This is a genomic window from Helicobacter pylori (genome assembly GCA_008032935.1).
Taxonomy (GTDB): Bacteria; Campylobacterota; Campylobacteria; order Campylobacterales; family Helicobacteraceae; genus Helicobacter; species Helicobacter pylori_CX.
The window spans coordinates 288358-403700 of sequence record CP032039.1 but is presented as its reverse complement, the minus strand read 5'-3'; the positions used below and the strand labels follow the sequence as shown (position 1 = coordinate 403700).

The 115343-nt window shown below is 39.1% G+C and carries 79 protein-coding genes, 1 tRNA gene and 23 pseudogenes (2 of these 103 only partly in view); 39 read left to right on the top strand and 64 right to left on the bottom strand.

The genetic code is table 11. From position 1 onward, the window contains the following. Positions 1-922, top strand: the final stretch of a protein-coding gene (locus D2C78_02020; protein ID QEF34842.1) for an outer membrane beta-barrel protein. The gene continues 1325 nt to the left of window position 1, outside the view; the window shows 922 of its 2247 coding nt (coding positions 1326-2247); the start codon falls outside the window, past its left edge; the stop codon is at positions 920-922. A gap of 16 nt (positions 923-938) precedes the next feature. Here the strand turns inward: D2C78_02020 and D2C78_02015 are convergent, their stop codons facing one another. The 8 genes and pseudogenes from D2C78_02015 to D2C78_01980 form a co-directional block, all read right to left on the bottom strand. Next, the gene (locus D2C78_02015) at positions 939-1133 is read right to left on the bottom strand and encodes a hypothetical protein (GenBank protein QEF34841.1); all 195 of its coding nucleotides are present in this window, start codon (positions 1131-1133) and stop codon (positions 939-941) included. Positions 1134-1743: 610 nt separating this feature from the next. Further along, entirely contained in the window at positions 1744-2655 is a 912-nt protein-coding gene (locus tag D2C78_02010; GenBank protein ID QEF34840.1) for a hypothetical protein, read from the bottom strand. A gap of 9 nt (positions 2656-2664) precedes the next feature. Next, positions 2665-3006, bottom strand: a complete 342-nt coding sequence (locus D2C78_02005; protein QEF34839.1) for a hypothetical protein — start codon at positions 3004-3006, stop codon at positions 2665-2667. Positions 3007-3013: 7 nt separating this feature from the next. Beyond that, entirely contained in the window at positions 3014-3541 is a 528-nt protein-coding gene (locus D2C78_02000; protein QEF34838.1) for a hypothetical protein, read from the bottom strand. 23 nt (positions 3542-3564) lie between these two features. Next, entirely contained in the window at positions 3565-4197 is a 633-nt protein-coding gene (gene lpoB / locus D2C78_01995) for a penicillin-binding protein activator LpoB (GenBank protein ID QEF34837.1), read from the bottom strand. A 357-nt stretch (positions 4198-4554) separates the two neighbouring features. After that, a complete protein-coding gene (locus D2C78_01990; GenBank protein QEF34836.1) occupies positions 4555-4869 on the bottom strand; it encodes a thioredoxin in 315 nt (104 codons plus the stop codon). 54 nt (positions 4870-4923) lie between these two features. Then, on the bottom strand, positions 4924-5712 hold the full coding sequence (locus D2C78_01985) for an rRNA pseudouridine synthase (protein QEF34835.1): 789 nt from the start codon (positions 5710-5712) through the stop codon (positions 4924-4926). Further along, positions 5694-9328, bottom strand: a pseudogene (locus D2C78_01980) (DNA polymerase III subunit alpha). The gene D2C78_01985 and the pseudogene D2C78_01980 overlap by 19 nt, the downstream one beginning before the upstream one ends. A 148-nt stretch (positions 9329-9476) precedes the next feature. Here D2C78_01980 and D2C78_01975 point away from each other — a divergent pair. After that, complete coding sequence (locus D2C78_01975; protein QEF34834.1) at positions 9477-10529, top strand: cytochrome-c peroxidase; 1053 nt, start codon at positions 9477-9479, stop codon at positions 10527-10529. Between the two features lie 300 nt (positions 10530-10829). Here the strand turns inward: D2C78_01975 and D2C78_01970 are convergent, their stop codons facing one another. The 5 genes from D2C78_01970 to D2C78_01950 form a co-directional block, all read right to left on the bottom strand. Then, the gene (locus D2C78_01970) at positions 10830-11348 is read right to left on the bottom strand and encodes an META domain-containing protein (GenBank protein QEF35798.1); all 519 of its coding nucleotides are present in this window, start codon (positions 11346-11348) and stop codon (positions 10830-10832) included. Positions 11349-11428: 80 nt separating this feature from the next. After that, a complete protein-coding gene (locus tag D2C78_01965) occupies positions 11429-12106 on the bottom strand; it encodes a hypothetical protein (GenBank protein QEF34833.1) in 678 nt (225 codons plus the stop codon). A gap of 2 nt (positions 12107-12108) precedes the next feature. Continuing rightward, on the bottom strand, positions 12109-12924 hold the full coding sequence (locus D2C78_01960) for an MCE family protein (protein ID QEF34832.1): 816 nt from the start codon (positions 12922-12924) through the stop codon (positions 12109-12111). Next, a complete protein-coding gene (locus tag D2C78_01955; GenBank protein QEF34831.1) occupies positions 12909-13694 on the bottom strand; it encodes an ABC transporter ATP-binding protein in 786 nt (261 codons plus the stop codon). Before D2C78_01955 ends, D2C78_01960 begins: the two co-directional genes overlap by 16 nt. Next, a complete protein-coding gene (locus D2C78_01950; GenBank protein ID QEF34830.1) occupies positions 13694-14827 on the bottom strand; it encodes an ABC transporter permease in 1134 nt (377 codons plus the stop codon). The genes D2C78_01955 and D2C78_01950 overlap by 1 nt, the downstream gene beginning before the upstream one ends. A 133-nt stretch (positions 14828-14960) precedes the next feature. On the opposite strand from D2C78_01950, the pseudogene D2C78_01945 reads away from it, so the two are divergent. After that, a pseudogene (locus D2C78_01945) lies at positions 14961-15655 on the top strand (outer membrane protein). Positions 15656-15659: 4 nt separating this feature from the next. Here the strand turns inward: D2C78_01945 and ilvE are convergent. From ilvE to D2C78_01820, 25 genes and pseudogenes are all read right to left on the bottom strand, one after another. Continuing rightward, a pseudogene (ilvE, locus tag D2C78_01940) lies at positions 15660-16681 on the bottom strand (branched-chain-amino-acid transaminase). Positions 16682-16732: 51 nt separating this feature from the next. Further along, positions 16733-17479 carry an outer membrane protein gene (locus D2C78_01935; protein ID QEF34829.1) on the bottom strand — a complete coding sequence of 249 codons (747 nt, stop codon included), beginning with the start codon at positions 17477-17479 and terminating at the stop codon, positions 16733-16735. A gap of 114 nt (positions 17480-17593) precedes the next feature. Continuing rightward, positions 17594-20325, bottom strand: a pseudogene (gene polA, locus D2C78_01930) (DNA polymerase I). Positions 20326-20393: 68 nt separating this feature from the next. Then, positions 20394-20972, bottom strand: a complete 579-nt coding sequence (locus D2C78_01925; protein QEF34828.1) for a restriction endonuclease — start codon at positions 20970-20972, stop codon at positions 20394-20396. Between the two features lie 43 nt (positions 20973-21015). After that, complete coding sequence (locus D2C78_01920) at positions 21016-21636, bottom strand: restriction endonuclease subunit S (GenBank protein QEF34827.1); 621 nt, start codon at positions 21634-21636, stop codon at positions 21016-21018. Further along, on the bottom strand, positions 21633-23672 hold the full coding sequence (locus D2C78_01915; protein QEF34826.1) for an SAM-dependent DNA methyltransferase: 2040 nt from the start codon (positions 23670-23672) through the stop codon (positions 21633-21635). Before D2C78_01915 ends, D2C78_01920 begins: the two co-directional genes overlap by 4 nt. Before the next feature lie 31 nt (positions 23673-23703). Then, on the bottom strand, positions 23704-24279 hold the full coding sequence (locus D2C78_01910; protein QEF34825.1) for a ComF family protein: 576 nt from the start codon (positions 24277-24279) through the stop codon (positions 23704-23706). Then, complete coding sequence (locus D2C78_01905; GenBank protein QEF34824.1) at positions 24267-24842, bottom strand: dTMP kinase; 576 nt, start codon at positions 24840-24842, stop codon at positions 24267-24269. The genes D2C78_01910 and D2C78_01905 overlap by 13 nt, the downstream gene beginning before the upstream one ends. A gap of 1 nt (position 24843) precedes the next feature. After that, positions 24844-25317: a phosphopantetheine adenylyltransferase gene (locus tag D2C78_01900; GenBank protein ID QEF34823.1), complete on the bottom strand. Its 474-nt coding sequence runs from the start codon at positions 25315-25317 to the stop codon at positions 24844-24846. Beyond that, on the bottom strand, positions 25317-25880 hold the full coding sequence (locus tag D2C78_01895; GenBank protein ID QEF34822.1) for a UbiX family flavin prenyltransferase: 564 nt from the start codon (positions 25878-25880) through the stop codon (positions 25317-25319). The genes D2C78_01900 and D2C78_01895 overlap by 1 nt, the downstream gene beginning before the upstream one ends. 9 nt (positions 25881-25889) lie before the next feature. After that, positions 25890-26546 (bottom strand): flagella basal body P-ring formation protein FlgA, encoded by a 657-nt coding sequence (gene flgA, locus D2C78_01890; GenBank protein ID QEF34821.1) that lies wholly within the window; start codon positions 26544-26546, stop codon positions 25890-25892. Then, a complete protein-coding gene (locus D2C78_01885) occupies positions 26543-28591 on the bottom strand; it encodes an ATP-dependent helicase (GenBank protein ID QEF34820.1) in 2049 nt (682 codons plus the stop codon). Before D2C78_01885 ends, flgA begins: the two co-directional genes overlap by 4 nt. Further along, positions 28588-31122, bottom strand: a complete 2535-nt coding sequence (locus D2C78_01880) for an anaphase-promoting protein (GenBank protein ID QEF34819.1) — start codon at positions 31120-31122, stop codon at positions 28588-28590. Before D2C78_01880 ends, D2C78_01885 begins: the two co-directional genes overlap by 4 nt. A 9-nt stretch (positions 31123-31131) precedes the next feature. Then, positions 31132-32379 (bottom strand): serine--tRNA ligase, encoded by a 1248-nt coding sequence (gene serS / locus D2C78_01875; protein ID QEF34818.1) that lies wholly within the window; start codon positions 32377-32379, stop codon positions 31132-31134. Then, positions 32380-33177, bottom strand: coding sequence for a carbon-nitrogen hydrolase family protein (locus D2C78_01870; GenBank protein ID QEF34817.1), 798 nt, complete (start codon positions 33175-33177; stop codon positions 32380-32382). It abuts the gene before it with no gap. A 3-nt stretch (positions 33178-33180) separates the two neighbouring features. Next, complete coding sequence (locus D2C78_01865) at positions 33181-33450, bottom strand: exodeoxyribonuclease VII small subunit (protein ID QEF34816.1); 270 nt, start codon at positions 33448-33450, stop codon at positions 33181-33183. A 9-nt stretch (positions 33451-33459) separates the two neighbouring features. After that, positions 33460-34200: a bifunctional demethylmenaquinone methyltransferase/2-methoxy-6-polyprenyl-1,4-benzoquinol methylase UbiE gene (gene ubiE, locus D2C78_01860; protein ID QEF34815.1), complete on the bottom strand. Its 741-nt coding sequence runs from the start codon at positions 34198-34200 to the stop codon at positions 33460-33462. Between the two features lie 26 nt (positions 34201-34226). Next, positions 34227-34673, bottom strand: a complete 447-nt coding sequence (gene hemJ, locus D2C78_01855) for a protoporphyrinogen oxidase HemJ (protein ID QEF34814.1) — start codon at positions 34671-34673, stop codon at positions 34227-34229. 10 nt (positions 34674-34683) lie between these two features. Then, positions 34684-35256: a YigZ family protein gene (locus D2C78_01850; GenBank protein QEF34813.1), complete on the bottom strand. Its 573-nt coding sequence runs from the start codon at positions 35254-35256 to the stop codon at positions 34684-34686. Then, positions 35243-36373: an ABC transporter permease gene (locus D2C78_01845; GenBank protein QEF34812.1), complete on the bottom strand. Its 1131-nt coding sequence runs from the start codon at positions 36371-36373 to the stop codon at positions 35243-35245. The genes D2C78_01850 and D2C78_01845 overlap by 14 nt, the downstream gene beginning before the upstream one ends. Further along, a complete protein-coding gene (locus tag D2C78_01840) occupies positions 36370-37467 on the bottom strand; it encodes an ABC transporter permease (protein QEF34811.1) in 1098 nt (365 codons plus the stop codon). The genes D2C78_01845 and D2C78_01840 overlap by 4 nt, the downstream gene beginning before the upstream one ends. An 11-nt stretch (positions 37468-37478) precedes the next feature. Then, a complete protein-coding gene (locus D2C78_01835) occupies positions 37479-38468 on the bottom strand; it encodes a biotin/lipoyl-binding protein (GenBank protein QEF34810.1) in 990 nt (329 codons plus the stop codon). Between the two features lie 11 nt (positions 38469-38479). After that, positions 38480-40012: a TolC family protein gene (locus D2C78_01830; GenBank protein QEF34809.1), complete on the bottom strand. Its 1533-nt coding sequence runs from the start codon at positions 40010-40012 to the stop codon at positions 38480-38482. Then, complete coding sequence (locus tag D2C78_01825) at positions 40009-41358, bottom strand: HlyC/CorC family transporter (protein ID QEF34808.1); 1350 nt, start codon at positions 41356-41358, stop codon at positions 40009-40011. The genes D2C78_01830 and D2C78_01825 overlap by 4 nt, the downstream gene beginning before the upstream one ends. Before the next feature lie 103 nt (positions 41359-41461). Continuing rightward, positions 41462-43061, bottom strand: a pseudogene (locus D2C78_01820) (anion permease). A gap of 140 nt (positions 43062-43201) precedes the next feature. Here D2C78_01820 and D2C78_01815 point away from each other — a divergent pair. The 8 genes and pseudogenes from D2C78_01815 to D2C78_01780 all read left to right on the top strand — a co-directional run bounded on the left by D2C78_01815 (position 43202) and on the right by D2C78_01780 (position 49641). Beyond that, positions 43202-43471 (top strand): NifU family protein, encoded by a 270-nt coding sequence (locus D2C78_01815; protein QEF34807.1) that lies wholly within the window; start codon positions 43202-43204, stop codon positions 43469-43471. A gap of 12 nt (positions 43472-43483) precedes the next feature. Further along, on the top strand, positions 43484-44095 hold the full coding sequence (locus tag D2C78_01810; GenBank protein ID QEF34806.1) for a histidine kinase: 612 nt from the start codon (positions 43484-43486) through the stop codon (positions 44093-44095). 3 nt (positions 44096-44098) lie between these two features. Then, positions 44099-45442: a UDP-N-acetylmuramoyl-L-alanyl-D-glutamate--2,6-diaminopimelate ligase gene (locus tag D2C78_01805; GenBank protein ID QEF34805.1), complete on the top strand. Its 1344-nt coding sequence runs from the start codon at positions 44099-44101 to the stop codon at positions 45440-45442. Between the two features lie 3 nt (positions 45443-45445). After that, a complete protein-coding gene (gene tal, locus D2C78_01800) occupies positions 45446-46396 on the top strand; it encodes a transaldolase (GenBank protein ID QEF34804.1) in 951 nt (316 codons plus the stop codon). 54 nt (positions 46397-46450) lie between these two features. Continuing rightward, the gene (locus D2C78_01795; protein ID QEF34803.1) at positions 46451-46987 is read left to right on the top strand and encodes a 50S ribosomal protein L25; all 537 of its coding nucleotides are present in this window, start codon (positions 46451-46453) and stop codon (positions 46985-46987) included. Between the two features lie 9 nt (positions 46988-46996). After that, positions 46997-47556, top strand: a pseudogene (locus D2C78_01790) (aminoacyl-tRNA hydrolase). Between the two features lie 54 nt (positions 47557-47610). Next, a complete protein-coding gene (locus D2C78_01785) occupies positions 47611-48678 on the top strand; it encodes a YjgP/YjgQ family permease (GenBank protein ID QEF34802.1) in 1068 nt (355 codons plus the stop codon). 120 nt (positions 48679-48798) lie between these two features. Then, entirely contained in the window at positions 48799-49641 is an 843-nt protein-coding gene (locus tag D2C78_01780; GenBank protein ID QEF34801.1) for a restriction endonuclease, read from the top strand. A 377-nt stretch (positions 49642-50018) separates the two neighbouring features. On the opposite strand, the gene D2C78_01775 is transcribed toward D2C78_01780, so the two are convergent. Beyond that, complete coding sequence (locus tag D2C78_01775) at positions 50019-51185, bottom strand: outer membrane protein (protein QEF34800.1); 1167 nt, start codon at positions 51183-51185, stop codon at positions 50019-50021. 178 nt (positions 51186-51363) lie between these two features. On the opposite strand from D2C78_01775, the pseudogene D2C78_01770 reads away from it, so the two are divergent. Next, a pseudogene (locus D2C78_01770) lies at positions 51364-51800 on the top strand (copper resistance protein CopD). On the opposite strand, the gene D2C78_01765 reads toward D2C78_01770, so the two are convergent. From D2C78_01765 to gltS, 4 genes and pseudogenes are all read right to left on the bottom strand, one after another. Next, positions 51797-54148, bottom strand: a complete 2352-nt coding sequence (locus D2C78_01765; protein QEF34799.1) for a heavy metal translocating P-type ATPase — start codon at positions 54146-54148, stop codon at positions 51797-51799. The pseudogene D2C78_01770 and the gene D2C78_01765 overlap by 4 nt on opposite strands. A gap of 25 nt (positions 54149-54173) precedes the next feature. Then, positions 54174-54890, bottom strand: coding sequence for a tRNA1(Val) (adenine(37)-N6)-methyltransferase (locus D2C78_01760; GenBank protein ID QEF34798.1), 717 nt, complete (start codon positions 54888-54890; stop codon positions 54174-54176). Further along, on the bottom strand, positions 54872-55906 hold the full coding sequence (locus tag D2C78_01755) for a bifunctional diaminohydroxyphosphoribosylaminopyrimidine deaminase/5-amino-6-(5-phosphoribosylamino)uracil reductase (protein QEF34797.1): 1035 nt from the start codon (positions 55904-55906) through the stop codon (positions 54872-54874). The genes D2C78_01760 and D2C78_01755 overlap by 19 nt, the downstream gene beginning before the upstream one ends. A gap of 3 nt (positions 55907-55909) precedes the next feature. Further along, positions 55910-57134, bottom strand: a pseudogene (gltS, locus tag D2C78_01750) (sodium/glutamate symporter). Positions 57135-57218: 84 nt separating this feature from the next. Here gltS and D2C78_01745 point away from each other — a divergent pair. Continuing rightward, positions 57219-58418, top strand: coding sequence for a saccharopine dehydrogenase family protein (locus D2C78_01745; protein QEF34796.1), 1200 nt, complete (start codon positions 57219-57221; stop codon positions 58416-58418). Positions 58419-58427: 9 nt separating this feature from the next. Here D2C78_01745 and ccoG read toward each other — a convergent pair whose 3' ends face one another. After that, the gene (gene ccoG, locus D2C78_01740; GenBank protein QEF34795.1) at positions 58428-59804 is read right to left on the bottom strand and encodes a cytochrome c oxidase accessory protein CcoG; all 1377 of its coding nucleotides are present in this window, start codon (positions 59802-59804) and stop codon (positions 58428-58430) included. On the opposite strand from ccoG, the gene plsY reads away from it, so the two are divergent. From plsY to nusA, 6 genes are all read left to right on the top strand, one after another. Further along, positions 59784-60572: a glycerol-3-phosphate 1-O-acyltransferase PlsY gene (gene plsY, locus D2C78_01735; protein QEF34794.1), complete on the top strand. Its 789-nt coding sequence runs from the start codon at positions 59784-59786 to the stop codon at positions 60570-60572. The genes ccoG and plsY overlap by 21 nt on opposite strands. Beyond that, a complete protein-coding gene (locus D2C78_01730) occupies positions 60569-60922 on the top strand; it encodes a dihydroneopterin aldolase (protein QEF34793.1) in 354 nt (117 codons plus the stop codon). The genes plsY and D2C78_01730 overlap by 4 nt, the downstream gene beginning before the upstream one ends. After that, positions 60906-61232, top strand: a complete 327-nt coding sequence (locus D2C78_01725) for a Plug domain-containing protein (GenBank protein ID QEF34792.1) — start codon at positions 60906-60908, stop codon at positions 61230-61232. Before D2C78_01730 ends, D2C78_01725 begins: the two co-directional genes overlap by 17 nt. Positions 61233-61385: 153 nt before the next feature. Continuing rightward, positions 61386-64025 (top strand): TonB-dependent receptor, encoded by a 2640-nt coding sequence (locus tag D2C78_01720; protein ID QEF34791.1) that lies wholly within the window; start codon positions 61386-61388, stop codon positions 64023-64025. A gap of 228 nt (positions 64026-64253) precedes the next feature. Further along, on the top strand, positions 64254-65414 hold the full coding sequence (locus D2C78_01715; protein QEF34790.1) for an L-seryl-tRNA(Sec) selenium transferase: 1161 nt from the start codon (positions 64254-64256) through the stop codon (positions 65412-65414). 95 nt (positions 65415-65509) lie between these two features. Further along, on the top strand, positions 65510-66697 hold the full coding sequence (gene nusA / locus D2C78_01710) for a transcription termination/antitermination protein NusA (GenBank protein QEF34789.1): 1188 nt from the start codon (positions 65510-65512) through the stop codon (positions 66695-66697). Positions 66698-66889: 192 nt separating this feature from the next. Here nusA and D2C78_01705 read toward each other — a convergent pair whose 3' ends face one another. The 6 genes and pseudogenes from D2C78_01705 to recG form a co-directional block, all read right to left on the bottom strand. Next, positions 66890-67582 (bottom strand): hypothetical protein, encoded by a 693-nt coding sequence (locus D2C78_01705; GenBank protein QEF34788.1) that lies wholly within the window; start codon positions 67580-67582, stop codon positions 66890-66892. Positions 67583-67644: 62 nt separating this feature from the next. Continuing rightward, the gene (locus tag D2C78_01700) at positions 67645-68082 is read right to left on the bottom strand and encodes a DUF4065 domain-containing protein (GenBank protein QEF34787.1); all 438 of its coding nucleotides are present in this window, start codon (positions 68080-68082) and stop codon (positions 67645-67647) included. An 801-nt stretch (positions 68083-68883) separates the two neighbouring features. After that, positions 68884-72692, bottom strand: a pseudogene (locus D2C78_01695) (class I SAM-dependent DNA methyltransferase). A gap of 105 nt (positions 72693-72797) precedes the next feature. Then, positions 72798-75709: pseudogene (locus D2C78_01690) on the bottom strand (DEAD/DEAH box helicase). A gap of 2 nt (positions 75710-75711) precedes the next feature. Then, positions 75712-77619, bottom strand: a complete 1908-nt coding sequence (locus tag D2C78_01685; protein QEF34786.1) for a site-specific DNA-methyltransferase — start codon at positions 77617-77619, stop codon at positions 75712-75714. A gap of 42 nt (positions 77620-77661) precedes the next feature. Further along, a pseudogene (recG, locus tag D2C78_01680) lies at positions 77662-79532 on the bottom strand (ATP-dependent DNA helicase RecG). Between the two features lie 81 nt (positions 79533-79613). On the opposite strand from recG, the gene D2C78_01675 reads away from it, so the two are divergent. Together D2C78_01675 and D2C78_01670 are read left to right on the top strand one after the other, a co-directional pair. After that, the gene (locus D2C78_01675) at positions 79614-79961 is read left to right on the top strand and encodes a hypothetical protein (GenBank protein QEF34785.1); all 348 of its coding nucleotides are present in this window, start codon (positions 79614-79616) and stop codon (positions 79959-79961) included. 3 nt (positions 79962-79964) lie between these two features. Beyond that, positions 79965-80599: pseudogene (locus D2C78_01670) on the top strand (outer membrane protein). Here D2C78_01670 and D2C78_01665 read toward each other — a convergent pair. Next, entirely contained in the window at positions 80596-81348 is a 753-nt protein-coding gene (locus tag D2C78_01665) for an exodeoxyribonuclease III (GenBank protein ID QEF34784.1), read from the bottom strand. The pseudogene D2C78_01670 and the gene D2C78_01665 sit on opposite strands and share 4 nt — an antisense overlap. Before the next feature lie 102 nt (positions 81349-81450). Here D2C78_01665 and D2C78_01660 point away from each other — a divergent pair. Next, positions 81451-81526, top strand: a tRNA-Phe gene (locus D2C78_01660). Position 81527: 1 nt separating this feature from the next. Here D2C78_01660 and D2C78_01655 read toward each other — a convergent pair. Further along, a complete protein-coding gene (locus D2C78_01655) occupies positions 81528-82967 on the bottom strand; it encodes a competence protein (GenBank protein QEF34783.1) in 1440 nt (479 codons plus the stop codon). A gap of 221 nt (positions 82968-83188) precedes the next feature. Continuing rightward, positions 83189-84560 (bottom strand): annotated as a pseudogene (gene dnaA / locus D2C78_01650) (chromosomal replication initiator protein DnaA). Positions 84561-84712: 152 nt separating this feature from the next. Here dnaA and D2C78_01645 point away from each other — a divergent pair. The 4 genes and pseudogenes from D2C78_01645 (at position 84713) to D2C78_01630 (ending at position 87981) form a co-directional block, all read left to right on the top strand. Continuing rightward, positions 84713-85255, top strand: coding sequence for a purine-nucleoside phosphorylase (locus D2C78_01645; GenBank protein ID QEF34782.1), 543 nt, complete (start codon positions 84713-84715; stop codon positions 85253-85255). Between the two features lie 44 nt (positions 85256-85299). Further along, entirely contained in the window at positions 85300-85539 is a 240-nt protein-coding gene (locus tag D2C78_01640; GenBank protein ID QEF34781.1) for a DUF2443 domain-containing protein, read from the top strand. Then, positions 85540-87332, top strand: a pseudogene (gene glmS, locus D2C78_01635) (glutamine--fructose-6-phosphate transaminase (isomerizing)). A 23-nt stretch (positions 87333-87355) separates the two neighbouring features. Next, positions 87356-87981 (top strand): annotated as a pseudogene (locus D2C78_01630) (FAD-dependent thymidylate synthase). A 334-nt stretch (positions 87982-88315) separates the two neighbouring features. Here the strand turns inward: D2C78_01630 and D2C78_01625 are convergent. The 3 pseudogenes from D2C78_01625 to D2C78_01615 form a co-directional block, all read right to left on the bottom strand. After that, positions 88316-89076 (bottom strand): annotated as a pseudogene (locus D2C78_01625) (restriction endonuclease subunit S). 296 nt (positions 89077-89372) lie between these two features. Further along, positions 89373-89435 (bottom strand): annotated as a pseudogene (locus D2C78_01620) (restriction endonuclease subunit S). An 8-nt stretch (positions 89436-89443) separates the two neighbouring features. Then, positions 89444-91898: pseudogene (locus D2C78_01615) on the bottom strand (type I restriction-modification system subunit M). Between the two features lie 66 nt (positions 91899-91964). Between D2C78_01615 and D2C78_01610 the strand changes: the two are divergent. Both D2C78_01610 and D2C78_01605 read left to right on the top strand, forming a co-directional pair. Next, positions 91965-94943: a type I restriction endonuclease subunit R gene (locus D2C78_01610; protein ID QEF34780.1), complete on the top strand. Its 2979-nt coding sequence runs from the start codon at positions 91965-91967 to the stop codon at positions 94941-94943. Beyond that, the gene (locus D2C78_01605) at positions 94943-95650 is read left to right on the top strand and encodes a M48 family peptidase (GenBank protein QEF34779.1); all 708 of its coding nucleotides are present in this window, start codon (positions 94943-94945) and stop codon (positions 95648-95650) included. Before D2C78_01610 ends, D2C78_01605 begins: the two co-directional genes overlap by 1 nt. 87 nt (positions 95651-95737) lie before the next feature. On the opposite strand, the gene D2C78_01600 is transcribed toward D2C78_01605, so the two are convergent. The 3 genes from D2C78_01600 to D2C78_01590 form a co-directional block, all read right to left on the bottom strand. After that, the gene (locus tag D2C78_01600) at positions 95738-98266 is read right to left on the bottom strand and encodes a ligand-gated channel (protein QEF34778.1); all 2529 of its coding nucleotides are present in this window, start codon (positions 98264-98266) and stop codon (positions 95738-95740) included. A 541-nt stretch (positions 98267-98807) separates the two neighbouring features. Next, positions 98808-99776, bottom strand: coding sequence for an arginase (gene rocF, locus D2C78_01595; GenBank protein QEF34777.1), 969 nt, complete (start codon positions 99774-99776; stop codon positions 98808-98810). 12 nt (positions 99777-99788) lie between these two features. After that, the gene (locus D2C78_01590; protein ID QEF34776.1) at positions 99789-101216 is read right to left on the bottom strand and encodes an amino acid permease; all 1428 of its coding nucleotides are present in this window, start codon (positions 101214-101216) and stop codon (positions 99789-99791) included. A 199-nt stretch (positions 101217-101415) separates the two neighbouring features. On the opposite strand from D2C78_01590, the pseudogene D2C78_01585 reads away from it, so the two are divergent. Together D2C78_01585 and D2C78_01580 are read left to right on the top strand one after the other, a co-directional pair. Then, positions 101416-102557, top strand: a pseudogene (locus D2C78_01585) (alanine dehydrogenase). A gap of 120 nt (positions 102558-102677) precedes the next feature. Beyond that, positions 102678-104464, top strand: a pseudogene (locus tag D2C78_01580) (DUF262 domain-containing protein). A 10-nt stretch (positions 104465-104474) separates the two neighbouring features. On the opposite strand, the pseudogene D2C78_01575 reads toward D2C78_01580, so the two are convergent. After that, a pseudogene (locus D2C78_01575) lies at positions 104475-105202 on the bottom strand (outer membrane protein). A 184-nt stretch (positions 105203-105386) separates the two neighbouring features. Between D2C78_01575 and D2C78_01570 the strand changes: the two are divergent. The 5 genes from D2C78_01570 (at position 105387) to D2C78_01550 (ending at position 110563) form a co-directional block, all read left to right on the top strand. Continuing rightward, complete coding sequence (locus tag D2C78_01570; protein QEF35797.1) at positions 105387-106241, top strand: NAD(+)/NADH kinase; 855 nt, start codon at positions 105387-105389, stop codon at positions 106239-106241. A gap of 13 nt (positions 106242-106254) precedes the next feature. Continuing rightward, entirely contained in the window at positions 106255-107823 is a 1569-nt protein-coding gene (locus tag D2C78_01565; protein QEF34775.1) for a DNA repair protein RecN, read from the top strand. Between the two features lie 2 nt (positions 107824-107825). Next, positions 107826-109133, top strand: a complete 1308-nt coding sequence (locus D2C78_01560; protein QEF34774.1) for a fibronectin-binding domain-containing protein — start codon at positions 107826-107828, stop codon at positions 109131-109133. Between the two features lie 18 nt (positions 109134-109151). Then, positions 109152-109448, top strand: coding sequence for a hypothetical protein (locus D2C78_01555; GenBank protein QEF34773.1), 297 nt, complete (start codon positions 109152-109154; stop codon positions 109446-109448). 137 nt (positions 109449-109585) lie between these two features. Next, positions 109586-110563, top strand: a complete 978-nt coding sequence (locus D2C78_01550) for a sel1 repeat family protein (protein ID QEF34772.1) — start codon at positions 109586-109588, stop codon at positions 110561-110563. Positions 110564-110603: 40 nt separating this feature from the next. Here D2C78_01550 and D2C78_01545 read toward each other — a convergent pair. Together D2C78_01545 and rpe are read right to left on the bottom strand one after the other, a co-directional pair. Further along, positions 110604-111466 (bottom strand): annotated as a pseudogene (locus tag D2C78_01545) (3'-5' exonuclease). Next, complete coding sequence (gene rpe, locus D2C78_01540; GenBank protein QEF34771.1) at positions 111444-112097, bottom strand: ribulose-phosphate 3-epimerase; 654 nt, start codon at positions 112095-112097, stop codon at positions 111444-111446. The pseudogene D2C78_01545 and the gene rpe overlap by 23 nt, the downstream one beginning before the upstream one ends. Positions 112098-112167: 70 nt before the next feature. Here rpe and D2C78_01535 point away from each other — a divergent pair, with 70 nt between their 5' ends. Both D2C78_01535 and D2C78_01530 read left to right on the top strand, forming a co-directional pair. After that, a complete protein-coding gene (locus D2C78_01535) occupies positions 112168-113040 on the top strand; it encodes a class 1 fructose-bisphosphatase (protein ID QEF34770.1) in 873 nt (290 codons plus the stop codon). After that, positions 113037-113243 carry a hypothetical protein gene (locus D2C78_01530; GenBank protein ID QEF34769.1) on the top strand — a complete coding sequence of 69 codons (207 nt, stop codon included), beginning with the start codon at positions 113037-113039 and terminating at the stop codon, positions 113241-113243. Before D2C78_01535 ends, D2C78_01530 begins: the two co-directional genes overlap by 4 nt. A gap of 25 nt (positions 113244-113268) precedes the next feature. Here D2C78_01530 and D2C78_01525 read toward each other — a convergent pair. Further along, positions 113269-113346: pseudogene (locus D2C78_01525) on the bottom strand (restriction endonuclease subunit S). 163 nt (positions 113347-113509) lie between these two features. On the opposite strand from D2C78_01525, the gene D2C78_01520 reads away from it, so the two are divergent. Beyond that, entirely contained in the window at positions 113510-114151 is a 642-nt protein-coding gene (locus D2C78_01520) for a DNA methyltransferase (GenBank protein ID QEF34768.1), read from the top strand. Further along, positions 114144-114875, top strand: coding sequence for a type II restriction endonuclease (locus D2C78_01515; protein QEF34767.1), 732 nt, complete (start codon positions 114144-114146; stop codon positions 114873-114875). Before D2C78_01520 ends, D2C78_01515 begins: the two co-directional genes overlap by 8 nt. Before the next feature lie 118 nt (positions 114876-114993). On the opposite strand, the gene D2C78_01510 is transcribed toward D2C78_01515, so the two are convergent. Beyond that, on the bottom strand, positions 114994-115343 hold the 3' end of the coding sequence (locus D2C78_01510; protein QEF34766.1) for a cytochrome c1. The gene runs 508 nt beyond the window's last position; the window shows 350 of its 858 coding nt (coding positions 509-858); its start codon lies off the right edge, out of view — the gene reads right to left on this strand; its stop codon occupies positions 114994-114996.

Sequence of the window (115343 nt, the reverse complement as noted above, 5' to 3'; positions counted from 1 at the left end):
AAACAATGGGCCAGAAGAGCGCTGTAAGGGCGGGAAGATAGAGCAAGTGAATGGACAAGAAGTGCAAGTGTTTGACAACGGGAAAGAAGTGCGAGATACCGATGGCTCTACCTATGATGTGTGTTCTCGTTTTGGCGGCCAAAATCAGTCCGCTTTCCCTAGCAGTTACCCCAATTCCATTTATACTGATTGCTCTCAAGTCCCCGCCGGGCTTATAGGCGTTACTAGCACTGTTTGGCAACAACTCATTGATCAAAACGCCCTACCGGTGGATTACACTAACTTGAGCAGCCAAACCAACTATTTAAACGCTAGTTTGAACACGCAAGATTTTGCGACCACTATGCTTAGCGCGATCAGTCAAAGCCTTTCATCTTCTAAATCTAGCGCCACCACCTATCGCACTTCAAAAACCTCACGACCCTTTGGAGCCCCCCTATTAGGCGTTAATCTTAAAATGGGCTATCAAAAATACTTTAATGATTACTTAGGGTTGTCTTCTTATGGCATTATCAAATACAACTACGCTCAAGCCAATAACGAAAAAATCCAACAATTAAGCTATGGCGTGGGAATGGATGTGTTGTTTGATTTTATCACCAATTACACCAACGAAAAGAACCCTAAAAACAATCTAACTAAGAGGGTTTTCACTTCCTCTCTTGGGGTGTTTGGGGGGTTAAGGGGCTTATACAACAGCTATTATTTGTTGAATCAATACAAAGGGAGCGGTAATTTAAATGTGACCGGTGGGTTGAATTACCGCTACAAGCATTCTAAATATTCTATAGGCATTAGCGTTCCTTTGGTTCAGTTGAAATCTAGAGTCGTTTCTAGCGATGGCACAACTACCAATTCTATCACCTTGAATGAAGGGGGCAGCCATTTTAAAGTGTTTTTCAACTATGGGTGGATTTTCTAGGGGTTAAAAATATTCTTTAACCCTCTATTGACTCTAAAACGCTCTTTTTAGGCTCTCTTGTAGGCGTTTTTAGTTCTGTTTTGCGCGTGAGCGTTAGCGTTATAGATCGCTCTTTTTGCTCTCGCATCGCTTGCGTGATTTCTTTAAGCTTACTGAAGCTTTTTTCTGTCTCATTGTTTATCTCATGTTTTTGTTCTCCTTTCGCATTCAAACGCCCCTTTTTAGGCGTTTGTTTGGTTTAAAATTGTGTTAGCTTTTAAAAAAGTTTGTTAGTTTGTGGGGCAAAAAGACAGACCCTAGCTTGGGGGTTTGAAAGCCCAAAGTCATTGGGTTTTTTCAAACAATCTCGCTTGTATAGGCTCGTGAAGCACCCAAACGCTAAAGCGATTGGGCTTCCTAGGCTGATGTTGGGGGAAAGTTTGGTTCTCACTCTGTGCCCCTAATCATAGGGATTTTACAGAGTTTGATCTCCAACGCATTCCCTACAGGTCTCACACATCATATCTATAAAGGCGTAACTTTGTGCACTTCCTACGCTAGATACAAATGTATGGGGGTATTATACTACAAAGATGTTTGGGATTTCTGCTTGGGTGGTTTTAAAAAGATTTTAGTTTTTGTTAATTTTAGTTTTTAGCGGGTGTGGTTTTAGAGGAGTTTGTGGGATAAAGAGTATTGAATGATGTTTTAGTTTATTTGGCGAGAACAAAAGCCACAAACCTTTAGAGGGTTTATTTTATGGGTGCGAAAACGCCACGCTAAACAAAATAATGACGCTATAAAACTGAATGAATAAGCATAAAGCAAGATTAATACCTTGCTTATAACCCCGTATTGCCCTGCCCTTCTTTATTGGCATAATCTTTTAATTCTTTATAAAGCAAAGATTGCAAGCGCGTGATAGCAAAATTCTTATTCTTTTCATCCACTTCAAGGCTTCTATTCAATACGGGCGTGCCTTGACAATCGCTCGCGCTAACAACCACTCTAATGCGTGTGGTGCCATTAGCGCTGTCTGTGAAAACTTCATTTTTGATTTGATAGAGTTTTTCTTCATCGCTAGGGGTTAGCACTCTAGCATAAGCGCTTATGAGAGCGTTTTTAATCTCTGTATCGCTGTTGTTATCAAAAGTGATTTGCACTTTAGGTTTGAAAGCGTTTTGATAATAGATTTTTTCATAATTTTCTAACGAACCCACCGGGACAGAATACGCTTTTAAAATCCTTTCTATAGGCATCGCTTTAGCCAATAAATCCCCCATGCTTTTAGATTGCTGTAAAAAAACCCCTTTACAAACCTTAGGCATTAAGGTGGAAAACCGCCCATAAAGAGCGTTATACTTATCCCTTAAACCCTGCAAAAACAAGTTTTGATTAATCCTTACTCTGGTGTAGTAGATCCCTTTTTGTGCTTCTTGATTGACAATTTCTACATTATTCAATTCCAAGTCATCGGTTTTTAAGTTAATCGTTTGCGAATCACTGGATTTTAACTTATTGTCCACACGACTTTTTTGGATATGGATTTGTGAATTAACCACCACGCTAATAGACGCCACTAAATCCGCTAACGCTTTTTGTTTAGAAGCCTCTTTAGAAGTGGCTGAACCACTCCCATAAAGATAGCCTTTTTGGGTGTTTGTTTTGTTATAGGCCTTGCTATACCACTTAGGCTCCGCGCTTAAATTGGCACCCACAAAAGCCATAAGGCATGCAAGAATAATCTTTTTCATTATTAATCCTTACTCGTTCATTAAAGCGACATGCTTCTTAGTGATTCTTAGAAGCACATAAACTTTATCCGTATCAATAAAAGTGGCCTTTAGCTCACTAGCCTTAATCTCTATTTTATCCCCCTTGAAAACTTCCATCACTTTCTCTAAGGCGTTTTGTCTGGCTGAGGACAAGCTATAGTCCATATCTGAAAGCAATATATCGCTCATCCCGCACACTAAAATTTTTTCGTCTTTGGTTTGGGTCTTTTCAATCTGCACTTCTTTTGAGCAATCTTTTGCCCACTTAGGCAAGGACTTCCCCCACACAAACCCCAACACCAAAACAAGTGCAATAGCAAGGCGTTTCATTAAAACCCTACTTTTTAACCATGCCTAACTCTTCGCGCACTTTATCCACAATTTGCTTATCCAAGCCCACTAAAACAAAAACCCTATCTTTACCGACATAGCGGGCAAGCATTTTAGAAGCGATCAATTCCTTATCCACCAATTGAGAAATTTTTTCAGTATCAGTGCCGCTTATGGACCTTTTACCAGAAGCGTCTACCGTTCTGGTTTTTTCATTTTCCAAATCTTTTTGTAAAGTGGATTTTAGATTCGCCGCTAAATTAGCCCTAGCTTTCGCTGTAGCCTGATTCGTAGAATAATCCACATCATTATTAGTGATCAAATCCTCAGCCCTTCCTAAAAAGACCCCTGAATATTTTTCATACTTCGCCACTTTTTCTAAATCCCCTACTACCCAATCAGGAGCGCCTTTAGTCGCTTCTTTGTATGCCTTATTGCTTTTACTGATACCTGATTTTGGGGCATGGCTACAACCCACGATCACCATCGTTGCTATCACGCTCATTCCTAAAATTTTTTTAACTTGATTTTTCATCGTTCATCCTTTCAAATATAAATTTAAAACATACGCTTATTGCTAGCATTTTTCACAATAGGCTTGACATCGCTCCATACCTCTTCACCCGTTTTCCTATTGGTAAGGCTTAGGGTGAAGTCATAGTCTAAGCGCTGCCTAGAACTACTAATAGAGGCTGCGATACTGGATACTTTACCACTTAAAGATAAATCGGCGGCTTTTAAAGTGCCTTTTTCTACAGTGGTGTCTTGATTATACTCTTCGCTCTCTCGTTCTTTTTCGCGCTGTTTCACCATTCTGTTATCTGCTGCAATACCACTCCCTCCACTCGCCCTTGTGATATTGAACCTCCCATTAGATCGCAACCGCAACTGCCGCGCGATTTCGGTCGTCAAAAGATTCATGTCCAAATTGGGTTGCGTGGTGTCGTTAATCACATCTGAAACTTCAATCAAATGCTTGCCCTTGAGTTGCTCAAAATTAGGGTCGCTAAACATGGAATCTAACATCGCGTTAGCGGTTAGCAATAAATCCGTGCTGTTAATACTTGCAGTCGTATTTTTAGTGGCATCATTCACATTTTGATAAGTTGCCATTTCGCTTGAGCAACCCACCCACAATAAAGTACTCAAAATCACCGAGCTTATAATTTTTAATTTTGTTTTCAATACCATAGTGATAGAAACTCCCTATTCAAAATTTAAAACAGATACTTCCGTTCCTAATTTTAAACTTCTAATCTAAACACACAGTGTTTTTGCGGATTTTAGCATTTTATGCGTCTTTTTTTTCACATTTTACAAGTTCTAGCCCTACAAATTTCACACTGCAAGCATTAGTACCACAAATTCGCTCATTTTTAGCTTAATTAAAGAAACTTTTTTAACAAACATGCTGATTTAAAAACGATAAAAACGATTTTTTGAGATAAAGAAAGATAAAAACTATTTGAAGTTAGCCCCTTTATCAAAAAAAGGAGCTAAAAAAGATTCCTATGGGTTCTTTTTAACAACAAGGCTCTTTAACGCCCTTTATAAGAGCGTTTTAATCGCATCTTCAATCGGCTTTGAAGATCCGGGCTCTACAAGCCTTTCACCCACTTCTTTCCCGTTTTTGTAAAAAATCAAAGTGGGGATCTTGCGAATGCCTAAGCTCTCTTTTAAATCCTGGCTCTCATCAAAAGAAACCTTAAAAAATTCCACCTTGCCTTTGTAAGTTTTGGCTAAATTTTCCATAATCGGCTCAATCTTCCTACAATCTGGACACCAACTCGCCCCAACATTGACCACTACCGCTTGATGAGCGGTTTTTTCTGCGTAATTCTTCCCATTAATCACTTCTAACATGATAATCCTTATTTTTTATTTCCCCCAACTTTGAAGTATAGCATAACTCAAGCGCTAATCCCCTTTAACATTAGCCGCATTAGCCATAAACGCATGCAACTCATTGTATTCTTGGCGGTTCAGAAAACGCACTTTCCCTACCGGCAAGGCATTCAAATTCACAAAACCATAACGAACGCGCCTTAAATCCAACACTCCAGCGTTAAAAAACGCAAAAAAACGCCTCAATTCTCTGTTTTTCCCCTCATTGATAATGACTCTAAGTTTGGAGTATTTGGCATGGTTTTTGATGATTTCATAACCAATAAAGGGGGCAAATTCCATGCTTTTAATGGGGGTTTTTTGGTGCGCTCCCTTAGTGGCGTTTTCTAATTTCAAGCCCTCTTGCATGGCGTTTTCCATCTCTCTTGTAATAAAGCCTTGAATTTTAATGAGATACTCTTTTTCTAAATTCGCATGCATTAAAGCGCTCACCACTGCTTTACTATCGCTTAAGAGTAGCACCCCCTCGCTCGCAAAATCCAAACGCCCCACCGGCGCGAAATGGGCGTATTTTTTCTCCAAGCTTTCATAAATCACGCGCCGTTTTAAGGGATCGGCCTTACTCACTAGTTCGCCCTTTGGCTTGTGATAGACTAACACGCTGAATTTTTTGTTTTTTAAGGGCTTAATGAGTCGTTTGTCTAAAAACACCTTGTCGTTTTCTTTAACCACGCTAGCGAGTTTGGCATGCTCATGGTTGATTTTCACCCGCCCTTCTAAAACCAATTTTTCAGCTTCTCTTCTGGAGTGCTTGGTGTAATGGGCTAAAAACTGGTTGATCCTCAAGCTAAATCCCTCCACTCTAATTCTTTAAAATCGTCCTTAATCTTTTCATTTACCATTAGATCGCTTTGAATTTTGAATTGCTTATCCTTATCCTTGATGATCAAATACAAGGGGCGTTTGCCCTGGTGTTTTAGAGCGCTCTCTTTGATTTGTCTTAAAAACTCTTTTTTCACATCGTTTTCTAACACGATCGCTAAAGAGCAAGAACTAGAAGCGAGTATTTCCATGGGGGGGATTTCGCGCACCTCTTCTTTTTGCTTGTCAGGGTCTTTATAGTGGGCTTTAGGGATTTTAACCTCTCTAGCGCTCTCTAGATCCAAGATTTCAAAAAGCCTCAATCGCGCCACTTCTTCTTGCTCTTCAATCTTGCATTTAAACACTAAAGGCTTATTAATATCCAACTCTTCTAAGGCGTTTAATTGCTTTTCAAACAGCATGAGTTCAAACTTGCCGTATCGATCCAAAATGTCCGCTGTGCCATAAGGCTTACCGCTTCGTTTGCCAATTTTCTTTTTAACTTCCATGATTTTACCCAGCAAATAAGCCTGCGATCCGATTTCTAATTCTTCAATATCAATGCTTTTGACTAAATTTTTAAAGCCCTTAATTTCTTCTTTAAACTCGTCTAAAGGGTTGCCTGAAACATGGATTCCTAAAGTTTCATACTCGCATTCTAAAAGCGTTTTAGCGTCATGCTCGCCCAAATCAATCATGTCCAAAATAACCTGCTCTTTAATTCTGCCTTCCATGGCTCCAAAAAGGGAGTTGCCCCCTTGCATCATTTCATTAGCCTTGTCTTTAGCGCGCCCGGCATCGCAGATCAAATCCAAGTTAGCGAGCATGGTTTTTCTAGTGTAGCCTAAATTGTCCAAGCTCCCTGATTTCACCAATGGCTCTAAAGATTTTTTAGTGAGTTTAGAAAAATCCACCCGTGAAATAAAATCTTCCAAACTCTTATAATCCCCTTTAGCCCTTTCTTCAATGATGTTTTTAATCGGCTCACCCCCAACCCCTTTGATCGCTCCCAAACCAAACACGATTTTCTTTTCTAACTCGCCTTTTTGATTTTTAAACTCCGCCACGCTGAAATCTTGCATAGAAGAATTGATGTGCGGAGGCATCACTTCAATTTCTAAAGCCCTAACCTCATCAATATAGCGTGCTACGGATTCGATCTTATTGGATTCGCTAGTGAGCATCGCTGCCATGAACTCATGCTTGTAATAAGTCTTTAAATACGCCGTTTGGAAAGTGATCATCGCATAAGCGGCTGAATGCGATTTGTTGAAACCATAGCCGGCAAATTTAACGATCAAATCCCATAAATTAGCCGCCTTTTGGCCATCATGCCCTAAATTTTTAGCGCCTTCAACAAACTTAGCCTTATTATCTGCCATGATCTGAGCGTCTTTTTTCCCCATAGCGCGGCGGATGAGATCCGCTTCACCCAAACTAAAACCACCGATAGTTTGCACGATTTGCATCACCTGCTCTTGATAGACGATCGTGCCGTAAGTGGGCTTTAAGATCGGCTCTAATTCTTTAAACGCATAAGCGATAGGCTCAACGCCATGCTTTCTGTTCACAAAATCATCTACCATGCCTGATTCCATGGGTCCTGGTCTCCCTAGCGCGATAATGGCGATAATGTCTTCAAAGCTTGAAGGCCTTAAGCGCTTGTTAAGCCCTTGAAACATTCCGGATTCAATTTGGAAGATCCCCACCGTATCCCCGCTTTGGATCGTTTTATACACTTTCGGATCGTCCATATCCAACGATAAAAAATCCACATCAATGTTATGCTGCGTTTTAATGATTTTAAGCGCATCATCAATCACGGTCAAGGTTTTAAGCCCCAAGAAGTCAAACTTGATCAAATCCACCGGCTCTAAATACTTCATGGAATATTGCGTAACGATACCGCCGGTTTTTTCAGAAGCAAACAAAGGGGTTTTGTGCCACAACTCTTTTTGGCTATCCACCACTAAAGCTGCGGCATGCACGCCTGCGTTGCGGTTTAAATTCTCTAAATTGAGCGAATATTCCCACACTTGTTTGGCTAATTCATTACTCTCTACTAATTCCTTGATTTTAGGCTCTAATTCCCACGCCCCCTCTATGAACTCGCCATTTTTTTCATAGCCCTTAAGCGTGATGCCTAAGCGGTTAGGAATGAGCTTGGCAAAATCATCGGCTTCTTTATAGGGCATGTCCAAAACCCTTGCAACATCTCTGATCACGCCTTTAGCCAACATCTTATTAAAAGTGATGACCTGAGCCACATTGTATTTGCCGTATTTTTCAATCATGTATTCTATGATTTCCTTACGCCGGCGCTGGCAAAAATCCGTATCAATATCAGGCATGCTGATTCTTTCAGGGTTCAAAAACCTTTCAAAGAGCAAATCGTATTTCAAAGGGTCAATATCGGTGATTTTTAAGGCAAAAGCCACCAAACTCCCGGCCGCACTCCCCCTACCAGGCCCTACAGGAATACCCATTTCTTTAGCGTAACGGATAAAATCCCACACAATCAGCATATACCCTGGGAATTTCATGTTCGTAATGACTTCAATTTCTTTTTCTAAGCGTTCTTGGTATTGATCATGCTTTTCTTTTGGCACTAAGATTAAGCGCTCTTTCAAGCCCTCTCTAGCCTTATAGGCGAAATAAGAAGCGTCATCTTCAAAATCCAGCCCCTCATTTTGAGCGTAAGCTTTAGTGAATTTGAAACTTGGGGGGTTGGGGGGTTCTTCTTATCGTCTTTTAAATCAATCTCTAAAACGCATTTATCCGCAATTTCTTGGGTGTTTTCTAAGGCTTCTGGAATATCTGCAAAGAGCTTTGCCATTTCTTCGGGGGACTTGATGTAAAACTCATGCACGGAGTGTTTCAAGCGCCCCTTATCGTTTAGGGTTTTACCCATCGCTACGCACATCGCTACTTCTTGAGCCTTAGCGTCATTGGGCATGGTGTAGTGGGTGTCGTTGGTGGCAATGATTTTTAACCCTGTTTCTAAAGACATTTTAATGACTTGTTTATCAATGAATCGCTGATCCAAAATGCCATGGCGCATGATTTCTAAATAAAAATCGTCTTCAAAAATCTCTTGGTATTCGCAAGCGATTCTTTTAGCTTCATCATAGCCTTTAGCCCCATACTTGCGGTTTCTCTCATTATTGGTATTCAAATGGTAATTGACTTCCCCTTGCAAGCACGCGCTAGAAGCGATAATGCCTTTAGAATGCTCCCTTAAAAGCTTTTTATTGATGCGCGGAAAATAATAAAACCCCTCTAAATACGCCATAGAGCTTAAGAACATCAAATTTTCATAGCCCTCTTGGTTTTTAGCGAATAGGCACAAATGGAAACGCTGCTTGGTTTCTTTGCTAGAAAGATTATCATCGTTATGGATATACGCTTCCATGCCGATAATAGGCTTAATGCCTTCTTTTTTCATGCTCGTATAAAAATCAATCGCTCCAAACATGTTCCCATGGTCGGTTACGCTCACGCTTTTCATGCCCAATTCTTTAATGCGTTTGGCTAGAATTTTAATCTTGTTCGCCCCGTCTAAAAGCGAATATTCTGTGTGCAAGTGCAAATGCGTGAAGGCTTTATTCTCTTTCATTGTATAACCCCTATTTGGATTTAATGCCATTATACCTACCGCTCTTTAAAAAACTCTTTATTAGATTATTTAGTGGTGAATTATTTTAAAATGGTGGTTATAATAAGAAAGTTTTGTTTTATTTTTAACGATATTTTAGGAGTTCATCATGAAAAAATCCATTTTGTTGGGCGTTTGTCTGGCTTTTTCTTGCGCTCATGCCCTAAACGATTTAGAATTGATTAAAAAAGCGAGGGAAAGCCAGTTAGAACCCATGCCTATGGGCAAAGCGCTCAAAGAATACCAAATCAAAAAAACCAGAGATGTGGGTATTGGCACCAAAAACAGCGAAATCATGACCTCCGCTCAAGTGGAATTAGGCAAAATGCTCTATTTTGACCCTAGGATTTCCACTTCCTATCTCGTGTCTTGCAACACATGCCATAATCTGGGCTTAGGCGGAGTGGATTTAGTCCCAAGCACGGTAGGTTCTCAATGGAAGAAAAACCCCCACCTTTTAAGTTCCCCAACGGTGTATAACTCTGTGTTTAACGATGTGCAGTTTTGGGATGGTAGGGTTACGCATTTAAACGAACAAGCGCAAGGGCCGATTCAGTCTTCTTTTGAAATGGGGGCTGATCCTAAAGTGGTGGTAGAAAAAATCAATTCCATGCCAGGCTATGTCAAACTCTTTAGAAAAGCCTATGGCTCTAAAGTCAAAATTGATTTTAAATTGATCGCTGATAGTATCGCTATGTTTGAAGCCACGCTCATCACCCCAAGCCGTTACGATGATTTTTTAAGAGGCAATCCTAAAGCGCTCAGCAAAGCCGAAAAAGAGGGGCTGGATTTATTCATTTCTAAAGGCTGTGTGGCTTGCCATAACGGCATCAATCTTGGGGGAACGATGCAGCCTTTTGGGGTGGTCAAACCTTATAAATTCGCTAATGTGGGCGATTTCAAAGGCGATAAAAACGGGCTTGTGAAAGTGCCTACTTTAAGGAATATCACCGAAACGATGCCTTATTTCCATAACGGGCAGTTTTGGGATGTCAAGGATGCGATTAAAGAAATGGGCTCTATCCAGTTAGGCATTGAAATCAGCGATGAGGAAGCGAAAAAAATTGAAACTTTCTTTGGAGCCTTAAGGGGTAAAAAACCTAAAATAATCTACCCAGAACTCCCCATAATGACAGACAAAACCCCTAAACCCTCTTTTTGATTTTAAAAAGTCCTTTTAGGGGGCTTTGGCGCCAAATCTAAAAACCGCTCAAAGTATCAGCATCTTTTGCGATCAAAATAATAAAAAGCTTTCAAAAAACAAGCGATAACCCCTTAAAAAGCGATCTTTATGGGGTTTAGAGGGATTTAGTTGGAGGGTTGTAGGGGGAGAATTGTTTCAAAATACCCCTATCCCCTTAAAAGAATGAGTTTTACTCCTATTTTTTAAAAATTTTTTAATCTCTTTATCATTTAGAATGTTTTTTGATTTTAGATCGCATTTAAAACACAAAACATAAACTCAAGGCGTTTTCAAATAAATTTTCATTTTTTGGTTGTCTAAAATGAGCGTGTCCTTGCCCTTAGTTACCGTAAAATTACCCTTAAAATTCTCCATAAATTCCAATTCAAACGCCATTAAATGCTCATCTTTACACACTTTTCTTGAAATCCCGCTATCTTCAATCCCAATGTGCCTATCGCCCTGCCATACATAGCTGGCAAAATACCGGTTGCAATAGCCTTTGCCATAAATACGATTTTCTTTTTGATCAAACACAAACTCTCCCATAGAGCTTTTAGGCTTTGGCTTCTTTTTAAAAAGCTCATACCAGTGTTTTCTTTTTTCTTTTTGTTCCTGCTCTTTGGCTTCAATCGCTGTTTTATCTTCAGGCAAAGCGGTATTTAGAGAGGAATCTTGCTCTTCTTCATGCTCTCTAAAAGCGCTATCAGCGAGCATGGTTTCAATGTCATACACTTGATGGTTCATTTCCACTTTTTGGATATGCCAATCGTTACTAGAAAGTTTTTTATCAAACATTTTTAAGAAAAAACACCCCGAAAAGACACAAGCCGTTAAAACGCTTGCTCCAGCCAATCGTAAATTCAAACAATTCCTCCTTATTTTTTTAACGGGCTTACGCTTTGCGCTTCAATGGCTTTTTTAATCAAAGAAATCGCTTCTTGCATCGCTTGCGTGCTGACATGTTGGAGGGATTGTATCGCGCTTTCTTGAAAATCTTGATTGCCATTTTTACTCGTTTTGGTGGTTTTATTTTCCAAGCTAGAAATATTTTCATGCTTAATGATCACTCCAGAATGCGAATCGCCTTTCACGCTAATGTCATAGCCTAGCGCGAATTCCGCCCTGTAGGTAGAATTTTCTTTTTCTAAAAGAGAAAACGACAAAATCGTAAAACGAACCGCATAAGTGGGTGCACCCGCGCCATAAGGGGGCAAAGCCACGCCTAAGCATGCTTTTTGCGCTTCTTGCATGAACATGGTTTTTAGCATGTTGCGAGGCAAGTCTATCCATTTTTGGTGCTTCCCATGCGTGATCTGCCCGTCTTGCGCTTTAAACACGATCTCTTTAGTGTTGAATAAATCCGCGCTCAAAATACTAATAAGTCTCACTTCAGTCAAAGGTTTAGGGCATTGCGTGATTTCAAAAGAACTCGCATTCAAATCATAAGTTCTGATCTCTGGTAGCATTTGTTTTAAATTGATGCTCAAGCAACCCTGAAGCAATAGGGCGAATACTGATGAGAATGAAAAGATTTTTATCGCCGTAGCTCTCATGGTTATTTCCTTTCTCCAAAAATCGTTTTATAGGGGTTAGCGTCAAATTTGTCTATCAAAGCAGAGCCTTTTTCCACAAAATTATCAATGTTTCTTAAGCTCAACTGCGCTTGCATGATTAAAGGAGTGAACATCGCCTTAAAGTCGTATTGCCCCTGTTTGACGCGTTTATCCACATCTAAAGCCACATTATTGACATTAGAAACAAGGTTGTTAGCGTTGTTGATTAGCGAATCAAATTGAGTCTTTCTTGAATCCAAGTTAGCGATGAGATCATCTACTGAAGCGAGAATGTGCTTGAATTTTTCCACATTTTCATCGTCTAAAATCCTATTCACATTCCTGATCGCTTTCATCACTTCTTGCACCACTTGATTAGCATCACCGCTCAAGCGATCCATAAGCCCTTCTTTAAAGATTAAAATCCGCTCCCCCTTATCGCCACTACCATAAAATTCTTCATTGTGGCTTTGCTCTAAGGCTAAAAATTTTAACCCCATAAACCCTCTAGAAGAAACCGCCACTTTGGAGTCTTTGCGGATCTTAACGCTGGATTTGATCATCAAATCCAAACGGACCACCCCCACTTTATCCTTTGCAAAACCCACTTTGATGACATTCCCCACTTGAATCCCTTTGTAATTTATGGGCGAGTTGGTCGCAATGCCTCCCAAGTCTTTGTCCGTATAGACCACGTATTCATAATACTTCCCGTCATCTAATCCCAAATGGCCTAGCCATAAAATAAAGCCTACCATGCACACTAAGCATAAAAAGAAGAGCCCGCCGATTAAAGTGTAATTCACATGCCTTTCCAAAATTTCTCTCCTCGTGTTGAATTGAATAAATTGCCTTCATCTAGCCCTTGAGTTTGAGCTTTTTTAATAAAATCTTTTAAATCCCCATTAAACTCCAATAGCCCGTCTTTGAGCATGATAAATCGATCCACGCAATCATGCACGGAGTCTAAATCATGCGTAATCATCACCACCGTAAGCTGTAAGCTCTCTTTGAGCGTCATAATCAATTCATCAAATTTGCCCGCGCTATAAGGATCTAGCCCGCTTGTAGGCTCATCTAGAAATAAGATCTCTGGGTTAGTCGCCATAGCCCTAGCTATACCCACGCGCTTTTTCATCCCCCCGCTCAATTCATAGGGGTAAAGGTGGTAAGCCCTAGGGGGCAAACCCACTCTTTCAATCCACATTTTAGAAATTTCTTCAACAATTTTTTTAGAATAAGCGCCGTATTGCTCTAGCATCACGCCCACATTTTCTAAAACGGTTAAAGAGCTATAGAGCGCGCCAAACTGGAAGCAAATGCCGCAACGGTTAAAAATCTTCTGTTGCTCTCTTTCTTTGAGTTTCCATATATCTTCCCCAAAAAGCAACACTTCCCCCTTTGTGGGGCGATTGAGCAAGATCATGCACCTTAGAAGCGTGCTTTTACCGCTCCCTGAACCCCCTAAAATCGCCATCACTTCGCCCTTATGCACGCTAAAACTCACGCCCCTGTGGATAATGGTACTCCCAAAAGCGCTATGGAGATCCTTCACTTCAATTAAGACTTGATTGTTAGTAGCGTTCATTATATGTTCAACTTAGAAAAGACAATAGAAAAAATAGCGTCTAAGAAAATGATCCAAAACAACGCATTCACGACGCTAATGGTGGTCAAGCGCCCAATGCTCTCGGTATCCCCCTTGACTTCAAACCCGCGCATGCACCCCACCATCGCAATCGCAAACCCCCAAAAAGGGGCTTTGACAATCCCTACCAAAAAATGATTCCAACCCACTGTGTCATGCAGTCTGTCTATATAGCTTGGAAAGCCCAAATCCAATTGGTATTTAATCGCAAACATGCCCCCAAGAATGGCGAACGCATCAGCGATAAACACCAATAAAGGCAAAACAATCACTAAGGCTAACACCCTAGGCAACACTAAAAATTCAAAAGGGTTAAAGCCCATGGTTTTCATGGCGTCCAATTCTTCAGTGATCTTCATCACCCCAATTTGCGCGGTAAAACTGCTCGCGCTCCTCCCAGCCACCACAAGGGTCAAAATAAAAGGACCGATCTCTCTTAAAGCGAGTTTAGCCGTCATTTCCACCGACATTAAAGGTGCACCCATGTCTTGTAATTGTAAAGCCCCTTGTAAAGCAACGGCAAACCCCACGATAAACACCGTTAAAATACTCACTGGCAAAACCTTAAACCCGGATTCATTGATGTGATAGAGCAAAGGAGTGATGCAAAAGCGTTTGGGGTTGAAAACGCTTTTAATGAAGTAAAATAAAATCATGCCGCAAAAATTGAACGCGTTTAAAAAGGTGTTGTAAGTCTCTACAAGACTCTTACCCAATTTAGTGATCAAAAGTTCGTATTTTTTGCCCGCTTTTTTAGACTCTAAATCCTCTTCTTTTTCAAGCCAGTCTTTAACCACTTTCAAAGCGCATGCGTTATTCTCGCTCACGTTGCACAATTCAATGTTTAAAGAACGCTCCTTAACTAAATCAAATAAAAACATGCCAAAAACAAAATCCACTTTTTGGCACCCTGAAAAATCCATTTTTAAAGGCCCTTGATGATCTAATAAATTTTTTTTCAACTCATCTAAACGAAACACGCTCGTTCTAAAATCCCAATCCCCTCTTAAAATCAGCACAGAGTTAGCCCCATCTTTACGCATCTCTAAAAATTTTTGTTTCTCTGTCTTCATTAAAATCTATTCTCTCTCAGATTAGGTAAAATCTATTAACAAAATTTTGTTTGTTAAAACGGTTATTTTAACACAATGATAAAACAAAAGGTTAAACAATATTCTGTTTAATAAAGGATTAGTTATTTTTAAAATGTTTAAAAAAATCATTTTTTTTGGCGTTTTTTTAATGGGGGGTTTTGTTATCTCGCCCCTTGAAGCCATGCCTATTTTGCACGATAAAACCCCTAAAAAAAATTACCAAGAAGCCCATGAAAAGCTCTATAGAAGCATCATTAACCGCCAAAAGCTCACACGCAAAAAAAGCGGGTGGTATTTTTTAGGAGGGTTTGGCGCTGTAGAGGCCATTAAGGACTATCAAGGCAAGGAAATGAAAGATTGGATCGCCACGCTCAATTTAAAAACCGGCGTGCAAAGTTTTTTTAAAAAATACATCGGGATTAGGGGGGTTTTTGCATGGGATCTTGGGTCAGGAAAAGTGAATTACCAAAGCCATGAAGATCCTACCAACTCTTTTTTTACCATGCTTGCGGTGGGTTTGGATGTGATTATGGAATTTCCTTTAGGGAGTTATAAGCATTATTTAGGGGCGTTTGGAGGAGCTAGGGGGGCTTTAGTCGTTTATACAGACAAACAAAATTTCAAGTTTTTTAAACATTCGGTGGTTTCAGGGGGCTTGGCGATTAATGGGGGGTTATGCTCACGCTTTTTTTAAGGCACCGCATTGAATTAGGGTTTAAAATCTTACCCACCGCCAGATTGCTTTCTAGCTCCAAACGCTTTGAGACTTCGCCCTTATTTTATGCGGCATACAGCTATAAATTTTAACCTTTTAGCCAACTTCAAAAATCCAATCTTTAGGGGCTTCTTGTTCGCCTTGCTGGATGGATAAAAGCAAGTCATAAAGTTGTTTAGTAATATGGCCCGGCGCTTCAAAAAAATAAGACTTGTTGTTGTGCGCGATTTCTTTAATGGGCGTAATGATCGCAGCTGTCCCGCACGCTCCGGCTTCTTTAAACGCGCCCAACTCATCCATTAGGATTTCCCTCTCTTCTATGTTGAGGTTCAAATACTCTTTAGCCAAAACCATCAAGCTTTTTCTGGTAACGCTTGGTAAAATGCTTGGCGAATGCGGGGTGATAAAGGCGTTATCATGCGTGATGCCAAAAAAATTCGCCGCCCCCACTTCTTCAATTTTAGTGTGCGTGGCAGGATCTAAATAAATGCAATCATCATAGCCTTGCTCTGTGGCCATTTTGTGGGCTAACAGGCTTGCAGCGTAATTCCCCCCTACTTTCACCCCCCCGGTGCCTTTAGGTGCGGCCCTATCAAAAATCGTAGTGATAAACCTAGCTCCCCCTTTTTCTATACCCCCTTAAAATACGCCCCCACCGGCGCGCAAAACACGATAAAAAGGTATTCATTAGCCGGCTTTACCCCCAAATTATCCCCCACGCCTATGACAAAAGGGCGCAAATACAAACTCGCCCCGCTTTTATAAGGAGCGAGCCATTTTTGATTCGCTTTCACTACTTCAGCGCATGCCTTTAAAAACAACTCTTCGCTCACTTTGGGCATGAGCAGTCTTTCGCATGAAGTTTGCAAGCGTTTGGCGTTTTCTAAAGGGCGGAAGAGTAAAGCTTTCCCCTTTTGAGAGCGGTAAGCTTTCAAGCCTTCAAAACAAGCCTGCCCGTAGTGTAAGACCGGCGAGCCTTCGCTGAGTTGTAACACATTTTCGCTTACCAATTCGCCTTGCGACCAAGAGCCGTTTTTATAAGTAGCGATGAAGCGAAAATCCGTTTTAATGTAGCTAAAGCCTAAATTTTTCCAGTCTAAATTTTCTAAATCTGCCATTTTCACACCTTTAAATGGATAGTTTCAGGTGTGATTGTATCTAAAAAGGGGTTAAAAATCCCTCAAATAACTGATTTGAAACGCATAAACTCTGCGCACATCAGCCTGCAAGGTGTATCCCTTTTCGTTGGTGATAGAGAAAAGCCGGTGCGTGATCGTAGGCACTTTAATCCCTAATTCTAGGCTATTGTGTTTAGCGATATGGGTGCGGACCCCAAACTTCCATAAAAACTGGAAATTGGCCGGGCTATAACTGGAATCGCTGTGGTGCTTTGCATAATTAGCAATTTCTTTACTGATGCTCGTTGCCCAACTATCCCCCGCTAATTGGATCCCCACCACAAAACCAAAAACCATGTTTTCTTTATTCACAAAATCCCACAGCGTATCTAACCCTACACCATAAGTGAATAAATTGACATAATATTGCCCTTGATAGGAATCCCTTTCGGTTAAAGTCGTCCCACCAAAACTAAAACTATTGTAAATAAACCCGCTCTCGCCCACCGGAATGCCCTTTTTCATCACGCCAAAGCGGTTGTGCGCGTAGTCAAAAAACCCATAATAACGCGCACCAAACCATTTTTTCTTACCAAAAAATTGCTTATAGCCCACTTCAAAACCCGCTCCTGCGTAAGGCGGGAACTTTATCAAAGGCTTTTGCAAGCCGTTGTCATTCACCATTTTAGTCTGATTTTGTATCATGCTCACCTGGTAATTGACTCCCACAAAAGCCGCGCTCTCTTCAGCGCTCGCTAAAACACCCAAAGCCCCTAATAATATAATTCTTTTCAACATTCAGTCTTTTCCCTTTATTTTTTGATAATCGCTCTATATTATATTAGCTTAAAATGGCTAAGTATTACTTATAAAGAAATAATAATATATTTTTTCTTAAACTCAATTAAAAAACTAACCTTTTAGTTCATTCCAACGATTCGCCACAAACGCGCTCGTTTCTAACGGCACCCTCAAAGGATACACTTCATCATTGAGAATGCGTTGGATTTCTTGCTGCAACTCTATAGCGTTTTTTTCTTCAATCTCAAAAATCAATTCGTCATGCACTTGCAAAAGCAGCCTCACTGAAGGGTTATTTTTAAAACGCTCGCTCACTTTGAGCATGCCTAATTTCAATAAATCACTCGCGCTCCCTTGAAAAATTGCATTCACGCCCTCTCGCAAATAATTGCCCTTGATGTAATCATTCACGCCATTAAAATCAAACACCCGATAACGCCCAAGCAAAGTGAAGGCTTTAGAAGTTTTTAAAATCTCTTCTTTCATGCGGTTTAAATAATCTTTGATACTAGGGAATCGCTTGAAATACGCTTCTATGTAGCTTTTAGCCTCACTTAAAGAGATGTTTAAAGTTTCGCTCAATTTCTTACTCCCCATGCCATACACCAACCCAAAATTAATGCTTTTAGCGATGGATCGTTTTTCTTTGGCCAAATCTCCACCAAACAACGCCTTAGAAGTTTCTAAATGGATGTCTCGCCCCTTTAAAAACGCCTCCATTAAATCCTTATCCTGGCTAAAATGGGCCAATAAGCGCAATTCAATTTGCGAATAATCCACCCCTAATAAACAATATTCTTTAGAGCTAGCGATAAAGCCCTTACGAATGAGTAAGCCTTTAGGCGATCGCACCGGGATATTTTGCAAATTAGGCGAATGCGAGCTTAAACGCCCGGTAGCTGTGCCGGTTTGGATGAAAGTGGTATGGATTTTATCGTCTTTGTCTTTTAAGCGCAATAAGGGTGTGGTATAAGTGTTAAAAAGCTTGTTCAATTCTCTGTATTCTAAAATCAAAGCGATGCTTGGGTGCTTGTCTAGGATTTTTAACAAGCTTTTTTCATCGGTAGAATGGCTTTTATTTTTAGGAAGCCCTAATTTTTCATACAAAATCTCGCCAAGTTGCTTAGGCGAATTAAGGTTAAAATCCACGCCGATTAGATCCAAAATTTGGCGCTCTAAAACATGCAATTCATTTTTAAACTCCTGCTCTAATCGCTTGAAATAAGGCGCATCAATCTTAAAGCCTTGAAATTCCATGCCCATTAAAACTTTCATAAACGGCGTTTCAATGTCTCTAGCTAAAGTGAGCAAACCCTCTTCTAGCCCCCCTTTTTCAAAATATTCGCACAAACGCTTTAAAGCGTTTAATTCCACGCTTAAAAGTTCTAATTTCTCCGCTTTAGTCTTAAAATCTTTGATTTTTTCATGCGGAACTAGTTCTTCTTTTAAATATTCCTTTAAAACTTCATCAAACCCCACTTTTTCCGGATTTTTTAAAAACGCTAAAATTTGAGTGTCTTGGATGCGAATGTTTTCTAAAGGCACCTGGTATTTGGCTTTTAAAAAGCTCAACAAGGGCTTTAAATCATGCCCAATGATACACGCATGCTGTAACATTTGAGAAAAAGCGTTTTCTAAAAACCCTAAAGAAAAGGGCGAAAATAACGCCTCTTCTAAAGGTAAAAAATAGCCTTGATCTTGTAATAAAAACGCTAGGGCCAGAACTTTTTTTTCTTTATCCAGCACCAAGCGCATAAAAACCCTAGCGTTAGGATTTTCTAGTTTTTCTAAAAACATGTTCAAAGGCTCAGCGCTTTCTAAAACGATCATGCGCGATTTTTTAGGCGCGTTGTCTAAGGCGGAGGCGTTGTCTAATATAGGCGCGTTGTCTAAGGCGGAGGCGTTGTCTAATATAGGCACGCTATCTAATATAGGGGCGTTTTCTACAATTAAAGGCGTAGGGGAATTTTCTAAATCCCTTAAAGTGGAAATAAAACCATATTCTTTCAATTCATCTTTAATTTTCAATAAGGGATTTTCGCTAGGAAAAGCGCAACTCAAAAAATCAAATTCTTTAATGCATTCTCTTTCTAAAGTGGCTAATTCTTTGCTTAAAAACGCGCTTCCTTTGTCTTGTATCAAGGCTTGATACATTTTAGGGCTGAGTAAATTTTTCGCCAAGTCTAAATTTTCATAGATTTTTTCCAAACTCCCCAATCGCTGCAACAATTCCTTAGCGTTCTTGCTCCCAATGCCTTTAACCCCCTTGTAATTATCGCTGCTATCCCCCACAATGCCCTGATAATCCGTGAATTGACTCGGCAAAATCCCGTATTTTTCCACGCAATCTTTCGCCAAAAACTCCGTTTTGCCATCAAAAAGCGCGATTTTATCGCTCAAAAGCTGGTTAAAATCCTTATCTTTAGAATAAATGCGCGTTTTATAAGGGCTTAGCGTGGCTAAACTAGCGATCACGTCATCGGCTTCAAACCCACTTATTTCCACGCAAGTAAAACCCATTTTTTGCAACCATTCTAAAGCGATAGGGATTTGTAAAAGCATCTCTTTAGGGGCGTCTTTACGATTTTGTTTGTATTCGCCTAATTTTTCGGCTCTTTTAGTTTTAGTCTGGCTTTCTAGGGCGAACACGATAAAAGGCATGTTTTTTTATCCTTATAAAATTTTTTAACCATGCCCACAAGCCCTGTTAAAAGCCCCGTAGGAAAGCCCTTATCATTCGTTAAAGGCTTATTTTTAGCGCTCATGTAATAGCTTCTAAACAAATACGCAAAAGTATCAATTAAAGCTAAAGTCCCTTCTTTAATGACTGGCTGCTCCATGATTTAACCCTCTTCCATCAAGCAAATTTTAAATTTAATTGTAACACAAGCTAGTGCGCTTAAAACCCCTTTTAAAATAACGAGTCTTTTTGAATAGGTGTTTCTTGGTTAATAACTTCTTTTGTAGCCTGGATTTTAGCGCTGCAGTATTCAGCCACGCCTTGAATGGTTTGTTTCATCAGGGCGTTGATGAGGGTACGCATGAAATGAAAATCAATGTCATCAAGGGTTTGAACGTTAGCGGTGGGTTTTAGGGGTAGAGAAATTAACTCGTTTTTAACTTTATTCCAACTCGCTTTATTTTCATAACTAAATTTTAGTTTAATAGCCTTATAAATACAAGGCGTAAAAAATAATAGCGTTTCTCTTGTTGGCGTGAATTTTGGTTTTATTAAATAGGCGTTATAAAGAACTCCTGTTTTAAGGGGTTGTGGATAAACATTTGCGGTTGAAACTGCCCCATCATTGACAATATCAATTGTCATTTCTGCACTTTCAAAATCGCTTGACCTACCATAATACATAATTCCATTATCACCATTTTTAGCATTGACAAGAGGTAAATCAAACTCGCTCGTTTGGACTTTTGAAATATCCTTTTGCTTATTAAAGATTTTTTTCTTAAACTTTAAGTCTAATTTTTCAAACAAATCCCCTAGTTTGAAGTGTTGCCATGTTAAGCCGCATGGGGTATTACCCCCCCCCAGAATTGTTGCCGTTGAAAACATTAAGGGCGTTTTCTTCAGCGCTAGAAAGGGTGGTGTTTTCTAGCCCTGTAGCTTTTAAATAAGCCTGAAGTTCGGCGAGCCGACACTGCTCAAGTTCGGCTATGAATGTTTCCATGAAATGAAAATCAATATCCTCAAGGGTTTGAGTTTTAGCGGTGGGTTTTAGGGGTAGAATGACCTTATCGTTTTTAATTTTTACCCATGAACACATGTTTTCATAGCCGAATTTTTTAGGGTAACCAAAAAATAGCGTGGATAAAAACAAGCCGATTTTATGGTTGATTTTAAATTTAGGTTTGAGAGAAAATACCCTAGCGTGTGTTACCATTTTATAAGGGAAACTGCGATAAAACGCGCAACCAAACATGTCAATAGTAATGCTATGGCTTTCAAAAACTTTTGCTTTTATATCGCTTTGCCCTAAAACGCCATTATTGCTAAGCCCTGCGGTGATGACAAATTCGCCCTTATGATTGATGTGGCGTTTTTGAATGTCAAAATCGCCGTTACTCGCTTCAAACAAATCCCCTAATTTGAACTCGCCCCACTTAATAGCGTTGAGTTGGCTGCTAAGGGGGCCAATCACTTTGGGGGCGTTTGGTTTTTTAAAATCAAGCCCACTTCATAAGAAAGGTAATCGGCTATCGTTCTTTTAAAATCCTCTAATTCGGGTTTAGTGTCGTTCTTTTGGTGCGCTTCAAAATTAAAGTCTTTAGCATGCTTGTTTTCGTGCGGCTTGGCGATAAAGTCTTCAATATAGATTGTTTCTAAAGCGCCCCACAGCTCTTTAGAAACTTGAGCGTTTAAGCCGGCTTTGTAAATTTTAATGATTTCTTCGTAGCGTTTGGTGGGGTTAGAGGTTTCATTTAGGCCTCTTTTGGTGCGTTTGAAGCCGTCGTTTCTAAAGTCTATGAATTTAACGGGCTTTTCATAATCGTGCGGCTCATGGGCTTTAAAAATATAGACGCTCGTTTGCACCCCGGCTTGAGGCATGAATAAATCGGTGGGCATTTTAATACTCGCTAAAAGCGAATGCTTTTTTAAAATTTCCACATTGGATTTTAACGCTTGCCCGCTCCCTGCACTATCTTGGATAATGATCGCGCCTAAACCGCCCTTTTGCATGTGCTCTAACCCGAACTTGATAAAAGGCATGCCGTTTTCTTCGTAGCTAAAAGGAGGGTTTAATAAAAGAATATTGGGCTTAAAATCTTCATAAATCTTTTTACTGGTTTCAAAAGTGTTGCCTTTGATGATTAAACTTGATCCATCGCCTCTTAAAATCATGTTAGTGGTGGCTAGAGAAAACATTTCAGCGTTAAGCTCCACGCCTAAAAGCTGCGTGGTTTTCATGGCTTTGATTTTTTCGTTCGCTATAGTGGTGTTTTTACCATAGGTTTTTTCAATGTCTTCAATCATTAAGACCATAGAAGAAATTAAAAAACCCGCACTCCCTGCGGCTAAATCCATCACAAAGGATTTCGCGTTAACCCCTAAAAGTTCGCTCATCATTTTAGTTACATAAGGCGGGGTTAAAACAATGCCTAATTCCTTACCATCCCCTAAAGCGTATTTTAAAAATTCGCTATAAAGTTCGCCCATGATGTCTAAATGACCGGTATTGTCGCTTTCATTAATGGGCTTATGGACAAATTCATAAAGAAAGGTAAAAATTTGCTTGGTGATGCTTGAATCTTTTTCTAAAAGCATGCTTATGGCTTTATCCAGGCTCGTTTCTTTATCGCGCTGAGGGTCTTTACTGATTTCTTTAAAACTGGCGAGCATCAGATCTCGTTTTTCTTCGCTCAAGTTTTTGGTTTTTAAAAATTCGCTAATTTGGTTAAACACTAAAACGCCATCACGGCTAGTGTCGGTTATTTCGCCTTTTAAATCGCTTGGTTTTAAGCCCCCTTTTTTGCCCTTAATTTCTTGCATGGATAAAAGCATGCCGCTCACGTATAGCACGCGCTGAGGCGCGGTGATGTTGTGGTTATGCATAAGGCGGTTGAGTTTTTTAGCGGTTTCGTTTAGATCGGCTTTGGTTTTGATTAAGATAAGATGCTTTTCTTCTTCAGTGAGCGTGCATTCTTTATAAAAAGCGTTAAACGATTCTTGATTTTCTAAAAAATGCAGGTTTTTAGCGTTAGTGAGCTTGTGCGAATTGATCCCGCTCGCAAAAACGTAATACACTTCTATCAAAAGGTGTTCTTCATCATCGCCGGCTATGCCTATGGCGATGCATTCTTTATATTTTTCTTTGTTTCTTAAGATGTTTTGAGCGTAGTGTAAAGCCCCATTCACGGCGAATTTTGAAATGGAATTGTCATCGTTTTGCAACGCGCTGTTTTTGAGCTTTTTTAAATTTTTAGCGTAGAGCTTGTTTTCTATGATTATAGGGATAACGCTTCCTTTATTTTTAGGGTGCGTGTATTTTTCTAAGCTAAAATCTGGCTCGCCATAAGAAGTTTTATCTTTGGTTTTACTCGCATTCAAAAGGGCGTTTTTAAGGCTAGGACTCATTTGGCTTTTAACATTAAAATCCTTATTCTTCACAAGCCCTAATTTTGTCAATTCTTTTTTAACATAGTCATCAACATCATCTTCTAACCGAAAAGCTTGCATGGTTTTATCCTTTTAAAAATAAAATTATAACTCATTCGTCCGCGCTGCAAAGTGCGATCGCAAAGTGCGCTTTAATGTTTAGGGTTTTAAGGTATTTTAGGGCTTCTTTTAGGGTGGTGCCGGTGGTGATAATATCATCTAATAAAAAATAATCTAAATTCTCATCGCCTTTGAAGGTGAAATCCCGTGGGTTATTGGTGCGAAATTCCAGGCTTTTCCCGGCATACGAAACAGCATTATTAGCCCTTAAACGCCCGTAAGTGGGCTTTAAATTCCCTTGACAAAAGCCTTTTAAAAGCGCGGCTGAATGCGAGTAAAAGGATTTGATTTTATCATCAATGGCGATGCCATAAAAGGGAATATTCAAGCCTTTTTCTTGTAAAATCCTTACAAATTCCGCGCCGGCTTTTTGAGAAAGCAAGGGCAAAATGCGAGAGCCAATCAGCGCGTATTTGCTTTTAATGAGTTCTTCTATTTCGCTATAAGCGTAAAAACTATACACGCTCACGCCCTCTAAAACCCTTACTTTTAAGCTTAAGGGCAGATCGTTTAAGCAATTTGGGCAAAGAGGCTTAAAAGAAAGCTTCAAGCAAGTTAAACAACGCATTCTATAAAGGCGGCGATTTGTTCGTGCAAGTTTTTAACGCTTTCTTTGGCGTTTAGTTCCAAAACTTCGCACCCGAATTTTTCTCTTAGTGCATAAGCGTGGGTTTTGATCTTTTGCTGGATATGAAGTAATTTTTCTGTGCCTTGGTTTTCTATTTTGTCTAAACTTTTAAGGCTTAAGCGCTGTTTTAAGCCCTCTTCATCTATCACTAAAAGAATGATTTTTTCAGGCAAGACGCTTTGAGTGGCGAGCAGGTTTAATTCTAAGCTTGAAAATTGGCTATAAGCCATGCCAGAAATCAAACTCCTGTCGCTAATGATGAGTCTTTTTTCTTTCAATGCCGGTTTGATCACGCTTTCTACATGCTCAGCCCTATCGCTTAAAAATAAAAACGCTCTAGCCAATTCGCTGATGTTTTCATTTAAAGCGATACGCCTTAAACTCTCGCCCATTCTCGTCCCCCCTGGCTCTTTGGTAAAAAGGGCGTTTTTAAACCTGTTTTTTAATAATTCCACTTGAGTGCTTTTGCCCGCGCCATCAACGCCTTCTAACGCCACATACATTTTAAGCCTTTGAAATCAAAGGATAAATTTCTTTAGGCACTAAATGGCTCGCATCGCCCTTATGCGCGATAATGGATCGCACGATAGAAGAGCTAATGAAAGCGTTTTGTAAAGTGGGCATGAAATACAAGGTTTCTAATTCGTGGTTTAAAGATTTGTTCGCATAGCCCATTTGCAATTCGTATTCAAAATCGCTCACCACCCTTAAGCCCCTAACTAACACCTTACAATGGTATTCTTTAGCCAGGTTGGCTAATAGCCCTTCAAACGCAACGCATTCTACATTTTTAAAACTTTTAGTGGCGAGTTGCATCATTTTTAAACGCTCTTTTAAACTGAACATGGGGTTTTTAGCGCTTGAGTGCGCCACAGCGACAATGAGCTTTTCAAACAATTCGCTGGATCGGTGGATGATGTCTATATGCCCGTTAGTGACCGGATCAAAAGTGCCCGGGTAAATGCCGATTTTTTGCATCAGTTCATTCCCCATCGTGGGTATAAGTCATTTTCTATCCCTAAGCTGTCAAACCACTTCCCCACTAAAAAATCTTGCATCGCTTCTAAAGTCTTGCTTTGGGTGTAGTAAGTCATCATCGGCGGCGCGATGATCGCATTAGAATGGGCGAGTTTGAGTAAATTTTCTAACATGATAGCGCTTAAAGGCATTTCTCTAGGGGCAATGAGTAAGGGGCGCTTTTCTTTCAGCATCACAGAGGCGCTCCTAGAAATCAAATCCCCCCCAAAGCCATGCGCGATTTTAGCCACCATGTCCATACTCGCCGGGATGATCGCCATTTTATGGATACCATAACTCCCTGAGGCGATGCTCGCATGGATGTCTTGCTCGTTAAAAAAAGTCGTGCTAGGCCGTAAATCTTTCATGGCGTTTTTAAGGTTGATGTTAGACTCTTCTAACGCCACGACATGCGCGTTTTTAGACGCCACGACAAACACTTCAATTTCTTTGGGTAATTTCTCTAAAAACCGCAAGGCTAGGGGTATCCCGCTCGCCCCGCTGATGCCTAAAACTAATTTCATGAATATCCTTTATAAGATTTGCGCTTTAGAGCTGCTCAACACTTTTGCTTTTAAGATTTTATTGCTTTCTAAATTCTTGGCTTGAATGATTTGATTAAGCGCGCCATTTTCTAGGGCTTTTAGGCTTATTTCTATGCTGATTTGCCCCTCTTCATACACCCCGGTGATGATGTCGTTTTTACGCACGATGATTAAAGCCTGGGTTTTATCTGCACTTAAAAGCGTGTCAGGGGGGATAAAATGTTTCGCGCTCACTTTATCGATCGCACCCTCTAATAAGGGATTAGAAAGCGTGCCAAACAAAACGCGCTCTTTTTTGGTGTTGTTAGCGGTGATGTTTTCATCTTTTTTAATCGCGCTAACGCTTTTAAAAGCCTGCATGCTGCCTATCACGCTATAACGCACCGGCAGGCGTAAATTAGGCTCATTTTCCAATTTTAAAAACACGACCCCATCTTTTTTAAGCTTGTTAGAAGCGCTCAATTCATAGCTTACAATGGAAGCGTGAGAAAAACGCTCTGGGATTTCTAAGTTAATGGTTTCAATTTCTAATTTTAAGTCTTGGTATTCTTTAAGGTAAGCTTCTTTAATCTCTGCTTTAAGCGCGTTTGAATCCAGAGCAAATAGCGCGTTTAAACAGATAAAAAAAAGGATTAAAATTTTCAAAACCCGTTATCCACTTTTTCTACAAATTTTTCTGAGATTTTATCATAGACATTCCCTCCGCAATTGATTTTCAAGCACAAACCGCTCAAGCCTTTTTCTACGCCTAAAACCCTCCCGGTGCCAAAAATCTTATGCTTAATCAAGTCCCCCACTTTAATGGGCATGTCTTTTTTATGATCCTGTTTAGGGGCTTGATCGCTTTTGAGCAACTGGGCTTCTTCTAAAAACACAGAGGGCGAGCAAGAAATTTTCCTCCCAAAATACGAACGCTCTTTCACATAAGAAAGTTGCAATCCTTCTTTAGCCCTAGTGATCGCTACATAAGCCAAGCGTCTTTCTTCTTCTAAATCGCTTTCTTGATTGAACCCCCTATGCGGGAAAAACCCTTCTTCTAACCCGATCACAAACACATGCTTAAACTCTAAGCCCTTACTCATATGCACGCTCATGCAGCTCACTTTTTGCGCGTTTTCTGTGTTATAGACATCTAGCACGCTTTCATTCAAAAAATCCAGTAAAGAATGCGTGGGGTTAGTTTTAAAATGCTCTTTCAATAAGGTTAAAAGCTCTTTAACAAAGCCCTCCCTTTCTTCGTAATTGTCTTCTTTTTCATAGCTTTTTAAAAGGTTAGTCTCTTCTAAAAACTGAGCGCAAAACTTCTCTACTGAAATTTCAAAAGCCTCCCTCAAACGCCCTATCATAGCGGTGAATTTCTTTAAAGCGTATTCGTTTTTAGGGTTGAGTTTGTCTTTAAACGCCCCAAGTTTTAGCGCCTCTTCTAAATCCAAATCCTCTTCATCTAAAAGAGAAAAAATCCATTCTTGAGTGATCTTGCCAAGGCCTCTTGGGGGCTTGTTTAAAACGCGCTTGATAAAAAAGCGATCGTCTTTTTTCGCCACTACATGCATGAACGCCAAAGCGTCTTTAATCTCGGCTCTTTCATAGAAACTCACCGCCCCAATGAGCCTATAAGGGATATTCAAAGCGTTCAAACTCTCTTCAATGCTGCGGCTAAGCCCATTTAGGCGGTACAAAATAGCGATATTTTCTAAATTTTCGCCTCTCTTTAAAAGGGCTTTGATTTGATAAGCCACATCCAAACTCTCTTCTTTTTGCGTCAAATATTCTTTACAAACCACGCTTTTATGCGAACCTTTGAAACTTTGAAGCGTTTTAATGTGGCGGTGTTGGTTATGGCTAATGAGGGAATTAGCGCACGCTAAAATTTCAGCGCTGGAGCGGTAGTTGGTCTCTAATTTCACCACCTTAGCCCCTTTAAAATGCTTGGAAAAATTTAAAATGTTAGAAATATCCGCCCCTCTAAAACCATAAATGCTCTGATCGTCATCGCCCACCACGCACAAATTATGATGCACGCAACTCAATTGTTTTAAAAATTCCAATTGTAAGGCGTTCGTGTCTTGGTATTCATCTACCATAATGTAATGGTAGCGTTCGCTAGTTTCTTTGGCGAGTTTTTCATTATCTTGTAAAATCTTAAGGCTCAAACAAAGCAAATCGTCAAAATCCACTAAATTGTCTTTTTTGAGCGCGTTTTGATAAAGCTCATAGGCTTTATGACATTCGCTATCTTGCATGCTCAAATCCATCATGCCGTTTTTGATTTGAGAAATGCTTACCCTGAAGTTTGAAATTTTGAGCTGTTTGCACAGCGTTTTCACTTCATCGCTATCTAATACCGAAAAATCGCACGCTCTTTTTAAAAGGCCCATGTGCTGCCTTAAAAACAGCAAACCAAAACGATGGAAAGTGCAAAGCAAGGGGGGGATAAGGGCTTGGTTTTTTAATAATTTCAAAGCCCTTTCTTGCATTTCTTTGCTCGCTTTATTGGTGAAAGTGAGCGTTAAAGTGTTCTCGCTAGGCACGCCACAAACGCCAATCAAATACGCTAAACGGCTCGTTAAAGTCTTAGTCTTACCGCTCCCAGCTCCTGCTAAAATGAGCAATGGCCCTTGAATGTGGCTTGCAGCGATTTTTTGTGCATCATTTAAATTGTCTAAAATGCTTTTTTCAAAACCCATTATTCTAAAAACTCACCCTTTTCTTCTTGGTTTAAACGCTCTTTTAAAAGGTTGGTATCAATTTCAAAATCAAAATAGGGCGAAGAAAAATCAGAGGTTTTAATGGCTAAAAAATGGTTTAATGCTGATTTCAAGTCCCCTTTTCTTTGATACAACAACCCCAAAGCGTAACGGATATTTTCATTATTCGGATCGTCTAATTTCCCAAGCTCTAGCCATAAAGCGGCGTTATTGTAATTATTTTGCGCGATGTAGGTTAAACCCGCTAGGATTTTTAAGCGCACCTCATTGTCCTTAAGATCGCTAATTAAGTTTTGATACAATGCACTTGCTTTTTCATACTGGCCTTGAAACAAACTCACTAACGCTAAATTTTCTAACCAATCGTTAGGGGCTTCTCTCTCTTCTAAACTGGCGATTTTTTGCTCTAATAATCTTTCTTGATGATCCAAATCATTGACCATAAATCCCATGTAAGTGTAGAAATGACGCCCTAAAATGGGCCCTTGCATGGTTTGATCCCAACTGATTTTACGCGAATCTAAAAGGGTGTAAATGCTTAAAGTGTGCCGGATGCTCGCATCATAATACGAAACGATTTCATAAAAGATATTAGAGATGAGATCTTTAGGGAGCATTTTTTTCAAATTCCCAAAAGATTGCACCATCAATTTTTTATCCTTGCTCTCTTTAGCGAACACCGCTTCTAGTGCGTAATAAAAGGGGAGCTTTTTAGGGGCGTTTTTAAGCCAGTCCATATCCCAATTGGTGCGGTAATTCAAATAAGCGATGAGCGAAGAGAGTAAGGCTTTTTGCGTGGGGCTAGAAAAATCCTGACTGTAAAAATTCTCTGTGATTTCTCTTAAAAACTCCGTGGTGTCTTCGTGGGTGAAATGCGAGGCTAAAATCGCAAAAACCGCGCTCAAGTAATCCGCAGAGTTCAAATGGAAAGCCCTTAAAAAATGGAAATAAGCTTTGTGGTAATTTTCTAATTGCGCATAAATCAAGCCCGTATTATAATGGAGGAGCGCGTTATTGGGGCTATTTTTTAAAGACAAATCAAAAAAAGAAAGGGCTTTTTTTAAGCGCTTGTTTTCTAACGCTTTCAACCCTTTGAGCGCGTTTTTATCCGCTATCGCCATCAAACGCCCCCTTTTAAAAGCAAGGCTTGCCCCCTCTAAATCCTTTTGTGCATCAGAATCCAAAAGAAACAGCCCCTCTTCAATCACGCCTAAGGTTTCTTTAGAGTCTAAAACCTTAAAAGGAGCGTAATAAAACAGCAAGCGGTAGATAAAATCCCTTTTGCCTTCAAAATATTGCGTGTTCCACAAACGCTCTTTGGCTCTTTCTTTATCCAAAAAAACAGGGTTTATCGTGGGCTTGATGGGGTAAAAAGAGTTGGCTAATAGCGTGTCTTCTTTTGTGTGGCTGGCCAGTTTTAAGGCTTCGCTCGCTTTAAGGGTGTCGCCTTTTTTCAAGCTCACCAATTCCAAAGCCATTAAAGCGTTTAAATCTTTAGGGTAGTTGTGCAAATAATGCTGCAAATGCTCCAAAGCCTGCTTGTAATGGCCCAAACGGGCCTGCAAAAGCCCTAAAGCAAGCGCATCTTGAATATCCGCGCTTTTTTGCAATTGCTTGTAAGCGTTCGTTTCATCTTTAAACATCAAAAACAATTTAGACGCCAAGCGCGCGTTAGGCTTTAAAAAGGCGTTGGAATTAGGGTGCATTAAAGGCGAAAGGGCTTCAAAATACTCTCCAGCGTAATAGGATTTGAGCGCGTAAGCGTAGGAGTAAAAAGACTTTTTATAGTCTTTATACAAAGTGTCTCTTACAATTTTTAGATAATGATAATACAAATCCTCATCTTGCAAATGATAAGCGCTCACTAACGCATCAATCGCGCTCACGCTCGCGTTTTCTTTAGAAGCGATGCTAGAATCAAACAAATCCAACGCCCCGTTAAAATCCTTTTCCTTAAACTTAATCACCCCTAAATTATGGCTCGCAATCCCTTGCGAGAAAGAAGCGGCCTTGTCAAACAAATGCAAGGCTTCATCTTTTTGCCCTTGCTCATACAAAAGGCTCGCTTTTTTCATGATCGCATCCACTTGATTTTCATCGCTTCGTTTGAGGGAATCCTTGCCGATTAAATCGGGTAAGTCTAAATTCTCTATTTGCCCCTCGGCTTGTGTGCTGTTAGCGTTGTTGGTGTCGTTAGGCGTTTCGTTATTGGTGGCGATGGTATTAGTTTGTAAAGAAGTTTGTTTATTTTCTTTTTTATGCCCTAGTAACAAACTCAAAGCCACAATGAGCGCGATGAGTAGAAGCAATGCTCCAAGTGCGATATAAAGCTTTTTTTTATTGCGTGAAAGCTGTTTAAAAAACTCTTTAGAACTTTTGATTTTATTAATCGTCTGCTCCAAAGCCTGCTTCAAAGAGGGGATTTTAGAATGAATGCCCTTTAGGGGGGTTTCTTTTTCGTTTTTGTTTTCGCCCCCTTTTTCTTCTAATGAATTTTGCTCTTCATTCAGCACAAACTAGCCTTAAAGGTATTTTTCTAACGCCTTAGGAATGTGGATGCTCCCATCCGCTTGCTGGTGGTTTTCCATTAAAGCGACCATCGTCCTGCCTACCGCTAAAGAAGAGCCGTTTAAGGTGTGCACTAATTGGTTTTTTTGATTTTCTTTGAAGCGGATTTTGGCGCGCCTGGCTTGAAAATCTCTCGTGTTAGACACCGAGCTGATTTCTCGGTAGCAATTTTGCCCGGGCAACCACACTTCAATATCTATCGTGTTGCTCGCGCTAAAGCCTAAATCCCCACTGCACAATTGCACGAACCGGTGCGGTAATTCCAAAGCCCTTAAAATTTCGCTCGCGCTCTCTAGCATATGCTCTTGCATGACATCGCTTTCTTTAGGGTGCGTGATAGCCACTAATTCTACTTTATCAAATTGGTGCTGTCTTATCATCCCCCTTGTGTCCTTGCCCGCGCTCCCTGCTTCGCTCCTGAAACAAGGCGTGTGCGCGGTCATTTTAATGGGGAGATTTTCAACGCTAATGATCGTGTCGTTGTAGAGATTAGTGAGCGTTACTTCAGCGGTGGGGATCAAATACAAATTTTCATTTTCTATTTTGAAAACATCTTCTTTGAATTTGGGTAATTGCCCGGTCCCAAAAAGCATTTTTTCATTCACTAACGCCGGCGTGTAGATGATTTCAAAGCCATTTTTTTCATTAAAATCTAACATTAAATGAATGAGCGCGCGATAAATTTTCGCCCCAAAACCCCTAATGACCGAAAAACGGCTTTTAGCGAGTTTCACGCCGCTTTCAAAATCAATCCAGCCGTTTTTTTGGGCGAGTTCAAAATGCTCTTTGGGTTTGAAAGTGAAAACCCTTGGGGTTAGGATTTTTTTAATTTCTATGTTGTCTTCTTCATTCGCACCTAAAGGGGTTTTTTCATCCACTAGATTGGGGATTATGGAAAGCTTCAAGTCAATTTGTTGCTCCAATTCGCCCACGCTTTTGGAAAGCTCATTCAATTTGATTTTATTGTTTTCTAGCTCTTTTTTGAGATCGCTTGCATCCGCTTTTTGAGCCATCTTGATGCCAAATTCTTTAGAAACCTTGTTTTGAAAGGCCTGCAAGCCTTCTAATTCAATGAGTTGCTTTTTATAATGCGTGATGGCTTCGCGCAAACGCTCTAATTCATCGTCCATCGCATGGTTGCGCTTTTTTAAAGAAAGAGCCACCTTGTCAAAATCTTGCAACAAAAGTTTTTTATCAATCATTCAACCCTCTTTAATCGTTCTAAAATGCCACAATTTAGCCCATTCATCAATTTCGTTTTTATCTATTTGAGCGCTCAAAGCCCCCATTTTACCCTCTAAAGAATCTTCAATAGCGCCATTAGGCAAAGCCACAAAACTATCCCCATAAAATTTCCACAAGAATTCGTTTTTCTGATCTTCTTCTACAATGATTTGGCGATACGCTCCGATCCTATTGGCCCTAACCACCACGCAAGAAGCGCAAAAAGCGCGCATCTGGCACAAAAGCCGCCACCTTTCATTGGATTCAAAAGTGGCCACGCTGCTTAAAAGCACCACATCCACGCCCTGATTTTTAGCCTGAACCCATATTTCATCAAAATGCGCTTCAAAGCCAAACAAAGGAGCGATTCTTAAGCCGTCTCTTTCAAACACGAGCAATTCTTTAAAAGCGCTTTTCTCATTGTCAAAAAAGCTCTCTTCATCCCAGTGAGGATAGGAAATCAGGCGTTGTTGCGTGTAATACTTCACGCTTTCTTTAGAAATGAGGGCGATTTTTTTATAGATTTTAGAACGTTCTTCTAAAAGCACCGGGGCCGAGACAATTAAGTCTAACTCTTCGCATTTTTGCGATAAAAATTCAACCGCTCGCGCAGACTGCACGCTGATTTCATTCAAATCCAATCCCATGTTATGATGGAAAAAGGGGTTGATCACGTATTCAGGCAACACGATTACGCTCCGCTCGGGTATGGAGTTGAATAAGGATTGCATGAGGGTTTCTTTAAAAGACTCTAGCTGTAAAGCAAACACTCGCATCCTTTAAGCCTTTTTGTCTGGCGTTTGGAGTTTTTCATGCTCTAAATAAGCGTTTTCTAAAAGCTTTTGCGCCAAAAACAACTCTTGCATGGCCGTTTTATACAAATCCATCCCGTCTTTTAAGGATAAATTGGGATCATTCAAGCGATCTATGGCTTGCTCTAGGGAATGAACATGCTCTTCAAAACTTTTTTTAGGGGCGTTTTTAGCGTTTTTAGTGTTCTTAGTATTTTTTTGGGGGGCTTTTTCGGTTTCAAATAATTCATCTTGCATGGCATTCCTTTAGCTTTTTCTAACAAGCATGGTCGTTGAAATTTGAGCGATATAATCTTCAGTCCTTAAAATCTCAAACCCTGCGTTTTTTAATTCATGCTTCAAACCCTCTAAACTCAAAAACCCCTCAATGGATTGCGGTAAATAAGAATAAGCGCCATAATTCTTACTGATAGCCCCTCCCACTAAAGGCAAAACCTTATTCGTGTAAAACCCTGAGATTTTATCCAACCATGTGGGGTTGTCCTTTTTTAAAAATTCTAAAATCACTAAAACGCCCCTGGGTTTTAACACCCTAAAAAACTCTTTTAAGGCTTCTTGTCTTTCCACGATATTACGCAAGCCATACGCAATGGAGAGGATATCCACGCTGTTGTTTTCAACGCCTTTTAAATCTTTGGCTTGAGCTTGGATGAAAGAAGCTTTATTTTCAAGCTCTTCACATTTTTTAATGGCTAATTCAAGCATGTTATTAGAGGGGTCAATCCCCAAACATTCCTTAAACTCTATGCCGCAATTCAGAGCGCTTTTTTGCCAAGCTATGAGCATATCCCCTGTCCCGCATGCCACATCCACAAGCCTTAACGCTTTTTTATTCTCCAAAAACAAAAACGCATGCTCGCAAGCCCTTTGGCGCCATTTAACATCTAATCCAAAACTCATCAAGCGGTTGGCTTGGTCGTAAGAGCTGGCTATATCATCAAACATGTTGATGATTTTTTCTTGTTTGAGGCGATTTTCTTTTTTCATGACTTTTCTTTTTTCATGGCTTGTCTTTAAAAAGGCTTGACAACCACTAAAATCACAATGAGGATCATTAAAATCGTGGGCACTTCATTAAACACACGATAAAACCTTGCGTTTCTTCTTGTGGGGTCTTTTTCTAGCTCGCGCATGCATTTTTTGCAGTAAAAATGATAGATTAAAAGCAATGCCACTAAAGCCAATTTAGCATGCAACCACCCCCCGCTTTTAAACATTTCAGGAGCAATCAACAACATTAAAATCCCTGTGATAAGCGTGAAACCCATAGCCGGCGAAGCGATAAAGGAATAAAGCTTTTTTTCTTGGATTTTAACCACTCCTACAAACTCTTTTTTATGTGCGTTTTCTGCATGATAGACAAAAAGGCGCGGCAAATAAAATAACGCCGCCATCCACGAAATGACCGCTATCACATGGAAAGCCTTAACCCATAAAAAATACCCATTCAAAAATCCCATACCACTCTCCCTAATTTATCTTATTTTGTTGTAAAAACGCTTGCAAATTTTCTCTTTCGCCGCTGATTTCCACTTCCACGCTTTGGCTTGAAAAATTCTTTTTGCTTAATTGTAAGCTAAATTTCTTAATTTCACGCTGAAGAGCGTCTAATTCTTTGTAAGAATAATGAGCGCTTAAAGTTTCTAACTCCACAAAATCCTTCAAAGCGTTTTCTCTTTGAGCGTTTTCTACGCACAATAACGCGCTTTTGGCATAAGCTTTCATCAAGCCCCCCACCCCTAAAAGCGTGCCTCCAAAATAACGCACGCTCACTAATCCTATATTGATCAAATCTTCTCGCCTTAAAACGCTAAGCATAGGCATTCCTGAACTCCCTTTAGGCTCGCCATCATCGCTAAAACCCTCCGTGATTTTGCCCTCTAAAGAATAGCGGAACGCCGTTACAAAATGCACGGCTTTAAAATGCTCTTTTTTCAATTCTAAAAGGGTTTTTTCAAAATCATCAAAAGGCATAAGATACCCTAAAAAACGAGACGCTTTAATCTGGTGCTTGGAGGTGATGAGGTTTTTAAGCGTTTTCACAAGCTTTCTTTAAAGAGCTGAGTTTGAACACGCACCCTATAAAACTCGCAATAAAAATCGCAATAAGCGCGTAAAAATGGACGGACACATCCACAAATTCCGCATGCATTTGATTCAACCGCCCGAGCAAACTGATCCCATGGTAAGCTGGCACTATTTGAACGAAAACCTGTAAATAAGAGGGCAAGGATTCAAAAGGCCACACAAAACCCATCATAAAAATCAAGGGCAAAGAAGAGATTAAAACGATTTGAGTGGTGTGGGCTTCATCTTTGATCCATGCGCCTAAAAACGACCCCAAACTCAAGGCCGCAAGCATGAAAATCAAGCTATTCAAAAACACCATTAAAGCGCTCCCATGCCGTTCGATCCCATAAAAAGAAAACAGCGCCCCAAAATACCATAAAATAAAAACGCTAAACGCCCCCATGAACACCAAGAGTCTTGCGCACAGCCTTAAAGCGATTTGCTTTTTATCTAAAAGGGCTAATTCCAAACGCCTGGAGCTCGTAAACATGCTGCTTGCAATGAGCATCACCTGGTGTAAGATGAAAATAAACACGCTAGAGAGCGCGTAATTCAAATACCCCTCACTAGGGTTATACAAAGCGATAGGCTTAATCTTAATCCCGTCTGTCCCTAATTCAGCTTCTTCTATTTGGGCGTTGCGTTTGAACCTTATTTCATCGTTTAAAGCGTTGATGCTCTCCACCACCGCATTCGCTAACGCGCCATAAATCAAAAAGTAATTGGAATTCGCATAAAAATCTATCGTTACAGGCACTTGTTTATGGATATTGGCTTCAAAATGCGAAGGGATATGCAAGATCCCATAAATTTTTTCTTCTTTTAAAAGCTTTTTGGCTTCCAGCATAGAGGGGCTAAAAAAAGCGATTTCTAACTCGTTGGAGCTTTGCGCCATGAAGGCTAATTGCCTGGAAAGGAAGGAATTGTCTTCATCTACAAGGGCGATTTTTTGCTGCGTTACAATGTCTTTCAAATAAGGCAAAGGGTATAATAAGCCATAGATTAAAGGAGCGCCTATAAGGATTAATAAAACGCCCTTATGAGAAACAATAGCCCTTAATTCCATTAAAAGGATTTTAAAAAAATTCATGCGCTAGCCCTATCTTTTTTAAAAGAAAAATAAAAAATCAAAAGCCCTAAAACTAAAAAGATTAAAAAGAACACAAGCGGCATTAACGAATTTAAAGACTCGGTAAAATCCATCTTATAATAAGCCTCTTGTAAAAAGAACTTCATAAAATGGCTAATGGGCAAGCAATGGCTCCAAAAATCCCCAAAAATTTCCATGTTGTTTTGCGGGTAAGTAACCCCAGCAAACGCAAAGCTTGGAGCGGTATAGACCCCAATCGCACCCGCGGTTTCAATAACGCTTTTTGAAATGCCATAAACTAGCACCACAAACCCGCTCATAATGAGCGTCATTAAAACTACCGCCAAAAAGACCAACAACAAATGCGCATAATTCCCCTGCATGCCAATGAAATTAAAATAAAACGCCATACCCATCCCCCAAAAACTAAACACGCACGCATTCGCTAAAATACTGATTAAAAGCTCGCGCATGTTAGAGGTTTTTTGAATGAAATTGAGCATGCCAATCGCAATAAAAATAAGCCACATGCAAGGCAGCATCACGCTTAAAAGGTATTGCGTGTAATTGTTTTCTTCATTGTATAGGGCATGCAATTGCAAAACAATAGGCATTGCTTGAGCTTTAGCAGAAATCAAATTGGAATCTCGCACTAAAGCTTTGGTGGCTAAGGTTTTAGCGTCTAAGGTCAAAGCGGTTTGCAAAAAAGCGTTTTTGAGCGTTTTCCCTACCAAAACATATTCAGCGTTATAATAAAAGGGCAAATCAATCTTTCGCCCCATTTTGATTTTTTTCTCTAAATCTCTAGGCAAAATTAACGCCCCATACACTTCAGCGGAGTTTAAAAAGCGTTTGGCTTCTAAAAGGCTAGCCACTTGGTGTTTGATTTGAAGCGCGCTCGTTGCACCCAATTCAAACGCCACTTGATGGCTTGTAGAGGTCTTATCCAAATCCACCACCACGATAGGGAGCTGTCTTGGGGTTTCTTGTTTAAAGATTTGCGTGCCTAAAACCCCTAAACAAAAAGGCAATATAAAACACACGACAAACAAGAACTTGTCTTGTAAAACCCATGCGCTTATCAATCTGAACAAAACAATCCTTTTTAAGGTTTAATGGTAACTAACACGCTCATCCCTACCCTAAAATTTTCCAACTCTTCTAAGGGTATGGCCTCCACTTCATAGCTTTTCATGTCGTAAGTGTTGGAATTATTTGTCGCTTTCCAAGTCGCAAAATCCCCCATCACGCTCAAATATTTGACCCTGAATTTCGCGCTTCTTTTCAACGCTGGGATATAGCCTTCAAATTCCTTGCCCACCTTAAACTCGTTCAAATACTTTTCAGGCACGCTGATTTTTAACCAACTATCCTTTAAATCTATCATTAAAACCACAGGAAAGCCCTTAGGGCTAAGCTCGCCACCGCTTAAAAGCACATTACTCACTTCCCCATCAATTGGGGCTGTAGCTTTGACATCTTTTAAATAAGACTCCACTTCATTCACTTGCCCTAAAGCCGCGCTCTCTTTAGCCTTAGCGGCAATCTTGCTTTCAGAGCTCGCCCCCCCTAAAGCCATTTTATACTTTTGGTAAGCCGCGCTCTCGTTGTATTTAGTGCTTTCATAGGCCGCATAGGCTTCATCGCGCTTTTGCAAACTCGCCACGCCGTTATCATACAAATCTTGAACGCGCTTATAAGTCTCTTTGGCTAAAGTGGCTTGAGATTTTGCCGCTTGCCAAACGTCTCTTGCAGAATTAATCGTTTCATCTCTTGAGCCTCTTTTGACTTCATCGCTAAGCGCTTTAGCGGCTTTATGCCCGGCTTCAGCTTGAGCGAGCTTGGCTTCTAATTCAGGGCTGGAAATGCTAAAAACCAAATCGCCCTTTTTAATGTGATCGCCTTTTTTAACAAACACCTTTTCAATGCGGCCAGGCACTTTAGAGCTCACGCTGTATTCTCTGGCCTCCAAAAACCCTTGCAACACTTCAGCCTTAGGGCGGTAAGCCAAATAAAAAAGCACGATTAGCCCTAACAATAAAGCCCCACCCCCTGTAAGAATCGCTTTATTTTTATCCAACATGCTATTTGACATGATTCTTTCCTTTAATAAACAAATTCATAAAATAAATCAATGTGATCGCTTAACGCCATTAAATTCGCCAATGAAACAATGTATTTATAAGCCACGCTTTTTTGCTCCACGATGATAGAAGAAAGCGTGTTCCTCGCATCAATGACTTGAGCGTTCGTGCTTAAGCCTTGTAAAAAAGCCTGCTCTTGGAGTTTTAAATTTTCTTTGGCTAATTCCACGCTAGAAAGCAAGCTTTTGTATTCTTTCAAATAAGAAAGCGTCTCTTTATAAGTCTTATTCACTAATAATTCCATGTTTTTTTTAGCTTGGATTTGTTCGCTACTCATTTGCAACTCGGCTAATTTGCTCGCTTGGTATTTTTGGATACGCCCTGTGGGAGAAAGAATAGGCATGCGCCCGGCTACGCCCACAAACCAACTAGGGATCATGTCTTCAAACACCGAATTGTTTTGCTTCATGATATAAGAGCCAAAAAAACTCACTTGGGGCAAGAATTTAGCGATCTGTAATTTCGTGTTTTCTTTAGAAATTTGAATCTGATTTTCTAAAGTCTTTAAAACTGGGTAAGAATTGAGCGTGGAAGCAACAAAAAAGCTCAAATCGGGCAGATTTTTCTCGGTGTGGATCTCCAATTTGCTTGAAGGCGCTAGATCGTCTTTGCTAGACAAAATAGAATTGAACGAGAGTTGCGAAACTTCTAACACGTCTTTAGCCTTAACGCTAGCGATATGGGCCTTATCATAAGCCACTTGAGCGCCTAAGGTTTCTACCCTAGCGATTTGCCCTACTTTTTGCATTTTTAAAGCGTTTTGGAAATGCTTATAATGGCCTTTTTCTACTTCTTCTAAAGTTTCAGCCACTTCTGCGTTTAACACCATGCCATAATACACGCTCACAAGCTCTTGAAAAGTGGAAAGCTTTTTCAAGCGATACACTTCATTAGCGTCTTTTTGCATCAAATCCGCAATGCGCACCATCGTGAATCTTGCCCCACCCATATAAAGGGGATAAATAATGCTCAAAGCCCCAATCACCACATTTTGCTTAGAAAACAATAAGGGGGCTTCTAAAGTGCTGCTCAAAGCCCCAAAACCTTGCATCACCCCTTGCATGCCCGCTTGGATTTGAGGGGTTAATACTTGAGGGGGGATATTTTGTTGGATGTTTTGCAAGCCTTGATGGATCTGGTTGGTGGCTTTTTGCACGCCCGGTTGTTTTTGGCTGGCAAAATCCATTTTAATGGGGTTAGAGAGGTACACATAAAAAGCGCTCAAATCAATTTGAGGCAAAAAAGAAAGCTTGGCCGCTAATTTCATTTTACTCGCTCGCTTAATGGCGTATTCTTGTGCATGCAAGCCTTCATGGTTAGACAATACCCTATTCCATGCGTTTTTTAAGGAGAGTTTTTGGGCGTTAGGGTGGTTCAAAGGTGCGCTGTCTTCAGCCAAATTCAAAGAAGAAGGCTCGGTTTTAGGAACTCCATCAACAGCGTTTAAAGAGCTACTGAACAACAAGCTCAATACAAAGAGGGTTGTTTTTTTCATGCTTCATTTTCTCCCTGATCTTGTTTAACCGCTTTTAAGCGTTTTATCCTAGCCCCATCCACGCTTAAGACTTCAAAAGAATACCCATGCGAAACGATTGTATCTCCCTCCATAGGCATGCGCTCTAACAAGCTAAAAACATAGCCCCCAAGCGTTACCTGCTCGCATTCTTTGTCAAATTCAATGTGAAGCACTTCTTCTACGCTCTCTAAATCCAGCATGCCCTCTAATTCAAACACGCCCTCTTCAAGCTTGTTCACGCCCTCTTGTTTCAAGTCGTATTCGTCGCTAATCTCGCCCATGATCTCTTCAATAATATCTTCCATAGTGAGCAATCCGGCCGTGCCGCCGTATTCATCAATCACCAAAGCGGTATGGATTTGCTCTTTTTTCATTTTAATAAGGATTTGAGAAATAGAAGCGCTCTCAGGGACGATGATCATTTTCCTAACGATTTGATTGAAATCATGCATTTTGGGGGTAAAAATAGAGCGCGAGAGCAAGTCTCTGATATGCACCATGCCGATAATGTTATCCTTAGAACCCTTACAATAAGGATAGCGCGTGAAGCGGCTTTTTAAAACAATGTCTATATTTTCTTCATAGCTGTTTTCTTCGTCCAAACACACCATGTCTTTTCGTGGGGTCATGATTTCTTTAGCGCTCGTGTCAGAAAAATCCACCGCGTTTTTAATGATTTCGCCCTCCACTGAATCAATAATGCCCTCTCTCAAACTCTCGCCCACAATGATTTTTAACTCTTCTTCAGAATGCGTGCCATCATGCTCTTTAGGATTGATGCCCACTTTTTTTAAAAAGAAATGAGCGATCACATCAAACAAGCGCACCACCGGGTAAAACACCACCCAAAACACATGCAAAGGGCGCGCGGCAAAAAGAGCGGCTTTTTCAGATTTAGCGATCGCTAAAGATTTAGGCACGATCTCGCCTAGCACGACATGCAAAAAAGTGATGCTTAAAAACGCTATGACCACGCTCATTGAATGGATAAAAATAGGATTTTCTCTCAAATCCATAGACTCAAACAGCGCGGCTAACAATTTTGCGATAGCGGGCTCACCCACCCAGCCTAAAGCTAATGAAGAAAGGGTGATGCCTAACTGCGTGGCGCTCAAATAAGTGTCTAGTCTTTGACTCATCTTTAAAGCGAGTTTAGCGTTGGAATTACCGATTTTAACCAGCTCTTCTAAGCGGGTTTTACGCACTTTCACAAGGGCAAACTCCGAAAGCACAAAAAAAGCGTTCAACAGCACCAATAAAAAAGCAACCATCAACATCAGAATTGATTCAGACGAATCCAAATAAGCTCCTTGATTCCTCCCCATAACTTTAAACCTAAAACCTAACGATAAATATAAAATATATAAAATCTCAGAATTTTAACATAAAAGATTAAGCCTAACTTTAAAAATCAAGCCTTCAAAAACCCTAGAAATACTTTTCTATAAAACCAAGAGCCACAAAAAGAAGTGCACCTAAAAGCGCAGAAACCGGCACGGTTACCAACCAAGCGGTAACAATCTTTTTTAAAATGGAGCGTTTGATCACTTCTTCTTTATACACTTTTTTAAGCGACTTTTTTTCTTTCTTTTTCAATTCCAAAGCGATGGCGGTGTTCTTGCTTTTTTTCAAGCTCTCTAGCATGAGCGATTTTTCTTTCAAATTGGCTTTATCAAAGCGTTCTAAAAAACCTTCAATTTCTTCTAAATCTTCCCCAAAGTGCGCCGCTACAATGTTGTCTCTGATTCTAGCAAAACGCCTTCTGGATTGCTCTCTTAAACGCTCCCTTAAAAAGCCCACCCCAAACACCGCGCCCACCACAATATGCGTAGAGCTTACCGGCAAGCCTAATTGAGAGGCTAAAAGCACGGTAATGACTGCAGAAAGCGCGATGCAAAAAGCTTGCATTTTGTCTAATTCTGTGATTTCTGACCCCACCGTTTTAATGAGCTTTGGCCCATACAAACTCAAGCCTAAAGCGATCCCAGCTGCCCCTACTACCATAATCCACAAAGGCACAGAGCTTAAAGTATTCCCCATAGGGCTATTTGCATCTTCTAAAGTTTGACTGATTGCGGCTAAGGGGCCAATAGCGTTAGCCACATCATTAGCCCCATGCGCAAAGCTTAAAAGTGCGGCGGCAAAAATCAAAGGGACATTGAAAAGCTCATTAATGCTTTCATGGCTATTTTCTAATTGCGGGGCTTTTTTTAACACAAATCTTTTAAAAAGAATAAAAATCAAAAGTGCAAGGATACAGCCGCAAGCCAGCTGGATTTCAAAACCCACCGTATAAAGGCGTTTTAAAACCTTAACCATCAAATACCAGCTAAAGGCTAAGCTCATCAACGCTACCAAATAAGGCACGACCTTTAAAGCCGCGCTCTTTTTATCTTCTTTATAAGCGATAGTCTTTTTAATGAGCATTAAAAAAAACATGGCTATCAAAGCCCCCATTAAAGGCGAAATTACCCAACTGGCCACAATACCTGATAAAAAATGCCAATTGACAGCTGCCATTCCAGCTGCTGCCATTCCAGCCCCCATAATCCCCCCACTACAGAGTGTGAAGTGGAAACGGGAGCGCCTATTAAAGTCGCTACATGCAACCATAACGCCCCACTGAGTAAGCTAGCCAACATGACATTAATGAAAACATGCGCATCGTTAATAAATTCAGGCGAAACGATACGGCCCTTAATCGTAGAAACCACTTCCCCCCAGCAATGATCGCTCCTAGCATTTCACAAATCGCAGCGATCAAAATCGCCCCACCCATGCTAATGGCTTTAGAGCCTACGGCAGGGCCGACATTATTAGACACATCATTCGCGCCAATATTCGTCGCCATATACCCCCCAATCACGGCCGCAAAAATAAGCAACAATCCCTTAGAATTAGCCTGCCCAAAAATGAGAGCGAGCAAAGCGGCACCGATGAGAAACAAAAGAGCGAGAGCGATTTTTAAAGTGTCTTTTTGGAGTTTTTTGGAAGCTTTTTCAAACTCTTTGATGTTTTTAATTTCCATATCGTCACCAAAACCTTATTCTAATAGTGGCTCTATTCTATCCAATTAGCCCTTGAGCCACTCTTAAAAAGCGTTGTTTGATAAAAATGGCTCATTATATGGTATCTTAAAGTAAAATTTTAAAAATAAGGTTTTTAAAAATGATAGAATTTAGCGATGAAGATTTACAAAAACCGGTGCGTATTGTGATAGAAAAGATCCGCCCTTACTTGCTCAAAGATGGCGGTAATATTGAAGTGCTAGGGGTGAAAAGCATGAAAATTTATGTGGCTTTAGAGGGAGCGTGTAAGACTTGCTCTAGCAGTAAGATCACTTTAAAAAATGTCATTGAAAGGCAGCTTAAAATGGATATTCACCCCAATTTAGAAGTGGTGTGCTTAGAAAACGCTAAGGAGTTTGATAAGCTTTAAGGATTATTAGGCATGCAAAAGTTTGATTATGAATTTAAAAAGCGCGCGTTGATTAAAGAGGGATTTTTAGCGTTCAAGCAAGCCCATTACGCTGAAGCGTTACGCCTTTTTTCTGAAGTGTTGTTTTTGGATAAAGACAACCAAAAAGCCAAAGTGGGGGCGTTATTAAGCGACATCGCTAAGGATTTCCCTAAAGAAGCCCATAGCTTTTATGAATTGTATCAAAGCTTGATCGCTATGCAAAAACGAAGCTTAAAAAACCAGGCTGAAGAGCAAATCATCAATTTGATCGCTTCTTTTGATGAGGGATTGAACCAAATGACTGAAAAGATTGATGCGCAAATTTCTCAAAAAGGCGAGGAATTGAACGGCATTTTGTACGCGGATTTCAAACGCTTGAGCTTGGAGCGCGGTTTTAAGGAAGCGTTTGAAGATTTGATGTTCAGCTCTAGGGTGATTTTTGACAATAAAGAGGATTTTTATGAATTTTTGAAAGAATTGAACCATTATGGCTATTATGAATTAGCAATAAATTACATTGAAAACATGCATGAAGATTCTTTTATTTACGATAAGTTTTTGCGTTCTCTTTTAGAATACGCTCTCAAATCCAATAAGGCTTAAAGAATGAAGCTTAAAAAAACCCTGACTTATCGCAACCGCGCCTATTCTTTTTTAAGCGATAACACGAATGAAGTTTTAGAAAACCCTAAAGAAATCCTTTTTGTCAAAACGCCTTTAAATGAAAAATACTCCCCTTTAATTGCAGAAAAAAACCTGGCTATTTTAGATTTTAACGAGCTTAAAAACTACTTTGATTTTAAGATTAAAATTGTAGGGATTACTGGCACTAATGGTAAAACGACCACAGCGAGCTTGATGTATTCCTTGCTCTTAGATTTGAATAAAAAGACCGCTCTTTTAGGCACAAGGGGGTTTTTTATTAACGATGAACGCATCAAAGAAAAGGGCTTGACCACGCCCACTCTTTTAGAGCTTTATAGCGATTTAGAAGAAGCGATTCGTTTGGGGTGTGAATACTTTATTATGGAAGTGAGCTCCCATGCGATTGTCCAAAAGCGCATTGCTGGGCTTGATTTTGCCCTTAAAATCTTAACCAATATCACAAGCGATCATTTAGATTTCCACAAAAGCATAGAAAATTACAGAGATATTAAAAACAGCTTTTTTAAAGATGAGGGCTTGAAAGTCATCAACAGAGATGAAACAAACGCCCTTTTTAACCCCATTAACGCGCACACTTACGCGCTGGATAAAAAAGCGCATTTAAACGTTCAAGCCTTTTCGCTCACCCCCTTTATTAGCGCGTCTTTATGCTACCAACAAGATTTAAGAGATCCCAATCTTAAAGAAATCGCCCTTATGCATTCCCCCCTTTTAGGGCGTTACAACCTTTATAATATCTTAGCGGGCGTTTTGGGGGTCAAATTGCTCACTCAATTACCGCTAGAAGCGATTGCGCCGTTATTAGAAAACTTTTATGGGGTGAAGGGGCGTTTGGAAATTGTACATTCTAAACCTTTAGTGGTTGTGGATTTTGCCCACACCACAGACGGCATGCAACAAGTCTTTGAAAGCTTTAAAAACCAAAAAATCACCGCTCTTTTTGGAGCAGGGGGCGATAGGGATAAAACCAAGCGCCCTAAAATGGGAGCCATAGCGAGCTATTACGCGCATAAAATCATCTTAACTTCAGACAACCCCAGAAGCGAAAACGAAGAAGACATTATTAAGGATATTTTAAAAGGCATCAGCGATTCTTCTAAAGTCATTATAGAAAAAGACCGAAAAAAAGCCATTTTAAACGCTTTAGAAAATTTAAAAGACGATGAGGTGTTGTTGATTTTAGGCAAGGGCGATGAAAATATTCAAATCTTTAAAGACAAAACGATTTTTTTTAGCGACCAGGAAGTCGTTAAAAGCTATTACCAACATTTAAAACAAGGATAAAACATGCAAGAATTCAGTTTGTGGTGCGATTTTATAGAAAGGGATTTTTTAGAAAACAACTTTTTAAAGCTCATCAATAAGGGGGCTATTTGCGGGGCGACGAGTAACCCCAGTTTGTTTTGTGAAGCGATCACAAAAAGCGCGTTTTATAAAGATGAAATCGCTAAACTCAAAGGCAAAAAAGCTAAAGAAATTTATGAAACTTTGGCGTTAAAGGATATTTTACAAGCCTCTAGCGCGTTAATGCCTTTATATGAAAAAGACCCTAACAACGGCTACATTAGCCTAGAAATTGACCCTTTTTTAGAAGATGATGCCGCTAAAAGCATTGATGAAGCCAAGCGGTTATTCAAAACATTAAACCGCCCTAATGTGATGATTAAAGTCCCGGCGAGCGAAAGCGCTCTTGAAGTCATTAGCGCTTTAACTAAAGCTTCTATTCCTGTTAATGTAACTTTAGTCTTTTCGCCTAAAATTGCCGGTGAAATCGCTCAAATCTTAGCCAAAGAAGCGCAAAAAAGAGCGGTCATTAGCGTGTTTGTCTCACGATTTGACAAAGAAATAGACCCTTTAGTGCCAAAAAACTTGCAAGCTCAAAGCGGGATTATGAACGCTACGGAGTGCTATTATCAAATCAGTCAGCATGCCAATAAGCTAATAAGCACCCTTTTTGCATCCACCGGCGTTAAATCTAATTCTTTAGCTAAAGATTATTACATTAAAGCGCTGTGTTTTAAAAACTCTATCAACACAGCCCCATTAGAGGCTTTAAACGCTTATTTGCTTGACCCAAACACCGAGTATCAAACCCCTTTAAAAATCACAGAAATTGAAGCGTTTAAAAAAGAATTGAAAAACCAAAACATTGATTTAGAAAACACCGCCCAAAAACTCCTTAAAGAAGGCTTGATAGCGTTCAAACAATCCTTTGAAAAGCTTTTAAGCAGTTTTTGATTTTTAAGGGTTTTTTGGATAGAATAAGCCCTTATTTTATTTTAAAGGATTGACATGTTAGAAGGCGTTATTAGAGAGAGTATTACTAAAGCTAACGCTAAAGCTTTAAAAAAAGATGGCTATCTAATCGCAAATGTTTATGGAAAGGGCATTGAAAACGTGAATGGCGCGTTCAAATTAAACCCTTTCATTAAATACCTTAAGGAAAAAAAGCATTTGATTTTCCCGGTGAAATTAGGGGATAAGACTTTTGAAGTCGTGGTTCAAGAATACCAAAAAAACCCCGTTACTAACGAGCTTATCCATGTGGATTTACTCGCTGTTACTAAGGGCGTGAAGTCCAAATTTAAAGTCCCCGTCAAACACCAAGGCACTCCAGTGGGCTTGAAAAATAAAGGGATTTTGATGCTCTCTAAAAAGCGTATCAGCGTGGAATGCGCTCCAGAGCATTTGCCCGATCACTACTTAGTAGATGTAGCCCCTTTAGACGTGAATGAGTCTATTTTGGTGCGCGATTTAGAAAAACACGAGAATGTGAAGATCTTAGATCATGATTCTATCGCTGTGATCGGTGTGATTAAAGCGAAGTGATTTCAGGTGATGACGCTTTTAGTAGGTTTAGGCAACCCTACTTTGCGTTACGCCCACACCAGACACAACGCTGGTTTTGATATTTTAGATTCGCTCGTTAGCGAATTGGATTTTTCTTTCACTTTTTCTCCCAAACACAACGCTTATTTGTGCGTTTATAAGGATTTTATCTTACTCAAACCCCAAACTTACATGAATTTGAGCGGCGAGAGCGTTTTAAGCGCTAAAAATTTTTACAAAATTAAAGAGCTTTTAATTATCCATGACGACTTGGATTTACCTTTAGGCGTTGTGAGGTTTAAAAAGGGTGGGGGAATGGAGGGCATAACGGCCTAAAATCCATTGATTTATTGTGTTCTAATTCTTATTATCGCTTGAGGGTGGGGATTTCTAAAGGGATTGGAGTGGTTGAGCATGTGCTTTCAAAATTCCACAAAAACGAAGAGCCTTTAAAAAACGCTGTGTTTGAACATGCCAAAAACGCCTTAAAATTTTTTATAGAAAGCCATGATTTTAACGCTATGCAAAATCGTTTCACGCTTAAAAAACCTTTAAAAATAGAAAGTTAAATGCACTCTATCAAAAATTTTAAGTTTTTATCGTGGTTTGAATAAGGGTTTAAAGTGCGTTTGTTTAGATTTGTGGGGTGGTATTATTTCAAATACTTTTTAATCGTGCTTTTGGCTTTGGAATTGTTTTTTGTAGGCATTGACAGCCTGAAATACGCCGATAAAATGCCTGATTCTGCGAACATGATCATTTTATTTTTCACCTATGATATTTTATTTGCGCTCAATTACACCTTGCCCATTTCCTTGCTTTTGGCGATGGTTTTATTTTACATCGCCTTCATTAAATCCAACCAATACACCGCCCTGCTCTCTATTGGATTTTCCAAATGCCAGATTTTAAGCCCTATTTTTTTGATTAGCTTGTTTTTCACGGCTGTTTATGTGGGGTTGAACGCGACTCCTTTTGTGTATATGGAAGAAAAAACGCAAAATTTAATTTATAAAGACAATTCTTTGAGCGTCTCAGAGCATTTGTTAGTGAAATACAACGATGATTATGTGTATTTTGATAAGATTAATCCCTTATTGCAAAAAGCCCAAAATATCAAGGTTTTTCGCCTAAAAGATAAGACTTTGGAATCTTATGCTGAAGCTAAAGAAGCTTTTTTTGAAGACAAGTATTGGATTTTGCATGACACTACTATCTATGAGATGCCCTTAAATTTTGAACTGGGCGCAAACGCTTTAAGCACCACGCGTTTAGAAACCTTTAAAACGCTCAAAAATTTCCGTCCTAAAGTTTTAGACACCATTTATCAAAACAAGCCTGCGGTTTCTATCACAGACGCTCTTTTATCCTTGCATGCTTTAGTGCGCCAAAATGCGGACACGAAAAAAGTGCGCTCGTTTTTGTATGTGTTTGCGATTTTGCCCTTTTTTGTGCCGTTTTTAAGCGTTTTAATCGCTTATTTTTCACCCAGTCTCGCCCGCTATGAAAACCTGGCTCTTTTAGGGCTAAAGTTTATCATTATCACGCTCGTTGTTTGGGGGCTATTCTTTGCTTTAGGGAAGTTCAGCATTTCAGGGATACTCATTCCTGAAATAGGCGTGCTATCGCCCTTTTTCGTATTCTTAGCCCTCAGTCTTTGGTATTTTAAAAAGCTTAATAAGAGGTTGTAAGATTTATAAACTTATAATCAAGATAACTCAAGCTCTCATTAGGGGGCCAAATTAAGAAACTTGCCATGCAACATTAACTTAAGACTTGTAAAATAGCCTAAAAAATTATTAAGGTTTTTGGTGAGTTCTGTTCAAATCCTATCTAATCTCAATTATCCCAAAGTGATTACTGAAGGGCTAAGAAATTCTTTAAGCACTCATATTGCAGTTGCTTTTTTAAAATACAGTGGGGTTGAAGTGATTCAAGATGCTTTGATTGATTCTTTAGAAAAGGGGGCAGAATTTGAGATTATTGTAGGACTTGATTTTAAAACAACCGACTCAAAATCCATACGATTTTTGCTAGACTTAAATAAAACTTATAAAAAATTAAGATTTTATTGCTACGGCGACAAAGAAAACAATAAAACAGATATTGTCTTCCACCCTAAAATTTATATGTTTGACAATGGAAAAGAAAAGACTTCCATTATAGGCAGCACCAACTTAACCAAAGGGGGGTTGGAGAATAATTTTGAAGTCAATACCATTTTTACAGAAAAGAAACCCTTATATTACACGCAGTTAAACGCTATTTATAATTCTATAAAATATGCAGATAGTCTGTTCACTCCTAATGAAGAGTATTTAGAAAGCTATGATGAAGTTTTTAGTGCCATTATTAAAAATGAACAAAAAGTCTCAAAAGATAAAAGCATTCAAGAAAAGATTAAAGAGATTGAAAAACAAGAAAAATTGCTTCCTGGAACTATCCCCTCTATCAAGGCAATGATAGTAGAATTTATTTTCGCTTGTGAGAAAAAAGGCGTTAAACAAGTAGCATTACAAGATATTTATCAGGCATTAGAAGAGAGAATAAAAAAGAAGAGTGGGGATACAAATACAAAAGCGATACTTTTAAAAATAGCATTAGGGGCGAACTCAACCACCATCAAAAAGATAGCCATTCAAAACAAAGTTTAGGACTCTTTGAGAGATTGCAAAAAGGTTTTTATGCTCTAACACCAAAAGGGCGTTCGTATAAAGGACGCTAAAGGTATTTATCTCAGACAATCCAACCTAGTCTAATTTAAACTCTTTGCAAAGCTATCTATCAATCAAAATAAAGAATTGAAAGAAAAATTTGACTCCAATGAATATCTTTAGCAATGAAGAATTAGAACGCATTATAGAAATATCCCCACAACAGCATAAGGACTCATTAGTGGTAATGATAGATTTATCAAAAAATAGAAAACAGCATAGAGTTATTGCAACTCAATGACAACCCAAAAGCTTGACAAATCAAGCTTTCATATATAAGTATAAGCTACAAGCCTTACCCCAAAACCCTACCAAACTTAAAAAGTATAAACATAACGCAAATACATAGAATACTGACGGCGTAAGGTTTGGGTTAAGCTGAAATTGGTTTCTGCTCCGGTGATAGTGGTCGGGTTCCCATTCTCTAGCGGGCCTTGTTTTTTCGCTCTTATGGTAGTAGAGCCTTTGAAAAAGTAATTAGGGAGCGTGGGGATTTTGATACCAAATTCAATGCCATGGTGTTCAAAAATATTGGTTCTAATGCCCACATTCACTAAAAATTGGAAAATCGTGTGATTCACCTTAGCATTTAATCTTCCTGTGGTATAGACGCTATTAGGGTTAATCCCCACATCACAACTCGCCGGCGTCGTGTCCCCGCAAGTGATTGTGCCATCAGCGTTAGTCATGTAAGCGTCAGCGTCCGTATTGACGCCATAAACATACCCGTCCTTAAAATACCCCACACGATTATTAGTCCAAGTGTTACCCGCAAAATTCACGCCTAGAAAAAACCCGGCCGTGGCCTTAGGCTTGTCTATAACGTTAAAAAGCATGTCTGTGCCAAAACCATAAGTATACATGTCCGCTTTTTGATCGCTCAAATAAAAGGGCGATATGGCGTTAGCGGCCCTAGAGTTAGAAAAATTGGTATGCCCGTAATCAAAAAAGCCATAATAGCGCAGCCCAAACCACCTTTTTTTACCCACAAAATGCTTATACCCTGTCATCACGCCTAGCCCATACATCGGCTGGTTACGGCCAGGAATGTCCTTATTGGTGCTAAGCATGGTGCGAGAAGTCCAATTGACCACGCAATTAGCTTTAGTATAGCCTGGCGTTCCTGGCGTCCCTGAAGCTGGCTGACAGCCACCGGTCTGCCCGTCAGGGACTTTACCATTATCATTGGCTGAAACATCGCCAAAAGGCACTTGAAACAACTCGCCGTTTTTATAAGCGTTGGTCTTTTGATCAGCCCTACCCACTTCCAAGCTAATCCCCACAAACGCGCCATTCTTTTCATGGGCATTTAAGAGGTTTGTCAGCCATAACGAACTCAAAAGAGCGCCTAAAATTACCGAGCCTTTTTTAGAAATATCTAAAGATTGAGCTATCAAAACAGATTCCTTACGATTAAAATTTTTACCAACCATTTTGCAATCTTGCATTCTATTTTTCTTCTTTGTCATAAAATTGAACACCACTCTCTAGGGTCTCCGCTTAAGTGTTACTTTTTTAATTATTTTATTATAGCTAATTGCAATCTTAAAAGTCAAACAAAAACCACCCCTAAAATTCCCATAATAGTGGGCTACTTGACAATAAAATCCTTTTATAGTAGATTAAAAACTCTTTAATTTTCCCATGAATAAAGGATTTTAAATGGATGCGATTTATCCTTATGTGTTGGTTGTTCATTTATTGTGCGCCATCATTTTTATTGGCTACTTGTTTTTTGATGGGGTAATTTTCCCCAATGTGAAGAAAATGTTTGGCGAAGAGTTTGCCAATAAAGCGAATGCAGGAATCACTCAAAGAGCGATCAAAATCATGCCCTTATGCGTTTTAGGGCTTGTTTTAACAGGGGGCATGATGCTTAGTCAATACATGGGGGCGATAAAGGCTGGTGTGAAACCCCTTTTCAAAAGATACTCATGCTTAAAGTGATCTTAGCGTTAAGCATTTTTCTTTTGGTGCTTTTTTCTTTATCGTGTAAATTTTTGGGTAAGAAAAACCCTATTGGTAAATATATCCACCCTATCGCTCTAACTTTTGGCTTTTTAATCGCCATTTTAGCCAAAACAATGTGGTTTGTTTAAGAGCGTTTCAACCTCAAAGAATTTAAAACCACCAAGAGCGAACTAGCACTCATGCTCAAACTCGCTATTAAAGGGTTGATGTATCCTAGCATAGCGACTGGGATTAAAATAGCGTTATAAATCAAACTCAAAACAATGTTTTGCAACACCACTTGATAGACTTTTTGAGCGTTATCAAACGCTTTTTCTAGCAAACTCAAATCCTCTTCTAAAAGCAAAATATCGCATGCGCTTTTACTCAAAGCGCTTTTTTCAAACCCCAAAGAAACGCTCGCTTGTTTTAAGGCTAGCGCGTCATTATTGCCATCGCCTATCATCGCGCAAACGCCCTGATAAGAACTGACGATTTGAGCCTTATCTTCAGGGGTCAGATTGGCATGATACTTAGAAATCCCTAATTTTTTCGCGCACTCCTTAACCGAGCTTTCATTATCCCCGCTTAAAATCTCTAATTCCAAGCCTTGATTTTGTAGAGTTTGAATGACTTCTTTAGCGTTAGTTTTCAAACGCTCTTCTAAAATGAATAACGCGCATAAGGTCTTGTTTTTCGCAAAACCTACCATGATATTAGCGCTCTCTTTAACCTTTAAATCAACCCCCATGGATTTTAAAAATTTCAAACTCCCCACTAGCAAAGTTTCGTTTTGATAATTCGCTTTTAAGCCATGAGCGAAAAACTCTATCTTTTCTAAACTGACCTCATCGCCATTTAGAGTTTTAAGGATCGTGCTATGGGCTAAATGCTCCCTGGTTTTTAAAAGGCTCTTTAAAAGCCTTTCATCAAATTCTTCATGAATGATTTTTTCTTTTAAAAGGACTTCTTTTTGCGTGAGCGTGCCGGTTTTGTCTATAAAGATTTTTTTCACTTTAGCCAGAGTTTCTAAAAACAACGCTTCTTTAAACACGATCAAAGGGTTTTTAAACACCCCTATCACTAGCGCAATGGGCGTAGCTAAAGCGAACGCGCAAGGGCAGCTGATGACCAACACGCTAATACACACCATTAAGGCTTTTTCAAAATTACCCCCCAAACCAAATTGCCACAATAAAAAGCTCACAAAGGCTAAAAACAACACCGCTTTAGAAAAAATATCCGCAATTTGATTCGCGCTGCTCTCAATTAAGGGCTTTTCTAAAAAACTCTTTTTTAAAGTTTCTAGCAAACTAGAAAGGCGTGAGTTTTGAAAAGTCGCGCTCACTTGATAGCTAAAAGGCACGCCCACATTCACATAACCCCCTAAAATTGGATCATTAACCTCCAATTCCAAAGGCTTAAACTCCCCACTGATCAAAGACGCATCCACGCTCGCGTTATTTAAAAGCACGCCATCTAAAGCGATTTTAGCCCCGCTTGGCACCCAAACAACAGAGCCTATCGCCACATCTTTAGGGTGTTTTTCTATTTGTTTGTCCTTTTCTACAACAATCACGCTATGGATTTCATGCGATTCTAGGGCCAGGCATTTTTCATTCGCAAACAGCCTAGCTTTTAATTCCAAAAACTTAGAGCCAAAAACAAGCGTTAAAATCGTGCTGCTCGCTTCAAAATAAGTCTCTTGAGACACCAACATCGCATAAATGGAATAAACAAACGCCGATAACGCTCCAAAAGACACGCTCAAATCCATGCCCAAAACGCCATTTTTTAGCCCGTAAAACGCCCCCTTAATGAAAAAACGCCCCACCACCACTAGCACCAACAAGCTTAAAAAGAGCGATACGAGATCCAAATTCCTTTGCATAAGCTTATCCATGCCGCTACCATAACTCGTGCTACCATAACTCGCATATTTGGCAATGGCAATAAACATCAAATTCATGGTGGCAAAAAACCCCACGCTCAAAGTGAGCAAGTAGGAGCGCTGCTCTTTTTGGGCTTTTAGAGCGTAATTTTTTGCGTTATAAATTTTAGCCCCATAACCCAAACTCTCAATTTTTTGAATAATCTCTTTAGGGTTTAAAGACTTGTCAAACACGATTTGTAAATGGTGGGTGGTGAAATTCACGCTCACTTTTTTAACCCCCTTTAAGCGCTCTAAAACCTTTTGATTGAGCCACAAGCAAGCGTTGCAATGCGTTTTCTCTAGCAAAAGATTAAGGATAAAATCGCTTTTATTGTTTTCTTCAAGGGCTTGTTCTAATTCCAAAGTGCTCATTGAATCTTGGGGCGTTACGGGGGCTAAAGTGGAATCGTTTAATTTGTCATAAAAGCTCTCTAAATTCAAATCTAACAATAACGCATACACCCTAGCGCACCCCGTGCAGCAAAAATACAATTCCTTGTGATGGATCACCTCTTTAAAAAGCTCACTTTCTTTAAACTCCAACTGGCAATGCGAACATTTCATTTTTTTAATCCTTAATTTAAGGGCGCTAATTCAGAAGCGCTTTGATAGAATAAGTGTTACAGGTTTGATAGATGCTTAGAACTTCTTTGGTGTTGTCGCTTTGGTTTTTGGAATGGTGCGTGATTAAAGGGGGCAAAACTTTTAGAGCGCTTTTGGAATTATTCCTAGCCGCTCCAAGCATCAAATGGGCGTTTTTGTCTTTAAAACTTTGAACAAACCTTAAAGTTTCTAGCGTGAGTTTAGTGCTTTTTAAACTCTCTATGACCAAGCAAAGCGACAAGGCTTCATAGCAAAAAATAAAATACCCTTTAGGTTTTAAGCATTTTTTCACTTTAGCCACTAAAGAAGCGAAGTCTAATTCGCTCTGGTGCCTCGCATGCCCTTTAATTTGAGATTTAATAGAGCCTAAAGCATAAAAAGGAGGGTTGCACACAATCGCATCATACAAAATCGGAGGGTTAAAATCTAAAAAATCGCTTTCAAACACTTGAGCGTTAGGGAATTTAAGGGCGTTTTTTTGGGAGCAAAACGCCATTTTGTTATCCTTTTCCACTAAATGAACGCTCGCTAGCGGGTTGTCTCTAGCGCAGAGCAAGCCTAGAACCCCACACCCTGAGCCTATGTCCAAAATCGCGCCGCTATTTTTGATAAAAGGGCGTGAAAAATCGTATAAAAAAAGCGAATCGCTATTGTAAGAATAAGCGTTTAAGGGCTGGTATAATCTTAAGAGTTTTCTATCCATAAAAGGGCTTCATTTTCTAAGATTTGTGCATGCAACAACCGCCCCTTAAAAGGGGTTTTTAAAGCGAATGCGCTAAACGCTTCGCCAATCATAGACGCATGCGAATGCAAAAGCAACGCGTCTATTTTATCCCTCAAGCTCTCAAATAATCCCCACCCCCCTTCAATGAAATTAAACCCTTTCTCTAGGGGTAAATCTTTAGGGTTGTTGAAAATATTAACCAAACGATTGGGTGCAAAAAAAACTTTTGAATTAGGATTAATTGAGCGCTTGGATAAAATAGCGATATTGGGGTTTTTATTGTGATAAAAGCTGTCGCAAAAGCGAGCGTCTAATAAGGGGTTGTCCGTTCTTATGGTTTTCCCAGAAATGATGAGCGTGTCGCATACCGCACGCTGGTTGTGCGTGAAAATAACGCTTTTTTGCCCGGTGATCTTGCCATGATGGTAATCCCCATTCATCCTTAAAGCGAGTTTGAACAAATTAAAACGCCCCTTTTGTTCCATTACCCTAAAAGGCAAGAGCAAATCCTTAGCCTTGTTTTCTAAATTGCGACAAATTATTGTTTCAATATAAGCCTTTTGTAGCCTTGCTAAACCCCCTTTTTTGGCTTCGTTTTCTTCTGTGGCAATGACCACTCTTTTAGGTTTTAAAATTTCTAACAATCCGCTGCACGCCGGGGTTTTGCCATAAGAATTGCATGGCTCTAAGGTGATTAAAAAAACGCAGTCTTTAAAGGCGTTATCGTGGCGCGTTTTTAAAAAATCGCTTAAAATTTTAGGGTCTTCTAATTTTTCTAAATCGCTTTTTAAATGGGGGCGTAAAATCTTTAACGCTGATTTAGCGGCTAAGACTTCTGCATGCGGGGTTTTGGCTTTTTTATGGGTTTCTAAACTCAAGATCTCATGGTTTTTATCTAACACCATGCAGGCCACGCTTGGGTTTTCTAAGGCTAGGGTTTGATATTCCCACGCCTTATTCAAGCAAGTTTCTAATAAACTTTCATAAAGTCTCATGGTTTAACTAGGGAAAAAAGGCAAAAGCAAAAAGCCCTTAATCGCTAAAGCGTTAATAATATCAACAAAAAACGCTCCCACTAAAGGCACGACGATAAACGCTACATGCGATGGCCCATAGTGGTTGGTGATGGTTTGCATATTCACCATAGCCGTTGGGGTCGCTCCAAGCCCAAAACCGCAATGCCCCGCGCACAACACCGCCGCATCATAATCCTTCCCGCATACCCTAAAGGTTACCAGCACCACATAAAGGATCATAAACACCACTTGAACGCTCAAAATAACCGCTAACGGCACAGCGAGTTTTAACAATTCCAATAAATTCACGCTCATTAAAGCGTAGGCTAAAAACAGACTCAAACTCACATTCCCTATAACTGAAACCTCTCTGTCAAACACGCTATGGATTTTAAAAAATGACAAAGCGTTCCTTAAGATAACCCCCACAAACAAACACCACACGAAAGTCGGTAAAGTGAAACTTTTAGGCATCAAATGCGATAAAAAAGTCCCCACTAATAAAGCTATTGCAATGAGAGCTAAGGTTTCTACAAAACTGGATGCGGTGATTAGGCGCTGCTCTTTAGGGGTTTCAAAACCTTTAGACACCACGCCCTCTAAAGTGTCTTTTTCTTTAGTGTCTTTAGGCTCTAGTTTGTATTTAGAAATCAAATACTTAGCGACAGGCCCTCCAATAATCCCCCCGCTCACCAAGCCAAAAGTCGCGCACGCCATGCCCACTTCCAAACTAGAGCTAAAATTATAAGGTGGTTGGGTGAAAAAATTAGCCCATGCCGCGCTAGTGCCATGCCCTCCCACTAAAGCGATCGATCCCCTAAAAGCCCCATTAAAGGATTGACCCCTAAAAGGCTAGCGATAGAAATCCCCACTGCATTTTGACACACCACAAACCCCGCCACAGCCAGCAAAAAAACCGCAAGCATTTTCCCGCCTTTTTGTAAAGATTTGAAATCCGCGCTCAAACCAATGGTGATAAAAAAGTCAGCATTAAAGGATCTTTTAAAGAAGAATCAAACTGCAAGCCAAAATTGTAAAACTGACGCGCTAACATGATAAAAAAAGCGACTAAAACCCCGCCCACAACAGGCTCTGGAATATCATAATCGCGCAAAAACTTGACTTTAGAAATCACATAACGCCCCAAAAGCAGCACTAAAACCATGCACACCAAAGTGGCATAAATATCCAACTTAATTTCTTGCAAGCTTGCATCCTTATTAATCAAATTTATCTTATTATAATATAATACCCCCTAAAAGAACGAGATCAGTTAGAAAGTAGGTGTTCCTTGCATACAGTATTACAAATTGGAGCTGGTGGCGTAGGCAGTGTGGTAGTGCACAAAATGGGCATGAACAGGGATGTGTTTAAAAATATCATTTTAGCGAGCAGGAGCTTAGACAAATGCTATGCGATTAAAGAAAGCATGCTCAAAAAGGGTTTGGGGGAAATTGGCGTTGAGCAAGTGGATGCCGATGATACGCAAGCCTTAGTCGCTTTAATCCAAAAACACAAGCCTAAAGTCGTTATCAATGTGGCTTTACCCTATCAAGATTTAACGATCATGCAAGCATGTTTAGAGACTAAAACGCATTACATTGATACCGCCAATTACGAGCACCCGGATTTAGCGAAATTTGAATACAAAGAGCAATGGGCGTTTGATAGGGCTTATAAAGAAGTGGGGATTTTAGGGGTTTTAGGGGCTGGGTTTGACCCGGGCGTTACTAACGCTTATGTCGCTCACGCTCAAAAACACCATTTTGACACTATCCACACTTTAGATATTTTAGATTGCAACGCTGGGGATCACAAACGCCCTTTTGCCACGAATTTTAACCCTGAAATCAATTTGAGAGAAGTCAGCTCTAAAGGGCGTTATTATGAAAACGGCAAATGGATTGAAACAAAGCCTTTAGAAATCAAGCAAGTGTGGGCTTACCCGCAGATTGGCGAAATGGATTCGTATCTTTTATACCATGAAGAATTGGAATCGTTAGTCAAAAACATTAAAGGCTTGAGGAGGGCGAGGTTTTTTATGACTTTCTCTCAAAATTATTTAACCCACATGAAATGCTTAGAAAATGTCGGCATGCTAGGCATTAAAGAAATAGAGCATCAAGGCGTAAAAATCGTGCCGATACAATTTTTAAAAACCTTACTTCCGGATCCAGCCACTCTAGCCAAAGACACCACCGGTAAAACCAACATCGGGTGCTATATGACCGGCATTAAAAACAACCAAGACAAAACGCTCTACATTTACAACGTGTGCGATCATAAAAAATGCTATGAAGAAGTGGGTTCGCAAGCCATAAGCTACACCACCGGCGTGCCAGCGATGTGTGCGGCTAAAATGATTTGTAATGACACTTGGAGTGCGGATCATTTTAGGGCTGGGGTGTTTAACATAGAAGAATTAAACACCGATCCCTTTATGGAAGAATTGATCAAACAAGGCTTGCCTTATGAAGTGATTGAGCGCTAGTTTTAGGCTTCAATCTTCACTTGGCGCAATAAACACCGATTCCCTTTCTATCGTAATATTCTTATCGTCTGTGCTATAAGCTTGTATGGTAATAGGGATTAGAGCGTCTTTAGCGTTCTTGTATTCTGTAGCGTTGCTCTTTAGGGGTTTTCTTAAAATCACTACCGCTTTGATCTTTTGTCCGGCTTTAATGGCGATAGGATTTAAAGGCTTTTTGATTTGGATGTCTTTTTGCCCTAAAATTTTGAAATAAAACTCATGGTCTTTATTGTCCGTGTTGTGGAATAAAAACACGTAATCGTTATCCACATACCCACTAGATCGCAATTCATACAGATCGCTGTTGCGGTTAATGTCTAAGAGCATGCGTTCTTTTTTAAACGAAGTGATGGCTAAAAGAGCGATCACAATAGCGATAACCCCCATGTAAGCGATCGTTTTTAAACGCACTAATCGCACTTTTTGGCGCGTGTTAATGGCGTTTGTTGAAGACCATTGGATGAGTGAAGGGCGGTTGAATTTAGCCATGGTAATCGTGCATGCATCCACGCATTCTAAGCAGTTGATGCATTCTAATTGCAAACCCTTCCTAATGTCAATATGCGTGGGGCAAACCTGCACGCAATGCAAACAATTCACGCATTCGTTTTCTGGGCTGCGTTTTTTGGGAGGTAAGGGAAAAAGATGGCCCTGATTATTATAAAGCGCTCCGCCGCGCTTTTCATCATAAATGGGGTTTAAGGTGTCATTGTCATACAACACCGATTGCACCCTAGCGTAAGGGCATAAATAAATGCAAAAACGCTCCGCAACCACCACTATATCAAACAGCACCACAGCCGTGCTAAAAAGCCAAAAACCCATAGCAATAGGGTGATCGCTAGGGTTTTTAAGATACATAAAAAAGTCTTCAGGGGCGATGAAATAAAAGAAAAATAACATCATTAGCCCCGCCACAACAGGAGCGAACAATAAAACGCTCAATGCTTTACGCGCCTTATAGCTTGGGGTGTTTTTAGGGCTTTCTTGCTTGTTGCTGATCTTTTTATGGAGTTTGAAAATCTTTGTTTCAATCACATCTCTATAAAGCACCCTTAAAAAGGTTTGCGGGCAAGCCCAACCGCACCACACACGCCCAAGGCTAGTGGTGATGAAAAAAATCCCTATAAAAAGCAAAATAACCATAAAAGGCATGACTTGCAATTCTTCAGCGCTAAAGATCTTGCCTAAAAAATGCAGTTGCTTATGCTCAAAAGAGATCAAAAACAAATGCGCCCCATCAATGCGAACAAATGGCGTGATTAATAACGCTAAAGAAATCAATAAAAACCCTATATAACGCTTCAAACGAAACGATTTTAAAAAATGGCTAGAAGTTTCAAGCATTCTCAATATCCTAAAATTTTTAAGCCACTATACCCTAACAACTTAACGCTTTCACTTAAAAAGCAACATGTTATAATGATCGCTATTTTATTTGAAAGGGTATTTATGGAAGGCGTTTTGAATTTCCTAACCAATATCAATGTGATTTTCACCCTTTTGGGCTATTTGATTGGGGGGATTCCTTTTGGCTATGCGTTAATGAAAATCTTTTATGGCATGGATATTACTAAAATCGGATCGGGGGGCATTGGCGCAACGAATGTCTTACGCGCTTTACAAAGTAAGGGCGTGAGTAACGCTAAACAAATGGCCTTATTAGTCTTAATCTTGGATCTATTCAAAGGCATGTTTGCGGTGTTTTTAAGCAAATTGTTTGGGTTAGATTATAGTTTGCAATGGATGGTCGCTATCGCTAGCATTTTAGGGCATTGTTATTCGCCTTTTTTGAATTTCAATGGAGGCAAGGGCGTTTCTACGATCATGGGCTCTGTGGTGTTGCTCATTCCTATTGAAAGCCTCATCGGCTTGACGGTGTGGTTTTTTGTGGGTAAGGTGCTTAAAATCTCTTCACTCGCTAGCATTCTAGGGGTAGGCACAGCGACTGTTCTTATCTTTTTTGTGCCTTATATGCATATCCCAGATAGCGTCAATATCCTTAAAGAAGTCGGCACGCAAACGCCGATGGTGCTTATTTTTATTTTCACCCTTATCAAGCATGCGGGCAATATTTTTAATTTATTAGCCGGCAAGGAAAAGAAAGTCTTATGAAAACTAAACAAGGCGTTCATATCCATAACTTGGTGTTTGAAACGATTTTGGGGATTTTAGAGTTTGAACGCTTAAAACCCCAAAAAATAAGCGTGGATTTGGATCTTTTCTACACGGAATTACCCAACAAGGCTTATTTGGACTACATGGAAATCCAAGAGCTTATTCAAAAGATGATGCAAGAAAAACAATACCTTCTCATTGAAGACGCCCTGAAAGATTTGAGCCATGCTTTAAAAACGCACTATAGTGGAATTTCTGAGCTTTATTTAAAAATCAGCAAGTTAGAAACTTCTCCCAATTCTCAAGTGGGAGCGAGCGTGAAAATTTGCTATGAAAATAATCTTTAGCCTCTTTTTCCTCCTTATGGTTTTAAAAGCACACCCCATAAACCCTTTATTAGAGCCGTTATATTTCCCGAGTTATGCGCAATTTTTAAATTTAGAACCTCATTTTATCATTAAAAAAAAGCGCGCTTATAGACCTTTTCAATGGGGGAATACCATTATCATCAAACGCCATGATTTAGAAGAGCGCCAGAGCAACCAGCCAAGCGATATTTTCCGCCAAAACGCTGAAATCAATGTGTCTTCTCAAATGTTTTTAAAAGGAATGAGCAACGCTTCTTCACGAATAGCGCTTGATTCAGCCGCTCAGTAAAATGCTAAAACTTTTTTTAATCATATTTTTCTTGGTATTTTCTTAATCCTAAAACAAATTTAAGGTATTATTAAATAGAATAATGTAATAATAACCTTAGGTTCAAAACTTGACTAAATTTTTAGAAAAAAGTAAATAAAAAGGCTAAAAGAAATGCTTAGAAATCAATTTCGTATCGTGTTTGTCTCTTGTATTGTCGCTAGCAATTTGCAAGCTCAAGAAAATACCCACACTTTGGGTAAGGTAACCACTAAGGGTGAAAGGACTTTTGAATACAACAATAAAATGTATATTGACAGAAAAGAGCTCCAACAACGCCAAAGCAACCAAATCCGTGATATTTTTAGGACTCGGGCGGATGTGAATGTGGCCAGTGGGGGCTTAATGGCGCAAAAGATCTATGTTAGGGGGATTGAGAGCCGCCTTTTAAGGGTAACGATAGATGGCGTCGCTCAAAATGGTAACATTTTCCACCATGACGCTAACACCGTGATCGATCCCAACATGATTAAAGAAGTGGAAGTGATTAAAGGGGCGGCGAACGCTTCAGCGGGTCCTGGTGCGGTGGCGGGTAAATTGTCTTTCACCACGATTGACGCTAACGACTTCTTAAGAAAGAATCAAACTTATGGGGCTAAAGCGGAAGCAGCCTTTTACACCAACTTTGGATACCGCATGAACGCCACGGCGGCCTATCGTGGGAAGAATTGGGATATTCTAGCCTATTACAACCATCAAAATATTTTTTACTACAGAGACGGGAACAACGCTTTTAGGAATGTCTTCCACCCTAACTACGATTTACAAGATCCAAGCAATAGCGAAATGAGCGTAGGGACTCCCAGTGAAGTCAATAGCGTTTTAGCTAAAATTAATGGCTATATCAACGAAACCGATAGCATTAGCGTGAGCTACAACCTCACACGAGACAATTCTACAAGACTTTTACGCCCTAACACCACTTCAGCCCTCTCTAAAGCCAATGACCCAGGAAGCCAACCAGCCCCCTTTGTGATTGACTTTGGGAAAGAATTAGCCCATACCATTAATTTCAACCACAATTTGAGCTTGAAATACAAGCATGAGGGCGGCCCTAATTTTAACCAGCCGCGCGTTGAATCCACCGCCTTTTTAGGGGTAAGGGGGGGCAATTATAACCCTGTGGTGAATCCTTTCGCTTACAATTCTAACGAGCCAGCCAACCCGGATTACATCCCTGAAGTGAAAGAGTGGTGTAACAACCCGGATAATATCAGCCAATGCACGCAAGGGGCTATCAGGCCTTCTAATGGAGGCTATCAAATAGGCTATGGCGCGCCTAATTCTATTAATTGGCAAGGGGATAGCGATTCTAGTGGAGGGGCGCAAGCAGGGTATGGGCAGCTTAACGCTACCATGCTTTCTACAAGCGCGAATGTTTATCATGGGCTTGTCCCTAAAAATCCTGATTATGACATGACCCCCCCTAACGCTCAAAACCCTAGTGCGAACGATTGGACTTTAGGGAATGCGGACGCTGAGGGGACTTTAGCCAGAAGGATTTTTTTAATCAACTCGGGCGTTAATGTTAAAGTTACCCACCCCATTAGCGAAGATTATGGGAACGTGTTTGAATACGGCATGATTTATCAAAACCTGAGCGTTTTCTCTGGATTGGATAAAGGCAAAAACGGCTATTATAAAAACAATATTGATCCTAACGACCCTAACGGGCCGGGCTTGCCTTACCGCCATTACTACACCGATCAAAGCTCTCAATACCCTCAAAATCTCAACACGCCTAACCCGCTCTATCGTAACATGCCCCAAAATTCGCATGCGATCGGCAATATCATCGGAGGGTTTATGCAAGCAAACTACAACATTTTAAGCAATGTGATCGTGGGTGCGGGAACTCGTTATGATATTTACGCCTTGCTAGACAAAAACGGCCGCACGCATGTAACTTCTGGTTTTTCGCCTTCTGCAACCGTGCTTTATAACCCCATTGAAAGCATTGGCTTGAAAGTGAGCTATGCATATGTAACTAAGGGGGCTTTGCCTGGTGATGGCGTTTTGATGCGCGATCCCACGGTGATTTATCAAAGGAATTTGCGTCCTGCGATCGGTCAAAATGTGGAATTTAATGTGGATTTCAACAGCAAGTATTTCAACGTGCGCGGGGCAGCGTTCTATCAAGTCATCAATAACTTCATCAACAGCTATGGGCAAGACACTTCTAAAAATGGAGGGGGTAACGCGACCGCAAAAAACATGTCAGGGAATTTGCCCGAAACCATTAATATTTATGGTTATGAAGTTTCAGGGAATGTGAGGTATAAGAATTTCTTAGGGACTTTCTCAGTGGCTCGCTCTTGGCCAACGGCTAGGGGGCATTTATTAGCGGACACTTACGCTCTAGCTGCAACGACTGGGAATGTGTTTATCTTAAAAGCCGATTATGATGTTCGCAGGTGGGGGCTTACTTTAACCTGGCTCTCGCGCTTTGTAACTAACATGTATTATGAGGGCTATTCTATCTATTACCCGCAATACGGCTTGATCAAAATCCATAAACCCGGGTATGGCGTGCATAATATCTTTATCAATTGGACTCCGCCTTCTAAAAAATGGCAGGGTTTAAGGATTTCAGCCGTGTTTAATAATATCTTAAACAAGCAATATGTGGATCAAACTTCTGTGTTTCAAGCGAGCGCGGACGCTCCAGCGAGCGATATGATCCCCAAAGGCAAGCGCATGGCGCTCCCGGCTCCTGGATTTAACGCGCGTTTTGAGGTATCCTATCAGTTCTAAAATGAAAGAAATCCTAGGATTTCTTTTTGAATTTTAAACATGGAAACAAGCATGAAAAAGCCCTATAGAAACCGCCAAACTCTATGGAAAAAGTTCCGCTCGCTCAATAAACTCATTAAGACGCTCTTAAGGATTTTAAAAAAGTAGTTTTATCAAAAATTTAGCGGGTTTAGTTTAAGATAACGCTTTATTTTAATTTTCAAAAAGGAAAAGCAAACGCGCTTCACTATGGCTAAAGAAACGCTTGAAATAACCCCGGATCTTTTGAAAAACCCTTATCAAAAAATCATCAACGCGAGTGCGAGCGTTTTTGATGAAACTCATGGGCGATCGTTTTTTAGCCCGCAATTTTATGAAAAAATTGAACCTTATTTAAAAGAAGTTTTAACCCAACCCATTGATTTAGAATGCGATCTCAACACCGCTAAAAAAAAGAACCGCTTAACCCCTTTAAAACAGCTTTTTAAGGCGTGTTTTAACACCGAAGAAATTTTGATTGTGAACAATAACACCAGTGCGGTATTCCTCATCGCTAACGCTTTAGCGCAAGAAAAAGAAATCGTTGTTTCTTATGGAGAATTAGTGGGGGGGGATTTTAACCTTAAAGATATTTTGTTAAATAGTGGGGCTAGGCTGCATTTAGTGGGGAATACCAGTCGCGCTTATTTAAGGGATTACCGCTTAGCCTTGAATGAAAACAGCAAAATGCTCTTTAAAACCCACAACCCCGCTTTCAAAAAAGACACGCCCTTTAAAGATTTGCAAGCCCTAGCTAAAGAGCATGATTTGATAGATTATTACAATTTAGGGGATGTGGATTTGTTAAACAGAACGGCTTTGGAAGAAATTTTAGCCCTAAAACCATCGCTTTTAAGCTTTAGCGCGGATAAATGCTTTAACAGCGTTCAAGCCGGTATTATTATGGGGCAAAAAGAATGGGTTGGAATGTTAAAAAACCACCCCCTTTATAGAGCCTTGAGGGTGGGTAAAATCACGCTCACCTTGCTTTTTTGCAGCCTAAAAGCATGGGTCAATCATCAAGAAGAAATCACCATTCATGCGCTACTCCACCAAACTAAAGACGCCTTATTGCAAAAAGCCTTGAAACTCTACGCCCTTTTAAAGCCTTTGGAATTGAACGTGAGCATAGCCTCTAGCTTTTCTAAAATAGGGAATTTGTTTGGTAGAGAATTAGAATCCTTTTGCGTGAAAATCCAGTCCAAAAACACCCAGAATTTAGATTGCGAGAAACTTTATTTAAAGCTTTTTCAAAAAGGCGTTATTACAAGAATTTCATGCGCATTTGTGTGTTTTGAAGTCTTTAGCCTGAATGAAAAAGATTTGGAAAAAATCGCTCTGGTTTTAGCAGAAATCCTTAACAAGGCTTAAAAATTCGCTATAATAAAATTTCTTTTAAACGCACCGCTCCCCCACAATAGAGAATGACAAAAAACGATAGAACATCAATTTAAAGGAACTTAAAAATGGAAAAAATCAGCGATCTTATAGAATGCATTGCGTATGAAAAAAATTTGCCTAAAGAGATGATTTCAAAAGTGATTCAAGGCTGTTTGTTAAAAATGGCACAAAATGAATTAGACCCCCTAGCGCGTTACTTGGTGGTTGAAGAAAACAAGCAGCTCCAGCTTATCCAGTTGGTAGAAGTTTTAGAAGATGATGATGAAAGGTTGATTAACGATCCTTCTAAATACATCAGCTTGTCTAAAGCCAAAGAAATGGATCCAAGCGTTAAGATTAAAGACGAATTGTCCTATAGCTTGAGTTTGGAGAGCATGAAACAAGGAGCGATCAACCGCCTTTTTAAAGATTTGCAATACCAGCTAGAAAAAGCGTTAGAAGACAGCCACTTTGAAGCGTTTCAAAAGCGTCTTAACAGCGTTTTAACGGGGCAAGTGATTTTAGTGGATCACAATCAAAACACCTTTATTGAGATTGAGCAGCAATTTCAGGGCGTTCTTTCCATGCGCCATCGCATCAAGGGCGAGAGTTTTAAAATAGGCGATAGCATTAAAGCGGTTTTAACGCAAGTCAAACGCACGAAAAAAGGCTTACTATTAGAGCTGAGCCGCACCACCCCTAAAATGCTTGAAGCCTTGTTGGAATTAGAAGTCCCTGAAATTAAAGATAAGGAAATTGAAATCATCCATTGCGCGCGAATCCCAGGCAACAGAGCGAAAGTGAGCTTTTTTTCCCATAACGCTAGGATTGATCCCATAGGCGCGGCTGTGGGGGTTAAGGGCGTGCGCATTAATGCGATCAGTAACGAATTGAATAAAGAAAACATTGATTGCATAGAGTATTCTAATGTGCCTGAAATTTATATCACTCTCGCGCTCGCTCCAGCCAAAATTTTAAGCGTTGAGGTTAAAAAAATCCCTATAGAAGAATTGAATGCTGAAGAAAAAGAATCCGTTCAAGAGCGTTTCATTGTCAATAACCATTTGCAAAAGGCTAAAGTGCGTTTATTGGACATTGAAAAATCTAAGGCTATCGGTAAAGGCGGGGTGAATGTGTGTTTAGCGTCCATGCTTACAGGCTATCACATAGAGTTTGAAACCATTCCTAGCGTGAAAGAAAACGCAGAAAATGAAAACGAAAAAGAAACGCAAAAAGTAGGGGTAGAAGCTTTAGAGTCTTTGTTTAAGAATTGAAATGATTTCTGTGGAACTTATTGAGTCCTTAATCAAAAGGAATTTAAGCTAAGAGCGGTATTAAATAAGCGCGTGATTGGATTTCTTAAGGCTAAACTTGAAAGAAATAGTTCAGGTTTTTTAATGAATGAGTATTGAAATTTTCAAATCAAGTTTTATTGGAATGGACGCAAAAAATGGGTTGGGTTGAATTTAAAGATATTTAGAAACTAATCTCTGTATTATATGCAATTCTCCACAAAAACCAATCACAAGTAGAATTGTAACTATTAAATTAAACCAAAAAATAGGTTTTTTGAAAAAATTTTCTTGTTTATCTTTTTTCTCTTTTGATAAGGATATTTTTGATAAAAAAGAAAAAAGCAGATACAAAATATTCCCAAAAAATAAAGCTATAAAAGCCATAACAAAAACCAAACGATAGGCGTTCGCTTTGTCAATATTTGATAAAACAGAAGTGGAAAACGCCAATCCTCCAACAAATGTTAAAACAATAGAGGCAAAAATACCTAAAATGGTTATGTATTGCGTTTGTTGCTTATTCAATTCTCCGCTTAATTTTTTATAGTTTTTATTTAGATCATCTTTTAACTTTATAGAAACATCTTTAACTCTACTCATTTTCTCATCAAAATCTTGCAGTCTGATACACTCTAAATTCATGTGATCATAAAGCTTTTCTAGTTTTGGCTTAATGCTTTCAACTTCTTTATTATCTTGAATCTCTTTGAGTGTCCTTATATTTTGTGTGAGCGTCATAAAGGCTTGCTCTTTATCCCTTGTGGAATTTAAAATAATAGTTGTGATTTTTGAGTATTTATGCTTGTATTCTCCTTCATAGATTTCTTTGAGATCTTTGATGATTTGATCTTTTTGACTAGACAAATCCCCCCTCTTCGCACAGCAATACAATCATTTCTTCTAGCTTTTTATCTTTATCTTCTTCTTTAGTTTCCATTTGCTTGTTTGGCTTCTTGTCTGATCAAATCTTTACTAATGATTTCTTTTCTATCTTCTTTGAAGCTTTTATGCCAAGCACCATCTTCTTTATGACTCTCTTTCACTAAATCCCAATAGGATTTTTTGTTGCATTTTTCTATGGAGCGATTGATGGTTTCAAGTTCATCTTTTCTAAGATTTTGCAAGAGCGTTTCTTCTTTAGGTTTGTCAATAGGATTGACACCGTAATTACGATATTCGTAATACACCTCTCTTGCAACAGGCCCATATTTCCAAGCTTCAAAATCATCAGAAACTAGGTGTTTGTCAAACTTTTTAATATAGTCAAGCTCTGTGAAATACAAAGTTTTTTGCAATTCCAAGTTGCTCAATTCTTTGTTTGAATGCTTAAGAATATATTTTGCTAGCTCCAAAGTATTGACCATCAATATCTCCTAGTCAGTTTTTGCTGATTTTAACTAAATATTGTTAACTTTTCTAACCATTTCTTCTTCAATGATTTTAATCTCTTTATTTATAAAGATATTTTTCAAGAAAAAAGTAAGGCCAATAACTTAAGCTCTAAAAACAAGCTTTAGGTTAAAAATTTGCTGTGTTGAACAAATATTTAATGGAATTTCAAAAATTTGGAAGAAAAGTTTTTTAATGCGATTTTAAATTAGTGATTTGTAGCTGTTATAGAAATCGTTTTTGCGAGGTTAGGATAAAATAACACTTCACCCCCTAGTTTTTTTGCTAGAGATTAGGGGGTAAATCACCTTCAAAGGATTACTATGTCCAAAAAACATGGTAAAAAGCCCTTGTATTATACTTAAAAATACCTTTTTTTAAGTATAGGGTTAAAATCGTTGTTAAAAAAACCCATTAAAACCAAAGGTTTCCCCTATTTAAGGGGTTTCCTTTAAGGTAAAGCGTTTTTTATTTCTTGTGAAGTTTTTTAATATGATTTTAAATTAGTGATTTATAGCTTTTATAGAAATCGTTTTTGTGAGATTAGGGTAAAATAACACTTCACCCCCTAATTTTTATTCCACTAGAGATTAGGGGGTAAAATCCACTTTTAGGAGCTTACTATGAAAAATCATCGTAGTAAACACTCTTCTCAAAGAATTATACCTAAAAATCAGTTTTTTGGGTTTAAAGTTTGATCTAGTGATTAAACGCTAATTCTTAAAAAGAGTTGCCCCCTAGATTAGGGGGTCATCCTTAAGTGGGAAATCAGCTTTTCACTGCCCATTTTCAATAATTTTGATTTCTTCATCGGTGAGGTTGTAGAGCTGATAGAATAAGGCGTCAATTTCTTTTTCTGATCTTTGAGTGTTGGCTTTGGGGTCTTTTTCTTTTGATTTTAGGATTTTATCCACTAAAGCGATGATTTTATCGGCTGTAGGCTTGTTTGATTTGGTGATTTGGGGAATGGGGAGCCGTTCTATAAAAGCCTTTTTATAGCGATAGCCACTCTCGCCTAGTCCGCCGCCTGCGTAGAAAGTTTTGAAAGCAAAAGTAATCAATTTAGAATGCAACATTCCTAAAAGATAGCGCAAATGCTCTCCTGTGAGAATAAAGCTCGTGGCTTCTGCATAAAAAACCCCTAATTCACACTCTCCATTATCCAAATAAAATCGTGGCTCTTGCACGATCTCGCCATACACAATTTTTTCTTTTTCAAAATCTTGATAATAGCTTGCCGCCCATCTTTGCAAGCAATACCATTCATATCTCTTTCCGGTTTCATCTTTATTGCGTTTTAAAAGTTCATCTTTATGTGAAAGCAAATGAGCATAGATAATAGGATAATGGATAGAAAAATCTTTTTCATTTTGTTCCATGTCTTTTGGACTACCGGTGTTTGGAAAATGCCAAGGTATAAAAATAACCCACAAATGCGCCCACTCATAAGAATACCTTTTAATGTCCTTCCCTCTTAAAATGGGCTTGATAAGCTCTTTAGTCCTTTCTCTTTCGCTCATTCCCCTTTCATCTTTTTGCAAATCATCGCAGTTTTTTAAGATTTCGTCTCTTTTTTCAGTGGGAATGATAAAGGCTTCGTTCGCGCCGGTTTTTATCCCATAATTGATTTGAATGTCCCAGTCTTTAAGCGGGGTGCCGACGCTCTCTATTTTATCCCTTAAGTCTAAAAGCGTGGCGTTGGCAAAAATAAAGCTTTCTGTTGAAAGCGCGTTTTGCCTCATGGAGAGGGATGGGGTGCTTTCCAAATCGTCTTTATCGTTTGGGGTGGGTTCGTAATATTTAAAATCGCTCTCTTTAGGGGGCGTTTGTTTGATGAAACTCATGACACTGGTATCCACTGCAGCACTTTCAAAGACTTTTAAGGCGTTTAATTCCATGTAACTGACAATGGTGGTTTTTTTGAGTAATAATTCTCTCAATTTGGCACCGTATTTGGCACGTGCGTATTTGTTGGAAGTGATGAAAGCGCTAAACCCCTTTTCTTTTAAAAGGTGGTAAGATAGGGCAAAAAAGTAGGTGTAAATGTCGCTTGAGCTGTTATAGAAATCTTGGTATTGCTTTTCTAATAAAGGCTTTAAGTCTTTGATGTGTTCTTGGCGGATATAAGGCGGGTTGCCAATGATGCAATCAAAGCCTAAAAAATCCCCCTCATCGTCCAACACTTCAGGGAATTCAAAACGCCATTCAAACGCATTGTGATACTCTCCACCACTTAAGGCATCATCAAGCTTTTTTCTTAAAGCTCTAATACGCCCATAAGACGCAAAAGCCTCTTCCTCTTCTGTGGGGCTTAATTTTGGCGTGCCAAAAAGGCTTGGGATAACGTAATTTAACCCATCTAGCAAACTCTTATCATCTAGAGCAAAGAAATTGTATTTTTTGATGTGTTTTTCAATAGCCTTTTCAAGCTCTGCTTTGGTTTTAGGGTCTTTGAGCGTGAGGGAAAAAGTGTTTTTTAAGTCTTGGATTTTGTTGATAAGATCTGCTTTATTTAAAGGATAGAGAGGGTTTGGGTCTTTGTATTGAGCGACTAGATCTTTGTATTCTTGGATTTTTTGCTTGATATTGGGGATCTTTTTGAGATCGTCATTCAAATTAAAGCGTGAAATGAGCGAATTAGCGCACTTAATGTTAATATCAATGTTAGGGAGGGTTTCAAGATTGTTAGTGTTCTTACCCTTTTCAAAAATATAATAGCTGTATTTTAAAAGCTCTATCCATAGCCTGAGCTTGGTGATTTCGCAAGAATTGGGGTTAATATCCACGCCAAAAAGGCAGTTTTCAATGATGTCTTTTTTAAGCTCAAAAAGTTCTTTTTGGATTTGGTGGTGGGGGTCGTTTTCGCTATGCGGTTTTTTGTAGTTAAAGATTTCACCCGTTTGTGCGTGGTGAATGATGATTTCATCGTTTTCTAATCTAAGCTCGTGGCGATACAAGGAAGCAATAAGCCCTAGCTCATAAGCAATTAACACCATTTCATTGAGCGCTGAAACCAAGAAATGCCCGCTCCCCACCGCTGGATCGCAAATGCGTAAAGTTAAAAGCGTGTTTAGGTATTCTTTAGCTTTTTCATTTGAAAAATTTCTGTCTATTTTTCCTTTCAACGCTTCTAAATCTTTGCAGTCCCACTGATAAATGGCGTTGAATTTATCCAACACGATGGGCGTGATACTCTCTTTGCACATGTAGCTTGTGATGAAGCTTGGGGTATAAAAGCTCCCCTCTTTATAGCCGTTGAGTTTTTCAAAAACAAGCCCCAAAACGCTAGGGTTAATCAAACGGCTTTCGCTGGTATTTTGATTATCTTTAATGTCTTTAGGGGTGGTGGTGAAATCATAAAGGCGCAAAAATGCAAAAAGGTATTCTAGCAAGGGCAAAGGTTTATCTTTTTGATAATCTTCATGTTTTTTGAGAACGGAATTTTTATAGATTTCTAGCTTTTTATTGTCTAAAAGCTTGATTTCATACCCCTTTAATTCTAAAGGCGTTTTATCAAACAAACTGGAATTCAAATAAGGGATTTTTTCTAAAATCTTGTCTTCTTTAATTTCTGACAAACGCTCGCTGTTTTTCTTGGCTAGGACTTCAAAAAAGAGGGTGTTTAGGGCGTTGAAAGTTTTAAAGTTTTCTGTGGTTAAAAAAGGTTTTTCAAAATGCTTGAACGAGATTAAAAGGCTTTCTAAAAGCCGTAAAAACAAGATGCGGTTATTCCAAGCGATGAGCAACGCCATGACTTCTTCATCGTCTAAATTTTTGTATTTCTCTTTTAGGGCATAACTTAGGGAGTTTTGGGTGTGGCTAGGCTTGATTAAAATTTTCCCTTTGTCATTTTGCTCTTCTAACCCTAAAATGTAAAGCAATTCTTCATAAAATATTTGTTAAGCGTGTTAGCGTCAAGGGTTTTCTTTTGTTTTAAAAGGACTTCTTGGCTTAAAACTTGATAAATCAAAGGAAGTTCTTTAAAATCATCGTTTAAATTAAAGTAAGCATAGCGGAGTTCGCCTTGAAAATCTTTTTTTAAATATTCCTCTAAATCGCTGTAGAATCTTTTGGTGCTAGAGTCTGTGCCTTCTTTTTTAGTGCAATCTTCATGCAATTTTGTAATGCGTTTATGATTTTGGAAAAGGTTGAGCAAATCCTTACAATCAAAGAGGAAAAATTCATGCATATTGCAAATAATGGCATGTTTTAGGGAGTTGTTGTTTTCTATCTCTTTTAAAAAATAAAAAACCATTTGACAAAAGGCTTTACTGAGTGGGTTTTCTCTGTCTTTGGGGAATTCGTTCCTATTGTTTAGGGCTTTGACTTCAATAAGCACCCAAGCTTCTTTATCCACATAGATCGCGCTATCCACTTTTTCATTGGTGTTGCAGTCATAGCCATAGGTATTTTTTAAAAACTTATTGATTTCATTTTTTTGAAATTCTTCATCACCTCGTTTTGGTGCGTTTTCTAATAAGTTGTTTATTTCTTTTTCAAAATTTTCTATAGTTTCCTTTTTGGGTTCTTGGGGATTGTGTTTTTTAATAAAATCCTTGAGCGAGATGCGAGTGAAACAAATCATAAAACGCCTTTGAAATTGGATAAAAACGATTATAACAAAAGTGGTATGAATTTTAAATAAAACGCTTTTCTTTAAAATTGTTCCATGTGAAACATTAAAGTAACTCTAATCTTTACGATTTAAAATTTCATTAATCAATGCGCTTAATTGATCTTTTCCCATTTTGGTTTTGTATTCAATATTCACGCCTTGCTTTTTTAAAGCTTCAAAAAATTTCTTAGCGGTTGAAATTTTCCGCTCTTCTTCAGGGCGTAATTCGCTTTTTTTATCAACCCCCTTAGTTTCTACCACTAACAACACTTTTTTATCGTTGCTTTCAACCACATACCCAAAATCAGGGCTATAGGTTTGATTCAACCCTATCGGGATCTTAACCCTAGGGAGCTTGCCAAAAACAATGATTTTAGTGTCGTTAGATTCTTCAATCGTGTCTTTTTCAATCTCGCTCTCCACTTGCATGAAATTTTCATACAGGCATTTTTCTTGAGCGCTTGAATTTTTAATCTCATATTTATCCCCCTCAAACTCCCGTCTAAAAATTCTCTAATTTCCCCTTTTTCATCATAAAACGCATCGTTTTTTCTGTCTTTAATCGTCGTTTCGCGCATTTGATAGGAAATTTTATCTTTAATATTTTGATAAATAATTTCCAAAAACAGCTCTTCTAAACGCCTTAAGCCCTCTTGTTCGTTTTTTTTAATGAGATCAAACTGGTTTTCATCAATGTTTTCCAACACTTTAGCCACGCTTTTAAAACTCAATTTCACCTTATTAGACAAGGCGCTGATAAATTCATGCAAGCTCCACACGCATGCGCTTTTTTGCTCAAAACTCTCTGTTTTGGCGTCATTTCCCATAGTTTCTACTTTTTTATGAGTCGTAACCGAAACGATTTTTGATTTGACATTAAAAGAAGAATCGATCTTTGTTACAATCTCATCAATCAAGCTTTCGCTATCAATGGCATAAGCGATCCGGGCTTGATGATTCAAACCCTCCCATAAGGTTTCAAATTTTTTAAAATTTTCTTTATTGATTTTGATTTTTTCACTCTTTCGCTCGTTTTTGTCCCTCACTCTAAAATGGCCCACTAAACGATCTTTTAAAAAATCTTTTAATTTTTCAAGATTCAGGTATTTTTTATCTTTTAATTTTTCAAGTTCTGGCTCTTTTTCTAAAAATTCGTTTTGATTGAGAGTGAGTTTAAAGTTTTCACCATCTGTTTTTTCTCCAAAACCCAAACCCTCTAATGTTTCCAATAAAAACCCATAATACCCTTTTTCAACAATGCCGCTTTTTTCTAACTCTTCACCGCTAAACGCTTGTTTAATCAAGCTATGCTCGCTTATATCTTGCTGGATCGCTCCCACAAAATCCCCCTCAACTTGCGGCACGATCACCACCAATTCATTGACAAAATCAAAATCAGCATGCTCTTTAGTGATGCGTTCGCCCTTATCATTCACAGCGAGCCTTAACCCCCTACCGATTTGTTGCAATTTAGTGATATTGGAATGGCTGGGGGCTAATTTGCAAATCGTCATCACATTAGGGTTATCCCACCCCTCTTGCAACGCCCATTGCGAAAAAATAAACCTGAGATCGGAATCAAAACTCAGCAATTTTTCTTTTTCTTTTAAAATGAGCGCGATCACTTGGGCTTCATCGCTCTCTTTCTTGCTTTTAGCGAAATACCCTCCATGCACTTTGTAAATAGCGTCTTTAGTGCGCTCTAAATACGCTCTATAATTTTCATCTAAAGAAGGCTTTTTTAAGACTTCTTCAAGCTTTTGTTGGTAGAGTTTTTCAAATAAAAGGGCTAATTTAGCCGGCTGTTCATTCTCGCTTAAATAGCTATTCACCCCGCTAATAAACACCATGCACAAGGCTTTAATCCCCTTTTTAAAAAGCCCTTCTTCTCTTTCAAAATGGCTTTTTATCGCTTCTTTCAGCATCACTTCTTGTTCGCCCTCTAAAAGATGAGAAAAAGGCTCTTTTTGATCCAGCAACAAATTAAAGCCATTGAGAAAACGAACCTCAGTTTTAGTGATTTTTTCTACAATGTAATCTTCTAAAACGCTGATTTGAGTTAGCGCACCTAAATTATCATGCTCTTTGACTTTGACGCTTTGAGTTTTATTTTCTAAATTCGTGTAATTGATCGTGGCTTCATTTTGTTTTTTGTTAGCCTCTTTAAGCTCTAAAAAACACTCATCACTCTCCCCCACAGACGCCACGCTAATGCTTTTCACTAGGGCGCAATCAAACGCTTTTTTGCTGTCTAGCGCATAAATCAGATTATTATAATCATCTTTAAAAGTCGCCCCAAACCTGAGCGTGAGTAAAGCGTTTAATTGTTCCAAATATTTTTTTGTTTTATCGCCTAAAAATCGGTGCGGTTCGTCTAAGATCACGATAGGGCGGATACTGGCTAAAGCTTGCATGTAACTTTTTGCACCATTGAATAGATTCGTGTTTTCTAAATATGATTTATTGATAGTGTTTTTCTCGTTATTGAAGGCAGAAAAAGTCATCACCAACACACAACATTTGTGGTTGCTCGCTAGAATGAATCTTTCTGCATTTTCATAGCTTTCTAAATGCGTGTTAGAATACTCGCTTTTAAAAAATTCTCTGGTGATTTCAACGCTCTTTAAAACCCCTAATTTAATGGCGTTGCTTGGTGCTAAAACGATGAATTTTGACAAATGGTAGTTTTGGTGCAAGGCATAAACGCATTCCAAAAAGCAAAAGGTCTTCCCGGTGCCTGTTTCCATTAAAATATCGCAGTTTAACGACTTCTCAATCCCCACGCTCCCCTGGGTTATTTTTTGTTTCGATCGCAAATTCTCAATATTTTCTAATAAAACATCTTTGAGCGCCTCTATTTCAAAAACAGGGTTAGAAATCCTTTGAATATCATTTTCTGACTCTCTCAAATCAATCCCCTTAAACACCCCTAAAATTTGGTCCCGGCATTGCTCCTGATAGTCCAATCGTTTGAATTTGATTTTCACCTCTACCCCCTAATCTTTAAATCGCCGCTCTCTAATTTCAAATCCAACAAATTACTGCCCAATTCCAAACACAGCCTGTCGTTACTGATAGCGGGCATATACATGCTGATTTTTTCCACCCCTTTATCTTTCAAGTTTTCTAAAACTTCGCTCATTTCTATATCCCCCACAATGAAAGCCGTATTTAAAGCCAGATACAAGGCGTTTTCAATCAAGCAAATTATAGGGGTGGTGAGTTCCAAACCCTCGCAGCCTAAAAGCTTGATTAAAATCGTTTGAGTTTCCATTCTATCAAGGTTAGAATAAGCGAACAAATCCTTTTGCTTGGCTTGACTGAGATTTTTATCATTCGCATGCGTTTCATCATCAATGATTTCAAACGCTCTAAACCCCACGTCTAAATTGGGGCAAGCTTCTTTTATTTTAGCCCCCGCTCTTTTAATCCTTTCTTCGGTGATGTCAAAAATGCTTGGGGATTCAGATTTTAAGGTGTTCAAACAAAAAACATGCGCGCTTTTGTCTTTCTTGGGATCAATTTTTTCATCTAATTGGACGAGAATGAAGCGCCTTTCTTTAAATGCGGCGTTCAAGCCATTAAATAACCCCCCCCCCTCACTTAATTTTTGATAATCGCTCTTATTACTCTCTAACACGGCATGCGCAGTCGTCCCGCTCCCAGCGAAAAAATCTAAGATGATGTCGTTTGAATTTGTAGAAGTTGAATGCAAAATAATTTTTTTCATAAATTCTACGCCTTTTGGATAAGGAAAATATTCTCCCATTCCCAAACTTAAAAGCTCTTTAGTCGCCGCTTGGTTCATATAACAATTATCGCTAAATACTAAACTATCAAAAGTTTTTTGCGTGGTTTTTAAATCTTTCAAATAGCGTTTGTAAATAAAGCCTCTTTCATTATCCTTATGTTCTTTTTTAAAACAAATCCGCCCCTCATCAATGTGTTTTTGTATCGTATTTTGTGAAAAACGCCAAAACATACCTCCAGGCGGATAATCCACTTTGTTTGTGTAAGGGTTAGTAACTCCAAAATACCCCGTTTTCATATTCCCACTTTTTGCGCTAGGGTCAGCACTAATCCATGCTCCATTAGGGTCGTTATCGGGGTTTTTGTAATTTTCTAAATTCTTTTCTCCTCCCAAGAGATTGACAAATTCTTTATTTTTCGCATAACAGAGTAAAAATTCATGTTGGTAATTAACGCCCGTTTTAGCGTCATTAGTCGTGCTTTTAGTTTTTCTAATGAAATCAGCCACAAAATTCCCCTCCCCAAAAATTTCATCGCATAAAAGTTTGAGTTGGGCGGCTTCGTTATCATCAATGCTGATGAAAATCACGCCGTCTTGTTTGAGCAAATCTCTAGCGAGCAGCAATCTGGGATACATGAAACTAAGCCACCCGCTATGGCTTTTTGACCCAAAAAGATTCTTGATATAATCCAGCTTTTCTTTAGAATAATCCAATGTTTTTAAAACCTCTTCATTGGATTGCGAGAAATCATCGCCATAGATAAAATTCTCGTTTTTCGTGTTGTAAGGCGGGTCAATGTAAATCATTTTGATTTTTTCACTATAGCTTTGTTTTAAGATTTTGAGAGCGTCTAAATTATCGCCCTTGATGAGAATATGCTTGCTAGTGGATTTATTTAAGGGCTTTAAAATCTTATTGTTTTTCTTAAAAGCTTGATTTAAGGCGATTTTCTTACCCACAAAATCCAACCCATAGCCCTCTTCTTTTATTTCGCTAAAATCCCCTAGTAATGTTTTTAATTTTCCTATATCCAGCGTGAGTTGGTTATCATTTTCTATACTCAAGCAACCGGGAAAATAACGATTAAAAATTTCTACATTTTTTTCATTAACGCTTTTTTCTCCACCAATTTCTTTATTTTGCATGGCTATCCTTTTTTTAAATGGTTTAAATTACCCAATTCCACCTTAATTTTCAAATGTTCCCCGTGAAACGCTAGCGGCCTTTAAAAAATCCTGTTTCACTTCAGCGATAAGGATTTCATCTTTGGCTAAGTCAATGTATTCAAAACTATTCCCGCTCTGCTCCCCCCTTGGAGTAAATCCCCGCTTTTTCTGTATTCTAAATCCAATTCAGCGATTTTAAAGCCGTCCAATTCATCAGCAAACTTTTCCAATCGTTCGTTTTCTTCTTGGATCGTGCATAAAAAACAATAGCCTTTCAAGCCGTTACGAGACACGCGCCCCCTTAACTGGTGCAAAGTCGCTAAGCCTAACCTTTCGGGCGCTAAAATCACCATAACGCTCAATCGTGGTAAAGAAATGCCCACCTCAATGAGCGTAGTCGCTAAAAGAATGCTCCCGGACTCTCTAAATTCTTCAATCACTTCCTCTTTATTTTTATCTTGCCCTGAAGTGGTATAAACGTTTTTAAAGCGTTTTTGCCAAAAACTCGCCCCCTCACTGAGCGATAAATACGGGATTTTTTCGCTCTCATTCACCAGCGGATAGACGACAATGACTTGATGGTTTTTAGCGATTTCTTCGCTGATTTTTTCCATCACTATTTTAAATTCCCTTTTATGCAAAACCAGGGTTTCAATTTCTTTAGGGTAAGGGATTTCTCTAATCATGGTCGTTTTCACAAACGCGCTTTTGGCTAAAGCCAGAGTGCGAGGAATGGGGGTAGCGGAAAATTGCAAGGAATGGGGTTTATTACCCTTACTGCTTGCCATTTTTTCTAATTGGTAGCGTTGCTTGGTGCCAAATCGGTGCTGTTCATCAGTGATTACTAAAGCAAACTCATTCAAATCGCGCTTATCAAACAACAACGCTTGCGTGCCGATAACCACATGCGTGATTGTTTCAAACAAATGATTGGATCGCTTCTTGTGGCTCCCGCCGAGCAGCAATTCCACTTCAAAATAAGGGGGTAAAAATTTTAAGGCTTCGTTATAAAGCTGTTTAGCGAGAATGGAAGTGGGCGCCATTAAAAGGGTTTTATTGGGGTAGGCTAATACCATGCTCGCTAAAATCACCATCGTTTTCCCGCACCCCACATCGCCTATAATCAAACGCTTGCACGCTATAGAACTGGTGAGATCGTTTTGGATTTCTTTAATGGCGTTTTGTTGATCGCGCGTGAGCTTAAAGGGTAAAGAAGCGATAAACGCTTTCAAGCGTTCGCTATTATTAGGGCATGCGATTTTAGCGCCAAATTGCAATTTTTTGCGCTCTAAATTTTTCATATAAAAAAGCATTTCAATGTATTTTAATGCATTTAAATGTTGTGAAAGAAAATTTTTATTCGTTTCAAAATCCTTGACAAAATGCGGCGTGGGGAAAAAGATTTCTAACAATAAATGCGCGATATTTTCTTTAACGCCTTCCTTTTTTAAATTTTCTAATGAAATGAGTTTTTGTAAATTTTCTTGTATTTTTTTATGATTTTTAACTTTTTTAAAAATTAAAGAAATTTTTCCAAATTCGGTAAGGATTTTAGGCGTGTTAATGATATAAGCTTGATTAAAAGAGCTTTGCTCTAATTTACCATAAATAAACAAACTCTCGCCGGTTTTAAACTGGCTATAATGGAACGCGCTGTGATTGAAAAAAACAAGCTCTAAATTTTTGTAAAATCGTTTGGAATAGGCAAAAATCTTTAAAACTTTGGCGTAGTTTCTTTTCTCTAAAATACCCACTTCTAAAACGCCGCTCAAGCCCGTTTCAAAACGCTCTAATAAATTCAAATCTTTATAGCCTTTGGGCGTATAAACAAGCAAGGCTTCTAAAAGCGATTTCACGTTCAATGTTTTTAATAAATTATCTGTTTCTTGCAATTTGTTCTTACCCTAGCCAATCCTTAATCATTTTTATGATAAGATAGTCAAATTATACATTGACTTAAGGAAATTTAATTGATGAAATCTAAAATCACTCATTTTATCGCTATCTCTTTTGTTTTAAGCCTGTTTAGTGCATGCAAGGACGAGCCTAAAAAATCGTCTCAATCGCACCAAAACAACACTAAAACCACTCAAAACAATCCAATCAATCAAGCGAATAAGGATATAAAAAAAATTGAGCATGAAGAAGAAGATGAAAAAGCCACCAAAGAAGTGAACGATTTGATCAATAACGAAAATAAAATTGATGAAATCAATAATGAAGAAAACACTGATCCTTCGCAAAAAAGAACGAACAACGTTTTGCAACGAGCCACTAACCACCAAGACAATCTCAATTCTCCGCTCAACAGGAAGTATTAAAGTGTGAAATTTTTTTCAAAGGATTTATTTAAAAAAGTAACCCCTTTATTTTTAAGCGTTTGTTTTTTAAACCCTACCCTTACGCAAGCCAAAAGCCGTTTTTATGTGGCTTCTCAATACCAGGTAGGGAAAATGATCATGAAAAAATACAACGATCTCAAACGCACGATTGAAGGGGCGAGCTTTTCTTTAGGCTGGGAGATTAACCCCACTCATTACTGGTTTTATTCGCGCTATTACTTTTTTATGGATTACGGGAATGTCATCCTCAATAAAAGAACGGGCGCTCAAGCGAACATGTTCACTTATGGCTTTGGGGGGATTTGATCGTGGAATACAATAAAAACCCCTTGTATGTATTTTCTCTTTTTTATGGCATGCAAGTTGCTGAAAACACATGGACGATTTCCAAACACAGCGCGAATTTCATCATTGACGATTGGCGCAGCATTCAAGGGTTTTCGCTCAAAACTTCCAATTTTAGGATGTTGGGTTTAGTGGGGTTTAAATTCCAAACCGTGCTATTCAACCATGACGCTAGTATTGAAGTGGGGATCAAATGGCCTTTTGCTTTTGAATACGACTCATCCTTTGTAAGGCTTTTTTCTGTCTTTATTTCGCACACTTTCTACCTTTAAACTAATTCCAACCCTACCGGGCAATGATCACTCCCTAAAATATCTTTATAGATTAAAGCGTCTTTTAAGCGCGTTTTTAAAGGGTTAGAGCATAAAAAATAATCAATGCGCCAACCAATGTCTTTATCCCTTGCTTGTTGCATGTAACTCCACCAGGTGTAAGCCTTTTCTTTGTTGGGGTAAAAATAACGGAAAGTGTCAATAAAACCGGCGTTCAAAAGCTCGTTGAATTTCCCTCTCTCTTCATCGCTAAAGCCCGCGTTTTTTCGGTTGGTTTTGGGGTTTTCTAAATCAATTTCATTGTGGGCCACATTCAAATCCCCACACACAATGACCGGTTTTTTCAATTCTAAAGCTTTTAAAAATTTCTTAAATTCCACTTCCCAACTCATGCGATAACTAAGCCTGGATAGGGCTTGTTGGGAATTAGGGGTATAAACATTCACCAAGTAAAACGACTCAAATTCGCAAGTTATTACGCGCCCCTCTTTGTCATGCTCTTCAATATTAATCCCATAGCTCACGCTTAAAGGCTCTTTTTTAGTGAAAGTTACCACCCCAGAATAGCCCTTTTTAATCGCGCAATTCCAAAAATCAAAATACCCCTTAAATTCAAAGGTGTTTTGTTCTTGTTGCATTTTAGATTCTTGAATGCAAAAAACATCCGCATCAACGCTATTGAAAAAATCCATAAAACCCTTAGTCATGCAAGCCCTTAACCCGTTCACATTCCATGAAATCAATTTCATTTTAATCCTTGTTTGATTTTGAGTGAATTATATCTTTTTAGTCATTTTTTTTAAAAATTAAGCTTTATTTTACCTTTTTTATGTAATAATTGTTTTTTGCTTGGCTTGATAGCTCAGTCGGTAGAGCAGAAGACTGAAAATCTTCGTGTCGGTGGTTCGATTCCGCCTCAAGCCACCATTTAAACTTCGTTGAATAAATAATTCCCCTTTTTGACACACACAACACGAGAGTTTTCAATACTCAAAGGCGTGCTTTTGGCTCGTGGTTGCTCTTCTATTTCTAAAACCATGCACACCCCTTCTTTAAAGCGCACATGGTTTTTAACCCATTCTTTGTATTCGCTGCTTTCTTTGATTATATCGTTTAAATAATGCCCCTCATACACTTCCACAAATTCCATGAATTTTTCATTCAAATTCAATTCGTTTTGCGTTATTTCGCTTTTTCGTGTGGAAGAATAAGCCAATTCGCTGGTTTCATAAAAAGTCGGCTCTACTTGATCGTCTTGTTTAGGGCGCTCATATACGGCTTTCACTAATTGCGTGGTGATTTCATACTCACTCTCCCATGCTTGTTTTAAAGGCTCTTCTATTAGATAGCATTGCCTAGTCGTGCCGTCTTTTCTTGCTCTAGCCCTTTTGCATTTTTCTGTAGAGCTTCTGGCTTGAAGAATGGCGAAATTGTTTTTAGCTTCAAAAGTTTGTGGCTCTTCTAAAGGTTCTGTTTTATGAACGGAGATTTTAGTATAAGGGGTAATGATTTTACCGCTTTTATTTTCAGCGGTGCTGTAATCGCAAGGGGTAATGTCTGTCGCAGTTTGTTTGTCTTCATCAACGCGTTTTAAAATGCTTGGGCGGTAGGCTTGCAAGTTTTCATCGTCATAAACCCACTTCCCGCACGCAAATTCTTTAACATTAGGATCTCTAATGGCTTGTTTTTCCACATTATCCCTATTTTCATTGCTTTCATTGTTTTCATCAATATCAGCGTTAGAGGTGTTGTTAGGGAGCGTTTTTTCTGTGGGTGGCGTTATAAAGAGGTTGTTTTCTTGATCTTCTGAAGAATGCTTTAAAGGGGGTTTGGTGTCGTTTGTTGGCGTTTGAGTTTCGTTAGTGGGGCTTATTTTGCTAGGAATTGCTAAAGGCTGTAAAAGGCTGTTTTTAGAGTTTTTAGAGCCTAGTTTGGGCTCTGGGTAAGAAAAATTTTGAGGAGGTTGTTGCGATGAGCTGGGTTTATTTTGTGGTTTTTGCATGGGCGCGTTTAAAGAAGGCATTTGGTGCGCGTGCACTTCTTTCAATTCTTTTGAAGAAAAAACAATTTGGGTGTTTCTAGGGATAGTAGGGCGGTTAGGGTTTAAGGTCGTTTCTAAAGAAAGTTTTTCATCAAGGGGTTGATAGACGATTGCGGTGGATATGTGGGTGATAGTGAGCGTGAGTTTTTTGTGTGGGGAAATATTATAAACGCCTAAAACTTGTCTTGGTTCTTTAGAATCAAGGACTTTAGCCTTAAAAGTGCCTTTATGCGGTGAAGTTTTGATCTCTTTTAAAAGCTCGATCACAAGGGCTTGAAGAGGGTTAAAGAAAGTCAGAAAGAAAGACAGACAAAGGGTTTTTTTCATGTTGATTCCTTTTTTATTTTGGATTATAGCTTAAAAAGAGGTTTAATAAAAGTTATAAATAAGCTATAGATAGGTAACATTTTGATTAATAATAATTAGTAGCAGTAGTAGGGGCGTGAATGAATGGAATGAAGAATGAAAAAGCTTTAAAGACGCGCGTTTTTAGGGGGGTTGTGGGATGTAAAAAAAAGTGAATGAAACGCTGTTTGATAAGCCTTTTTTCATTCACTTGAATGGAAAGAGGTTTTTTTGTCGTTCAATTCGTTCAGGCGGTTTTTGATTTCTTCTCTAAGGCTTAAGACAAAGGGGCTTTTTTCTTCTTCAAGCATTTTTTTAACGCTAGAATACATTTTAGAAATGCTTGAATGATCCTTTAAATCCAAAAATTGAGCGAGCGAGAGCGTGGGGTTTGGGGTATAAAGCCTGGCGAAATACACGACTAATTTTCTCGCTAGAGCGACATTTTTTTGGCGCGAAGAGACTTTGATTTCACTGGATTTGAGATTCAGGCTTTGCGCGACAGCGAGCAAGATATTTTCCAAGCTTGAGCCTTCAGCATGATCTTTTTGCAAATCTTCTAAAACGGTTTTAGCGAGGTTCAAATCAATGGGAGCGTTCATTAAGTTCGCGTTCACGCTGATTTTAATGATCGCGCCTTCCATTTGGCGGATATTGTCGCTGATGTGTTGGGCGATGTATTCCATCACCTCTTCAGGCAAAGTGATTTGATTGAGCTGGCATTTTTGTTTGACAATGGAAAGTTTGGTTTCTAAATCAGGGGGCATGACTTTGGCGGTTATCCCCATTCAAAGCGCGATTTTAAGCGATCTTCTAAGCCGGCGATGTTTTTAGGCGATCGGTCTGAAATCAATACGATTTGTTTGCTGTTGGCGTGCAATTCGTTGAAAGTGTGGAAAAATTCTTCTTCTAGCTTGGGTTTTCCTTGCAAAAATTGGGCGTCATCTAATAGGAAAAAGTCGCAATGGCGGTATTTTGCTTTAAAAGAATCCATGGTTTTGTTGTCTAAATGCTTTAAAAAGTCTGTCAAAAAATCTTCTGAAGTGACTAACACGACTTTTTTATGCTTTTCTAGGGCATGGTTACCGATAGCGTTTAAAATGTGCGTTTTGCCTAACCCTGTGCCGCCATAAAAAAGCACCGGGTTATAAGGGGGGTATCGCTTTGGGCGACTTTTTTAGCGATTTCATAAACGGTGTTATTGCATGAGCCTACGACAAAATTTTCAAAAGTGTAAGAGTCTTTGACGCTCGTTTTTATGGCTTTGTAATTGATATTAGATTGGGCGCTAATTTGGATTTTAGGCGCTACTTCAATACGCACATCCACGCTATGGGCTAAATGCATGCCGACTTTATTCTGGCTTAAAATTTCTTTAAGCAACGCGCCGTATTTAGCCGTAATCGTGGTGCATAAGACTTTGTTGGGGGCATAAAAAAAGGCGATGTCGCTCTTGCTCGCGTTAGGGTTGTATTTGAGTTGGCTAAAGTAATTTTCATACTCTATGAGGCTAACTTTAGGATTTTGTTTGACTAGCGCCAAGATTTCTTTTTCAATATTGTTGTTGGTATCCATGGCGTTATTATAGCGTGAATAAGTGGTGAATGAAAAAGGAATAGCATGTGAATGAAATGTGAATGAAGCCTTAAAATTAAGGTGTTTCTTTTAAGGGTTTGTCTATAATGCTTACTTTATAATAAGCTAATGGATGCGAAAAAAGGATTTTCATGCTGCTTTGCGCAGGAAGGAATGAGACTTTAAAAAAAGCGGCGCCTATTGGCGTGGGCTTGATAGAAAGCGCGATTAATTTAACGAGAATGTGTTTAAAAAACCCTAATATTAAGAGCCTTATTTTTATGGGGAGCGCGGGGAGTTATAGCCCAGAAACGGAGCTTTTGAGCGTGTTTGAAAGCGTTCAAGGCTATCAAATTGAAGAGAGTTTTAGCCATTTAAACAGCTACACGCCTTTAGATAATTCCATTCACATAGAAACTAAAGAGCAGGCTCTTTTTGAAAGGGTGGGCGTGAATAGCAGTAACTATATCCACACCGGCGAAACGTTTGCTAAAAAAATGGTTCAAAAGGGCGTTTTATTGGAAAACATGGAGTTTTTTAGCGTTTTAAGCGTGGCTAAAATTTTTTCTTTAAAGGCTAAAGGGATTTTTTGCGTGAGTAATCATGTAGGGTTTAACGCGCATAAGGAATTTAAAGAAAACCACGCCAAAGTCAAACAGATTTTAGAAAACATCATTGATAGTTTGATAGTTTAGCTATCATAGAGTATCATGGAGCATTCTAAATTAAAGGCGATCACATGTTTGAAAAAATACGCAAGATTTTAGCGGATATTGAAGATTCGCAAAATGAAATTGAAATGCTTTTAAAATTAGCGGATTTGAGTTTGGGGGATTTTATTGAGATTAAAAGAGGGAGCATGGACATGCCAAATGGTGTGAATGAAGCGTTTTTTACGCAATTAAGCGAAGAAGTGGAGCGCCTAAAGGAGCTTATCAACGCTTTAAATAAGATCAAAAAAGGGTTATTGGTGTTTTAAATGTGCGGGATTGTAGGTTATATAGGGGATAGCGAGAAAAAATCCGTTCTTTTAGAGGGATTAAAGGAATTAGAATACAGAGGTTATGACAGCGCGGGTTTAGCCGTATTGAGCAATGATCGTTTGGAAGTGTTTAAAACTCAAGGGAAATTAGAAAACCTTAGAACAGAGCTTAAGAATAAAGAATTTTTGGATTTTGGCGTGAGTATCGCTCATACCAGATGGGCAACGCATGGCAAGCCAAGCAGCGCGAACGCCCACCCGCATTTTACAGAAAATTTAGCTTTAGTGCATAATGGCATCATTGAAAATTACGCGAGTTTGAAAAAAGAATTGGAAAACAAAGGGCATGCGTTTTTAAGCCAAACGGACACGGAAGTGATTGCGCATTTATTAGAAGAAACGCTTAAAAGCGAGAGCGATTTATTGAAAGCCTTTGAAAAAAGCATCAGCCTTTTAAAAGGGAGTTATGCGATTTTAATGCTCCATAAAAGGGCTAAAGAGAGCTTGTTTTACGCTAAATCTTCTTCGCCTCTAATCGTGGGTAAGGGCAAAGAGGGGGTGTTTTTTGCGTCTAGTTTGAGCGTGTTAGCCCCTAAAGTGGATCAATTTGTCATTTTAGAAGAAAACAGCGTGGGGCAGATTTCTTTAGAAAATTTTAAAGATTTAAACAATATTGAAAACATGAAAGATTACGCTTTTGAAAACAAGGATTATTCTAAAGGGGATTTTAGGAATTATTTAGAAAAAGAGATTTATGAGCAACACAGCAGTTTGTTGGAGTGTTTAGAGGGGCGCTTGGAAGCCTTGAATGTGTATTGCGAGATCGATCCTGAATTTTTAGAAAACGTGAGCGAAATCACGCTGTGTTCTTGCGGGAGCAGTTACCATGCGAGTTTGGCGAGCGTGTATTTGTTTGAAAGGTTAGCCAAAATAAGAGCGAGGGCCATTTTAGCGAGCGAATACCGCTACGCCCATTTTAAAAGCAACCCTAACGAGCTTTTTATAGCGATTTCTCAAAGCGGGGAAACCGCTGACACTTTGGAGGCTTTAAAATTAGCCAAAGCCCAAGGGCTTAAAACCATTAGTTTGTGTAACGCTCCTTTTAGCATGATGAGCCGCATTAGTGATCACACGCTTTTGATTAGAGCGGGGGTGGAAAGAAGCGTGGCATCCACTAAGGCGTTTTCTTCGCAAGTGATGCTTTTATGGATTTTGAGCGTGTATCTAGGCAAACAGCTAGGGACCATCTCTAAAGAAGAAGAAAGAATCCAATCCAAAAACATGCTCAATAGCGTGAATGCGATGAAAGTAGAGTCTAAATTGCATGAAAAAATCAAGCGCTTATCCAAACGCTACTTGCATGGGCATGGCTTTTTTATATCGGGCGCGATGTGTTTTACCCGCTCGCTTTAGAAGGGGCACTAAAACTTAAAGAAATCAGCTACTTGCACGCTGAGGGGTATGCGAGCGCGGAGATGAAGCATGGCCCTATTGCGTTGGTGGATTCCAACCTTTTTACCATTGCTTTATTGTCTAAGCATCTGTTATTTGATAAAACCAAAAGCAATATTGAAGAATTGAGCGCTAGGGATTCTACGATTTGCGTGTTAAGTTCTGAAATTTTAGAGATCGCTGATGATTTTATCCAATTAGAAGAGAGCGAAAGTTATATGGAAGAATTTTTCCGCATGAATTTAGCGGTGCAGCTTTTAGCCTTAGAAATCGCTATGCGTTTGAACCACGATGTGGATCACCCAAGAAACTTAGCTAAAAGCGTTACCGTGGAATAAAAAGCGATATTAGGAGTAGGATAATGGAAGTGATTTGTAAGCATTATACCCCTTTAGACATTGCGAGCCAAGCGATCCGCACTTGCTGGCAGAGCTTTGAATACAGCGATGGTGGAGGCTGTAAAGATAAGGAACTCATCCACAGGGTGGGGAATATTTTCAGGCATTCTTCCACTTTAGAGCATCTTTATTACAATTTTGAAATCAAGGGTTTGAGTAGGGGGGCGTTGCAAGAATTGAGCCGGCATAGAATAGCGAGCTTGAGCGTGAAATCAAGCCGCTACACTTTAAGGGAATTGAAAGAAGTGGAGAGCTTTTTACCCCTTAATGAAACGAATTTAGAAAGAGCCAAAGAGTTTTTAGTGTTCGTGGATAATAAAAAGTGAATGCAATGAGCGTTTTAGCTTTGGAAAATCTCAGGGTTTTATTGAGCGAGCATAACATTAAAAACGATTTAGCCAAATACGCCATGCCTGAAAGCTATAAAACGCATTTAGCGTATAGCATTAACGCTAGGAGCTTGCAAAATTTATTGGCTTTAAGAAGTAGTAATAAAGCCTTAAAAGAAATGCAAGATTTAGCCAAAGCCTTATTTGACGCTTTACCTAGCGAGCATCAATATTTGTTTGAAGATTGTTTGAAGCACTAGATTTAAAAAATACCGCTCAATAACGCTCATTCTTTAATGTTTTAAAAACGCCTTGTTTTAGCGTTTGATGAGATGGAGTTTTAAGGGGGTTTGTTGTAGGATTTCATCACGCCCCATAGTTGCGTTATGGGGCAAATCCTATGTCAAAAGGAGCATGCCATGAAACACAAAAGTGGCAAACGCTCTTGGAGATCATTATACTTTGAGTTTGCTTTTTTGGGGCTTAAAGTGATCGTTTCTGTGAAACGCTGATTTTTCTAAGAGCGTTCCCCTGAGTTTAAAAGCTTAGGGGTTTCCTTTAAAAAGCGGGTTTGCCCTTGACTTTTGGGGCGTTTTATTTGTTTAAAACCCTGATTTTAGCGCTCATTAAATCGTGGTTTAAGGCTTTTTTGATGTTTTCAAATTGGCGTTTTTTGTTTTTAAGGCTGGTGATTTCATGATCCACATCGCTTAAAATGTTAGCGATAGCGATTTGTTCGTTTAGGGGAGGTAAAAAGATTTCAAAATCTTTTAAAGTTGCCATTACGATATAAGGGGTATTACCTTCATTTCTATTTGTTTGAATATGGGATTGCAAAAACATTGTTAAAAAATATTTTACAAATATAATATGTTCGCTAAAATTATCCAACACATAGGTTCTTTGATAGGCGTTAAATTTGCCCTTATAGTAATGCACATACCCTACATACGCACCATTTCCAGAAATTAAAATTGCTTCTGTGTCAAAAGCGTATTTATCTATAAAATAATATTCTTTTGCACATGTATAAAATCTATATTTTCCATAATGAACCATTTCATTTGCATCTAATGAACCGGTTGTGATTTCGCATATATCCCCAAGCCTCACTTTTTGCCAAGCTTGATTGAAGCCTTTCAAGCGTTTTCTTTGGCTCAATAGTTCAAAGCTTAAAGCTTTTTTAACGCTTTCTTTTTTAAGAATGAGAGCGTCTAAAGAATAAAGATAACGATCCACATCGTTTAAAATGTTAGCGATAGCGGCTTGTTCGTCTAGGGGGGTAGGATAACTTCGCATTTCTTTAATTCGTTTGAACTTATAGCCGGATAACTTGTTCCTTCACAGCGATCCAAAACAGCATTAACAAAATAATTACTATGTAGAGCAAAATATAAAAAGCTTGGATTTTGTAAAGTTCTAATCTGTGCATATCCTGTAGATGCCACATAATTACCATTTAATGTAAAAAATAATTATTTCTTTGGTAGGGTCTAACAAGTTGGTATAGTATATCATTCTTTGATAATAACCGCCTTGCTCTGCTTGGAGCTTTATTTTTTGTCATAAGTTGTTTATTTAGTAATTGACCTTTTTCTACACTTTCTAGGTCTATATAATAAAAAACATTAGGTATTATTGTAGGAGGGTTAATCTCGGCAATATCCCCAAGTCTCACTCTTTGCCAATTTGAGGGCGTTGTCAATGCGTCCATGCGTTCTATCACCCCATTAACCCCAAATCTTTCAAATGCTCTAAAACTTTTGATTCGCTCTCTTTGACTTCTTTGTCCAGTTCTAACAAGCTGTTAGAATAGCTTGAAATGATTTCATTAAGGGCGCTAATAAAAGCGTTGATGCGTTTTAAAATTTTGTTTTCTAGGGCGTTTTTTAGGCTCTTAAGCCATTTGTCTTGGATGATGAGATCTTTAATTTCATTGATTTCAAGGTTTTTATATTGGTGGAACGCTTTTAATTCCAGCTCCTCATAAGCTTTATTTTTTATTTTTAGCGCCTTGTTTTTAGCTTCTAGCCATTCTAAAGCGGTTTTTAGGATTTGTTTATCTTCTAAATCGGTGGCGTTTTTTAGCTCTTTTTTCAAAACGCTTTCATTGATTTTCAACTCATCAAAAAGCCCTTCTTCGTTAGAATGCTCTTCTATAAATTCATCTAAAAGAGCCTCTTTTTCGTTGAGGGCGTTTTCTAATTCTTCTAATTCTTTCGCTTCTTTTTCAAAAAAGCGTTGTTTGATCAAATGTTTAGGGATTAGATCGCTTTTATAGTAGGTTTTTTGAATGACAAAATCCGGCTCCTCTAAATAATTGGCTTTTTTGTTTTTGTCTTTTAGGGGGGTTAATTTTCTTAATTCTTTAGCGCTTATAAAGCCATTGAATGAAAGAAGGAACCAATCGTCTTGCAAGACTTCGTTGTAGTAATCTTTGAAGAGCTGATACACGCCGTATTTGTCTAAAATTTCTATTTTTTCAAATTCTTTTAAAACTTTTTGACAAACGCTCTCTATGAGGGTTTTTGGGTTAAAACCTGGCTCTAAATCATTAAAAGTTTCAAATAAATCCAATCGGTCAAAAGCGCTCAAAACAGAAGCGTGGAAGGTTTGGTATTCTAAACTTTGGGTGATTAATTCTTTAATGTTTTCGCATTCTGTTTTTAAAGCGTAATAGCCCTCTTTATCGCTCTTTTTAAAAAGCGTGTTTTTAAGCTCTTTAAACACTTGAAAATAAGGGGCGTAGGCTTCAATCTCGTTTTTGGGCAAATAACTGGCCTTGTGGCTGTTGATTAAAGCGAACAAGTCTTTTTCTGATTCTTGTTTGGCGGCAATGTAGCACGGGATATTCAAGTTATAGTCGTTAGCGCTGATTTCTTCTAGGCTCACCATTTTGGAATAATAAGGGATTTCTTTGTAAGCGTTAAAAGTGTCTATCATTTTTTGGACATCTTGCTCTCTTAAGCGGTTTTTATTGCCGTCTTTTTTAAAATCCTTGCTCGCATCGATCAAAAAAACGCCCTTTCTGGCATGCGCGTTTTCTTTGTCTAAAATAATCACGCATGCAGGAATGGAAGTGCCATAAAAAAGATTAGGGGCTAGGCCTATCACGCCTTTAATATAGCCTTTCATTAAAAGATTTTTTCTAATCACTCCCTCAGCGTTCCCCCTAAATAGCACCCCATGGGGTAAAATCACTGCCCCTTTGCCTGCGTTTTTTAGGGATTTGATGATATGGAGCAAAAAAGCAAAATCGCCATTTTTTTCAGGGGGCGTGCCGTCTTCAAAATGATTGAAACTATCGTTAATGACTTGCTTGCTTTTGGGGTCTATGCTTAGCCCATCAGTCCAGTTTCAAGCTAAAGGGAGGGTTAGCCACGACATAATCAAAGGTTTTGAGCATGCCGGTTTTTTCATCAAGATGAAGGGGGTTAGAAAGGGTGCTAGAACCCCCTTTAGCAATATCAGCAGTAGCGCTATGGTGTAAGATCATATTCATTTTACAAAGGGCTGTCGTGGAAATGTCTTTTTCTTGACCATAGATAGTTAACCCTTTTTCACCGGCCAAACTAGAAGCTTTTAATAATAACGAACCGCTCCCGCAAGCGGGATCATAGATGCTTTTATCCTGTCTGGTGTTTTCATCAATGCCAAGCAAAAGGGACAATAAAAGCGAAACTTCGCTAGGGGTGTAAAACTGCCCTTTGGATTTACCGGACTCGCTGGCGAAATGGCGCATTAAATATTCGTAAGCATCGCCCAATAAATCATCGTCTAAAGCCCCATGCGCGCCCAAACTTAAATCCGCAAAGATTTTAACCAAATTAGAAAGGGTGTCTGTCATCGCCTTACCCTCTCCTAGCTTAGTGTTATCGTTAAAATCCACGCTGTCAATCACGCCTTTTAAGTCGTTTCGCTCTGCGATCTTGGCGATGATTTTATTGAGCTTGTCGCCTATTTCCTTATCGCCCTCTAAAGCGAGGATGTCTTCATAAAAACACCCTTGTGGCACTTCTATTTCGCTATCCATATTGTTTTTGGCTTTATCGCTGATGTATTTTAAAAAAAGCAGGTTCAAAACATAGTTTTTATACTCGCTCGCATCCATTCCACCCCTTAAGCTATCCGCTCCAGCCCATAAAGAGCTATACAATTCGCTTTTTTTGATCGCCATTTTAACCGCCCTATTTTGTTTTTAGGATTATAATATAAAGCGGTAAAAAGCGTTCTTAAGGGGTTTATGATGAAAACAGAAAGAGAAGTTCAAAATCAAGTCATAGAAACTTTTAAAGCAATGGGCTATGCGTATTTGGGGGATTTAACAAAGAGCGATAATGAAAACATCAATAAAGAAAGCCTGAAAGCATGGCTAATTAAAAATCAAAAAATTGAGCCTGAAAGGTGGCATAAAATTGAGCAGAAAATCCATAACGCTTTAAAAAACGATTTATACGAAGCGAATCAAACATTTTACGAGCTTTTGATTTATGGCGTGAACACTAAAATAAGCCAGAATGAAAACACTCAAACGCATTGGCTCATTGATTGGAAAGACGTTTCTCAAAATGAATTTAGCGTGGCTGAAGAAGTGAGCGTTAAAGGGCCAAACATGAAACGGCCGGACATGGTGCTTTACGTTAATGGGATCGCTTTAGGGGTGCTAGAATTGAAAAAATCCAGCGTGAGCGTGGAAAGCGGTATCCGGCAAAATTTAGACAACCAGAAGAAAGAGTTTATTAGAGATTTTTTTAAAACGATCCAATTGGTTATGGCGGGCAATGAAAGTCAAGGGCTAAGATATGGCGTCATAGAAACTGAAGAAAAATACTACCTTTCTTGGAAAGAAGAGGGCGTTCAAAAAAATTTGTTTGAGACGATTGAATGCTTTTTGGATAAAAAAAGGTTTTTAGAATTTATCCATGATTTTTTGATTTTTGATAAGGGGCAAAAGAAATGTGCCCGGTTCCACCAGTATTTTGCAATTAAGAAAACGCAGGAATTTATCCAAAGAAAAGAAGGGGGGATTATCTGGCACACGCAAGGCAGCGGTAAGAGCTTGACTATGGTGTGGCTCACTCAATGGCTAAGAGGGAATCGCCAACAAGCAAGGATTTTAATCGTTACGGACAGGAGGGAATTAGACGCTCAAATTCAAGGCGTGTTTAGTGGGATAGGCAAGGATCTTTATCGCGCAGACAGCAAGAAGGATTTATTGAGCGCGCTGTTTGAAAATAAGGAATTTTTGGTTGGCTCGCTTGTGCATAAGTTTGATGACAACGACTTAGAAGATTTAAAAAAGCAACCTGTTTTAAAGGAATGGGTTGTTTTAGTGGATGAATGCCACAGAACCCAAAGCGGTAAATTGCATAAAGCCATGAAAAGCCTGCTCCCTAATGCGATTTTTATCGCCTTTAGCGGCACGCCCTTATTGAAACAAGAGAAAAAGACAAGCCAGGAAGTGTTTGGGAATTACATCCATTGCTATAAATTTAATGAAGCCGTTAGCGATAAAGTGGTGCTGGATTTAAATTATGAAGCCAGGAGCGTGAATCAGTATGTCAGCGACCCTGTAAAGCTGGACGAATATTTTGAATTAAAAACCCAAGGCTTGAATGAGGCGGCTAAAACAGAGCTTAAAAAGAAATGGGTTAATTTGCAAAAAGTTTTTTCCACTAAAGACAGATTAGCTCATATTGTGCAAGATATTGTATTGGATATGGCAAAACTCCCACGATTAAGGAATGAAAAGGGGAATGCCATGCTGGTGGCTGAAAGCGTGTATAACGCATGCCGGTATTTTGAACTCTTTTTAAAAACAGAATTAAAGGATAAGGTGGCTGTGATCACAAGCTATGAACCCAATATCGCTGATTTGAAAGATTGCGGGAGCGATGAGAGCGAAGAGAGTTACAAATACCGCGCTTATTGCAAAATGCTGCAAAACTTTTTTGATGAAAAAGATGAGAAAAAAGCCCTTAATCAAATTAAAGAGTTTGAAGAAAAAGTTAAAGAGCGTTTTATTAATGAGCCTTCTAGAATGAAGCTGTTGATCGTGGTGGATAAGCTATTGACCGGTTTTGATGCGCCAAGCCTCACTTATTTATACATGGATAAAAAAATGCAAGATCATGGGCTTTTTCAAGCGGTGTGCAGGGTGAATAGACTAGATAGCGAAGATAAGGATTTTGGCTGTATCATAGACTATAAGGATTTGTTTGATAGCCTACAAGAAGCGCACAGCGATTACACCAATAAAGCGTTTGAAAACTATGAAAGAGAAGACATTCAAGGGCTGATCTCTGACAAATCCCAAAAGATTAAGAAAAGATTAGAAGAAGTTAGAGGGCAATTGAAATCGCTTTGCGAAGGCGTGAAAGAGCCAAAAGATGAAGAGGATTATATCGCTTATTTTTGTGGGAGCAATTTAGAAAAAAACGCTCAAAAAAGGCGGTTGTTTTACCAGCTCGTTGGCGCGTTTTTAAGAATGTTTGTGGAATTGAATAACTTAGAAAAGCCCATTTATTCTAAAGAAGAAACGCAACCAATCAAACAAGAAGCGGAATTTTACAGGCATTTACAAAAGGTGGTTGGCTTGAGTAGTGGGGATAGCGTGGATTTAAAAAGCTATAATGAAGACATGCGCCGGATCTTAGACGCTTACATTAAAACCACGGATAGCGAGGTGTTATTCAAAATAGAAGATCAAGGGCTGTGCGAAGTTTTAGCCCAAATGGATATTAATGATTTCAATAAGACGCTGTCTCAAGCGTTTAAAAATGAAAGCTCTATGGCAGAAAGCATCGCTAACAACACCAGAAAACGCATTATAGAAAAAGAAGCGAGCGATCCTAAGTATTACGAAAAATTATCTTCGCTTTTAAACGATTTGATTCTCCAATTTAGAGAAAAGAAATTAACCTATTTAGAATACTCGCAACAAATCCAGGACCTAGCCAAAAAAGTTATCCATAAAGAAAATAGAAATTACCCTAAAAAGATCAACACTAACGCTTTAAAAACCCTCTATGATAATTTAGATGAAAATGAAGCCTTAGCCCTAGAAATAGACGCATGCATCAGGGGTAATAAAAAAGGCGATTGGGTGGGGCATAACCAAAAAGAAAAAAACCTTAAAATCGCTTTAAGAAAAATCATAAACGATGAGGTTTTGTTAGAAAACGTCTTTAATTTAGCCAAACACATAGAGGAGTATCACTAATGAACGCTTATTGTTTAACCTTAAATGATACCAACATCGCTATAGAAAAAAAGGATATTAAGCATTTACATGTTAGCGTTTGCCCGCCCGATGGCTCCGTGCATGTGTCTTGCCCCCTAGCTTTAAACGATGAGAGCCTTAGGCTTTCTTTGATTAAAAGACTCCCTTGGATAAAAGAACAGCAACAAAATTTTTTAAACCAAAACAGACAGAGCCAAAGGGAAATGCTAGAGAGAGAAAGCCATTATCTTTTTGGGAAACGCTATTTGCTAAAGATTGAACACACTATAAAAAAACACTTCGTCCTCCAAAGCCCTAAATATTTAATCTTGCATGTCCATCAAAAAACAAGCTTAGAAAACCGCTTAAAAGTGTTAGAAAACTATTACAGACAAGTTTTAAGAGAAAAAATACAAACCTACATCAACCAATACGAAAAGATTTTAAACGAGAGCATACAAAGCTTTAAGATCCAAAAAATGAAACGGATATGGGGGAGTTGTAATATTGCTAAACGCACCTTACTTTTTAATTTGGAATTGGCTAAAGCACCTAGAAAGGGCATTGAATATGTGGTTGTGCATGAATTATCGCATTTAAAAGCGCGCCACCATAACGAATACTTTAGGGATTTGCTGAGTTTGTATTTGCCTGATTGGCAAAGGGCTAAGGCCAGCCTTAAAGAAACTTATTTGGAATATTCTTAAATGAAGACTCCACAATATTAGTGAAACCGCTAAGCGGCTAACTTTAAGCGGCTCATCATAGTAAGATCCCCCTCCTTTTTAAAGCCTTTAGAAAGTGTAGTTCAAATACGCTGTAACCGACCTTCCAGGCGCGGGTTGCAAGCCTGCAGGGCTAGAGCCAATCCCTGTAAAATAATACTTCATGTTGAAGATGTTATTGATTTGCAAGCTTCCTGTAACTCTGTGTCGTCCGTTTTCCCAGAAAATTTGGCTCACTTGGATATTCCACACCCAATACCAAGGCAAGAGCCCTTCATGCTGGGTCATACACCAAGCTTCGCATTGATAACCGCTATTAAGGACGCTTTCATAGTTGTTCCCCCCACTATAATATTGCATCCCATAATAGCCTCCTGCTGCACTGTTGCTAATCCCGCTATAAGCGCGGCTATAAAAATAGCTAGAAATACCAATGGTGGTTTTACGCCAATTGTAGCGAGCGTCAAGAATGAATTGGAAAGGGCTTACAAAAGGGAAATGCTTGTTATAGCTAGTCCCTTTTAGCACATCCCCGTTCAAGTCTGTTAAAGGGCCATGGCTAGTTACACGAGTGTCAATGTAGTTGAAAGCGGCATGGAATTGCAACCCTCTAATAGGCCTGTAATACAATTCCAGCTCCACGCCTTGAGAATAGCCATTAATGGGGCGCACATTACCTTTCATGGGACCGCTTGTATAGACTGAATACTGCCCGGTGGCAAAATCGCGTGCCCAAATCCTGAAGTAGTCTGCATTAAAGCTAAACTTATCTTTATAGGTGTAGCGCGCTCCTGCTTCCACCGTGTCAAAGTGTTGGGTGAAATACTCCGCTCCTCCATAGCTCAAAACGTCTAATTGAGGCGGGACAAAAGAGCGTTGGTAGTTGAAGTAGGTAAGCACATTGTGATCGCCTTGCACAGGGATAAAGCCAATGTTGGTTGAGGGCATCCAATTGTTCATGTGCTTGATTTTTCTTAAATCCTTCTCAGGGATTTGCATCCAGTTAGACGCATTTTCGTTGTTGTATTGCACAAAAGCGTAGCGCAAACCAGGCACGATGAAAAAGCGCCCGTCCCAAGCTTCAATGCGATCGCTCAAATAAACTGCCGTGTAATTGTTACGCCAGTTATTCCAGTTTCTATAAACGCCATGCTTGATGTGGGGTTTCCAACCGCTCATCACATTAGCGCCCTCACACAAGAATCCTGCCCCCTCACCGCTCGTTTTGGTGGCGCATTCATTGGTGTTTAAGTATTGGCGCTGTAAAAAAGTGGTGGTCATGAAACGCAAGCCCATGATAAAGGTTTGCTTGACTTTCCCGGTATTGACGATCAGATTCACTTTAGGCTCAAAAGCGTTGTTAATGGAGCGCACAGGGTTTTCTACTTCTGCCCAGCCATTGTAGTTAGTGGCATAATAAGGCACAGCCAAGTTATACCCTGCCGGAAGTCCTGCCGCCCTGCATGCCGCTTCGCTAAAACAAGTAACCATGTTAGCGCTATTGTAGCTAGAGCTCACTTGAAAATCCCTAGTCATCAACTGCCCATAGTAAGTGAAGCTAAAAGTCCCGCCCACTCTGTCTAAATCCCCGAAGCGGTTTTCATACACAGCCCCAAAGCGTTGTGAACGCCCGCCTTTTTGGTTTAAGGGGCGCAAATTAGCGAAGCGGTTTATTTTGTAATCTTGCTCGCTTAGTGATCCCGGTTGGGCGATAGCAAAATCGTAGTATTGGTAATAGGCTTTAATCCCATTGCTTTCATTGATGTCATAGACCCCATCTAGCCAATAGTTTGAAATATTAGAGGGGCTATTGTCCCTAAAGCCTTGTCCTCTAACCCAGTTAGCTTGCGCTTGGATACCCACATGTTTATTGATCATCCCTCCGCTCCTCACATAGGTGTTATAGAGGAGGTTGTTGCCCAAAGACTTGATGAAAGAAGGATCGCCGGTTTTATCAGGGGGAGCGGCAAACCCGGCGTTTCTAGCCTTAGCCCAATAAGTGATCCTTTCAGCCGCTTGGTTTTCCCATTGAGTAGGGATAGGCTTAGTGATGATATTGACAATACCCCCATAAGTGTTAGGCCCATATTGCACGCTGCCTCCACCCTTGATCACATCAATGCGATCAATGGCTTGAAAGGTAACAGGGAAAATGTCTAGCTCAATGTGAGCGTAGGGGGCCATATAAACAGGAATACCATTAACTAACATGAGCGTCGCATCGCTATGCCCTGAACCCCCAGCTCCAAAGCCACGGATTTGGATAGTGGGCATAGCCCCTACACCTGTCGCATTCCTAATTTGCAGACCGGGGACATTCTGTAAAGCTTCTTCAATGCTTTGGTTAGCTTGTTGGGTGAGCGCTTTATTAGAGATCACCGTGCGGCTTCCTGTGTATTTTTTCACTTCTTCATCTTGCCAACTCTTAGGTGCAGTAATCCCGCTATAACCCAAATTGACCTGCCCAGAATAATCAGATCTATCCTTTTTGCCGGCAGTAGAAACCTTGCCCAAAGTGTAATCTTTTTCCTTAGCGAACAAAGACTCTTGGCAAATCAAACTGGCAGTTAAAGCCAACAGAACTTTTTTATGCAGCACAAACTCCTTAATGTTTTAAGAGATTAAAAAATGGTTTAAATTTTTTAAATAAAATCACACCGATAACGAACAACAGACAATCATTAAGTAATAAAAATAAAAAAAACTTAATAAATCACAGAATTTTATCATAAAATTCTTAAAATTTTATTAATCCCATGAAAATCTTTTTTTTTTGATTTTGCTGATTTTGCTCAATCTCTAGTGAAAAATCCCCATTTTTGACACACAGATAGCTTGCATGCGTTCTCAAAACGCACAAGACATTCTTTGACGCTCAAAGCGGTTTAATTTTCCGTCTAAACACTGCCCCTTATAGAACAAAATCCATAAACTGATAACCTAGGCCTAAGCTTTGATTTTAAACTATCTCAAAAGCGCTTGCCCTAAATTATTACTTTTTTATGTTTGTGTGTATTACCATTTTTAGTCTTAAAATTCTTGATCAAAAGCATTTTGCGTTCATTTTTTCTTAGTATCCCTTGTTGTTGGTTTCATTTTTCAACTTTTTCAACTTTTTATCGTTTGGTTTGAAAAGCGATCAGCGACTCATTGCAAAAGATCGCTCCTTGTCTTTAATTTTACAGCGCTTGATGATGAGATCCAAGATTTCTAAAACCTGCTTTTCTTCTTCGTTATTGTGTTTGATGCTCACCGTGGGGTTGTATTCGGTTACCTCAACCGCCCCTAATCGGTCTTTAAAGCTTTCTAAAAGCAAGCCCAGTAATTGCTTTAATTCATCAAAACTCAGCCCGTTATTTTCACGCACGCCAGTAGAAGTGAAAAGCTTGCCATCCATAATGTCTAAATCCAAGCTAAGGTAAATAATATCCACCGCTTTTAACAATTCTTTGGTTTTTTGAACCACTCCTTGCATGTTTTCTCTTATCGCACCCACGCTAAATAAAGGGATTTGCAATTCCTTAATCACATCTCTTTCGCTCTGTTCGGTGCTTCTTACCCCAAAATACACCAAACATTTAGGATCAATTTCTAACCCTCCCTTTTCCAACCCCAAAGAGCAGAGCTTTTGCCATGCCTTTTCTTCGCTCTCGCTCATGCGATTAAACCCGCTACGGACACGATTTAAAACCATGCCTAAAGGCATGCCGTGGATATGCTTTGAATCGCTGTCGTAAGCCGTGTGAATATCCGCATGCGCGTCTAAATACAAAATCCCTATTTTTTTGTCTTTATGAACGCTCCTAAAGGCTTGGAAAATCCCAAACATGTTCGCATGCTCTGAGCTTAAAATTAAAGGAAATTCTTTTTTTCCAAACACTTCTTTCATGCAAGGGATCAGATTTTCTTTACAAAAAAGGTAGTAATCTTCAAAATTCTTAGCGTATCTAAACTTTTTATAAAGCACGCAACGCTCTTGAGTGATCGTTTGCATGCCTTTAATCACATCGCCATGCGTTGCGCTCAAAACCTCTCTCAAACGCCTAACCCCTTTATCGGTGCCTCTTTTTGACGCTCCTAACTCCGCTTCTAATCCTACTAAAATCATTTTATCGCTCCTTCAAATTCCTTTTTCTTGCTGATAGCCCCATTTGTCCTTACTCAAATAATACGCTCCATAGCAAAGCCCCATAAACACTAGCGTGAGATACCCTCCAATGCGTTCATTCGCATCCATATACGCCCCTATAAGCCCCACCAAGCACCCGCTGATGCCAATAATTTGGATTAAGGGATTAAGGGGGGCTTTATAAGGCAGATCTTTTAAGGATTTCCCCAAAGCCAGATACTCTTTCCTGAAGCGGTATTGCGCTACGCTAATGCTGATCCATACAATAATCACCATAAAACTCACCACATTGATCAAGCTTGCCATGATTTTTTCTGGTGCAAACGCTTCGGTGAGCATGCCAATAAGTGTAACCCCTAAAGATAAATATAAAGCATAAGTGGGTGTGCCAGAGGCGTTAAGTTTAGCAAAAAGAGGGAAAAACATCTTTTTTTGGCTTAAGCCATAAATCATCCTCCCTGAAGCGTATAACCCAGAATTAGCGGTGGATAAAATCGCAGTGACGATGACAAAATTCATAATATCTGCTGCATAAGGGATACCCACGCCCAAAAAAGGCAAAGGGATTTTTTCTAAAGCGCTCACAAAAGGGCTTTGCGTCAAACCGCTATCCGTCATGGGCAAAAACACCGATACCACAAACACCGCTCCTAAAAAGAAAAACACGATCCGCCATAAAGTCGCCTTAATCGCTTTAGGCATGACTTTTTTCGCGTCTTTAGTTTCTCCTGCTGCAACGCCGATAATCTCTGTGCCCGTGTAAGCAAAAATCACCGCTAAAATCGCCCCAAAGAACGCCCCCACTCCTTTAGGGAAAAAGCCTTTTTCTAGCCCTTGAGTCTCCCCATTAAAATAGAAATTAGCAAACACGCTTTCAAATCCATGCAAATAAAACGAATAGACAATGCCAATGCCCCCAAGCACAATAAACACAAAGACCGCTAAAACCTTAATGGTGCTGAGCAAAAATTCGCCTGTGGCAAAAATCTTAACCGAAAAGAAATTCAATAAAAATAAAAGTGCAATGCATGCGATGACCCACACATACACAGGAACAGTCGGGAACCATCGTTGCATAAGCAAGCCTATGGCAATGTATTCCACTGCCACGGTTAAAACCCAGCTCAGCCAATACATCCAAAAGACCATATATCCGGTGCTTGGGTTAATAAAACGGCTCGCATAATCCCCAAAACTCCCTGTGGTGGGATACACGCTCGCTAATTCTCCTAAAGATAAAACAATAGAATAGACAATAATCCCTCCAATCAAATACGCTAAAAGCGTGGCTAAAGGGCCTGCGCTAGCGATATTCCCCCCTGTGCCTACAAAAAGCCCAGTGCCAATCGTCCCCCCTAAAGCGATCATCATCAATTGGTTGAAGCCAATGTCCCTGCTTAAGGTTGTGTTGTCTTTCATAAACGCATCCTTTAATCGTTAAGTGAATTCTATTTTAAATCTCAACCAACGATTACAAAATAATAAGAAAATGAATAACAAACAAAATTAACTTCATTGTGTAAAAGAGTAATACTATTTAGCTTTTTAAAAGAAAGATACCCAATCGTTTAATGGAGTGAGTATAATCATAACTGACACTACTATTTAAAGGATTAACATGACTATTGGGCTAGTCAAAGAAAGCATGGATTTGGAATCTCGAGTGGCTTTGGTGCCTGATGATGTGGCGCTAATCGTTCAAAAGGGCGTGGAGGTTTTAGTTCAAAATAGCGCCGGCGCTAATAGCGGTTATAGTAACGAAGCGTATGAGAGCGTGGGGGCTAAAATCGTGGATTCTAAAACGGCGTGGGGGCAGGATTTGGTGGTCAAATGCAAAGAGCCTTTAGAACATGAGTATCATTTGCTCAAAGAAAAAGCGACGCTGTTTAGTTACTTGGATCTAGCGTATCAAAAAAGCTTGTGCGAAATGTTTATAGATAAAAAATCACTTCTATTTGCACTGAAACCATTGCCGGGCCTAAAAACGACTACCCTATTTTAGCGCCTATGAGCGTGGTCGCTGGGAGATTAGCCGCGCATTTAATCCAGCATTATTTATTGGCTTTAGAGCATGTTAAGGGGTTTATGGGTAAGGGGGTCATGCTAGGGGGTTTATCGGGCGCACAAAGGGCTAAAATCGTTGTGGTTGGGGGCGGTGTGGTTGGCATGGAGAGCGCGAAAGTCTTAAGCCAAATGGGGGCTAAAGTAACGATTTTAGAATTAGACTACGCTAAATTGCAAAACCACCCCTATTATCATTTGTATGACTTAGAAGTTTTAAGCGTGAATGAAACCAATATCATTCAAGCCTTAAATGGAGCAGTGGGGCTAGTGGGAGCGGTGCTAGTTACAGCGAGCCAAACCCCTAAAGTGATCTTAAGAAGGCATTTAAAATACATGCAAAAACAAGGGGTAGTCATTGATGTGGCTTGCGATTTAGGAGGGTGTATAGAGACCATACGCCAGACAAGCCATTCTAACCCGGTGTATGTGGAAGAGGATTTGTTGCATTATGGCGTGCCGAACATGCCAGGGATTGTCGCTAAAACGAGTTCTACGGCTTATAGCCATGCGAGCGTGCCGTATTTGTTGTATTATTTAGAGCATGGCTTGAAGGGTTTTTTAAAAGCCAACACTAAAATCGTGGCAAACACCCTTGGAGGCTTGAGCGCTTATAACGGCTATATCACCCAAGAAGGCATCGCTAAAGCGTTCAATCTGGCGTTCAAATCGCCTTTAGAGGTTTTAAAGGAGCTTTGAAGCGAGCTTTAAAAAGAGCATGGCGATAAACCATGCGTCTTCATGTGTGGAAATATTTCAAAAAAAAAAAAAACACTTTTTAATGTTATAATCTATCCTAAACTAATATAAGGGGTTTTTATGGCAAAAATTGAAAGCAAAGATTCTTACCTAGAAGATATTTTAAAAGACAAACTCTACTATCAAATCCCCATCTACCAACGCCCTTATCAATGGACAGAAGAGAACTGCGAAAAGCTTTTAGACGATTTGTTTTTTAATTATGAAGATGACAGAGAAAGCGATTATTTTTGCGGCTCATTAGTATTAGTCAAATCCGATCCCAATTCCAAAACCGAAACCTATGATATTGTAGATGGCCAGCAACGCTTAAGCACTTTCATTCTGCTGGCAAAAGTTTTAGCCGATCTTAATAATGGTTTAGACCCTGAGTATTTAGAATATTTACAAGAGAGTTGGAAAGATAGGTATACAGAAAGAAAACGACTGAGTTTTAACACTATAGGGCTTAACGCTAAAGATGATTTTCAAGATGCCTTAGATTTTTTTGACGATCTTGATGCAAGCAAGGTTAAGAATAGCAAGATCAACGACCCAAGCAAGGGTAAGAACAGCTACTTAAAAAATGCGATTTGTTTGACAAACTATCTCAGAGAAAAAGAGATTGAAAACATTAACGATTTTATTAGGTGGCTGTGTTTTAAGGTTGTACTTATCAGAACCACTTGCTCTAATATAAGTATGGCGTTAAGGATTTTTAGTGTTTTAAACGCTAGGGGTTTGCCCTTGCATGCGATAGATGTTTTTAAGGCGGAGTTGCTAAAAAAACTCGCTAAAGAAAAGGATCAAGAAGAGTTTGTGTCTCGTTGGAATGCATTGCGTCAAAAATGCTTAGATAATGAGTCAAAATTTCCAAAGAGAAAAGAGAACAAGCGAGAGAAGGACGCCGCAGAAATATTATTCAGTTGGTATTTAACCTATCTCAATCCGGTAACTAGTGGGAAAAACATGGAAGAAAGACTTGCCGATCAGTTTGAAAGGCTTAATAAACCCCCATTAGAATACCTTAAGGGCATAGAAAATTTCTATAACGCTTATGGTGAGATGTTAGAAATGCAAGACCGACACGCTCATTTGCTTTCTTATCTAGCTTCTGATTTTTGGCGCGTTATTTTGTGCACCAGCATATTGCACCATTATAGCCCTCAAGATATAGAGACTTTAAAGGAGTTATTGGTCAAGTTTTACTACCAAAATTGGGTTGCAGAGCAAAAAGAACCTAAAAAACAAACTAATTGCAACATCATTAACGCCCTAAAAGAAAAGAAAAGCATAAGAGACATCGCTTCTATTGTTGTAAAAAATATTTAGATGATAAGAATATCACGCAACGCTTTAGGGACAATCTAAAAGACAGCAAATTGTATGAAAAATTCTACTTCGCTGGTAAATCCGTCAAAAAAAATTCATGGCTCAAACCCATTCTCATTTTAGTGGAATATTTCATGAGCGATAACGCCAACCCCGCTTACATTAAAATGGATGATGATTTGCATGTTGAACGCATTTTGCCCGAAAACCCCGATCCTTCAAGCCAGTGGGTTAAAGACTTTAGCGAAGAAGAAAGAGGGTTATACACGCATTCTTTAGCCAACCTCACGCTTTTAGGAGGCACGAAAAACGCTCAAGCTTCAAATTTGGATTTCAAAGAGAAAAAAGAAATCTATATGGGGAACGCTGTCAAGCTAGGTAAGGACAAGCGAGGTAGGGAAAAACCTTTTAAGGTGATGACTTGTTATAAGATGACCATAGACATTGCACACCATTACGCAGAATGGACGCCCAAAAGTTTAGAAAAAAGAAAAGAAGAGTTGATTAAACGCATTGAGAGCGTGCTAGCACTCTAGGGATGCGCCCCTAGAAAGTGAACACGTAATTCACATACCACGAATACACGCGTCTAAACCCTATATCCAAATTTTTTGCAGTGATGTAGGGGTTTTTCTTTAGCATGGGGAATTTCACGCCCGCTTCAATGCTGGAATGCTTTAAGATCCTTAAGCGAGCCCCCACATTGAATAAAAATTGGAAAGAAGTGGCTCTTTTGCTCACCAAAGCTTGCTCCACTAAAATGCCCTCAAAGCTTGGCGTCGCCATAAGCCATGAATTACCGGCCAATTGCACCCCACCAAAAGCCCCCAAACTCATGATGCCGTTATTAATGACATTGACCATCAAGTCCATAGCCCCCCATAAGTGAGCATGTTTGGCTCAAAGGTTTTAGGATCAGCAAGGCTCGTTAAGCGATTGATTTCTTGTTTCCCAAGAATTTGACCCGCCAATTGCGCCACTTCGCTGTTATAATTAGGATTTTTAAGCCTAATAGAATTGGCATGAGCGTAGTCAAAAAACCCATAAGCACGCAAGCCAAAGTGTTTTTCAAAGAAAAATTGATACCCTAAGAGCGCGTCAAAGCCTTTGATAGTAGCGTTAGTGGCTTGTTTTTGAGAATTAATATCCGCATGCATTTGGGCTTGCCCTTGCAAATAACCCGCTCCTAAAAAAACGCCATTGCCATCCATGGCTAATAGCGCGTTCATAGAAACAATCAAAGCTAATAAAGATTGAGAAAAAAATTTTTTCATGGATGATTCCTTAACATAATGTTTACATTCATAAAAAGAATACCTAAAAAACAATTAAAAAAGTTTGAAAAATGAAACATAGCGAAAATAAAAACTTTTCATGAACTTTACACAAGATGATAAAAAAGCAATTAAAACCCCCTTTTTTAAAATTTTGTTTCAAGCTTTAAGCTACAATATACGCATGAAAGATTCACTTCAAACTATCGGCGTGTTTGTGCGGCCCACCCATTATCAAAACGCTCTTTTTAAAGAGCTAGAGCAAGCTAAAGAATGGGTTTTAAAGCTTTTAGAAGATGAGGGGTTTGAAAGCTTTATGATTGATAGCCTTGATGGGGCAAAAGACGAACGATTGATAGAAAAAGCTTACGCGTTTTTGTGTTTAGGGGGCGATGGCACGATTTTAGGGGCTTTAAGAATGACGCATTCTTACAATAAGCCATGTTTTGGGGTTAAAATAGGGAATTTAGGGTTTTTGAGCGCGGTTGAATTGAACGACTTGAAAGATTTCTTACAAGATCTCAAGCAAGATAGGATCAAATTAGAAGAGCATTTGGCTTTAGAGGGCCGTATTGGAAAAACCTCTTTTTATGCGATCAATGAAATCGTGATCGCTAAAAAAAAAGCTCTAGGGGTTTTAGACATCAAAGCATGCGCGGGCCATACGCCCTTTAACACCTATAAAGGCGATGGGCTTATCATTGCCACGCCCTTAGGCTCAACCGCTTATAATTTGAGCGCTCATGGGCCGATTGTGCATGCTTTAAGCCAAAGCTATATTTTAACGCCCCTGTGCGATTTTTCTTTAACGCAACGCCCTTTAGTGTTAGGAGCGGAATTTTGCTTGAGTTTTTGCGCTCATGAGGACGCTCTTGTGGTCATTGATGGGCAAGCCACCTACGATTTAAAAGCCAACCAACCCCTATACATTCAAAAAAGCCCCACGACCACCAAGCTCTTACAAAAAAATTCAAGGGATTATTTTAAGGTGCTTAAAGAAAAGCTATTATGGGGGGAAAGCCCTAGCAAAAAAAGATAAAAGGGTAAAAAGCATGCGAGATTTCAATAACGCTCAAATCACACGTTTAAAAGTGCGTCAAAACGCCGTTTTTGAAAAGCTGGATCTGGAGTTTAAAGACGGCTTGAGCGCGATTAGTGGAGCTAGTGGGGTGGGGAAAAGCGTTCTGATTGCGAGCCTTTTAGGGGCGTTTGGGCTTAAAGAGAGCAACGCTTCAAACATTGAAGTGGAATTGATCGCGCCTTTTTTAGACACGGAAGAATACGGCATTTTTAGAGAAGATGAGCATGAACCCTTAGTCATTAGCGTGATTAAAAAAGAAAAAACGCGCTATTTTTTAAACCAAACAAGCCTGTCTAAAAACACGCTCAAAGCGTTATTAAAAGGTTTGATCAAACGCCTATCTAACGACAGATTCAGCCAGAATGAACTCAATGATATTTTGATGCTCTCCTTACTAGATGGCTATATCCAAAACAAAAACCAGGCGTTTAGCCCCCTTTTAGGCGCGCTTGAAGAAAAATTCACCCATTTAGAAAAGCTAGAAAAAGAAAGGCGGTTATTAGAGGATAGAAAGCGTTTCCAAAAGGATTTAGAAGAGCGTTTGAATTTTGAAAAAATGAAATTAGAGAGGCTGGATTTAAAAGAAGACGAATACGAACGCCTTTTAGAGCAGAAAAAATTGCTCTCTAGTAAGGAAAAATTGAACGATAAAATCGCTCTGGCATTAGAGGTGCTAGAAAATACCCACAAAGTCACGCATGCTTTAGAGAGCGTGGGCCATAGCGCGGAGTTTTTAAAAAGCGCTTTATTAGAAGCGAGCGCTCTACTGGAAAAAGAGCAGGCTAAATTAGAAGAGTGCGAGCGTTTGGATATTGAAAAGGTGTTAGAAAAACTTGGCATGCTAAGCGGGATCATTAAGGATTACGGGAGTATTATGCATGCTAAAGAACGCTTATCGCATGTTAAAAACGAGCTTCACAGCTTAAAAGAGATTGACCATCATTGCGAAACTTACCACAAAGAAATAGAGCGATTGAAAACCGAATGCTTGAAATTGTGCGAAGAAATAGGTGGCTTTAGAAAAGAATATTTAGCCGGTTTTAACGCTCTTTTAAGTGCTAAAGCGAAAGATTTGCTCCTAAAAAGCCCTAGTTTAGTTTTAGAAGAAGCCCCCATGAGCGAAAAAGGCGCTCAAAAACTCGTTTTACATTTGCAAAATTCCCAATTAGAGACTTTAAGCTCTGGAGAATACAGCCGTTTGAGGCTGGCGTTCATGCTTTTAGAAATGGAGTTTTTAAAGGATTTTAAAGGCGTGTTGGTGTTAGATGAAATGGATTCCAATTTGAGCGGTGAAGAGAGTTTGGCGGTTTCTAAAGCCCTTGAAACCTTGAGCAGCCATTCACAAATCTTTGCCATTTCGCACCAAGTCCATATCCCAGCCGTTGCTAAAAACCATATTTTGGTGTTTAAAGAAAACCACAAAAGCCTTGCAAAAACCCTTAATAACGAAGAAAGGGTTTTAGAAATCGCGCGCATGATAGGGGGGAGCGAAAACATAGAGAGCGCGATTTCTTTCGCTAAGGAAAAATTAAAGGTGTGATGATGAAATTTTTTCTTTTAAAGAAATTCAGCGAATTTTTAAACACTCAAACGCATTTTAACCTCAAACGCTTGAGTGCGTCTAGCTTTTTATTAGAGGCTTTTTCTAAAGAAAAACACGCCTTTGTTGTAGATTTGAACACGCCTTATATCGGTTTGTCCAAAAAACCCCCAGAGAGCGTTTTAAAAAACACCCTAGCACTAGATTTTTGTTTGAATAAATTCACTAAAAACGCCAAAATTTTACAAGCAAACATCATTGATAACGATCGGATTTTAGAAATCAAGGGCGCTAAAGATTTGGCTTATAAGAGTGAAAATTTTATTTTGCGCTTAGAAATGATCCCTAAAAAAGCCAACCTCATGATTTTAGATCAAGAAAAATGCGTGATAGAAGCCTTTCGTTTTAATGACAGGGTCGCTAAAAACGATATTTTAGGGGCATTGCCTCCTAATATTTACGAGCATCAAGAGGAGGATTTGGATTTTAAGGGATTGTTAGACATTTTAGAAAAAGATTTTTTATCCTATCAGCATAAAGAATTGGAACACAAAAAAAATCAAATCATCAAGCGATTAAACGCCCAAAAAGAACGCTTGAAAGAAAAATTAGAAAAACTAGAAGATCCTAAAAATTTACAATTGGAAGCGAAAGAATTGCAAACTCAAGCCTCGCTATTACTCACTTACCAGCATTTAATCCATAAGCATGAAAGCCGCGTGGTTTTAAAGGATTTTGAAGATAAAGAACACGCGATTGAAATTGATAAGAGCATGCCCTTAAACGCTTTTATCAATAAAAAATTCACTCTCAGCAAAAAAAAGAAACAAAAATCGCAATTCTTGTATTTAGAAGAAGAGAATCTAAAAGAAAAAATCGCCTTCAAAGAAAATCAAATTAATTATGTTAAAGGAGCGCAAGAAGAAAGCGTTTTAGAAATGTTTATTCCCTTTAAAAATTCTAAAATCAAACGCCCGATGAATGGGTATGAAGTGCTGTATTATAAGGATTTTAAAATCGGTTTAGGGAAAAACCAAAAAGAAAATATCAAGCTTTTACAAGACGCAAGAGCGAATGATTTGTGGATGCATGTAAGAGACATTCCTGGATCGCATTTGATCGTTTTTTGCCAAAAGAATACGCCCAAAGATGAGGTCATTATGGAATTAGCCAAAATGTTGATTAAAATGCAAAAAGATGCGTTTAATAGTTACGAAATTGACTACACGCAACGAAAATTTGTCAAAATCATCAAAGGAGCTAATGTCATTTACTCAAAATACCGAACTATTAGTCTAAAGGACACTTAAACACTTAAGGAGGTTAGCATGGGTGTTTCCGCTTTAGGCAATGTAACTTATATCAACCAAAACGCTCCTTTAAATTCTGCTATCCAACAGGGTGCAAGAAGTGATATGCTGGATTTAGCGCAAAGCTTTCAAAGCAAGCTTGAATTAGCCCAAGAAACAAGAGCGTTAGAAAACATGCAAGCTATTAGCGATAAAGACCCTAAAGAAGGCTCTAAAAACCGCTATCCAAACAGCCAAAGGGCTAAGGCGTTTGGCTTGGAAGAAGAAGAAATTGAATTGTGGCATGAAGAGCATTTGCTGGATATTGTGGGGTAGGGTGTCGCGAATAACCCCTGTCCTTTCATGAGTTTAAAATAAAATAATCAAGTCTCCGTTTTTTAAATGTTAAAAGATTTTAGCTATCAATATCAATCACAATAGAATCTTATATTTTTAACAAAAGGGAATGCGCCATGTTAAGGGGTGTCAAAAAAGCGGTTTTTAGGGTTTTGTGTTTGGGGGCGTTGTGTTTAGGGGGGTTAATGGCAGAGTCAAACCCTAAAGAGCTTATATTTTCAGGTATCACTATTTACACGGATAAAGATTTCACTAGAGCTAAGGAATACTTTGAAAAAGCTTGTAGATTAAACGATGCTGATGGTTGCGCGATCTTAAGAGAGGCTTATTCTAAAGTCATCCTAAAAGGAAGTGCAAGAGAAAGCATTGAAAAAGCTCTTGAACACACCGCTACTGCTAAAGCTTGCAAATCAAACGATGCTGAAAAATGCAAGGACTTAGCAGAGTTTTATTTTAATGCAAACGATCTTAAAAATGCTTTAGAATATTACTCTAAATCTTGTAAGTTAAATAATGTTGAAGGGTGTATGCTGTCAGCAACTTTTTATAACGATATGATAAAGGGTTTGAAAAAAGATAAAAAAGATCTAGAATATTATTCTAAAGCTTGCGAGTTAAACTATGGCGATGGCTGTGCGATTTTAGGGGATATTTATCATAATGGTGAAGGCGTAACACAAAATTTTAAAAAAGCTTTCAAATATTATTCTAAAGCTTGCGAGTTGAATAATGGTGAAGGGTGTTCTAAATTAGGAGGGGATTATTTTCTTGGTGAAAGTGTAACGCAAGATCTTAAAAAAGCTTTTGGATATTACTCTAAAGCTTGCGAATTAAACGAGGCTCTAACATGCACGCTTGTAGGAGAGTTTTATCGTGATGGTGAAGGCGTAGCAAAGGATCTTAAAAAAGCTTTTGAATATTCTGCCAAAGCTTGTGAATTGAACGATGCTAAAGGGTGTTACGCTCTAGCAGCGTTTTATAATGAGGGTAAGGGCGTAGCAAAGGATGAAAAGCAAACGACAGAAAACCTTGAAAAGAGTTGCAAGCTAGGATTAAAAGAAGCATGCGATATTCTCAAAGAACAAAAACAATAAAATCCTAAGCCCTAACCAAGCCCCATTAAACAGCTTTCGTTTAACTGGTCGCTTTTATGATATTGAACAAACCCTTTGTCCTCTCAAAAAGAGAAAATGGCGGTGGAGTCTCTTGGTATCTGGCTCTTGGGGGTCTTTTGATGAGAGTGTTAGCGCATTTGGAAAAATTAATCAAATCCATTGTGGTTTTGATGTAGCTAGGCAAGTTTAATAGGCATATTTCAAAGAGTTTATAGCTCGCTAAAGCGTCCGCATAGGCTCTGTGGCTGACTTCTATACCAAACCCTAAAAGCTCTTTTAAAAAACTCAAAGAATAACGCATGGATAAAATAGCTCGTTTGGATAAATCCAAAGTGCAAAGCTTTAAATTCAATAAGGGGCAATGCAATTTTTCTACAAAATAACGCCCTAAAAAGTTGTAATCAAAATTAGCGTTATGGGCCACAAACACGCTATTGCCTAAAAAAAGCCGCAATTCTTGCAAAGCTTCATGCACGCTTGGGGCGTTTAGGGTGTCTTCATAAGCGATGCCTGTAAGCTCAGCGATATAATCAGGCACGCTTTTGACTTTCACAAGGGTTTCAAAACGATTGATAATTTCCCCCCTCTCACTTGCACGGCCCCGATTTCTAAAATCTCATGTTTTATGGGGCAAGAGCCGGTGGTCTCTAAATCAATAAAGGAAAAAACCTCATCTTTAAGGGGGGTTTTAAGGTTTTTGAGCGTGATTAAATTTTCGCTCGTTTCTATGAAATTAAGCCCGCATGCTTTTAAATATTCCAAATTGATTTCATCATAAATAAGGCGAGAGAGCGATTTTTCTAGCATGCCCAAGCTTAAATCCTGGTGCTTTAAGCGAGCGATTAGGGCTTGAATGTCTTTATGCAAGAGGCTGTCTGACATTCTGTAAGCCTTCAATAGCCAGCTTACGATCTTTAGATTTAAAAATATAACTCCCTGAAACCACCACATCCACGCCCGCTTGTTGGAGTTCAAAGATATTTGTATCATTCACGCCCCCATCCACTTCTAAAAGGCAGCTAGGGTTGTAGCGTTTGATCAATTCCTTGACTTTCAGGCATTTTTCTAGCACCAGATCTAAAAATTTCTGCCCGCCAAAGCCCGGATTCACGCTCATTAAAAGCACTAGCCCCACGCTTTCTAGCAAGTATTTAATACTTTCTTCATGCGTGTGGGGGTTTAGGACAACGCCTGGCGTGATGCCTGAATGTTTAATGAGTTGCAACACCCTGTGGGGGTGCTTTTCATTTTCTGCATGAATGCTGATGATTTGCGGTTTTAAAGGAGCGAATAACCCCACAAAAAAGCTCGCGTTTTCTACCATTAAATGCACGTCTAAAGGCACTTGGCTCATTTGAGTAACATTCTCTAAAACCACAGGCCCCATCGTTAAATTAGGCACATAATGCCCATCCATCACATCCACATGCAAAAAATCAGCGTTACTCACGCTCTCTATCTCTTTGGCTAAATGCATAAAATCGGCGCTCAAAAGGCTCGGAGCTACTTTCAAAATACTTCCCTATTTTCAATGTTTTCAAGTAAAATATTAGCATCTTTAATCAAATCATAAAAGGGTTTTTATGGATTACAAACATTTTAAATGCAAGCATGCAAACATCGTTATAGAAATCATCAGTCTTTTAGAAAAAGGGGTTAAAAAAGCCCAAGAAATTTTAGAAAAGCCAGACGCTGGGAGTTACACTAAGTTAGAAAACAGCAGCGGGGATACGCCCATTAAAGCGGATTTAGCCCTAGATAAGTTTTTAGAAGAAAATTTTTTGAGTTTAGAAAACATCAAAAGCGTTTTTAGCGAAGAAAAAGAAACGCCTGTTACTAAAGAAAACGGCTCTTACTTGATCGCTTATGACCCCTTAGATGGGAGTTCAGTCATGGAGGCGAATTTCTTAGTAGGCACGATTATAGGGGTTTATGAAAAGGATTATAAGGCGCAAAATTTAGTTGCAAGCCTTTATGTGGTTTTTGGGCATAAAATAGAATTAGTGGTGGCTTTAGACAAGGTTTATCGTTACGCGTTTTATCAGAACGAGTTTCATTTTATAGAAACCATTGTTTTAGAAAATAAGGGTAAAATCATCGCTAGCGGAGGCAATCAAAAGGATTTTTCTTTGGGCTTAAAAAAGGCTTTAGAAGGGTTTTTTGCAGAAAATTACCGCTTACGATACTCAGGATCTATGGTGGCTGATGTCCATCATGTGCTCATCAAAAAAGGCGGAATGTTTTCCTACCCGCAAAAGAAATTGCGAAAGCTTTTTGAAGTCTTTCCTTTGGCCTTGATCATTGAAAAAGCTAAAGGGGAAGCGTTTTATTTTGATAAGGGGGTTAAAAAGCGTTTGCTAGAGCAAAGCGTAGAAAGCTACCATGAAAAAAGCGAATGCTATTTAGCCAGCCCGCATGAAGCTCAGATTTTAGAAAAATATTTAAAGGGAGAATGATGCAAAATAGCGCTAAAAAATTAGAATATGAAGAGCGTTTTAATGACGCTCTTTTGAAATTGCAAGCATGCCAAAAGGAAAAGCAAGTAGCGAGTTGCTTGAAATGCGAGAAGGTTTTAAAATGCGAGATCCGCAACAGTTATGTGGATGCGGCTTATGAGAGCATGAGTTTAGGCGAAGCGGGCGGGTTTGATTTCAATTAAAATGGGATTAAAATGGCTAGTAATACTACCTTGCAAAAGAATTTAGACGCTTTTTACACCCACCCCAAAATCGTGCGATTTTGCTTGGATTTATTAAAAGATCTCATCAATCAAAATCTAGGGCTAGACTTAAACGCATTCCATTTTTTAGAGCCAAGTGCAGGGAGTGGGAGCTTTGTTGATGCATTAAAAGGGTTAGGGATTGCTGATTGGGACGCCCTTGATATTGCCCCTAAAGCTCAAGGCATTCAAAAAAAGATTATTTGTTGGAATTGATTGAGTTTAACAAAAAGCGTATTATTATTGGCAACCCTCCTTTTGGGCATAGAGGGAAATTAGCCCTAGATTTTTTAAACAAATCTTTAAACGAAGCGCCTATTGTAGCGTTTATTTTGCCCAATTTATTCAAACGCTATTCCATTCAAAAACACATTGATAAGCGTGCAAAATTGGTTTTAAACGCCCCTTTAGAAAAAAACGCTTTCATTTTTAATGAACGACCCTATGATGTGAAATGCGTTTTTCAAATCTATATGCATAAAAATATCGCCCTAAATCTTAAAGACGAACGCATCATTGCACCCCCAAAAATCCGCCATAATGACTTTATTACTTACATTCATAACAACACACCACACACCCTAAAATATTTCAACAAAGAAAAATACCAATGGGATTTTGCGGTGGTGAGACAAGGCTTTTATGATTACAACGAAAAGATCACCAATGCAAATTTACTGATTAAAAACCGACAATATTTTTTCATCAAAGCCCATTCTAAAGAAGCTTTAAGGATTATCCATAAAATTGATTTCAACAAACTCGCTCATAAAAACACGCAAGTTTTAGGGTTTTCTACTTATGATTTTGTGGAAGAATATTGCAAATTAAAGGGAATGCATGCTTGAAAAAGTGTTTCAAGAAATTACCAATAAAAGAAAGTTTTTTGCAAGTTCTAGCACAGGGGAGCAGTTTGAAAACCAATTTAGGAATGAATTAAAAAAACACTTTAGCGAAATCAATGGCGATTTAACAGAAGAATTAAGCCATATTGAAGAAAAGCCTAATAAAGAAATCAAAACCGCTTTTAACCAACTCAAAAAGCAAGTTTTAGAAAAAAACCACCCACACACCCTTAAAAACCCTTTTTCAAACCTTACAAGCCATTTTTTATATCAGCCTTTTGGCTCACAAAATTACCCTGATTTTTTGGTTTTTATTTTTGATCATGTGGTAGGGATTGAAATCAAGTTTTCTAAAAACGATAAGGGTGAAAAAAACCTTCAAACTTCTCGCCCCATGTGGAATTCAAACCTGCCTAAACCCAATGCGATTTATGTGTATGGAGTCGCTAATGCAGACATCACTTTTTTTAAAGGCTCAGATATTTTGAGTTATGAAACCAGAGAGGTCTTGCTCAAGTATTTTGATACTTTAGATAAAGATGAAGAAAGTTTGAAAAACGCCTTAAAAGATTTAGAAAATCCCTTTGGATTTGCCCCCTACATCAGAAAAGCTTATGAGCATAAAAAGGAATTTTCTAACCACCACCAGATTGAAAGCTTCTTTTCGCATAACCACATTTTAAGAGAACAAAATGTTTTAAAATTTTTGAAAACACTCACTCATTAGCATATTTGCACCCATTTATCTATTTCTTGTAAAACACGAGTTTATTTTTAGCGTAAAGAAATTGATGATCAGTCTCATAGAAAAAGCCCCTTACATGCTCTCCCCCCTTTTTTTTAATTCAATGCACTTCGCTCCAAACTTTTCTTTTCCACGCATAAGCCAAGAACGACAACACCGCAAAGAAAATCATGATTTTTATCCCTAAGGTATTCCTTTCATGTTTTTTCCTATCGCCCGCTTTTTCCAAATAAGAGATGACTTGTTTTTGAGCTTGTTCACTCAACCCCACTCTAGGCATAGCCGTGCCAGGCAAAAGCTTTTGCGGATCGTTGATGAAAACATTCAAGCCATGTTCGCCCTTAGCCCTAATCATCATGGACAAATCAGGTGCATGAGAGCCTAAATAATTGTCTAAATCTTTAGGATCGCTAAAGGCCTTATCTTTAGCATAATCCAGGCTATGGCACC

Coding starts and splice junctions, on each gene's coding strand:
- D2C78_01550 (QEF34772.1), top strand. CDS start 109,586: ATGTTAAGGGGTGTCAAAAAAGCGGTTTTTAGGGTTTTGTGTTTGGGG.
- lpoB (QEF34837.1), bottom strand. CDS start 4,197: ATGGTATTGAAAACAAAATTAAAAATTATAAGCTCGGTGATTTTGAGT.
- D2C78_01720 (QEF34791.1), top strand. CDS start 61,386: ATGCTTAGAAATCAATTTCGTATCGTGTTTGTCTCTTGTATTGTCGCT.
- D2C78_01990 (QEF34836.1), bottom strand. CDS start 4,869: ATGTTAGAAGTGATTAATGGGAAGAATTACGCAGAAAAAACCGCTCAT.
- D2C78_01955 (QEF34831.1), bottom strand. CDS start 13,694: ATGAACGCTACTAACAATCAAGTCTTAATTGAAGTGAAGGATCTCCAT.
- D2C78_01685 (QEF34786.1), bottom strand. CDS start 77,619: ATGCAAAATAAAGAAATTGGTGGAGAAAAAAGCGTTAATGAAAAAAAT.
- ccoG (QEF34795.1), bottom strand. CDS start 59,804: ATGCTTGAAACTTCTAGCCATTTTTTAAAATCGTTTCGTTTGAAGCGT.
- D2C78_01655 (QEF34783.1), bottom strand. CDS start 82,967: ATGAAAAAAACCCTTTGTCTGTCTTTCTTTCTGACTTTCTTTAACCCT.
- D2C78_01570 (QEF35797.1), top strand. CDS start 105,387: ATGAAAGATTCACTTCAAACTATCGGCGTGTTTGTGCGGCCCACCCAT.
- D2C78_01760 (QEF34798.1), bottom strand. CDS start 54,890: ATGGATAGAAAACTCTTAAGATTATACCAGCCCTTAAACGCTTATTCT.
- D2C78_01975 (QEF34834.1), top strand. CDS start 9,477: ATGAAAAAATCCATTTTGTTGGGCGTTTGTCTGGCTTTTTCTTGCGCT.
- ubiE (QEF34815.1), bottom strand. CDS start 34,200: ATGAAAAAAGAAAATCGCCTCAAACAAGAAAAAATCATCAACATGTTT.
- nusA (QEF34789.1), top strand. CDS start 65,510: ATGGAAAAAATCAGCGATCTTATAGAATGCATTGCGTATGAAAAAAAT.
- D2C78_01815 (QEF34807.1), top strand. CDS start 43,202: ATGATAGAATTTAGCGATGAAGATTTACAAAAACCGGTGCGTATTGTG.
- D2C78_01715 (QEF34790.1), top strand. CDS start 64,254: ATGGCTAAAGAAACGCTTGAAATAACCCCGGATCTTTTGAAAAACCCT.
- D2C78_01910 (QEF34825.1), bottom strand. CDS start 24,279: ATGCGTTGTTTAACTTGCTTGAAGCTTTCTTTTAAGCCTCTTTGCCCA.
- D2C78_01700 (QEF34787.1), bottom strand. CDS start 68,082: ATGGTCAATACTTTGGAGCTAGCAAAATATATTCTTAAGCATTCAAAC.
- serS (QEF34818.1), bottom strand. CDS start 32,379: ATGATTGATAAAAAACTTTTGTTGCAAGATTTTGACAAGGTGGCTCTT.
- D2C78_01555 (QEF34773.1), top strand. CDS start 109,152: ATGGGTGTTTCCGCTTTAGGCAATGTAACTTATATCAACCAAAACGCT.
- plsY (QEF34794.1), top strand. CDS start 59,784: ATGGCTAGAAGTTTCAAGCATTCTCAATATCCTAAAATTTTTAAGCCA.
- D2C78_01560 (QEF34774.1), top strand. CDS start 107,826: ATGAAATTTTTTCTTTTAAAGAAATTCAGCGAATTTTTAAACACTCAA.
- D2C78_01565 (QEF34775.1), top strand. CDS start 106,255: ATGCGAGATTTCAATAACGCTCAAATCACACGTTTAAAAGTGCGTCAA.
- D2C78_01725 (QEF34792.1), top strand. CDS start 60,906: ATGAAAATAATCTTTAGCCTCTTTTTCCTCCTTATGGTTTTAAAAGCA.
- D2C78_01965 (QEF34833.1), bottom strand. CDS start 12,106: ATGAGAGCTACGGCGATAAAAATCTTTTCATTCTCATCAGTATTCGCC.
- D2C78_01865 (QEF34816.1), bottom strand. CDS start 33,450: ATGCAAGATGAATTATTTGAAACCGAAAAAGCCCCCCAAAAAAATACT.
- D2C78_01515 (QEF34767.1), top strand. CDS start 114,144: ATGCTTGAAAAAGTGTTTCAAGAAATTACCAATAAAAGAAAGTTTTTT.
- D2C78_01795 (QEF34803.1), top strand. CDS start 46,451: ATGTTAGAAGGCGTTATTAGAGAGAGTATTACTAAAGCTAACGCTAAA.
- D2C78_02005 (QEF34839.1), bottom strand. CDS start 3,006: ATGAAACGCCTTGCTATTGCACTTGTTTTGGTGTTGGGGTTTGTGTGG.
- D2C78_01935 (QEF34829.1), bottom strand. CDS start 17,479: ATGTTGAAAAGAATTATATTATTAGGGGCTTTGGGTGTTTTAGCGAGC.
- D2C78_01610 (QEF34780.1), top strand. CDS start 91,965: ATGATGAAAACAGAAAGAGAAGTTCAAAATCAAGTCATAGAAACTTTT.
- D2C78_01825 (QEF34808.1), bottom strand. CDS start 41,358: ATGGGGAGGAATCAAGGAGCTTATTTGGATTCGTCTGAATCAATTCTG.
- D2C78_02010 (QEF34840.1), bottom strand. CDS start 2,655: ATGAAAAAGATTATTCTTGCATGCCTTATGGCTTTTGTGGGTGCCAAT.
- D2C78_01665 (QEF34784.1), bottom strand. CDS start 81,348: ATGAAATTGATTTCATGGAATGTGAACGGGTTAAGGGCTTGCATGACT.
- D2C78_01590 (QEF34776.1), bottom strand. CDS start 101,216: ATGAAAGACAACACAACCTTAAGCAGGGACATTGGCTTCAACCAATTG.
- D2C78_01895 (QEF34822.1), bottom strand. CDS start 25,880: ATGAAATTAGTTTTAGGCATCAGCGGGGCGAGCGGGATACCCCTAGCC.
- rocF (QEF34777.1), bottom strand. CDS start 99,776: ATGATTTTAGTAGGATTAGAAGCGGAGTTAGGAGCGTCAAAAAGAGGC.
- D2C78_01805 (QEF34805.1), top strand. CDS start 44,099: ATGAAGCTTAAAAAAACCCTGACTTATCGCAACCGCGCCTATTCTTTT.
- D2C78_01765 (QEF34799.1), bottom strand. CDS start 54,148: ATGAAATGTTCGCATTGCCAGTTGGAGTTTAAAGAAAGTGAGCTTTTT.
- D2C78_01645 (QEF34782.1), top strand. CDS start 84,713: ATGCTGCTTTGCGCAGGAAGGAATGAGACTTTAAAAAAAGCGGCGCCT.
- D2C78_01730 (QEF34793.1), top strand. CDS start 60,569: ATGAAAACTAAACAAGGCGTTCATATCCATAACTTGGTGTTTGAAACG.
- tal (QEF34804.1), top strand. CDS start 45,446: ATGCAAGAATTCAGTTTGTGGTGCGATTTTATAGAAAGGGATTTTTTA.
- D2C78_01870 (QEF34817.1), bottom strand. CDS start 33,177: ATGCGAGTGTTTGCTTTACAGCTAGAGTCTTTTAAAGAAACCCTCATG.
- D2C78_01535 (QEF34770.1), top strand. CDS start 112,168: ATGGATTACAAACATTTTAAATGCAAGCATGCAAACATCGTTATAGAA.
- D2C78_01830 (QEF34809.1), bottom strand. CDS start 40,012: ATGAAAAAAACAACCCTCTTTGTATTGAGCTTGTTGTTCAGTAGCTCT.
- D2C78_01640 (QEF34781.1), top strand. CDS start 85,300: ATGTTTGAAAAAATACGCAAGATTTTAGCGGATATTGAAGATTCGCAA.
- hemJ (QEF34814.1), bottom strand. CDS start 34,673: ATGGGATTTTTGAATGGGTATTTTTTATGGGTTAAGGCTTTCCATGTG.
- D2C78_01950 (QEF34830.1), bottom strand. CDS start 14,827: ATGAAGACAGAGAAACAAAAATTTTTAGAGATGCGTAAAGATGGGGCT.
- D2C78_01835 (QEF34810.1), bottom strand. CDS start 38,468: ATGTCAAATAGCATGTTGGATAAAAATAAAGCGATTCTTACAGGGGGT.
- D2C78_01755 (QEF34797.1), bottom strand. CDS start 55,906: ATGAGACTTTATGAAAGTTTATTAGAAACTTGCTTGAATAAGGCGTGG.
- D2C78_01900 (QEF34823.1), bottom strand. CDS start 25,317: ATGCAAAAAATCGGCATTTACCCGGGCACTTTTGATCCGGTCACTAAC.
- D2C78_01605 (QEF34779.1), top strand. CDS start 94,943: ATGAACGCTTATTGTTTAACCTTAAATGATACCAACATCGCTATAGAA.
- D2C78_01970 (QEF35798.1), bottom strand. CDS start 11,348: ATGTTTGATAAAAAACTTTCTAGTAACGATTGGCATATCCAAAAAGTG.
- D2C78_01905 (QEF34824.1), bottom strand. CDS start 24,842: ATGTATGTGGCGTTAGAAGGCGTTGATGGCGCGGGCAAAAGCACTCAA.
- D2C78_01845 (QEF34812.1), bottom strand. CDS start 36,373: ATGAATTTTTTTAAAATCCTTTTAATGGAATTAAGGGCTATTGTTTCT.
- D2C78_02000 (QEF34838.1), bottom strand. CDS start 3,541: ATGAAAAATCAAGTTAAAAAAATTTTAGGAATGAGCGTGATAGCAACG.
- D2C78_01675 (QEF34785.1), top strand. CDS start 79,614: ATGAAATCTAAAATCACTCATTTTATCGCTATCTCTTTTGTTTTAAGC.
- D2C78_01810 (QEF34806.1), top strand. CDS start 43,484: ATGCAAAAGTTTGATTATGAATTTAAAAAGCGCGCGTTGATTAAAGAG.
- D2C78_01915 (QEF34826.1), bottom strand. CDS start 23,672: ATGCAAGCTTTTCGGTTAGAAGATGATGTTGATGACTATGTTAAAAAA.
- D2C78_01530 (QEF34769.1), top strand. CDS start 113,037: ATGATGCAAAATAGCGCTAAAAAATTAGAATATGAAGAGCGTTTTAAT.